At 41.0% G+C, this 115,343-nt stretch carries 121 protein-coding genes, 2 pseudogenes and 2 riboswitches (1 of these 125 running past the window's edge); of the genes and pseudogenes, 33 read left to right on the top strand and 90 right to left on the bottom strand.

Annotation, left to right across the window (positions count from 1 at the left end; translation table 11 throughout):
* The 4 genes from pyc to glsA all read right to left on the bottom strand — a co-directional run.
* A protein-coding gene (gene pyc, locus C6348_RS02755) for a pyruvate carboxylase (RefSeq protein WP_106037795.1) crosses the window boundary here: on the bottom strand, nucleotides 1-1,071 show its 5' portion. Its footprint begins 2,376 nt before the window's first position; only the first 1,071 of its 3,447 coding nucleotides appear in the window; the start codon lies at nucleotides 1,069-1,071; its stop codon lies beyond the left edge, outside the window.
* Nucleotides 1,072-1,151: 80 nt separating this feature from the next.
* Nucleotides 1,152-2,363, bottom strand: coding sequence for a putative lipid II flippase FtsW (gene ftsW, locus C6348_RS02750; RefSeq protein ID WP_034662626.1), 1,212 nt, complete (start codon nucleotides 2,361-2,363; stop codon nucleotides 1,152-1,154).
* 210 nt (nucleotides 2,364-2,573) lie between these two features.
* Nucleotides 2,574-2,855 carry an Fpa/YlaN family protein gene (locus tag C6348_RS02745; protein WP_003212509.1) on the bottom strand — a complete coding sequence of 94 codons (282 nt, stop codon included), beginning with the start codon at nucleotides 2,853-2,855 and terminating at the stop codon, nucleotides 2,574-2,576.
* Nucleotides 2,856-2,977: 122 nt separating this feature from the next.
* A complete protein-coding gene (glsA, locus tag C6348_RS02740) occupies nucleotides 2,978-3,907 on the bottom strand; it encodes a glutaminase A (RefSeq protein ID WP_034662630.1) in 930 nt (309 codons plus the stop codon).
* A 120-nt stretch (nucleotides 3,908-4,027) separates the two neighbouring features.
* Here glsA and C6348_RS02735 point away from each other — a divergent pair, with 120 nt between their 5' ends.
* Nucleotides 4,028-4,510, top strand: coding sequence for a hypothetical protein (locus C6348_RS02735; protein WP_106041785.1), 483 nt, complete (start codon nucleotides 4,028-4,030; stop codon nucleotides 4,508-4,510).
* Between the two features lie 15 nt (nucleotides 4,511-4,525).
* Here the strand turns inward: C6348_RS02735 and C6348_RS02730 are convergent, their stop codons facing one another.
* Entirely contained in the window at nucleotides 4,526-5,848 is a 1,323-nt protein-coding gene (locus tag C6348_RS02730; protein WP_106041783.1) for a PhoH family protein, read from the bottom strand.
* 140 nt (nucleotides 5,849-5,988) lie between these two features.
* On the opposite strand from C6348_RS02730, the gene C6348_RS02725 reads away from it, so the two are divergent.
* Nucleotides 5,989-6,606 (top strand): YhcN/YlaJ family sporulation lipoprotein, encoded by a 618-nt coding sequence (locus tag C6348_RS02725; RefSeq protein ID WP_034662638.1) that lies wholly within the window; start codon nucleotides 5,989-5,991, stop codon nucleotides 6,604-6,606.
* Between the two features lie 101 nt (nucleotides 6,607-6,707).
* A complete protein-coding gene (locus C6348_RS02720) occupies nucleotides 6,708-6,938 on the top strand; it encodes a YlaI family protein (RefSeq protein WP_012009835.1) in 231 nt (76 codons plus the stop codon).
* 31 nt (nucleotides 6,939-6,969) lie between these two features.
* On the opposite strand, the gene C6348_RS02715 is transcribed toward C6348_RS02720, so the two are convergent.
* Nucleotides 6,970-7,251 (bottom strand): YlaH-like family protein, encoded by a 282-nt coding sequence (locus tag C6348_RS02715; RefSeq protein WP_044334035.1) that lies wholly within the window; start codon nucleotides 7,249-7,251, stop codon nucleotides 6,970-6,972.
* 96 nt (nucleotides 7,252-7,347) lie between these two features.
* On the bottom strand, nucleotides 7,348-9,186 hold the full coding sequence (gene typA / locus C6348_RS02710) for a translational GTPase TypA (protein WP_034662645.1): 1,839 nt from the start codon (nucleotides 9,184-9,186) through the stop codon (nucleotides 7,348-7,350).
* A gap of 113 nt (nucleotides 9,187-9,299) precedes the next feature.
* Between typA and C6348_RS02705 the strand changes: the two genes are divergently transcribed.
* Nucleotides 9,300-9,479: a DUF5325 family protein gene (locus C6348_RS02705; protein ID WP_034662648.1), complete on the top strand. Its 180-nt coding sequence runs from the start codon at nucleotides 9,300-9,302 to the stop codon at nucleotides 9,477-9,479.
* Nucleotides 9,480-9,754: 275 nt separating this feature from the next.
* Entirely contained in the window at nucleotides 9,755-10,390 is a 636-nt protein-coding gene (locus C6348_RS02700; RefSeq protein ID WP_066030952.1) for a hypothetical protein, read from the top strand.
* A 156-nt stretch (nucleotides 10,391-10,546) separates the two neighbouring features.
* Here C6348_RS02700 and C6348_RS02695 read toward each other — a convergent pair whose 3' ends face one another.
* Both C6348_RS02695 and C6348_RS02690 read right to left on the bottom strand, forming a co-directional pair.
* Nucleotides 10,547-11,353: an inositol monophosphatase family protein gene (locus C6348_RS02695; protein WP_106041781.1), complete on the bottom strand. Its 807-nt coding sequence runs from the start codon at nucleotides 11,351-11,353 to the stop codon at nucleotides 10,547-10,549.
* Nucleotides 11,354-11,486: 133 nt separating this feature from the next.
* A complete protein-coding gene (locus tag C6348_RS02690) occupies nucleotides 11,487-11,675 on the bottom strand; it encodes a hypothetical protein (protein ID WP_003211901.1) in 189 nt (62 codons plus the stop codon).
* Between the two features lie 288 nt (nucleotides 11,676-11,963).
* Between C6348_RS02690 and C6348_RS02685 the strand changes: the two genes are divergently transcribed.
* A complete protein-coding gene (locus C6348_RS02685; RefSeq protein WP_106041779.1) occupies nucleotides 11,964-12,599 on the top strand; it encodes a DUF1054 domain-containing protein in 636 nt (211 codons plus the stop codon).
* A gap of 31 nt (nucleotides 12,600-12,630) precedes the next feature.
* Here the strand turns inward: C6348_RS02685 and C6348_RS02680 are convergent, their stop codons facing one another.
* Entirely contained in the window at nucleotides 12,631-12,900 is a 270-nt protein-coding gene (locus C6348_RS02680; protein WP_106041777.1) for a UPF0223 family protein, read from the bottom strand.
* A gap of 190 nt (nucleotides 12,901-13,090) precedes the next feature.
* Between C6348_RS02680 and C6348_RS02675 the strand changes: the two genes are divergently transcribed.
* The gene (locus C6348_RS02675) at nucleotides 13,091-14,563 is read left to right on the top strand and encodes an aminotransferase class I/II-fold pyridoxal phosphate-dependent enzyme (RefSeq protein ID WP_106042317.1); all 1,473 of its coding nucleotides are present in this window, start codon (nucleotides 13,091-13,093) and stop codon (nucleotides 14,561-14,563) included.
* 43 nt (nucleotides 14,564-14,606) lie between these two features.
* Here the strand turns inward: C6348_RS02675 and C6348_RS02670 are convergent, their stop codons facing one another.
* Nucleotides 14,607-14,726: a GapA-binding peptide SR1P gene (locus tag C6348_RS02670; protein ID WP_003212464.1), complete on the bottom strand. Its 120-nt coding sequence runs from the start codon at nucleotides 14,724-14,726 to the stop codon at nucleotides 14,607-14,609.
* 316 nt (nucleotides 14,727-15,042) lie between these two features.
* Here C6348_RS02670 and C6348_RS02660 point away from each other — a divergent pair, with 316 nt between their 5' ends.
* Nucleotides 15,043-15,423: a hypothetical protein gene (locus C6348_RS02660; RefSeq protein ID WP_223251442.1), complete on the top strand. Its 381-nt coding sequence runs from the start codon at nucleotides 15,043-15,045 to the stop codon at nucleotides 15,421-15,423.
* 119 nt (nucleotides 15,424-15,542) lie between these two features.
* Here the strand turns inward: C6348_RS02660 and lpdA are convergent, their stop codons facing one another.
* From lpdA to C6348_RS02635, 5 genes are all read right to left on the bottom strand, one after another.
* A complete protein-coding gene (gene lpdA / locus C6348_RS02655; RefSeq protein WP_034662665.1) occupies nucleotides 15,543-16,955 on the bottom strand; it encodes a dihydrolipoyl dehydrogenase in 1,413 nt (470 codons plus the stop codon).
* A gap of 4 nt (nucleotides 16,956-16,959) precedes the next feature.
* Nucleotides 16,960-18,300: a dihydrolipoamide acetyltransferase family protein gene (locus tag C6348_RS02650; protein ID WP_106041775.1), complete on the bottom strand. Its 1,341-nt coding sequence runs from the start codon at nucleotides 18,298-18,300 to the stop codon at nucleotides 16,960-16,962.
* A 107-nt stretch (nucleotides 18,301-18,407) separates the two neighbouring features.
* Nucleotides 18,408-19,385 carry a pyruvate dehydrogenase complex E1 component subunit beta gene (gene pdhB, locus C6348_RS02645; RefSeq protein WP_106041773.1) on the bottom strand — a complete coding sequence of 326 codons (978 nt, stop codon included), beginning with the start codon at nucleotides 19,383-19,385 and terminating at the stop codon, nucleotides 18,408-18,410.
* A gap of 3 nt (nucleotides 19,386-19,388) precedes the next feature.
* The gene (pdhA, locus tag C6348_RS02640; RefSeq protein WP_060596162.1) at nucleotides 19,389-20,504 is read right to left on the bottom strand and encodes a pyruvate dehydrogenase (acetyl-transferring) E1 component subunit alpha; all 1,116 of its coding nucleotides are present in this window, start codon (nucleotides 20,502-20,504) and stop codon (nucleotides 19,389-19,391) included.
* A gap of 410 nt (nucleotides 20,505-20,914) precedes the next feature.
* Nucleotides 20,915-21,583, bottom strand: a complete 669-nt coding sequence (locus tag C6348_RS02635; protein WP_106041771.1) for a YkyA family protein — start codon at nucleotides 21,581-21,583, stop codon at nucleotides 20,915-20,917.
* A gap of 234 nt (nucleotides 21,584-21,817) precedes the next feature.
* Between C6348_RS02635 and C6348_RS02630 the strand changes: the two genes are divergently transcribed.
* Nucleotides 21,818-22,009 carry a YjcZ family sporulation protein gene (locus C6348_RS02630; protein ID WP_106042316.1) on the top strand — a complete coding sequence of 64 codons (192 nt, stop codon included), beginning with the start codon at nucleotides 21,818-21,820 and terminating at the stop codon, nucleotides 22,007-22,009.
* Between the two features lie 112 nt (nucleotides 22,010-22,121).
* Nucleotides 22,122-22,679: a peptide deformylase gene (def, locus tag C6348_RS02625; protein WP_034662672.1), complete on the top strand. Its 558-nt coding sequence runs from the start codon at nucleotides 22,122-22,124 to the stop codon at nucleotides 22,677-22,679.
* A gap of 39 nt (nucleotides 22,680-22,718) precedes the next feature.
* Here the strand turns inward: def and C6348_RS02620 are convergent, their stop codons facing one another.
* Complete coding sequence (locus C6348_RS02620; protein ID WP_106041769.1) at nucleotides 22,719-23,498, bottom strand: Cof-type HAD-IIB family hydrolase; 780 nt, start codon at nucleotides 23,496-23,498, stop codon at nucleotides 22,719-22,721.
* Between the two features lie 395 nt (nucleotides 23,499-23,893).
* Here C6348_RS02620 and C6348_RS02615 point away from each other — a divergent pair, with 395 nt between their 5' ends.
* Together C6348_RS02615 and rnjA are read left to right on the top strand one after the other, a co-directional pair.
* A complete protein-coding gene (locus tag C6348_RS02615) occupies nucleotides 23,894-24,103 on the top strand; it encodes a DNA-dependent RNA polymerase subunit epsilon (RefSeq protein ID WP_003211882.1) in 210 nt (69 codons plus the stop codon).
* Nucleotides 24,104-24,108: 5 nt separating this feature from the next.
* A complete protein-coding gene (gene rnjA / locus C6348_RS02610) occupies nucleotides 24,109-25,776 on the top strand; it encodes a ribonuclease J1 (RefSeq protein ID WP_012009818.1) in 1,668 nt (555 codons plus the stop codon).
* A gap of 101 nt (nucleotides 25,777-25,877) precedes the next feature.
* On the opposite strand, the gene ade is transcribed toward rnjA, so the two are convergent.
* The 5 genes from ade to abhA all read right to left on the bottom strand — a co-directional run bounded on the left by ade (nucleotide 25,878) and on the right by abhA (nucleotide 31,151).
* Entirely contained in the window at nucleotides 25,878-27,608 is a 1,731-nt protein-coding gene (gene ade, locus C6348_RS02605) for an adenine deaminase (protein WP_106041767.1), read from the bottom strand.
* A gap of 262 nt (nucleotides 27,609-27,870) precedes the next feature.
* On the bottom strand, nucleotides 27,871-28,539 hold the full coding sequence (locus C6348_RS02600) for a potassium channel family protein (protein ID WP_034662681.1): 669 nt from the start codon (nucleotides 28,537-28,539) through the stop codon (nucleotides 27,871-27,873).
* A 37-nt stretch (nucleotides 28,540-28,576) separates the two neighbouring features.
* On the bottom strand, nucleotides 28,577-29,413 hold the full coding sequence (locus C6348_RS02595; RefSeq protein ID WP_106042315.1) for a gamma-glutamylcyclotransferase family protein: 837 nt from the start codon (nucleotides 29,411-29,413) through the stop codon (nucleotides 28,577-28,579).
* A 4-nt stretch (nucleotides 29,414-29,417) separates the two neighbouring features.
* Nucleotides 29,418-30,728 (bottom strand): ATP-binding protein, encoded by a 1,311-nt coding sequence (locus C6348_RS02590; RefSeq protein ID WP_106041765.1) that lies wholly within the window; start codon nucleotides 30,726-30,728, stop codon nucleotides 29,418-29,420.
* A gap of 144 nt (nucleotides 30,729-30,872) precedes the next feature.
* Nucleotides 30,873-31,151 (bottom strand): transcriptional regulator AbhA, encoded by a 279-nt coding sequence (gene abhA / locus C6348_RS02585; RefSeq protein WP_034662686.1) that lies wholly within the window; start codon nucleotides 31,149-31,151, stop codon nucleotides 30,873-30,875.
* 275 nt (nucleotides 31,152-31,426) lie between these two features.
* Between abhA and mreBH the strand changes: the two genes are divergently transcribed.
* From mreBH to C6348_RS02575, 3 genes are all read left to right on the top strand, one after another.
* Nucleotides 31,427-32,434 carry a rod-share determining protein MreBH gene (gene mreBH, locus C6348_RS02580; protein WP_060596160.1) on the top strand — a complete coding sequence of 336 codons (1,008 nt, stop codon included), beginning with the start codon at nucleotides 31,427-31,429 and terminating at the stop codon, nucleotides 32,432-32,434.
* A 74-nt stretch (nucleotides 32,435-32,508) separates the two neighbouring features.
* Entirely contained in the window at nucleotides 32,509-32,640 is a 132-nt protein-coding gene (locus C6348_RS18845) for a protein YkpC (RefSeq protein ID WP_003210922.1), read from the top strand.
* 106 nt (nucleotides 32,641-32,746) lie between these two features.
* A complete protein-coding gene (locus C6348_RS02575) occupies nucleotides 32,747-33,979 on the top strand; it encodes an aminopeptidase (RefSeq protein ID WP_106041763.1) in 1,233 nt (410 codons plus the stop codon).
* Between the two features lie 236 nt (nucleotides 33,980-34,215).
* Here the strand turns inward: C6348_RS02575 and C6348_RS02570 are convergent, their stop codons facing one another.
* Entirely contained in the window at nucleotides 34,216-35,835 is a 1,620-nt protein-coding gene (locus C6348_RS02570) for an ABC-F family ATP-binding cassette domain-containing protein (protein WP_106041761.1), read from the bottom strand.
* 143 nt (nucleotides 35,836-35,978) lie between these two features.
* On the opposite strand from C6348_RS02570, the gene C6348_RS02565 reads away from it, so the two are divergent.
* Entirely contained in the window at nucleotides 35,979-36,254 is a 276-nt protein-coding gene (locus tag C6348_RS02565) for a hypothetical protein (RefSeq protein WP_060596158.1), read from the top strand.
* Nucleotides 36,255-36,319: 65 nt separating this feature from the next.
* On the opposite strand, the gene lepB is transcribed toward C6348_RS02565, so the two are convergent.
* From lepB to yknW, 8 genes are all read right to left on the bottom strand, one after another.
* On the bottom strand, nucleotides 36,320-36,892 hold the full coding sequence (gene lepB, locus C6348_RS02560) for a signal peptidase I (RefSeq protein ID WP_034663870.1): 573 nt from the start codon (nucleotides 36,890-36,892) through the stop codon (nucleotides 36,320-36,322).
* Nucleotides 36,893-37,103: 211 nt separating this feature from the next.
* A complete protein-coding gene (locus C6348_RS02555; protein ID WP_095285096.1) occupies nucleotides 37,104-38,999 on the bottom strand; it encodes a PTS fructose transporter subunit IIABC in 1,896 nt (631 codons plus the stop codon).
* Between the two features lie 13 nt (nucleotides 39,000-39,012).
* The gene (pfkB, locus tag C6348_RS02550; RefSeq protein WP_060596156.1) at nucleotides 39,013-39,924 is read right to left on the bottom strand and encodes a 1-phosphofructokinase; all 912 of its coding nucleotides are present in this window, start codon (nucleotides 39,922-39,924) and stop codon (nucleotides 39,013-39,015) included.
* On the bottom strand, nucleotides 39,921-40,676 hold the full coding sequence (locus C6348_RS02545) for a DeoR/GlpR family DNA-binding transcription regulator (RefSeq protein ID WP_034662703.1): 756 nt from the start codon (nucleotides 40,674-40,676) through the stop codon (nucleotides 39,921-39,923). The genes pfkB and C6348_RS02545 overlap by 4 nt, the downstream gene beginning before the upstream one ends.
* A gap of 321 nt (nucleotides 40,677-40,997) precedes the next feature.
* A complete protein-coding gene (locus C6348_RS02540; RefSeq protein WP_034662707.1) occupies nucleotides 40,998-42,191 on the bottom strand; it encodes an ABC transporter permease in 1,194 nt (397 codons plus the stop codon).
* Nucleotides 42,178-42,879 (bottom strand): ABC transporter ATP-binding protein, encoded by a 702-nt coding sequence (locus C6348_RS02535; protein WP_106041759.1) that lies wholly within the window; start codon nucleotides 42,877-42,879, stop codon nucleotides 42,178-42,180. Before C6348_RS02535 ends, C6348_RS02540 begins: the two co-directional genes overlap by 14 nt.
* The gene (locus C6348_RS02530; RefSeq protein WP_106041757.1) at nucleotides 42,876-43,982 is read right to left on the bottom strand and encodes an efflux RND transporter periplasmic adaptor subunit; all 1,107 of its coding nucleotides are present in this window, start codon (nucleotides 43,980-43,982) and stop codon (nucleotides 42,876-42,878) included. The genes C6348_RS02535 and C6348_RS02530 overlap by 4 nt, the downstream gene beginning before the upstream one ends.
* A gap of 9 nt (nucleotides 43,983-43,991) precedes the next feature.
* Nucleotides 43,992-44,618, bottom strand: coding sequence for a YknW family membrane protein (gene yknW / locus C6348_RS02525; protein ID WP_034662714.1), 627 nt, complete (start codon nucleotides 44,616-44,618; stop codon nucleotides 43,992-43,994).
* A 516-nt stretch (nucleotides 44,619-45,134) separates the two neighbouring features.
* Between yknW and C6348_RS02520 the strand changes: the two genes are divergently transcribed.
* Complete coding sequence (locus C6348_RS02520) at nucleotides 45,135-45,512, top strand: Rok-like winged helix domain-containing protein (protein ID WP_034662717.1); 378 nt, start codon at nucleotides 45,135-45,137, stop codon at nucleotides 45,510-45,512.
* A 46-nt stretch (nucleotides 45,513-45,558) separates the two neighbouring features.
* Here C6348_RS02520 and moaD read toward each other — a convergent pair whose 3' ends face one another.
* The 6 genes from moaD to mobA are packed head-to-tail and all read right to left on the bottom strand — an operon-like array spanning nucleotide 45,559 to nucleotide 49,693.
* Nucleotides 45,559-45,792 (bottom strand): molybdopterin converting factor subunit 1, encoded by a 234-nt coding sequence (gene moaD, locus C6348_RS02515; RefSeq protein ID WP_060596152.1) that lies wholly within the window; start codon nucleotides 45,790-45,792, stop codon nucleotides 45,559-45,561.
* Nucleotides 45,785-46,276: a molybdenum cofactor biosynthesis protein MoaE gene (locus tag C6348_RS02510; RefSeq protein WP_106041755.1), complete on the bottom strand. Its 492-nt coding sequence runs from the start codon at nucleotides 46,274-46,276 to the stop codon at nucleotides 45,785-45,787. The genes moaD and C6348_RS02510 overlap by 8 nt, the downstream gene beginning before the upstream one ends.
* The gene (mobB, locus tag C6348_RS02505; protein WP_106042313.1) at nucleotides 46,273-46,797 is read right to left on the bottom strand and encodes a molybdopterin-guanine dinucleotide biosynthesis protein B; all 525 of its coding nucleotides are present in this window, start codon (nucleotides 46,795-46,797) and stop codon (nucleotides 46,273-46,275) included. The genes C6348_RS02510 and mobB overlap by 4 nt, the downstream gene beginning before the upstream one ends.
* Nucleotides 46,779-48,056 carry a molybdopterin molybdotransferase MoeA gene (locus C6348_RS02500; protein ID WP_223251510.1) on the bottom strand — a complete coding sequence of 426 codons (1,278 nt, stop codon included), beginning with the start codon at nucleotides 48,054-48,056 and terminating at the stop codon, nucleotides 46,779-46,781. The genes mobB and C6348_RS02500 overlap by 19 nt, the downstream gene beginning before the upstream one ends.
* 9 nt (nucleotides 48,057-48,065) lie before the next feature.
* Nucleotides 48,066-49,082 carry a thiazole biosynthesis adenylyltransferase ThiF gene (locus C6348_RS02495; protein ID WP_106041751.1) on the bottom strand — a complete coding sequence of 339 codons (1,017 nt, stop codon included), beginning with the start codon at nucleotides 49,080-49,082 and terminating at the stop codon, nucleotides 48,066-48,068.
* Between the two features lie 29 nt (nucleotides 49,083-49,111).
* Nucleotides 49,112-49,693, bottom strand: a complete 582-nt coding sequence (mobA, locus tag C6348_RS02490) for a molybdenum cofactor guanylyltransferase (protein ID WP_106041748.1) — start codon at nucleotides 49,691-49,693, stop codon at nucleotides 49,112-49,114.
* 84 nt (nucleotides 49,694-49,777) lie between these two features.
* Here mobA and C6348_RS02485 point away from each other — a divergent pair, with 84 nt between their 5' ends.
* Nucleotides 49,778-50,695, top strand: coding sequence for a coiled-coil domain-containing protein (locus tag C6348_RS02485; protein WP_066031766.1), 918 nt, complete (start codon nucleotides 49,778-49,780; stop codon nucleotides 50,693-50,695).
* A 49-nt stretch (nucleotides 50,696-50,744) separates the two neighbouring features.
* Here C6348_RS02485 and C6348_RS02480 read toward each other — a convergent pair whose 3' ends face one another.
* The 3 genes from C6348_RS02480 to ahpA all read right to left on the bottom strand — a co-directional run bounded on the left by C6348_RS02480 (nucleotide 50,745) and on the right by ahpA (nucleotide 52,885).
* Entirely contained in the window at nucleotides 50,745-51,320 is a 576-nt protein-coding gene (locus tag C6348_RS02480; protein WP_106041747.1) for a Rok-like winged helix domain-containing protein, read from the bottom strand.
* A gap of 481 nt (nucleotides 51,321-51,801) precedes the next feature.
* Entirely contained in the window at nucleotides 51,802-52,260 is a 459-nt protein-coding gene (locus C6348_RS02475; RefSeq protein ID WP_034662741.1) for a TlpA family protein disulfide reductase, read from the bottom strand.
* A gap of 82 nt (nucleotides 52,261-52,342) precedes the next feature.
* On the bottom strand, nucleotides 52,343-52,885 hold the full coding sequence (gene ahpA / locus C6348_RS02470) for a biofilm-specific peroxidase AhpA (RefSeq protein WP_034662744.1): 543 nt from the start codon (nucleotides 52,883-52,885) through the stop codon (nucleotides 52,343-52,345).
* A gap of 272 nt (nucleotides 52,886-53,157) precedes the next feature.
* Here ahpA and C6348_RS02465 point away from each other — a divergent pair, with 272 nt between their 5' ends.
* A complete protein-coding gene (locus C6348_RS02465) occupies nucleotides 53,158-53,967 on the top strand; it encodes a mechanosensitive ion channel family protein (protein ID WP_034662747.1) in 810 nt (269 codons plus the stop codon).
* Between the two features lie 26 nt (nucleotides 53,968-53,993).
* Here the strand turns inward: C6348_RS02465 and C6348_RS02460 are convergent, their stop codons facing one another.
* From C6348_RS02460 to fadH, 14 genes are all read right to left on the bottom strand, one after another.
* Nucleotides 53,994-54,236, bottom strand: coding sequence for a YkuS family protein (locus tag C6348_RS02460; protein WP_003211408.1), 243 nt, complete (start codon nucleotides 54,234-54,236; stop codon nucleotides 53,994-53,996).
* Between the two features lie 50 nt (nucleotides 54,237-54,286).
* The gene (locus C6348_RS02455) at nucleotides 54,287-55,417 is read right to left on the bottom strand and encodes an N-acetyldiaminopimelate deacetylase (protein ID WP_106041746.1); all 1,131 of its coding nucleotides are present in this window, start codon (nucleotides 55,415-55,417) and stop codon (nucleotides 54,287-54,289) included.
* An 84-nt stretch (nucleotides 55,418-55,501) separates the two neighbouring features.
* Nucleotides 55,502-56,212, bottom strand: coding sequence for a 2,3,4,5-tetrahydropyridine-2,6-dicarboxylate N-acetyltransferase (dapD, locus tag C6348_RS02450; RefSeq protein WP_034662753.1), 711 nt, complete (start codon nucleotides 56,210-56,212; stop codon nucleotides 55,502-55,504).
* A gap of 109 nt (nucleotides 56,213-56,321) precedes the next feature.
* Complete coding sequence (locus tag C6348_RS02445; protein ID WP_034662756.1) at nucleotides 56,322-56,780, bottom strand: flavodoxin; 459 nt, start codon at nucleotides 56,778-56,780, stop codon at nucleotides 56,322-56,324.
* Between the two features lie 16 nt (nucleotides 56,781-56,796).
* Entirely contained in the window at nucleotides 56,797-57,690 is an 894-nt protein-coding gene (locus C6348_RS02440; RefSeq protein ID WP_034662759.1) for a WD40/YVTN/BNR-like repeat-containing protein, read from the bottom strand.
* Nucleotides 57,680-58,156: a flavodoxin gene (locus C6348_RS02435; RefSeq protein ID WP_106030776.1), complete on the bottom strand. Its 477-nt coding sequence runs from the start codon at nucleotides 58,154-58,156 to the stop codon at nucleotides 57,680-57,682. Before C6348_RS02435 ends, C6348_RS02440 begins: the two co-directional genes overlap by 11 nt.
* Before the next feature lie 123 nt (nucleotides 58,157-58,279).
* The gene (gene ccpC / locus C6348_RS02430; RefSeq protein WP_003211236.1) at nucleotides 58,280-59,161 is read right to left on the bottom strand and encodes a transcriptional regulator CcpC; all 882 of its coding nucleotides are present in this window, start codon (nucleotides 59,159-59,161) and stop codon (nucleotides 58,280-58,282) included.
* Between the two features lie 95 nt (nucleotides 59,162-59,256).
* Nucleotides 59,257-59,700: a cyclic-di-AMP-binding protein CbpB gene (gene cbpB, locus C6348_RS02425; protein WP_034663872.1), complete on the bottom strand. Its 444-nt coding sequence runs from the start codon at nucleotides 59,698-59,700 to the stop codon at nucleotides 59,257-59,259.
* A 146-nt stretch (nucleotides 59,701-59,846) separates the two neighbouring features.
* Nucleotides 59,847-60,038 carry an antirepressor AbbA gene (gene abbA, locus C6348_RS02420; RefSeq protein ID WP_003210802.1) on the bottom strand — a complete coding sequence of 64 codons (192 nt, stop codon included), beginning with the start codon at nucleotides 60,036-60,038 and terminating at the stop codon, nucleotides 59,847-59,849.
* Nucleotides 60,039-60,187: 149 nt separating this feature from the next.
* A complete protein-coding gene (locus tag C6348_RS02415; RefSeq protein ID WP_034662766.1) occupies nucleotides 60,188-60,703 on the bottom strand; it encodes a ribonuclease H-like YkuK family protein in 516 nt (171 codons plus the stop codon).
* Between the two features lie 145 nt (nucleotides 60,704-60,848).
* Nucleotides 60,849-61,091 carry a YkuJ family protein gene (locus C6348_RS02410; protein ID WP_003212254.1) on the bottom strand — a complete coding sequence of 81 codons (243 nt, stop codon included), beginning with the start codon at nucleotides 61,089-61,091 and terminating at the stop codon, nucleotides 60,849-60,851.
* Nucleotides 61,092-61,275: 184 nt separating this feature from the next.
* On the bottom strand, nucleotides 61,276-62,172 hold the full coding sequence (locus C6348_RS02405; protein WP_106041744.1) for a manganese catalase family protein: 897 nt from the start codon (nucleotides 62,170-62,172) through the stop codon (nucleotides 61,276-61,278).
* A 260-nt stretch (nucleotides 62,173-62,432) separates the two neighbouring features.
* The gene (locus C6348_RS02400) at nucleotides 62,433-63,653 is read right to left on the bottom strand and encodes an EAL domain-containing protein (RefSeq protein WP_095285090.1); all 1,221 of its coding nucleotides are present in this window, start codon (nucleotides 63,651-63,653) and stop codon (nucleotides 62,433-62,435) included.
* 64 nt (nucleotides 63,654-63,717) lie between these two features.
* Nucleotides 63,718-64,482: a 2,4-dienoyl-CoA reductase gene (gene fadH / locus C6348_RS02395; protein WP_034662771.1), complete on the bottom strand. Its 765-nt coding sequence runs from the start codon at nucleotides 64,480-64,482 to the stop codon at nucleotides 63,718-63,720.
* A gap of 137 nt (nucleotides 64,483-64,619) precedes the next feature.
* Here fadH and C6348_RS02390 point away from each other — a divergent pair, with 137 nt between their 5' ends.
* The 5 genes from C6348_RS02390 (at nucleotide 64,620) to C6348_RS02365 (ending at nucleotide 69,198) form a co-directional block, all read left to right on the top strand.
* The gene (locus C6348_RS02390) at nucleotides 64,620-65,477 is read left to right on the top strand and encodes a metallophosphoesterase (protein ID WP_106041742.1); all 858 of its coding nucleotides are present in this window, start codon (nucleotides 64,620-64,622) and stop codon (nucleotides 65,475-65,477) included.
* A gap of 156 nt (nucleotides 65,478-65,633) precedes the next feature.
* Nucleotides 65,634-66,131, top strand: coding sequence for a L,D-transpeptidase family protein (locus tag C6348_RS02385; protein WP_106041740.1), 498 nt, complete (start codon nucleotides 65,634-65,636; stop codon nucleotides 66,129-66,131).
* A gap of 73 nt (nucleotides 66,132-66,204) precedes the next feature.
* On the top strand, nucleotides 66,205-67,482 hold the full coding sequence (locus tag C6348_RS02380) for an MFS transporter (protein ID WP_034662784.1): 1,278 nt from the start codon (nucleotides 66,205-66,207) through the stop codon (nucleotides 67,480-67,482).
* Between the two features lie 321 nt (nucleotides 67,483-67,803).
* Entirely contained in the window at nucleotides 67,804-68,019 is a 216-nt protein-coding gene (locus C6348_RS02375; protein ID WP_003211341.1) for a hypothetical protein, read from the top strand.
* Nucleotides 68,020-68,736: 717 nt separating this feature from the next.
* Nucleotides 68,737-69,198: a YkyB family protein gene (locus C6348_RS02365; RefSeq protein ID WP_012009774.1), complete on the top strand. Its 462-nt coding sequence runs from the start codon at nucleotides 68,737-68,739 to the stop codon at nucleotides 69,196-69,198.
* 34 nt (nucleotides 69,199-69,232) lie between these two features.
* On the opposite strand, the gene C6348_RS02360 is transcribed toward C6348_RS02365, so the two are convergent.
* The 3 genes from C6348_RS02360 to C6348_RS02350 all read right to left on the bottom strand — a co-directional run bounded on the left by C6348_RS02360 (nucleotide 69,233) and on the right by C6348_RS02350 (nucleotide 72,190).
* The gene (locus C6348_RS02360; protein WP_034662787.1) at nucleotides 69,233-70,141 is read right to left on the bottom strand and encodes a chemotaxis protein; all 909 of its coding nucleotides are present in this window, start codon (nucleotides 70,139-70,141) and stop codon (nucleotides 69,233-69,235) included.
* A 73-nt stretch (nucleotides 70,142-70,214) separates the two neighbouring features.
* Entirely contained in the window at nucleotides 70,215-71,525 is a 1,311-nt protein-coding gene (locus tag C6348_RS02355) for an MFS transporter (protein WP_189293899.1), read from the bottom strand.
* 125 nt (nucleotides 71,526-71,650) lie between these two features.
* Nucleotides 71,651-72,190, bottom strand: a complete 540-nt coding sequence (locus tag C6348_RS02350; RefSeq protein ID WP_034662790.1) for an RDD family protein — start codon at nucleotides 72,188-72,190, stop codon at nucleotides 71,651-71,653.
* A gap of 301 nt (nucleotides 72,191-72,491) precedes the next feature.
* Between C6348_RS02350 and C6348_RS18840 the strand changes: the two genes are divergently transcribed.
* Entirely contained in the window at nucleotides 72,492-72,644 is a 153-nt protein-coding gene (locus tag C6348_RS18840; RefSeq protein WP_162839369.1) for a hypothetical protein, read from the top strand.
* Between the two features lie 62 nt (nucleotides 72,645-72,706).
* On the opposite strand, the gene C6348_RS02345 is transcribed toward C6348_RS18840, so the two are convergent.
* Nucleotides 72,707-73,591, bottom strand: a complete 885-nt coding sequence (locus C6348_RS02345; RefSeq protein WP_106041736.1) for a cation diffusion facilitator family transporter — start codon at nucleotides 73,589-73,591, stop codon at nucleotides 72,707-72,709.
* A 292-nt stretch (nucleotides 73,592-73,883) separates the two neighbouring features.
* Here C6348_RS02345 and C6348_RS02340 point away from each other — a divergent pair, with 292 nt between their 5' ends.
* The gene (locus tag C6348_RS02340) at nucleotides 73,884-75,053 is read left to right on the top strand and encodes an aminotransferase A (RefSeq protein ID WP_106041734.1); all 1,170 of its coding nucleotides are present in this window, start codon (nucleotides 73,884-73,886) and stop codon (nucleotides 75,051-75,053) included.
* A gap of 25 nt (nucleotides 75,054-75,078) precedes the next feature.
* Here the strand turns inward: C6348_RS02340 and C6348_RS02335 are convergent, their stop codons facing one another.
* Nucleotides 75,079-76,908 (bottom strand): PAS domain-containing sensor histidine kinase, encoded by a 1,830-nt coding sequence (locus C6348_RS02335; protein ID WP_034662800.1) that lies wholly within the window; start codon nucleotides 76,906-76,908, stop codon nucleotides 75,079-75,081.
* Between the two features lie 155 nt (nucleotides 76,909-77,063).
* On the bottom strand, nucleotides 77,064-79,190 hold the full coding sequence (locus C6348_RS02330; protein ID WP_106041732.1) for a peptidoglycan D,D-transpeptidase FtsI family protein: 2,127 nt from the start codon (nucleotides 79,188-79,190) through the stop codon (nucleotides 77,064-77,066).
* 336 nt (nucleotides 79,191-79,526) lie between these two features.
* Here C6348_RS02330 and C6348_RS02325 point away from each other — a divergent pair, with 336 nt between their 5' ends.
* On the top strand, nucleotides 79,527-80,327 hold the full coding sequence (locus tag C6348_RS02325; protein ID WP_034662807.1) for a CAP domain-containing protein: 801 nt from the start codon (nucleotides 79,527-79,529) through the stop codon (nucleotides 80,325-80,327).
* Between the two features lie 239 nt (nucleotides 80,328-80,566).
* Here C6348_RS02325 and C6348_RS02320 read toward each other — a convergent pair whose 3' ends face one another.
* The 11 genes and pseudogenes from C6348_RS02320 to C6348_RS02275 all read right to left on the bottom strand — a co-directional run bounded on the left by C6348_RS02320 (nucleotide 80,567) and on the right by C6348_RS02275 (nucleotide 92,120).
* Complete coding sequence (locus tag C6348_RS02320) at nucleotides 80,567-81,439, bottom strand: NAD(P)-dependent oxidoreductase (RefSeq protein ID WP_106041730.1); 873 nt, start codon at nucleotides 81,437-81,439, stop codon at nucleotides 80,567-80,569.
* 13 nt (nucleotides 81,440-81,452) lie between these two features.
* A complete protein-coding gene (locus tag C6348_RS02315) occupies nucleotides 81,453-82,238 on the bottom strand; it encodes an SDR family oxidoreductase (RefSeq protein WP_106041728.1) in 786 nt (261 codons plus the stop codon).
* A 75-nt stretch (nucleotides 82,239-82,313) separates the two neighbouring features.
* Nucleotides 82,314-83,261 carry a methyl-accepting chemotaxis protein gene (locus C6348_RS19265; RefSeq protein ID WP_411266099.1) on the bottom strand — a complete coding sequence of 316 codons (948 nt, stop codon included), beginning with the start codon at nucleotides 83,259-83,261 and terminating at the stop codon, nucleotides 82,314-82,316.
* Nucleotides 83,253-84,188 (bottom strand): annotated as a pseudogene (locus C6348_RS19260) (cache domain-containing protein); the annotation flags it as partial. The pseudogene C6348_RS19260 and the gene C6348_RS19265, both read right to left, overlap by 9 nt.
* A 202-nt stretch (nucleotides 84,189-84,390) precedes the next feature.
* Entirely contained in the window at nucleotides 84,391-85,419 is a 1,029-nt protein-coding gene (gene splB, locus C6348_RS02305; RefSeq protein ID WP_034662821.1) for a spore photoproduct lyase, read from the bottom strand.
* An 82-nt stretch (nucleotides 85,420-85,501) separates the two neighbouring features.
* Entirely contained in the window at nucleotides 85,502-85,744 is a 243-nt protein-coding gene (locus tag C6348_RS02300; RefSeq protein WP_044331928.1) for a transcriptional regulator SplA domain-containing protein, read from the bottom strand.
* A 97-nt stretch (nucleotides 85,745-85,841) separates the two neighbouring features.
* The gene (ptsP, locus tag C6348_RS02295; protein WP_034662824.1) at nucleotides 85,842-87,560 is read right to left on the bottom strand and encodes a phosphoenolpyruvate--protein phosphotransferase; all 1,719 of its coding nucleotides are present in this window, start codon (nucleotides 87,558-87,560) and stop codon (nucleotides 85,842-85,844) included.
* Nucleotides 87,560-87,826 carry a phosphocarrier protein HPr gene (locus tag C6348_RS02290; protein WP_003211078.1) on the bottom strand — a complete coding sequence of 89 codons (267 nt, stop codon included), beginning with the start codon at nucleotides 87,824-87,826 and terminating at the stop codon, nucleotides 87,560-87,562. Before C6348_RS02290 ends, ptsP begins: the two co-directional genes overlap by 1 nt.
* Nucleotides 87,827-87,919: 93 nt before the next feature.
* Nucleotides 87,920-90,019, bottom strand: coding sequence for a glucose-specific PTS transporter subunit IIBC (gene ptsG / locus C6348_RS02285; protein ID WP_034662827.1), 2,100 nt, complete (start codon nucleotides 90,017-90,019; stop codon nucleotides 87,920-87,922).
* Nucleotides 90,020-90,221: 202 nt separating this feature from the next.
* Nucleotides 90,222-91,076 carry a glucose PTS transporter transcription antiterminator GlcT gene (gene glcT / locus C6348_RS02280; RefSeq protein WP_034662832.1) on the bottom strand — a complete coding sequence of 285 codons (855 nt, stop codon included), beginning with the start codon at nucleotides 91,074-91,076 and terminating at the stop codon, nucleotides 90,222-90,224.
* 55 nt (nucleotides 91,077-91,131) lie between these two features.
* Nucleotides 91,132-92,120 (bottom strand): annotated as a pseudogene (locus tag C6348_RS02275) (LacI family DNA-binding transcriptional regulator).
* A 93-nt stretch (nucleotides 92,121-92,213) separates the two neighbouring features.
* Here C6348_RS02275 and C6348_RS18835 point away from each other — a divergent pair.
* Nucleotides 92,214-92,357, top strand: a complete 144-nt coding sequence (locus C6348_RS18835; RefSeq protein ID WP_162839370.1) for a hypothetical protein — start codon at nucleotides 92,214-92,216, stop codon at nucleotides 92,355-92,357.
* Nucleotides 92,358-92,410: 53 nt separating this feature from the next.
* On the opposite strand, the gene C6348_RS02270 is transcribed toward C6348_RS18835, so the two are convergent.
* The 6 genes from C6348_RS02270 to C6348_RS02245 form a co-directional block, all read right to left on the bottom strand.
* Nucleotides 92,411-93,505: a M24 family metallopeptidase gene (locus C6348_RS02270; RefSeq protein WP_034662840.1), complete on the bottom strand. Its 1,095-nt coding sequence runs from the start codon at nucleotides 93,503-93,505 to the stop codon at nucleotides 92,411-92,413.
* A gap of 104 nt (nucleotides 93,506-93,609) precedes the next feature.
* The gene (locus C6348_RS02265; protein ID WP_106041724.1) at nucleotides 93,610-95,529 is read right to left on the bottom strand and encodes a heavy metal translocating P-type ATPase; all 1,920 of its coding nucleotides are present in this window, start codon (nucleotides 95,527-95,529) and stop codon (nucleotides 93,610-93,612) included.
* A gap of 294 nt (nucleotides 95,530-95,823) precedes the next feature.
* A complete protein-coding gene (stoA, locus tag C6348_RS02260) occupies nucleotides 95,824-96,312 on the bottom strand; it encodes an endospore biogenesis thiol-disulfide oxidoreductase StoA (RefSeq protein WP_106041722.1) in 489 nt (162 codons plus the stop codon).
* A gap of 54 nt (nucleotides 96,313-96,366) precedes the next feature.
* A complete protein-coding gene (locus tag C6348_RS02255) occupies nucleotides 96,367-97,683 on the bottom strand; it encodes a polysaccharide biosynthesis protein (protein WP_034662848.1) in 1,317 nt (438 codons plus the stop codon).
* A gap of 313 nt (nucleotides 97,684-97,996) precedes the next feature.
* Entirely contained in the window at nucleotides 97,997-98,650 is a 654-nt protein-coding gene (locus C6348_RS02250; RefSeq protein WP_095285075.1) for a cell wall hydrolase, read from the bottom strand.
* Nucleotides 98,651-98,957: 307 nt separating this feature from the next.
* The gene (locus C6348_RS02245; RefSeq protein ID WP_024424688.1) at nucleotides 98,958-99,152 is read right to left on the bottom strand and encodes a hypothetical protein; all 195 of its coding nucleotides are present in this window, start codon (nucleotides 99,150-99,152) and stop codon (nucleotides 98,958-98,960) included.
* A gap of 168 nt (nucleotides 99,153-99,320) precedes the next feature.
* Between C6348_RS02245 and C6348_RS02240 the strand changes: the two genes are divergently transcribed.
* Complete coding sequence (locus tag C6348_RS02240) at nucleotides 99,321-99,509, top strand: YkvS family protein (protein WP_003211747.1); 189 nt, start codon at nucleotides 99,321-99,323, stop codon at nucleotides 99,507-99,509.
* Nucleotides 99,510-99,631: 122 nt separating this feature from the next.
* On the opposite strand, the gene C6348_RS02235 is transcribed toward C6348_RS02240, so the two are convergent.
* The 6 genes from C6348_RS02235 to C6348_RS02205 form a co-directional block, all read right to left on the bottom strand.
* Nucleotides 99,632-99,850: a hypothetical protein gene (locus tag C6348_RS02235; protein ID WP_034662856.1), complete on the bottom strand. Its 219-nt coding sequence runs from the start codon at nucleotides 99,848-99,850 to the stop codon at nucleotides 99,632-99,634.
* Nucleotides 99,851-100,121: 271 nt separating this feature from the next.
* On the bottom strand, nucleotides 100,122-100,619 hold the full coding sequence (queF, locus tag C6348_RS02225; RefSeq protein ID WP_003211403.1) for a preQ(1) synthase: 498 nt from the start codon (nucleotides 100,617-100,619) through the stop codon (nucleotides 100,122-100,124).
* A 15-nt stretch (nucleotides 100,620-100,634) separates the two neighbouring features.
* Nucleotides 100,635-101,366 (bottom strand): 7-carboxy-7-deazaguanine synthase QueE, encoded by a 732-nt coding sequence (gene queE / locus C6348_RS02220; protein WP_034662862.1) that lies wholly within the window; start codon nucleotides 101,364-101,366, stop codon nucleotides 100,635-100,637.
* The gene (gene queD, locus C6348_RS02215) at nucleotides 101,359-101,799 is read right to left on the bottom strand and encodes a 6-carboxytetrahydropterin synthase QueD (protein WP_060596123.1); all 441 of its coding nucleotides are present in this window, start codon (nucleotides 101,797-101,799) and stop codon (nucleotides 101,359-101,361) included. The genes queE and queD overlap by 8 nt, the downstream gene beginning before the upstream one ends.
* Nucleotides 101,800-102,456, bottom strand: a complete 657-nt coding sequence (queC, locus tag C6348_RS02210; RefSeq protein ID WP_024424683.1) for a 7-cyano-7-deazaguanine synthase QueC — start codon at nucleotides 102,454-102,456, stop codon at nucleotides 101,800-101,802.
* Between the two features lie 159 nt (nucleotides 102,457-102,615).
* Nucleotides 102,616-102,660, bottom strand: a riboswitch (PreQ1 riboswitch).
* 71 nt (nucleotides 102,661-102,731) lie between these two features.
* The gene (locus tag C6348_RS02205; RefSeq protein ID WP_066030976.1) at nucleotides 102,732-103,775 is read right to left on the bottom strand and encodes a YkvI family membrane protein; all 1,044 of its coding nucleotides are present in this window, start codon (nucleotides 103,773-103,775) and stop codon (nucleotides 102,732-102,734) included.
* 243 nt (nucleotides 103,776-104,018) lie between these two features.
* Here C6348_RS02205 and C6348_RS02200 point away from each other — a divergent pair, with 243 nt between their 5' ends.
* The 3 genes from C6348_RS02200 to motB all read left to right on the top strand — a co-directional run bounded on the left by C6348_RS02200 (nucleotide 104,019) and on the right by motB (nucleotide 108,048).
* Entirely contained in the window at nucleotides 104,019-106,121 is a 2,103-nt protein-coding gene (locus C6348_RS02200; protein ID WP_106041720.1) for an ATP-dependent Clp protease ATP-binding subunit, read from the top strand.
* Nucleotides 106,122-106,496: 375 nt separating this feature from the next.
* Nucleotides 106,497-107,291, top strand: a complete 795-nt coding sequence (motA, locus tag C6348_RS02195; protein WP_003212085.1) for a flagellar motor stator protein MotA — start codon at nucleotides 106,497-106,499, stop codon at nucleotides 107,289-107,291.
* Nucleotides 107,284-108,048, top strand: a complete 765-nt coding sequence (gene motB, locus C6348_RS02190) for a flagellar motor protein MotB (protein ID WP_060596120.1) — start codon at nucleotides 107,284-107,286, stop codon at nucleotides 108,046-108,048. The genes motA and motB overlap by 8 nt, the downstream gene beginning before the upstream one ends.
* Nucleotides 108,049-108,077: 29 nt before the next feature.
* Here motB and mhqR read toward each other — a convergent pair whose 3' ends face one another.
* Nucleotides 108,078-108,533, bottom strand: coding sequence for a MarR family transcriptional regulator MhqR (mhqR, locus tag C6348_RS02185; protein ID WP_034662884.1), 456 nt, complete (start codon nucleotides 108,531-108,533; stop codon nucleotides 108,078-108,080).
* 205 nt (nucleotides 108,534-108,738) lie between these two features.
* Here mhqR and kinD point away from each other — a divergent pair, with 205 nt between their 5' ends.
* Nucleotides 108,739-110,244, top strand: a complete 1,506-nt coding sequence (kinD, locus tag C6348_RS02180) for a sporulation kinase KinD (RefSeq protein ID WP_106041718.1) — start codon at nucleotides 108,739-108,741, stop codon at nucleotides 110,242-110,244.
* A gap of 46 nt (nucleotides 110,245-110,290) precedes the next feature.
* Here the strand turns inward: kinD and C6348_RS02175 are convergent, their stop codons facing one another.
* From C6348_RS02175 to C6348_RS02150, 6 genes are all read right to left on the bottom strand, one after another.
* The gene (locus C6348_RS02175) at nucleotides 110,291-110,533 is read right to left on the bottom strand and encodes an aspartyl-phosphate phosphatase Spo0E family protein (protein ID WP_034662891.1); all 243 of its coding nucleotides are present in this window, start codon (nucleotides 110,531-110,533) and stop codon (nucleotides 110,291-110,293) included.
* A 300-nt stretch (nucleotides 110,534-110,833) separates the two neighbouring features.
* Entirely contained in the window at nucleotides 110,834-111,364 is a 531-nt protein-coding gene (locus C6348_RS02170) for a 1,2-dihydroxy-3-keto-5-methylthiopentene dioxygenase (RefSeq protein ID WP_034662895.1), read from the bottom strand.
* Nucleotides 111,365-111,379: 15 nt separating this feature from the next.
* Nucleotides 111,380-112,018, bottom strand: coding sequence for a methylthioribulose 1-phosphate dehydratase (locus C6348_RS02165; RefSeq protein ID WP_106041716.1), 639 nt, complete (start codon nucleotides 112,016-112,018; stop codon nucleotides 111,380-111,382).
* Nucleotides 111,982-112,677 carry a 2-hydroxy-3-keto-5-methylthiopentenyl-1-phosphate phosphatase gene (locus C6348_RS02160; RefSeq protein WP_106041714.1) on the bottom strand — a complete coding sequence of 232 codons (696 nt, stop codon included), beginning with the start codon at nucleotides 112,675-112,677 and terminating at the stop codon, nucleotides 111,982-111,984. Before C6348_RS02160 ends, C6348_RS02165 begins: the two co-directional genes overlap by 37 nt.
* Nucleotides 112,678-113,898, bottom strand: coding sequence for a 2,3-diketo-5-methylthiopentyl-1-phosphate enolase (gene mtnW, locus C6348_RS02155; protein ID WP_106041712.1), 1,221 nt, complete (start codon nucleotides 113,896-113,898; stop codon nucleotides 112,678-112,680).
* Between the two features lie 101 nt (nucleotides 113,899-113,999).
* Nucleotides 114,000-114,101, bottom strand: a riboswitch (SAM riboswitch).
* A gap of 12 nt (nucleotides 114,102-114,113) precedes the next feature.
* Nucleotides 114,114-115,337 (bottom strand): pyridoxal phosphate-dependent aminotransferase, encoded by a 1,224-nt coding sequence (locus tag C6348_RS02150; protein ID WP_106041710.1) that lies wholly within the window; start codon nucleotides 115,335-115,337, stop codon nucleotides 114,114-114,116.
* Nucleotides 115,338-115,343: the final 6 nt, after the last annotated feature.

Below are 115,343 nucleotides of genomic sequence, written 5' to 3'. Positions count from 1 at the left end.
ATCATTTAAAGGATCTTCTGTTGTGACCCTTGATTGAATGGCAAAGCCATGTGTAAAAATATCTTCTTGCTTTGGTATACCGACTTCCTTGCTGTGAAGGTCATGACCCTTTGCGACAAGAATTTGGGTTTGGACGATATCGACACCTGTGATCATTTCAGTGATCGTGTGTTCTACCTGTACCCTTGGATTGACTTCAATAAAGTAAAACTCTCCATTTGCGACAAGGAATTCTACAGTCCCTGCATTAATATACGATACATTCTGGGCCAGCTGAACAGCCGCTTCGCAAATATCTTCACGCAGTTGATCTGTAAGAGACACACTTGGCGCCACTTCAATGACCTTTTGATGCCGCCTTTGAACAGAGCAGTCACGCTCATATAAATGAATGATATTGCCGTGATTGTCACCAATCACCTGCACCTCAATATGTTTCGGATTTTCAATCAATTTTTCAACGTATACTTCGTCATTTCCAAAAGCAGCTTTTGCCTCTGACTTCGCACGGTCATAGGCTTCCTTCAGCTCCTCTTTCGTTCTGACAATCCGCATACCTCGGCCGCCGCCGCCTAGTGAAGCTTTAATAATAAACGGGTAACCGTATTCTTCACCGAATTTTTCGACTTCTTTGACCGAATCAACTGGTCCGTCACTTCCTGGAATGACTGGAATTCCAGCTTTTTTCGCTTCATCTCTTGCCTTTACTTTATCTCCAAACATATCTAAATGCTGAGAAGTTGGACCGATAAATTGAATGCCTTCCTCTTCGCATCGTCTTGCAAAATGAATATTTTCAGATAAAAATCCGTAACCTGGATGGATCGCATCCACGTCATTTCGTTTTGCAATTTCGATGATCCCCTCGATATCAAGGTAGGCATCAATCGGTTTTTTCCCTTCTCCAACTAGATATGCTTCATCTGCTTTATAGCGATGATAAGAGCCCGAGTCTTCTTTGGAATAAATGGCCACTGTACGTAAATTGAGCTCCGTACAGGCCCTGAAGACTCTGATAGCAATTTCCCCTCTGTTTGCAACTAGAACCTTTTGAATTGTTCTCTGTGACATTTCTCACTCCTCCATATCCCTTAAAATTTTATATGTACTCTATAATAAAGGAAGAAATGAAAACTGTACACTTTTGTTTTCTAAAGATTCAAAGTTTTCTGCAATCCATTTTTTTGAACTGATGGCTTGCTCATTGATTTTTTCTTTTTGTAACGCTCTTTATATTCAGTAAACATGCTGATATTCAGCAATATTCCCATACAGCCGCTAAGTAAAATGATGGACGATCCCCCGTAGCTGATAAATGGAAGTGTGACCCCTGTAATCGGAATCAGACCTGAAACACCGCCTAAATTAATGCATGTTTGGATCGCAATCATGGAGGAAATTCCTATTGCAAGCAAACTTCCAAATGGATCTTCACACTTTCTTGCAATATAAAAACCTTTCACAACGATGAAGCCAAGGAGAGCGAGAACAAAAAATACACCGAAAAAGCCAAGCTCTTCTGAAATGATCGCCATGATAAAATCTGTATGCGGCTCTGGAAGATATCCGTACTTTTGAACGCTTTCTCCGAGACCCAGTCCAAAAAAGCCGCCTGATCCAATGGCATAATAGGAATTAATCAATTGATGTCCAGTCGCCCCTGCATCTTTAAATGGATCTTGGAAACTCTCAAAACGCCCGAGACGATTTTGCGTGAAAATTTTATCCCAAAAAAGAATAATAAATGGGGTCACGACGACCATCACGGCACTAAATAGCGCCAGCAGCTTCGCAAGTGTTTTCCCGCTAAAGCCTGAGCATAAAATCATCGCAAGGGCAATCATGCCAATGATAAAGGCTGTCCCATAGTCTGGCTGCAAAATGATAAATCCGCATAAGATCGAGACAATCACGATGGGAGGTGTGACTCCTCGTAAAATATGATCAATATAATGCTGCTTTTTTGCATACACAGCAGCAAGATAGATAATGACGACAATCTTCACAAATTCCGCTGGCTGAAGACTAAATGGGCCTATTTTAATCCAGCTTCTTGCGTTCCCTGCAATATGACCGCCAAAGTACACATAGATGAGTGAAAACACTGATAGCAGCAGCATACCGATCTGAAATTTCTTATTTGAAAACAGCTGATATGGAACTAGTGCTGTAAAGAACAAGATGACCGCTCCAACGATCATAAATAAAAGCTGTTTCTTAAAAAAATTATCTGGCGCGGCATCGTATCTGATCACAGATGTAATCATACTTGAGCTATACACCATGACCAAACCGAATGCGCTAATTAAGATAATGGCGAACAATAATGAGTAGTCATACGATTTTAGCATTCTCTTTAACATATAATCCTCTTCCTAACGTCTGTTTCTACTGCTTGATATCCTCTTAGCTGTTTTTATTCTACTACATTTTCTCCGTTTGATCTCGTTTTACCTCTTTTATATTGTTCGTCATTCGTGAAAGAATCAAGTCCGTTTGACATCAATCAATGAAAAGAAAATAGAGGACAAAAAAACTCAAACTTATGTTGTAGAAGTTTGAGTTTTCAATCATTATTTTTTTGTGAACGCATCATGAAGTGCGGAAAGCTCTCTCTCAAGTTTATCGAGTAGTTTCTTACCTTCATGTTGATCAACTAATCCAAGCCGGACAGCAAAATCAATTTCTCTCGATAATCCGAACATTTGAGTATCTAAAACCTCTTCATAAAGAGGACATTGCGGCATCGTTAAGTTGTCCATTTGCACTTGGATCAATTTTAAAATTTTATCTGCATCCAATTTTAATAAAGCCAGTGCTTTTTGCCGATGATCGACTAAAATTTCTGACGCCAAAAGTATCCCTCCGTTCCCCAGGCGAGTACCTAATTCTTCTATTTATCATAAAGCGAAACGCCCAAAATTGCAAGCAGATTTGTACAGTTCGCTTTGTAAAAATAAAAAGAAGCCTTCCTGCATTAAAAGATACTCATCTCGTATTTTTCACTCATCAGCTCAAGCAGCTTAATCCCAGCAATACTATTCCCTTTTTCATCCAGAGCAGGACCGAAGATACCGATCCCAAAATCATATGGTGCCGCCCCCATAATACCGCCTGAGACACCACTTTTTGCAGGAATTCCGATGTTAATGGCAAATTCTCCGCTCGCATTGTACATGCCGCACGTCACCATAAAGGTTTTACAAATTCTAGCGACATCTTTCGAAAGAATCTGCTTACCCGTCTCTGGATGTCTGCCGTCTAATGAAAAAACACAAGCAATTTTCGCCAAATCCAAGCTGTTCATCATGATGGCACATTGTTTCGTATAGACGTCCATGACTTCTTCTACGTTCCCTCTAATAATATGATATTGCTTCATATAATAGCACATCGCCCGGTTAATCATGGATGTCTCAAATTCGGAGGCAGCTGTTTCTTTGCAGTATGTAATGCTTTTGTCATTTGCAAGCTCTCTAATGAAGCCAAGCAAACGGCTCAGCTGATCTTGCGGAGTCGCTCCTCTGATTAAACTCGTGACTGCGAGCGCCCCTGCATTAATCATTGGATTCAGCGGTTTATTCGGGCTCGCTGTTTCCAGTTTGATCATCGAATTAAACGGGTCACCTGTTGGTTCTTGTCCAACAAATTGAAAGACTTTTTTTGGTCCTTCTTCTGAGAGCACGAGCGCAAGTGCTAGTACTTTTGAAATGCTTTGAAGAGTAAACCGTTTATCTACATCTCCTGCCGAGTGGCACGTATTACTCACATGATACACAGCCACAGATAAATCCGTCTGATCCGCTTTGCCGAGAGCGGGAATATAGGATGCTACTTGACCATCTTTGGCCACTTTTTTTGCTTCTTCTACAAATCGCTGAAGCTCTTCATTGTCGCGACATGCCATGCCTAATATCCTCCCTATCTTTCATGTAAGATTAGTGTGTACAAGGAGACGCATGTTTATGAAAGTGACAAAGCGGGGGAAAACTTCTATAATTTATGTTGGAAAGGGGTTGTCTTGAACATGAGCATCATTCAAATCAAGGGGAACGTACAGTACAAGATCACCATTGATCCAAGTGTATGGATTTTTGATGACCGTAAATTTTTAATGGATTCATTCTTTGAAAAAAGTGCAGAAAGTGAAGTGAATCAGCTAGATCAGGAGCTTGACCAAGAGCGGGTCATAAGAGAAGGTCAAACACTTCCACCCACGTTAAAAACAGAGAAGAAGTACGAAAAAGAAAGACTCGTCACAGGCAGCTTCGGGATGAAGCTTGGCGATATGCTAAAAAATGCTGAGCCGCTTGAACATGCGGATACATGCGAATTTGTCACAGAAACAGGTACAATTGCTGTGCCGCTTTCTCAGGCAATGGAGAGCATTGCTCATTTCAGCCAAAATGGTAAGCCAATCACAGAAGAAGGACCAATCCACGTCTATTTCGCGGATCAGTCCAACCTCACTCAGCCGATAAAAGGTGTCAAAGAGCTGATGATTACATAAGTCAGAGGGTCTGGACTATAGCAAATCAGCGGCAAGCTGTGCAAGTCCAGACCTTTCTCCTTTGACAAGCTTGACATGTCCAGAGATTTGCTGTCCTTTGAACCGCTCGATCACATACGTAAGCCCATTATTTAAGCTGTCTAAATAAGGATGATCAATCTGCTCTGGATCTCCCATCAGTACAATTTTACTTCCTTCTCCGACTCGCGTTAATAATGTTTTCACCTCGTGCTTTGTTAAATTCTGCGCCTCATCAATGATAATAAATTGATCAGGTATACTTCTTCCCCGGATATATGTTAATGCTTCGACTTGAATAGATCCAATTCCCGCCAAAATCGCATCAAGCTCACCAGGCTTTTTTGTATTAAATAAAAACTCTAGGTTGTCATAGATCGGCTGCATCCATGGTCTGAGCTTTTCTTCCTTTTCTCCTGGCAAGTAGCCTAAGTCTTTCCCAACAGGTACGATTGAGCGCGCCACGATCAATTTTTTAAACATACCGAGGTCCTCTGTCTGCATTAATCCGGCAGCAAGTGCAAGCAATGTTTTACCAGTCCCCGCTTTTCCGATCAGCGTCACGAGCGGAATGTCACGGCGCAAAAGCAGCTCGAGTGCCATCGTCTGCTGGACATTTTTTGGACGGATTCCCCAAATATACTCTTGATCATAAACGAGACGTTTCACATGCTCTGCCTTTTGATCAAGCATTCCTAAAGCAGAACCGCCTTCATTTCCCTTCATGATGACAAATTGATGAGGGTTGAATGGTGCACTTGTGACCTCTTTTATTGGTAATTGATTTTGTTTATAAAATGTATTCATTTGCTCAGTCGGAATGTAGAGCTCATGATAGCCATTATCGATGTCTTCATTTTGCAGAACACGGTCACTTAAGAAGTCTTCTGCTTGAAGCCCTATAGCATCCGCCTTTACCCGCACTAAGACATCCTTGCTGACCAAAATGACAGGCCGGCCATGAGGTTTTGTTTCTTCCTCTAAGCTCAAATTTTTCGCGACTGCCAAAATCCGATTATCGTTCGTTTTTTCAATAAAAATTTCTTGAAGCTCATGGAAGGAGCGGTGATTCAGTTCAATGCGCAGCGTCCCTTTTGATTCTAGTGTAATTTTTTCATGCAGTTTCCCTTTCGATCTTAAACCGTCGATTAAGCGTGATACACGCCGGGCATTTTGCCCAACCTCGTCCATATATCTCTTTTTCGAGTCTACTTCTTCTAACACAACGGCTGGTATGACGACCTCGTTGTCTTCAAATGAAAAGATTGAATTCGGATCCTGTAATAACACATTTGTGTCTAATACATAAATTTTACTCAGGTCCTTCGCCTCCTGATCGGGGTTTCATTCATCCTTGTCTTTCCCAAAACGATTGTTAAAATATATGTTTTCATGAATAAAGTTAGAAGGTTAATTCAACAATAAAATAAATCATGCAGTTTGTGAAGGAGGGAATATAGATGCGACTATTTATGACATTATTCATGATTCAAGCCATCATTCTGTTGGGCGCTTGCCAGCAGCAGGAAAAGCCAGAAGCACTGGACAAGCAAGATGGACGCCAGCACGTAGTACGGGTGTCAGACTCAACAAAGAAAAAGACCAATCAAGCCCGGTCATCCACAGATGTTGCGCAGCATCTTGTCAAAGTGACAGAGAACGTAGCAGATGTCAATGATGCAACGGCGATCGTCATCGGCCGCTATGCTGTTGTTGGTATTGATGTAAAAGATGATTTAGATAGAAGCAAAGTAGAAACCATTAAATATTCAGTTGCAAAAGCGCTGAAAAATGACCCAGAAGGTGCGAATGCTGTTGTAGTCGCTGATCCGGATACAGTCAGCCGGTTAAAAGAAATGGGCAAAGAAATACAAGCAGGCCGTCCTGTAAGTGGTATTATGGATGAACTAGCTGCCATTGTCGGCCGCGTGATGCCAGAGATGCCGAGAAATGAAATCGATCGTCACGAAAAAGACCCGACGAATGAGCCAAATGATCAGCTCAAACAAAACGATCAAAAGCAGTTAGACAAACATCAAAATGATCAATCAAACCATCATATGAATCAGAAGAAATAAAGAGAACGGCTTATATCTCCTGTGATATAAGCCTTTTTCTACGCTGATTTCAAGTGCTTAGAAAACATGCTATAATAAATGCAATAAGTGAGGTGAAAATGATGAGAGTGAAGTGCTCATTATGTGAGAAGCTTGAAACCATTGATGATGATACACTCGTTGCTAAGCGGTTAAGAAATCGACCGATTCATACATATATGTGCGATGACTGTCAGGAACGCATTAAAGTAAAGACAGAAGCACGCATCAAAACTGGCAGATTCTCTCTTTATCAAGATCCTGCGACGAAAGAGAAAAAGAAGAAAAAAGGAAAAAAAGAACAAAAGACATAAAAAAGACCTGACACATGTTCAGGTCTTTTTTTTACGTATTCACTGTTCCTTCTTTTTTTGCACGATGCAGCCGTATTTTATAAATAATCAAAATGGCAGCTGCCACGACTAGGCCTTCCGCTACTGGCAGAAAGATTCCTAGAAATGTGAGAAACGTGCAGCCAAAAATCAAAAACAAGTAAATCACGAGTGCTTTTAAAATCGGTAAACGTCTAGCAAAGCCGAGCTTAAAAACAATAATCGCTAAAACAAGGATGGTACCATATAGGAGCCACATCCCTGTTTGCGGATTTTCATCGACACGAAACAGCATCGCGAAAAAGGATAGATTTTCACTTACTTCCTGATCATTCAAAAAGATTCCCTCCCCTTATCTTTCAGGGTTCTATCTTTTTAATTCTTCATGGAATTACGATAATCCTGCTAGCTTTTTCTTCTTCGCTGCTTTCTCACGTTCGTTTTTATCTAAAATTTTCTTTCTTAAACGAATCGATTCAGGTGTAACCTCACAGTATTCGTCTTCATTCAAGTACTCAAGAGATTCCTCAAGTGACATAATACGTGGTTTCTTCATGCTCACCGTTTGATCTTTCGTCGCTGAACGTACGTTTGTTTGTTGTTTCATACGGCTCACGTTGACAACAAGATCGTTCTCACGGTTATGCTCACCAACAATCATTCCTTGGTATACTTCAGTACCCGGCTCAACGAAGATCACACCGCGCTCTTCAACGCCTTGGATTCCGTAAGCAGTCGCTTTACCTGTTTCCATTGAAACAAGTACACCTTGACGGCGTCCGCCAACTTGGCCAGACTGCATTGGCTGGTAGCTGTCAAACGTATGGTTTAAAATACCAAAACCACGAGTTAATGAAAGAAATTCAGTTGTATATCCGATTAAACCACGTGATGGCACTGTAAAGATTAGGCGAACTTGACCGTTACCATTATTGATCATGTCAATCATTTCACCTTTTCTTGCGCCCATTGATTCCATGATAGAGCCAGTGTGCTCTTCTGGCACATCAATTTGAACGCGTTCAACAGGCTCACATCGAACACCATCAACTTCTTTTACAATAACTTCTGGCTTCGATACTTGTAATTCAAATCCTTCACGTCTCATATTCTCAATAAGAATGGATAAGTGAAGCTCTCCGCGTCCAGATACAACCCAAGCATCAGGTGAATCAGTTGGATCCACACGAAGACTGACGTCTGTTTGAAGCTGCTGCTCTAAGCGCTCTTCAATTTTACGTGATGTCACGTATTTTCCTTCACGGCCTGCAAATGGGCTGTTGTTTACAACAAACGTCATTTGAAGTGTCGGCTCATCAATACGAAGGATTGGCAGGGCCTCTTGGTGTTCTACCGGACAAACCGTTTCACCTACGTTGATGTCTTCCATTCCCGATACAGCAACAAGATCTCCTGCTTTCGCTTCGTTGATTTCCACTCGTTTTAACCCTTGGAAACCAAAAATCTTTGTCACACGGAATTGTTTCACACTGCCGTCAACTTTCATTAAGGCCACTTGCTGTCCTACTTGCATTGTTCCTCTGAATACACGGCCGATCCCGATTCTTCCAACATAATCATTGTAATCAAGTAGTGCCACTTGGAATTGAAGCGGCTCTTCATGGTTATCAACTGGGCAAGGGATATGGTTCACAATGGCTTCAAACAAAGATTCCATGTTTTCATCTTGCTTGCTCGCATCGTTACTTGCTGTACCATTGATTGCTGATGCATAGACAACTGGGAATTCAAGCTGTTCTTCTGTTGCATCCAATTCAATGAACAAGTCAATTACTTCATCGACTACTTCAGCCGGACGAGCAAAGTCGCGGTCAATTTTGTTGACAACAACGATTGGTGTTAAGTTTTGCTCAAGTGCTTTTTTCAGCACAAAGCGTGTTTGAGGCATACAGCCTTCATAAGCATCCACAACGAGAAGTACACCATCTACCATTTTCATGATACGCTCAACTTCACCACCGAAATCGGCGTGTCCTGGTGTATCTAAAATATTAATGCGTGTATCTTTATAATGGATCGCAGTATTTTTAGCTAAAATCGTAATACCGCGCTCTCGCTCTAAATCATTTGAATCCATGGCTCTCTCAGCGATATTTTCATTCGCACGGAAAGTACCAGCTTGATGGAGCAATTGGTCAACAAGCGTCGTTTTACCATGGTCAACGTGGGCAATAATTGCGATGTTGCGAAGATCTTTTCGAAGTTTCACATTTTCATCTCCTAAAATAATTAGATAACTTTCATATTATATCACAATCCCCTTTAAATGCCGATCGTTTTTCTGTAAACTTATATTAACTCTAAAAAAAGGGATGGAGACAAATGAAACAAATCAAATGGCTTCTATTATTATGTGCATTACTTGCAGTTGTCAGTATGGCGTTTATTGGGGTATCTCTTGCAGAAAAAAACGTGCTGGGTATTTGTCTAAGTATTATGTTCGCCATGATTTTCATGGGTACAGGATTTACATTAAAAAGAAAATTAAACGTGCAATCATAAAATTCCTCAAAAGCCTTTTACATTCTACATGTAGAAGGCTTTTTATTTTGAGTAAAAATAAGACCAACCACCTATGAAAGCTCGAGTGTAGAGACAAAACATATCATATAGAATTGGCAAAAGTAAGCAATCTGAACCTCTTCATTTTTCGACAATAACGTTTATAGTTCTCCAAAACCAAACATAAAGTTACAATTTTCCTATTCTTCCACAAAGTTTCTCATGGTATGCTGTTCTTGCAACAAAATTTAACAGAAAAGGGAGAGAAAAGAAGCATGAAGAAGTTTTTGAGTAAATCGCTCAGCTCTGTTGTATTTTTCGCTTTAGCTATCATCCTTACTTTCACAACAGTAGCTCCTGGGCAAGCAAGTGCTGCAACTTTCAAAGGGATTCCTTTTGAACAGCAGCAAATCATTAAAGAATTATTGGAGAAAAACGAGCGCGTCATCAACATTCTCATCAATTCATTTGTTGAAGAAGACAACAGCTACACATTTGATGTGAAAAAAGCTGTTGAGCTCGGACTAACTGAAGAAGAAGCGGCGACTGCTGAGAAATTCTTAGATCGCGCAGCTGTTCTTACAATCGTTTTCAGTGAAAGCATCACTAAAAACGAAAAAGGGAAATTGATCTTTGATTCAGCAAAAGCTGTTGAACTTGGTCTTACGAAAGAAGAAGCAGCTAAATTCGAAAAACTTTTCAAATCAGTGATCAGACTTGCTGATCTTGCTGGTGATGCACTTGTTCTAGACAAAAAAGGAAACGTTGTAATTGATTCAAAAATTGCAAAAGGTCTTGGATTCAGCTCTACTGAATTACTTGTTTTCAACCAAATGCTTAAGAAAATTCCTCAAGAGCAATTAAAAACGTTCTATGATGCAGTTCAAATGGCAAAAGAAAAATTAAGCTAAGCAAAAAACCCCCATCTGGTTCGCCCAGATGGGGGTTTTTTATTTCAGCCAATAAAGAATGATCACTTGACTTTTTCATATCGACAACTAGTCATTTGTTACCAAAAAGTTTCATCAAACACAAAAAATCACTTCATTCTCATGAAGTGATTTGGTTTATTTTTTATTTCCACTGCCTTTTATGTAATCGTGTAAAATCTTTTCACAAACGGATCGATTTCCGGCGACGATACTGTTTTTCTCTAGAAAAGTTAGGCGTTCTCCATGTATATTTGAGTAGACAGCCCCTACTTCATCTAGAATCACACACCCTGCTGCATAATCCCACGGCGCAAGCCTTAACGTAACGTATGCGTCACTTCTGCCGCTTGCGATATAAGCGAGCTCAAGGGCAGCTGATCCAATCGTTCTCGTCCCTCTCACATCACGCACGAGACGGGCAAACGGTTTAGCATCAAAATAAGGGCTTTCGATCGCCCAGGTCGGGTTAATGCCGACAATGGCTTTTTCAATCGCTACATCTTTTAATGGCGGAAGCAGGGTATCATTCATATAGGCCCCTTCCCCTTTGACCGCATGGTAAAGCTCGTCATGAATGACGTCATAAATGAGACCGATTTTCCCTATGCCATTTTCAAATATCCCGATGGAAATGGCAAAGTTGCGTTTTTGATGGACAAAGTTCATTGTGCCATCGATTGGATCAATGATCCACACAATCCCATCCAGCGAGGTCACCTCTTCCCCTTGTCCCTCTTCTCCTAAAATGTGATGATCTGAAAATGTCGATTGTATCTTTTCAATGAAAAAACGTTCTGTTTCTTTATCGATATTAGTGACAAGATCATTTGGATTTGATTTTGTTTCAATTGATAGACCTTCCTGCATGGACGCTTTAATACGGCTTCCTGCTTCTTTTACCCAAAGCTTTGCAAGACGGTCAATTTCCACCCAGTTTGTCATCAGACTGTAAACCTCTTTTCTATGTAATACCTATTTGTTTTAGCATACTGATATTATGTACGTAAAAGCAAGAAAAAAGCAGCTTCATACAAAAACGAACCGATGAATTGGTTCGTTTTTACCTCACCTTGTTTTACCCTTTAAGCTGCTCCCATTCTTTTCTTAGGCGCTCAAGCTTTCGTTTGCTGCGTTCGATTTGGATGTCATCTTTTTGCTCGATGGCTTCATGAAGCGTAGAAAGCTCATAATCCACCTCTAATCTCCACACAGCGATGCGATTCTTCTTCTCCTGTCTATACCCCTGCTTCACGATTTGCTTCATTTGGTCAACGCCCCTTCCAGAGAATGATTCATTCCTTGTCAGTTTTCATTGATAAAAAATTCAATCGATAAGAGAATTGGTTCTTGCTTATATCGTATGAAGCGATCGCATAACCGCAACGACATTCTAAAAATTGTGTCTTTACCTATTTGTTATGTACCACAAAATCGTTGTTTTTAAACGCTGCCCTATTTCCTCTACAATCTTTGATCTGTTGGTGCATCTTTTTTTGAGCTTAACCCAAGCTATGATAAAATATGATCAGCTAAAGAATACAGGAGGCATAATATGAGTGAAATGCGTTTTAGAGATGAAGATTTTGAGACATTTACAGTTGACGGTTTAGATGAACGAATGACCGTATTAAAAGAAAGAGTCCGTCCAAAGCTTGAGGCACTTGGTGAACACTTTGCACCACTTCTTTCTTCTATTACAGGAGACGAAATGTTTGTACATGTCGCAAAGCACGCTAGAAGATCAGTCAATCCGCCAAATGATACGTGGGTTGCTTTTGCAAACAGCAAGCGTGGGTATAAAAAACTCCCTCATTTTCAAATTGGGCTTTGGAAAACACATGTCTTTGTATGGTTTGCGCTCATTTATGAATCTCCTGTGAAAAGCGAGTATGGTCAGCTGTTCGAAAAAGAACTAGATACCATTCAGAAGAAAATACCACAAGATTTTGTTTGGTCTAAAGATCATATGAAACCAGATGTCATGCGTCACAGCGAGCTTGATGCAGAACAGCTGAAAACGCTGTTTGAACGTGTCCAAACGGTGAAAAAAGCTGAGCTCCTTTGCGGCATTCAGCTGCCTAGAGAAGAAGTCGTTCAAATGAATAATGAAGAATTCTTATCAAAAATCGAAGATGCCTTCCGCACGTTGACTTATCTATACCGCTTTACACAAAAAGAATCTGTATAAAAAAAACGAGCCCATGCAGGCTCGTTTTTTCTTACATACGTATAACGGCTTTCTCTTCTGCCTCTCTTGCAGATTTCACTGTACGATAAGGAGAATACCCGCTTTCCTTTTCAAACGCTGCACAATGCGTCTTTTCCTCTGCTTTTGATGGCACAACCTCTTTAAATCGCTTATAAGTATCTAATAACTCCTGCTTCGCAATTCCTTTTTCATAGGCTTTTTCAACAGCTTGAAAAAACGAAATAACGGCAATCTTTTCCTCTGTCGTCCAGTCGACATCCATTGGATATTGATATTCCATTTACTTGTCCCTCACTTTAACACTCATTTCTTATTTGAACTTTTATTATAGCATCTGTTCGATCAGAAACCGATTGATTTTATGCTTTACATTCCGATCAGTTCATAATATAATTCTTTTGTTTTATGCAATGAAATCTGCCGTTATTGGCACAATAATAGCAGGTATTTCGATGAAGGTGGGAAAGCAATTGTCACAACATGATACACCCTTATACACTGGACTAAAAAAGCATGCAGCAACCAATCCAGTCCAATTTCACATTCCAGGCCATAAAAAAGGAGCCGGAATGGACCCTGAATTTAGAGCATTCATTGGCGACAATGCATTAAGCATTGATCTCATTAATATAGAACCTCTCGATGATTTACATTCACCTCGAGGGATGATAAAAGAAGCACAGGAGCTCGCTGCTGAAGCATTCGGTGCTGACCATACATTTTTCTCCATTCAAGGAACAAGCGGCGCCATCATGACAATGGTGATGACCGTATGCGGACCTGGAGATAAAATCATCATTCCGCGCAATGTCCATAAATCGATTATGTCCGCCATTGTATTTTCTGGCGCAGTTCCTGTTTTTATTCACCCAGAAATAGACAAAGAGCTTGGCATCTCTCACGGCATTACACCAGAATCAGCGAAAAAAGCGCTCACGGAGCACCCAGATGCAAAAGGTCTGCTTGTGATTAATCCGACGTATTTTGGGGTTTCAGCAGACTTAAAATCGATTGTAGACATTGCCCATTCATTTCATGTGCCTGTCCTTGTCGATGAAGCACACGGCGTGCATATTCATTTTCACGATGAGCTTCCACTATCTGCGATGCAGGCAGGTGCCGACATGGCAGCAACAAGTGTCCATAAACTCGGCGGTTCCCTTACCCAGAGCTCTATTTTAAATATGAAGGAAGGGCTTGTCTCAAAAGATCGCGTACAATCGATTTTGAGCATGCTGACGACAACGTCTACTTCTTATTTGCTCTTAGCGTCTCTTGACGTCGCTCGAAAGCGATTAGCCACTGAAGGAAAGGCACTTGCAGATGAAGCCATCCGTTTGGCTGAATCAGCGAGAAACCGTTTGAACCAAATTGATGGCATTACGTGTATTGGCAAGGAAATACTCGGTTCAGCTTCTACGTACGATTATGACCCAACGAAATTAATTATCTCAATTAAAGACCTTGGGCTAAATGGCCATGATGTCGAAAAATGGCTGAGAGAAAGCTACCGGATTGAAGTGGAGCTCTCTGACCTTTACAACATTTTATGTATTGTGACCCCTGGTGATTCTGATGAAACAATCGATACGCTTATAACGGCTATGAAGGAAATTGCCGCAACCTCTACAAGTGAGAGTGGCACACAAGCGGTCACAGAAGTCCTGCTGCCTGAGATTCCATCGCTTGCCATGACGCCGCGTGACGCCTTTTACGCCACAACAGAAGTGGTTCCGTTTAAAGAAGCAGCGGGCCGCATCATCGCAGAGTTTGTTATGGTGTACCCGCCAGGCATTCCTATTTTTATACCAGGTGAAATTATCACAGAAGAAAATATCTCATATATCTTTAAAAACATTGAAATTGGTCTCCCTGTCCAAGGACCAGAAGATTCAACGCTTAAAATGATCCGCGTGATTAAAGAACAAAAACCAATTTTATAAAAAAGAAACATGCAGCCCCAAATGGAGCTGCATGCTTTTTTATTTATTCAGAGGCTTCATCACAGCAATGACAGTGACCACACGTCCCGTATAGCGTTGTCACTTTTTCATTTTCAAATTGATCAATGGTTTCATTGCAATCTTGACAAATAATTGTACCCACGTACATTCCCCTTTTCTTCATTCATAATTTGAAAGCGTTTAATCTATTTCATATCTCTATAATATGATGTCACATTTAAGTTGTCAACGGTTAATTGTATGACACATTTAAATATTTTTTATGATTATGTGCTTTTTTCTCATCATATTGAGGGAACGTTTCAATTGTATTTTGCTTCATATCAATTCTGTAACAATTGAGTAACAATCGAAAATTGTCAAAAAGGACATGATACACTAGAGTGACTAACAGGTAACCAGCTCCTAAAAATGTTGGGACAACCCCAAAGGATTTTGAGGTGAATAGATTGAATTTTATGAGGTCACTTCTCATTATATTCCCCATGCTCTTTGTACTTAGTTCATGCTCATTTGCGTATATCATACCGAATCAGACCGACCAAGTCAGTCATATTCAGAAACCAAGAATTCTCTTTTTTACAGATGCAGAAAATCTTGATAAAGAAAGTCCTTATTATGATGCAGTCCTCGATTTAAAGAATGAATATCCGAAGGAAATGTCAAAGATGATTGTGAAAGAAGATCGTAAAGGCTGGAAAAATGAAGTAGACGAATTGCCGGCTATTTTACTTGTAAATAATGAAAAAGTCATTGTGAAGGTTGAAGGAAATGTCAGCAGCAAAGAGGATATTTTATCGCCCTTATGCCACGCTTTAGACCGCGTGAATACAAATTAATGGCCTAACCTTGCACTTATATATCCATATGAAAAAGCCCCTCATCTCATGAGGGGTTTTTTCATATGGGAGCGCTCAAAAAAACCCTCTCCATCAAGGAGAGGGTTTTAATAGGTTCATTATTTTACGATATGAATTGGGCTTCCAATTGCTACTTCAGCCGTTTCCATTGTAATTTCACCTAAAGTTGGATGAGCGTGAATTGTCATTGCGATATCTTCAGCAGTCACTCCAGCTTCGATTGCAAGGCTAAGCTCTGAAATCATATCAGAAGCGCCAACACCTGCGATTTGTGCACCGATAACAAGACCATCCTCTTTACGAGTGATCATTTTCATGAAGCCATCAGTTGCATCAAGAGAAAGTGCACGTCCGTTCGCTGCGAATGGGAATTTCGCTGCAACGATTTCGATTCCTTCTTCTTTTGCTTCTGCTTCTGTGTACCCAACAGTTGCAAGTTCTGGCTCAGAGAATACAACAGCAGGAATACCAAGGTAATCAATTTCAGCTGGCTCTCCAGCGATTGCTTCAGCTGCAATTTTACCTTCGTAAGAAGCTTTGTGTGCAAGTGGTGGTCCATCAACGATGTCACCAATTGCATAGATGTTAGATACGCTTGTACGGCATTGTTTGTCTGTTTTGACAACTCCGCGATCAGTCAATTCAACACCAACTTGCTCAAGACCAAGCTCATCCGTGTTTGGACGACGACCAACAGTCACAAGTACGTAATCAGCATCAACTGTTTTTTCTTCACCTTTTACTTCGAAAGTAACAGTGACACCATCAGATTTTTCTTCAACGCCTTTTGCAAGAGCGTTTGTATGAATTTCAACGTTTCCTTTTTTCTTCAGGTTACGTTTAACCAATGAGCTCATTTGCTTTTCGAAACCTGGAAGGATTTCGTCTCCACCTTCAAGGATGACAACTTCTGTTCCAAAGTTTGCATAAGCAGTTCCAAGCTCAGTACCGATATATCCACCACCGATCACAACTAACTTTTTAGGTACTTCTTTAAGCGCCAAAGCACCAGTTGAGTTGATCACGCGGTCTGTGTATTTAAAAGTAGGCAATTCAATTGGACGAGATCCAGTTGCAAGAATTGCATTTTTGAAAGTGTAAGTCTGTGCTGAATTTTCATCCATTACACGTACAGAGTTGCTGTCTACGAAATAAGCTTCACCTTTAACGATGTCTACTTTATTTCCTTTAAGAAGACCTTGAACTCCACCTGTTAATTTGTTAACAACAGAAGCTTTCCACTCTTGAACTTTTGTGAAATCAACTGTTACGTTTTCAGCTTTGATACCCATGTCTTCAGAATGCTTAGCATTTTCGAAACGATGGCCAGCATTGATTAATGCTTTTGAAGGAATACAGCCAACGTTTAGACATACACCGCCAAGTGTTCCTTTTTCAACGATTGTTACTTTTTGTCCAAGCTGTGCAGCACGAATAGCAGCTACATATCCACCAGGACCTGCACCGATGACAAGAGTATCTGTTTCGATTGGGAAATCTCCTACTACCATGACATTACGCCTCCATTAAAATTAATTGTGGATCATTCAATAAACGCTTGATGTGGTTAAGGGCATTTTGCGCAGTAGCTCCGTCGATCATACGGTGGTCAAAGCTTAGGGAAAGAGCTAAGACTGGAGCTGCAACGATTTCGCCATCACGAACAACCGCTTTTTCAGCGATACGGCCAATACCAAGGATCGCTACTTCTGGGTGGTTGATGACTGGAGTAAACCATTGTCCACCAGCAGAACCGATGTTTGTGATTGTGCAAGATGCACCTTTCATTTCAGCTGGAGCCAGTTTACCATCACGTGCTTTTGTTGCAAGCTCATTGATTTCGTTAGACACTTCGAAAATTGCTTTGCGATCTGCATTTTTCACAACTGGAACGAGCAGGCCTTTTTCAGTGTCAGCTGCAATTCCGATGTTGTAGTAATGCTTTTGAACAACTTCATCTGTTTTATCATCGATAGAAGTGTTAAGTACTGGGTACTTTTTCAAAGCAGAAGTTAGAGCTTTTACAACGTAAGGCAAGTAAGTTAACTTGATTCCTTGATCAGCTGCAACTTGTTTGAATTGTTTACGATGTGCAACAAGGTTCGTTACATCAACTTCATCCATTAATGTTACGTGAGGAGCTGTATGCTTAGAGTTCACCATTGCTTTCGCGATCGCTTTGCGGATGCCGCTCATTTTCTCGCGAGTTTCTGGGAATTCTCCTTCAAGAACTGGAGCTGCTGCCGCTTTTGGAGCTGCTTCTTCTTTCGCACTTTCAGCTGCTTGAGGTGCTGCTTCTTGAGCTGCAGAACCACCATTAACGAAGCTGTCGATATCTTCTTTTAACACACGGCCGTTTTTACCAGAACCTGCAACTTTGTAAATTTCAACGCCTTTTTCGCGAGCATATTTACGTACAGATGGCATAGCGATGACGCGTTTGTTTGGATCAGCATCTACTTGCTCTTGTGCGCCTGCACCAGTTGCTGCTGCCGCTTCTTCTTGTGCCACTTCTTTCTTCTCTGGCTCGTTACCAGCTTCAGCAGTACCTTGTACTTGAGCTTCAGTTTTTGCTTCGCCTTCTTCTTCGCTGCCTTTAAATTGAAGATTTTCGTAACCAGGTGCATCAAACGTAATGATTGTTTGTCCTACAGTTGCAACTATTCCCTCTTCAACTTTTAATTCTAATACTTTTCCTTTAACAGGTGAAGGAATTTCTACAACTGCTTTATCGTTTTGTACCTCTGCTAAAACGTCATCTTCATTGATTTCGTCGTTTGGTTTTACAAACCACTTAACGATCTCACCTTCGTGGATACCTTCTCCGATGTCCGGAAGTTTAAATTCAAATGCCACTGTTTTTCGCCTCCTAGATTTTGTTGAATCCTTGTTGTGTATATTTACACGGTCATGTAATTGATAAAGGGGAAGAGAAATAAATTCTTTTCCCCTCTGTCATTTAATTAAAATTCAAGAACTTTCTTAGCTGTTTCAAGCACGTCTTTATGGTTTGGAAGCCATACGCTCTCAGCTTGAGAGAAAGCAAATACAGTATCAGGTGCAGCTACACGAAGTACTGGTGCTTCTAGGCTAAGGATTGCTCTGTCATTGATTTCAGCTACTACGTTTGCAGCAATACCAGCTTGTTTTTGTGCTTCTTGAACAACGATCGCACGACCTGTTTTTTCAACAGAAGCGATGATTGTTTCAATATCAAGCGGGCATACTGTACGAAGGTCGATCACTTCAGCAGAAACGCCTTCTTTTTCAAGTTCTTCAGCAGCTTTAAGTGATTCGTGAACCATTGCACCATAAGTGATGATTGAAAGGTCAGAACCTTCACGTTTCACGTCAGCTTTACCGATTTCAATTGTGTACTCTTCTTCAGGAACTTCCTGACGGAAAGAGCGATAAAGTTTCATATGCTCAAGGAACACAACCGGATCGTTGTCGCGGATTGCAGAAATTAATAGTCCTTTTGCATCGTAAGGTGTTGAAGGAATGACAACCTTGATACCAGGCTGTTGTGCGATAAGACCTTCTAAGCTGTCAGCATGAAGCTCAGGAGTATGAACCCCTCCACCGAATGGAGAACGGATTGTCACTGGAGAATGCCAGCGTCCGCCAGAACGGTAACGCATACGAGCCATTTGTCCAGAAACAGAATCTAATACTTCGTAAACGAATCCGAAGAATTGAATTTCCATTACTGGGCGGAATTCTTGTAGTCCAAGGCCAATTGCAAGACCGCCAATACCAGATTCAGCAAGTGGAGTATCGAATACACGATCCTCACCAAACTCTTTTTGCAATCCTTCAGTCGCACGGAATACGCCGCCGTTTTTACCAACGTCTTCTCCGAAAACGAGAACGTTTTCGTCATTTTTCAGTTCTGTGCGTAACGCATCAGTGATCGCTTGAATCATTGTCATTTGCGCCATGGCTTACTTCGACTCCTTCTGTTTGTAAATTTCAAGCTGTTCAACTAAGTTGAATGGTTTCACATCGTACATGTTTTCAATCAAGTCAGTGACTTTTTGCTTAGGCTGTTCGTCAGCTTCTTTGATCGCTTGTTTGATTTGTTCTTTTGCATCTTCGATGACTTTATTCTCTTCTTCTTCAGACCATAGGCCTTTGTTTTCCAAGAATCTGCGGTAGCGTACCAATGGATCTTTTTGCTCCCACTCATTTTCATCTTCTTTTGTACGATATCTTGTTGGATCGTCACCAGCCATTGTATGTGGGCCGTAACGGAATGTAAGAGTTTCGATTAATGTTGGACCTTCGCCATTTACAGCACGCTCACGAGCTTCAGCAGTTGCTGCATATACAGCTAATGCATCCATACCGTCAACTTGTACGCCTACGATACCAGCTGCAGCTGCTTTTTGTGCAATTGTTTGTGCAGCAGATTGCTTCTCAACAGGTGTAGAGATCGCATATCTGTTGTTTTGGACAACAAAAATCGCTGGCGCTTTGTAAGCCCCTGCAAAGTTGATACCTTCGTAGAAATCACCTTGTGAAGCTCCGCCATCACCAGTGTAAGTGATTGCAACAGCATTTTTACCGCGCTTTTTCAAACCAAGAGCTACACCAGCAGCTTGAATGATTTGTGCACCGATAATGATTTGTGGAGAAAGTGCATTCACATCTTCAGGCATTTGGTTACCAACAAAGTGTCCACGAGAGAACAAGAACGCTTTTGTTAATGGAAGGCCATGCCAGATTAATTGTGGTACATCACGATATCCTGGAAGAATGAAATCTTCTTTCTCAAGTGCAAAGTGAGTTGCAAGCTGAGAAGCCTCTTGTCCAGCTGTTGGCGCATAGAAGCCAAGACGTCCTTGACGGTTCAATGAAATTGAACGTTGATCTAATACACGTGTAAACACCATACGGCGCATTAATTCTTTTAATTGGTCATCTGAGAGATCCGGCATTGCCGCTTCGTTTACGACTTCGCCTTTTTCGTTTAAAATTTGAAACGTTTCAAACTGCTTTTTGATGGCATCAAATTGCTTTTTGCTATCAACAATTGCTTTTTTTGTTTTTGCAGCCATTCTAAAGTCACCTCTTCCTTTCTTTTAACAGTCAATTTGTCGTGAATCCATTTATACATACAGATATAGGATAACCCAAAATACACATATGACTCCTGTATTTAATAGCCACTAGGATCGTTGTCGAAACATTAGATGATCGCTCGTTTTTGAGTTCTTCTAACTGTATTAACGATAGTTCACAAAAAACTAATACAACTTCTGTTAACAAGGACTAGTTTACAACAAGAAAAATAGTCCGTCAATTGATTTAACGGCTTTATTTAAATAAATGTATTCGCTTTACTTTTTATAGTGAGCTGTATCAATCTGTTTAACAAACACCTCGAACTGTACTAGTATAGATTGTACTACTGTACTACAATAGAAAATGTTTGTTTTTGTCGAAAAATAAAAAAAGAGCTGTTTTTTCAGCTCTTTTGGGATTCTTGATCTGCCGCTTTATACAAAGCCTGTTTATCCTCATTCAATTGCTTTGTATATTGATTGAACTTCTTACCTTCTTTTCTGACTTTGCTATAAGAACGGTTCACCGTCTTCAGCTTGGATTTCAACTCTTCATATCCTAAGTCCTTCTTCTTTAAAGATTGATACAAATGCTGATCTTGTTTCAGCGCCTTTTGATATTCCTTGTAAAGCTGGTCATACGACGCATATCTTTTCTCAAGCGATTTGACCGTTTCATCTGCTTTTTCTTTTAAATCCGTATCTTTTATACGTCCGGCAGATTCCTTTACCGTTTTCAATTCTTTTTTCGATTCATCCATGCTGGCTTTTTCTGTTTTTAAATGTTCTTTTCGTTTCGCTGCAGATGCTAACGCCTGATCAGAAAGGCTTGACACTGTTTTTGTATGATCTTTTGTGGTTTGGATCATTTTTGTATAGAGCTGCTGCTCTTTTTTCTCATAGCTTTGCAGTGTACCTTGCTCTTTTTCAAAGGATGCCTCTTTTTCGCTCATTTTCGTCATCGCATCTTGCATGTCATGAAATGGACTTTGACCTCCGCATCCCGCCAGCAAAAGGGTACATATCCCCGCTAAAGCAGCACATGCTTTCATGCTTCTTCTCATCTGTCTCATCACAAGGTTCCCCCTTTACATCTCCACATACCACTATAATTTTTATAGGCGCTTGTGACAAGGAAAGAGGTCATCCTGATGAGCCGGAGAAGATTTTTTTCAAGTGATAGGCGCATGACTATACAAATAGTGCATTCATACATAGTTTATATTACACGCTTCGCCTTCACTTATGAGAGGCCGAGTGTATTTCCAAAGGAGGTCAAAAGTATGTCTAATTATAGTCATGGAAGTATGTATGGTGGATACGGCGGTTACGGGTATGGACACGGTGGTGGATATGGCGGTGGCTGTTGTTACCCAAGTTATGGCGGTGGCTACGGATACGGCGGAGGACGGACATTCGCTTTAATCGTTGTCCTTTTCATCCTATTAATCATCGTTGGCGCAGCATTCTTAGGCGGCGGCGGTGGCGGCTGCTGCTAATGGCTGTTTAAGCCTCTGACCGGTCTCATAGGACCGGTCTTCTTTATTTCATTGCATATGTTGTGTATCATTTTATATACTTTACATACAAAGGAAATAGGAGTGAAGATTTGTGATTACCATGGAAGATATCGTACGGGACGGACATCCCGTCTTAAGACAAACAGCTGAAGCGGTCGAGCTCCCGCCGACAGAAGAGGAAAAACAGCAATTAGCTGACATGATTGAATTCGTCAAAAATAGTCAGGATGCTGACATGGCTGAAAAGTATGGACTCAGACCCGGCGTTGGACTAGCAGCTCCGCAAATTAATATCAGTAAACGGATGATCGCTGTTCACTGTGAGGACGAAGATGGAGAGGAATACAGCTATGCCCTTTTCAACCCGCGCATTGTCAGTCACTCGGTCAAAAGAGCTTATTTAGCTACTGGTGAAGGCTGCTTATCTGTTGATGAAGCCATTCCTGGATTTGTCCCTCGATATCAAAAAATCAGGGTGAAGGCCACAACGCTTGAAGGAGAAGACATTGATATTCGCCTAAAAGGGTTCCCGGCCATTGTTTTTCAGCATGAAATCGACCATTTAAACGGCATTATGTTTTATGATCATATTCAAAAGGATCAGCCCTTCGCTGAGCCAGACAACTCTGTTGCGATCGGCAGATCATAAAATAAAAAGAAGACCCATTAGCCTAAGGGTCTTCTTTTTTTACTCTTCAATGAGGCCAAGATGAGTCACTGCATGGAATATGCCGTCTTCATCTACTGGCTTTGTCACAAAATCAGCCAAATCTTTTAATTCATTCACAGCATTTCCCATGGCAACGCCAGTTCCAGCAAATGAAATCATCTCTCGATCGTTCAGACCGTCTCCAAAGGCAATGGTATCCTTTTGATCGTAAGGCAGCCTTTCGATGACTCGTTTAATGCCTTCAGCCTTCGACCCGCCTTTTGGCAGGACATCTGTTGACAGCTCGTGCCATCTGACAAGATCAATTTCTTCGCGGAACGCCTCGTATTGGACTTCCTCTTCAGCCTTACAGAATAACAGCATTTGAAAAATCTCGTTTTCTTTAAAGTAAGACAAATCATGCTCAGGATGCTCTGTTTTTAAAGTCCCAATCCCCTCATGGATAAACGGATGATTTGGCACAGAAGCCTTCATCGTTTTTTCCCCCATAAAAACAAGCGGATGATCATGACGATCCGCCGTTTCATAAATTTGCTCCATCAGCTCCAGTTTCAGCGGATTGCCGTAAATGACCTCTCCCTCATACATGACATACTGACCGTTATAAGCAATAAAGGAGTCAAGCCCTAATTCCTCTAAAATAGGCTGAATCAAAAAAGGCGAACGCCCAGATGCAATAAAGAGATGATGGCCTTTTTCTTTTAATAAGCGAACCGCTCGCTTCGTTGATTCAGGTATTTTTTTATCATGATCATATAAAGTACCGTCGATATCAAAGAAGATGACTTTTTTATTCATATCCCGTCTCCTGTCTCTTGTTATGTATACCCACTCCCTTTCATCATACAGAAAGATTTCCTCTTTCGAAACCACTTCCTATGAAAACGCCTATTTCCCACATATAACCATGTAACATTCAATGGAATCGTCATATAATACAAGTATAAAGAGAGAACGGAATACATGGTCTAATCTGACTTCAAACCGAAAGGAGGCGACCTGTGATGCTTCGTCGTCTGCGCAAGAAAATTAGAAGACAATGGAAGGACATGCTTCGTAAAAAATCGATCGCTTAAAAGGATCTTCCGCACATTTGCCGAAGGTCCTTTTTTCTCAGAGACTTTTCTTATGCGCGTTTTTTTAATATAATAGAATTAGCGAGTGTAACATACGGTATTTAAGGAGAGATTTGGATGATATATAAGGTATTTTTTCAGGCAAGTACTACTGAGGTACCTGTAAGAGAACACACAGATTCACTATACGTTGAAGCGGTTTCTGAAAGAGACGTACGCGATAAGTTGAAAAAACATAGCTACAACATTGAATTCATTCAGCCTGTAGACGGTGCTTTTTTAGACTATGAACGAGAAAGTGAAAATTTTAAAGTATTGGAGCTATGAGAGGAATGAAATTTGTTAAAAACGATCAGGCGGCAGTTTTTGCGCTCGGCGGTTTAGGCGAGATCGGTAAAAACACGTATGGCGTTCAATTTCAAGATGAAATCATTTTAATTGATGCTGGTATTAAGTTCCCTGAAGATGAGCTTCTTGGAATTGACTACGTCATCCCTGACTATACGTACTTAGTTAAAAACGAAGATAAAATCAAAGGTCTTTTCATCACTCACGGACATGAAGACCACATCGGCGGTATCCCTTACCTTCTCAAGCAAGTGAATATTCCAGTTTACGGCGGCAAACTCGCAATCGGCCTACTTCGTAATAAATTGGAAGAGCACGGCCTCTTGAGACAAACAAAACTTCACATTTTTGAAGAAGAAGATACCATTAAATTTAGAAAAACAGCTGTGTCTTTCTTTAGAACAACACACAGTATTCCAGATTCTTATGGAATTGTCGTGAAGACACCTCCTGGTAACATCGTACATACAGGTGATTTCAAGTTTGACTTTACGCCTGTTGGCGAGCCTGCCAACTTAACAAAAATGGCTGAAATCGGGAAAGAAGGCGTTCTATGTCTTTTATCCGATAGTACAAACAGTGAAATTCCAGAATTTACGATGTCTGAAAGACGCGTAGGCGAAAGCATTGATGACATCTTTAGAAAAGTCGACGGACGTATCATCTTTGCTACGTTTGCTTCAAACATTCACAGACTTCAGCAAGTCATTGAGTCCGCTGTTGCCAACGGCCGAAAAGTTGCTGTGTTTGGACGCAGTATGGAGTCTGCCATTGATATTGGACAAGATCTTGGCTACATTAAATGTCCGAAAAACACGTTTATTGAACATAATGAAATCAACCGTCTACCAGCAAACAAAGTGACCATTCTTTGTACTGGGAGCCAAGGTGAACCGATGGCTGCTCTTTCACGTATTGCAAACGGCACTCACCGCCAGATTTCGATTAATCCTGGAGACACTGTTGTCTTCTCATCTTCACCGATTCCGGGTAACAATATTAGCGTAAGCCGCACCATTAACCAGCTTTATCGTGCTGGCGCTGAGGTCATTCATGGCTCACTCAATAATATTCATACATCTGGTCACGGCGGACAAGAGGAACAAAAGCTGATGCTCCGTTTAATTAAACCAAAATTCTTTATGCCGATTCACGGTGAATACCGCATGCAAAAAACGCATATTAAGCTTGCGAATGATTGCGGAATTCCTGAGGAAAACTGCTTTATCATGGATAACGGTGAAGTTCTTGCACTAAAAGGTGACGAAGCAAGTGTCGCTGGCAAAATCCCATCAGGTAACGTGTATATAGACGGAAGCGGAATTGGCGATATCGGGAATATCGTCTTAAGAGACCGCCGCATTCTTTCAGAAGAAGGTCTTGTCATTGTGGTCGTCAGCATGGACATGAAAGAATTCAAAATCTCTGCTGGTCCTGATCTCATCTCAAGAGGCTTTGTCTACATGAGAGAATCTGGAGACCTCATTAACGACGCACAAGATTTGATTTCAAAGCATCTTGAAAAAGTAATGGAACGTAAGACAACTCAGTGGTCGGAAATTAAGAACGAAATTACGGACACACTTGCACCTTTCCTTTATGAAAAAACAAGACGCCGCCCAATGATCTTACCGATTATTATGGAAGTGTAATAACAAAAAGAGACACGAGCCGACTGGCTGTGTCTCTTTTTTCATCAAGCATTGAAAAAAACCGCACATATTACAAGGTATACATGCAGTTTCTCATTCTTTTATGATTGAATTGGGAGGTGCTGAAAGCTTCTGACATCAAACAATCCCTTTGTCGTCATTTTCACATCAGGAATGACTGGAAGTGCCAAGAAGGACAGCGTCAAAAACGGATTAAAGTCTAAGGAAAAACCAGTTTCTTTTAGTGCTTCATGGAGTTCATGGAGGCTTTCATTGACGAGATGTGCCGGCTGATCTGACAATAAACCAGAGATCGGTAATGGCAGCGTATGAAGAGACTGGCCTTCTTTGACAACGGTCAAACCGCCGCCTGCTTCTTTTAACGCCTCAATCGCTTTAATAATATCGGCATCATTTGTGCCAACTGCAATTAAGTTATGTGAATCATGTGCAACCGTTGTTGCAACCGCACCCTGTTTGATGCCGAAGCCGCTGACAATCCCTACCCCCATTTCAGATAAACCTTGATGACGTTCGACAAGCACCATTTTTAATACATCTCTGTCTGTATCACTAGTAAATTGTCCGTTCGTTTCTGAAGGAGTGACTTGTTCTAACTTTGTTTCAAGCTGATTCGGAATAATACGGATGACATTCATTTTTTGATCGTCTGTGATAGGCAGTGCAATATCTTGCTCTTGAACGTCTATTGCATGAACAGATTGTAATAATGCTGGGCTCGGTGCGATCTTTTCGACACTCGGTTTGTACTCTCCATGCTGCGCAACCAATTCTCCCGCAATAAATACGCTTGAGATGTCTACATGATGAAGGTCTGAGACGAGCATAAAATCAGCATCATAGCCTGGTGCAATGGCTCCCTTTGTTTTAAGACCAAAACACTCTGCGGCATTTAAGCTTCCCATTTGATAGGCTAAAAATGGATCTAAGCCTGCTTTTATGGACATCCGTACTTGCTCATCAATACTTCCCTGCGCCATTAAATCATCTAAATGTTTATCATCTGTACAAAAGAAAAAACGTCTCGCATTCTTCTCATTCACAGCAGGTAAAACGTTTTTCACGTTTTTGGCAACAGATCCCTCTCTCAGCATGACATACATACCTCGTTTTACACGTTCAAGGGCTTCCTGTGCTGTTGTCACCTCATGGTCTGTTTGGACATTGGCCGTGCGGTAAACGTTTATTAATCGGTCTGTTAAGCCTGCTAGATGGCCATCAATCAGTTTATTCTCGTTTTGAGCATCAAGCAGCTTTTGAAGCATATCTTCTTCTGCCTGCTCCACACCGACATAGTCCATCACCTCAGCAAGACCAAGCACTTCCTTCTCTTGATAAAGGGGCTTTAAATCTTTCGCTTTTAATGTAGCACCTGATCGTTCAAAACTGACTGCCGGTACACAGGATGGCAGCATGAAATAAATATGTAAGGCAGCTTTTCTCGCTTCTTCAAGCATAAAACGGATGCCTGTTATACCTGACACATTGGCGATTTCATGCGGGTCTGTTACGACAGTTGTCACACCGCGCGGAACGACAGCTTTGGAGAATTCAGCAGGGGTAACCATAGAAGACTCGATATGAACGTGGCCATCAATAAAACCAGGTACAAGCATTTGACCTGCTGCATCCAGCTCCTGTTCTCCCTCGTACTCCCCTATCCCGACTATTTGTCCATTTTCAACAGCGACATCAGCGTCTATCCATTCCTGGTTAAACACATCCATGACTTTCGCATGTTTAATCACGAGGGCTGCTTTTTTTCTCTTTGCTGCTACCTCAATTTGATGTCTGAAAAGCTCCTTATCCAACGACACTGCCTCCTCCAAGTAAACAATATAATTTTTCTTATCGTAAACGAATCTGTTTGCCCAGTCAATGACATTTAGAGAAAATCAACCATATCAAAACACTGTTTTTTATTTCTGAATAGTGATAATTGCACGAAAAATATGATGACTCATTTTTGAGGTTATACATGAACAAAGCAACCCTTTTCAGTGTCTATTTCCTTCTCAATGTCCACCTGTCATGTACACATTCATATAAAAAAACACCCCGTCATCGGAGTGTTTAATAATCGTTCTGCATTTCTCGTTTTTCAAAGCGTCCTATATCGGCTACTGCCCCTATGACAATGAGGATATCTTCTTTTTGAATCATTTCATCTGCCAGAGGGGAAACGATGACTTCTTTTCCGCGCTTAATCGCCACAATGTTGATGCCGTATCTTGCCCGAATATCAAGATCTAAAAGAGAATGCCCCGCAAGCCTGTTGTTTGCAACAATCTCAATCAGGCTGTACTCATCTGACAGCTCGAGGTAATCGAGCACGTTATTTGAAATAATTTTATGTGCAATCCGTCTGCCCATATCTCGCTCTGGATGAACGATGCGATCCGCTCCAATTTTGTTGAGCACCTTTTCATGGTAGTCATTTTGCGCTTTCACGGTGACCATTTTGACGCCAAGCTCTTTCAGCATAATCGTTGTTAAAATACTTGCCTGAATGTTTTCGCCAATTGCAACGATGACATGATCAAAATTACGAATACCAAGATTTTTTAAAACGGATTCGTCGGTCGAATCGCCAATGACCGCGTGTGAGGCAATTTTCGCGTATTCGTTCACTCGATCTTCATTCATATCCATGGCCATGACTTCAAGTCCTTCTTCGCTCAGCGCCTTGCAAATACTTCCGCCAAAGCGTCCAAGACCAATGACTGCATATTCCTTTTTCATGTTCAGACTCCTTTTATTTCACTTATCATGTATTTTACTACGGTTTGATTAATGAATCCATATGCGAACGAATTTTTTTGCGGAACGCTTCACTTAAGTAGAGGTCTGCTCCTTTTTCGATTTCACTGCGATAATGAGCTGGCGGAGCGATTTCTTCGCTCTTTTGAAGCACAAGAAAGGTTAAACAGTCCTCATAAATTTGATCACCTATTTTGACATCGACATAAGCCGGACGATATGTGCCCTCATATACTCCTTCTCGTTTATACAAATAACGAATGGCATCAAAAGGAACCTCATATAAAACACCCTCTGTTTCGCCGCCGTCTTCTACCATATCAGCCCTTGATCCATCAGGCCTCACCAATGTAAATCTCGTGGTAAAACCGTTTAGTACACCGCCGCCAATGATTTGTTTGAAGTGATGATCGACTTCTGCCAGCTTAAATCTAGCATCGTCCATACAGGAGCCATAGGCAAAATAATAGAAGGATGACGGCTTCTGCTGCCACAGTCTATAAGCTTTCCAGCACCCTCTCTTTATTTCTTTCAGAGCTGATGTCTTCTGCTCTGGCAAAGTGTATGTCATGGCCTCTACCTGACCTTGATCCGTCATGACATTGATTTCCTGCTTGTCATACCCTTCCTCTAGTACGTCTATCTTATTCAACGCATCAGCGGTCACCTCGTACAATTCTCCGTATACAGTGCCTTTTTCTGCAGGAACGCACGCTGGGTATCCTTGACCTGTATCATAGATCCTTCCACTCATCCAAGCTGATTTAGCTAAAAGCCTGCTCTCCTTCATATACGCTTCGTGGTGCTCTTCATGCAGCAATAGCGTCCCATATACAAATAAAGCTTTCATCGTCATGACATCACGTCCTCTCAACTTGCTGCTGCCTGCTTTTTTGACACACAGGCAAATAGATTTGAAAAGCTGCGCCTTTTCCAAGCTCACTGGATACGTCCATTCTTCCGTGATGATCTTTTAAAATCGTCGCACAGATGGTCAAACCAAGCCCTGTCCCTTCTTTTTTCGTGGAAAAGAAAGGATCATATATTTTTTGAATATCCTCTTCAGACATCCCTTTTCCTTCATCTTGAATGGTAATCTTCCATTCATTCAATACTTTTTCTGTAGATATGTATATGCTGCCACCTTCAGGCATTGCCTCAATGGCATTTTTAATTAAATTAATGAACAGCTGCTTCATTTGATTAGCGTCTGCTAGGATAGCACCGGCATCCTGCTTTTTAAATGGCTGTTTGAGATCAATATTTGAAAGAACTGCATTTGTTTTTAATAAGGTAATCACCTGTTCTAGGAGCTCATGAAGCTGGACTTCTTGAAAATGGACCGCTTGAGGCTTAGCCAATACAAGCAGCTCACTTAAAACAAAATCAATCCGTTTAATTTCGGAAAAGATAATGTCAAAATAATCGGTTCTTTCAGGATATTGTGTCTTCATCAGCTGCAAAAAGCCATTTACTGATGTCAGTGGATTTCTGACTTCATGGGCGATCCCAGCAGCTATTTGTCCAGCAACAGCCAGCTTTTGCGCCTGCATTTGCAATTGCTGATTGGATCTTTCAAGCTCAAGCTTTGCCTGCTTTTGTTTCGTAATATCAGCAACCGTCCCAATCCCTCCGGTAAACTGGTGATGCTCATCAAAATAGAGCTTGTAATGAACGTCTCCCCATACCTTCTTTCCCTCTTTATGGAGAAGCTGCAGTTCTACCCGCCCCGCATCCTTATGTTCCTTGATCACAGATAACAAATGCTGGACCACGCGCTCCTCTTGATCAAAGTACTGATTGTACATGGTGCCTAGACATTCATCTATCTCATAGCCTGTCATTTGTGTCCATGCTTGATTTAAGAAAATAATTTCACCTTTCTCGTTTGTTTCAAAGACGATTTCTTGCAAGTTATCTGTGATTCGATTCAGCCGCTCTGTCAGTTCGTGTGCTTCTTTTTCTCTCTTATTTAAGTCTGACACAAGTAGATTTAAGCGGTCTACATAGCCTGAGACAACCCAGATCCCTGTTAAAACCAAGACTGTAAAGGCTAGATCGAGCGGCCAATTAATTTGATAGCCGCCTAGATAATAAAAGAAATCCCAGCTTAAGATTAAAATAAATGCAAGAACAGATAACACGATCCGCACTTGATATGTTTTGTTCAAATGATTCCACCTGCCGCCCTGAGATTCTTTGTCAATTGTACCATTTTCCACTTATTTTTTGAGGGTGATGGGGCATTTTTAAGGAACTTTTTCAGAAAAAAACAGCCTGTTCTCAGCACAAAGGAAGAGAGCAGGCTATTTTAATTACTGCTGAAGAGCTTCTTGCAGCTCTTTTAACAGTAGTTCTGCGCCTTCAGCGCTTAATGTAATTTGACCATTTCCATAATCATGGTTCTCCGATGTAATCTCACCAGTCATGAGGCAAACGCCCTCTGGCTGGTATTTTTTCAAGACGATTTTCTCCCCATCTATAAAAAATTCCATACTGTCTTTAATAGCAATATCAAGTGCTCTTCTTAATTCGATTGGCATCACAATACGCCCTAGTTCGTCTACTTTTCTTACGACTCCGATAGATTTCAATTTCGTTCCCTCTTTCTTTCATTAGCTCAAGATCAATCTGTTTTGCACCAATTGATATATCGTAGACGTAAGAGATTCTCAAAAGGTTTCTCCTCTATAAAATTTTTTTCATAAAAGAAAAAACAAAGGGAAAATTTATTGTGATTGTCAAAATGATACTTGAATTTTACAAGTTCATTTCAAGGTCATCACAAACCCCCACAAATGACATCAACCCTCTGAACTTTTAAATGTAAAATTGTTTAAAACAGCAAAAATAGAGATTGGGTGAAAACATGTTTCAAAATGCCGAAATTGGAATTGATTTAGGAACAGCTAACATATTGGTTTATAGTAAAAATAAGGGGATTATTTTAAATGAACCGTCCGTCGTGGCAGTCGATACAGAAACAAAAACTGTACTTGCAGTCGGAGCAGAAGCAAAAGAAATGATTGGGAAAACACCTGGTAAAATTGTGGCGATCCGTCCGATGAAAGACGGTGTCATCGCTGATTATGATATGACAACAGATTTACTCAAACAAATCATGAAAAAAGCAGGGAAAAATATCGGGTTTACCTTCAGAAAACCAACGGTCGTAGTATGTACACCTTCTGGTTCAACAGCTGTTGAACGCCGTGCCATCAGTGATGCTGTGAAAAATTGCGGTGCAAAGCACGTGCATTTAATTGAAGAACCTGTTGCAGCCGCAATCGGCGCTGATCTCCCGGTAGATGAGCCTGTTGCAAACGTCGTGGTCGATATTGGCGGAGGAACAACGGAAGTTGCCATCATTTCGTTTGGCGGCGTTGTCTCTTGTCATTCCATTCGAATTGGCGGAGATCAGCTGGATGAAGATATCATTACGTTTGTCCGAAAGAAATATAATCTATTAATCGGCGAGCGGACAGCCGAGCAGGTTAAAATGGAAATTGGTTATGGTCTCATTGAGCATGAGCCGGAATCATTAGAAGTACGTGGACGTGATCTGGTGACAGGTCTTCCAAAAACGATCACACTTGAATCTCATGAAATTCAAGGTGCCATGCGAGAATCACTTCTTCATATTTTAGAGGCGATTCGTGCCACATTAGAGGACAGCCCTCCAGAGCTTAGTGGTGACATTGTAGACCGCGGCGTGATCTTAACTGGCGGCGGCGCTTTGTTAAATGGGATTCAAGAATGGCTCTCACAGGAGATTGTCGTTCCAGTTCATATTGCAGCAAATCCACTTGAATCTGTCGCAATCGGAACAGGTCGTTCACTAGAAGTCATTCATAAATTGCAAAAAACATTAAAATAATCTTTTTGTTCTACTTCTTTTTTTATCATTTCGATCATATCTTGAGAAATGGATAAACGTGAAGGAGGAAGAACATGTTGCTTGATTTAGGTAAACGGGTCGTTGTCACAGTCATTTTAACGGGTATTATTTTAGGAGGAATGAGCCTGTCGTTTTCACATATGCCCCCTTCTAATGCACAGCCTGTGAAACAACTGAACCGCTAAAAAAGCCGCACGAAAGCGGCTTTTTTATTTTGGCTTTAAGCATGCTCCCCATTTTCCTTTTCGGTCTTAAATCTGATATGATGAACATGACTAAAGGAGGGTTTTTATGAGTTCATTTGAAAAACAACTAGATCAATATGCTAAGACCATTGTTGAAGTCGGTGTGAATGTTCAAAAAGGACAAGAAGTCGTCGTATCTGCATCTACTGAATCTGCAGACCTTGTTCGTCTTGTCGCGAAACATGCGTATGAGCGCGGGGCGAAAAACGTACATATCCGCTGGAGTGATGGTGTTCTTGCCCGTTTAAAATATGAACATGCACCGCAGGATGTGTTTGACCAATTCCCAGAATGGGAAGCACAGATGATGGAAACCATCGCAAAACGCGGCGGCGCTTTTATCACGATCTTGTCAGAAAGCCCTGACCTTCTGCGAGGCATTGATTCGAAAAAAATCGCTGCACAGCAAAAGGCCGCTGGATCAGCCCTTCATACATATCGCCAATACGTTCAATCAGACAAAGTTGCTTGGACGGTCGTAGGCGCTGCATCAAAAGAATGGGCGAAAAAGATTTTCCCTGACCATACAGATGAAGAAGCTGTCGCGTTATTATGGGATCAAATCTTTAAAGTCGCTCGCGCTGATCAAGCAGATCCTGTTGAGGCTTGGAAAAAGCACGATGAGTCACTAAATGAAAAGGTCAAAATACTAAATGAGCGCCACTACCACAAGCTGCATTATGATGCTCCTGGCACAGATTTAACGATTGAGCTCCCAGAGCAGCACATTTGGGTAGGTGCCGGCAGCGTGAGTGAGCGCGGCGTCTCTTTCATGGCCAACATGCCGACAGAAGAAGTCTTTACCGTACCTAAAAAAGACGGTGTAAATGGGACTGTCTCAAGCACAAAACCGCTCAGTTATGCAGGAAATATCATTGATGAATTTACATTAACATTTGAAAATGGACGAATTGTCAATGTGAAAGCGAAGGAAGGCGAAGACATTTTAACTTCGCTCGTTGAAACAGATGAAGGCTCCCATTATCTAGGTGAGGTTGCTCTCGTACCAGACGATTCACCAATCTCAAACTCGAATATTCTCTATTACAATACCCTTTATGATGAAAATGCATCGAATCACCTTGCCATCGGCAGCGGGTATGCGTTCAATATCGAAGGCGGAAAAGAGATGAATCGTGAAGAATTGGATGCAGCTGGTGTGAACAACAGTATTACACACGTCGATTTCATGATTGGTTCAAAGGAAATGAATATTGACGGAATTACAAAAGACGGGAAACGCGAACCGATCTTCCGTAATGGAAACTGGGCGATTTAATCGAAAAAAAGACATCCACTTATGGATGTCTCAGATTGTTGACAAAGGGCTAAAATGATCTTCATTTTAGCCTTTTGTCTTCTTTTCAGCGTGATAGAAAACCTTTGCAGTCTAGGAAGGACGAGTACCGGAGCGGAGCGAATTTGACATTCGTGAGCACCGGCACGCAGGACTGACACCGAATGCGAGGGTTTGTCTACACGCTGAGACATCCACTTTTGGATGTCTTTTCTTATTTACGCATAAAGCTCATCGAGTCTCTTTTGAATGTCTTGATCTGATAAGAACTCATCATATGTTGTTTGTTTATCGACGATGCCATTTGGCGTCACTTCGATGATACGGTTTGCCACTGTTTCAACAAACTGATGGTCATGAGATGAGAAGAGCATAGCTCCTTTAAAGCTCATTAAACCGTTATTCAGCGCTGTAATGGATTCTAGATCCAAGTGGTTCGTCGGCTCATCCAGCAAAAGAACATTCGCTCCTGACAGCATCATTTTCGATAACATACAACGAACCTTCTCTCCTCCTGATAAGACGCTTGCTTTTTTCTTTACTTCTTCCCCAGAGAAAAGCATACGTCCTAAGAACCCGCGTAAGAAGCTTTCGCTTTGATCATTAGGAGAATATTGACGAAGCCAATCCACTAGATCGACATCGTTTCCTTCAAAGTATTCACTATTGTCTTTCGGGAAAAAGGCTTGTGATGTTGTAACGCCCCATTTATATGTCCCGCTGTCTGGCTCCATCTCACCAGCAAGAATTTTAAATAAAGTGGATACAGCAAGCTCATTACGGCTTAAGAACGCAATTTTATCCTCGCGATTCATGATAAAGCTGACGTTATCAAGTACTTTCACACCGTCAATTGTTTTCGATAGACCTTCTACTTGAAGGACATCATTTCCGATTTCGCGCTCTGGCGCAAAATGAACGTACGGATATTTACGTGAAGATGGCTTAATGTCGTCTAAAGAGATTTTATCAAGCAATTTCTTTCTTGAGGTCGCTTGCTTCGATTTAGAAGCGTTCGCACTGAACCGGGCAACGAACTCTTGAAGCTGCTTAATTTGTTCTTCTTTTTTCTTATTCGCATCTTGGCTGAGCTTCAGCGCTAGCTGGCTGGACTCATACCAGAAATCATAGTTACCGACATATACTTGAATTTTTCCGAAGTCTAGGTCCGCAATATGTGTACATACTTTGTTTAAGAAATGACGGTCATGCGAAACGACAATCACGGTATTTTCAAAATTAATGAGGAACTCTTCCAGCCACTGGATTGCTTGTAAGTCCAAGTGGTTCGTTGGCTCATCAAGAAGAAGAACGTCAGGCTTACCAAATAAAGCTTGGGCTAGTAGTACTTTTACCTTTTCAGAACCACCAAGCTCAGACATTTTCTTCGATTGAAGGCTCTCTGGAATGCCAAGACCTTTTAATAAGATCGCTGCTTCACTCTCTGCTTCCCAGCCGTTTAACTCAGCGAACTCACCTTCAAGCTCTGCTGCACGAATCCCGTCTTCATCTGAGAAATCAGGTTTCATATAGATCGCATCTTTCTCCTGCATCACATCATATAGACGTTTGTGACCCATCATGACGACTTTTAATACTTCAAATTCTTCGTATTCAAAATGGTTCTGTTTTAAAATCGCTAAACGCTCACCAGGGCTCATATGAACATCGCCCGTCTGAGCTTCAATTTCACCTGAAAGAATCTTTAGAAACGTTGATTTACCAGCTCCATTGGCACCAATTAGACCGTAGCAGTTGCCAGGAGTGAATTTAATATTTACTTCTTCAAATAGTTTACGATCAGCAAAACGCAAACTAACATTATTTACTGCAATCATTTATTAATCCTCCATCACTCATTCATCATTATGAAGTATAACATGAATAACGTTTGATAGAAACGTCTCTCGCTAAGAACGAAGGCAATTTGTCCATTATGGTATAATAAATGGGAATGATTTATTGAAGGAGTTCGTGCGATTTGAGATTACTTACACTTATGGAATACTGTTTATTGATTTTCTTTATGGGTATTTATTTATCTGCAACAGGCTTTAATGCGAGGGATTTTGGCCTTTATATTGGGCTTGTGCTTATTTACACACTGGTACACATCTTTTCGAAACGCTTTTTACAAAAGCGAGGGAAAGAAAATCAAAAGGTCGGATTGTTTCGGTCCGTTTTAGCCATTACTGGGTCTGTCTTCGCTTCTGTGTTGGCGATTGTGATCATTGTTACGGTGCTCACGCCAAATTAAAACGACCCTTCTTTTAAAGGGTCGTCCATTCAAGCACTTTTCTCACACACCTGAGAAGGGTGCTTTTATTTTGTTTGCCGAATGTCGCCAAATGGGAAGAAAACAAATTCTGATGTCCCGACAACCCGATCCTTTTCAATGAGTCCAAGTCCATTTCTGCTGTCCATGGAATTGAGTCTGTTGTCCCCCATCACAAAGTAATCGTTTTTCGGTACTTTCACTGGACCAAAATCCCCTGTTAAATGCACTTCATACTCTTTCGCATGTGCCTTGTTCTCTTTTAAATAAGGCTCATCAACTTTTTTACCATTAATGTAAAGCGTATCATCCTTCATTTCAATCGTGTCTCCCGGAAGGCCGATCAATCGTTTTACATAATGAATCTTCTGGCCATCTTTTCCATTAATAATCACGATGTCACCTCGTTTGACACCACCTAGATAGTTAATGGTTTTGTTGACAAACAGCTTTTCCCCATCATGAAGAGTCGGTTCCATTGACTCTCCTTCCACCACATACGGCTCAAATATAAACGTACGGATGAGCAGGACGAGCGCAAGTGCAATTAAAATGGCTTTGATCCATTCAAACAGTGAACTTTTCTTCTCTGTTTTGTCTTGCTTTGCATCAGATTGAATATCATTTTCGTTTTGTTTGTTTTCTTCGTTCAAAATACTGCTTCCTCCTAAGACTTTCTGCTAAAAGACTTGAAACGTGAATTGAATAACTTTACTTTATCACATGTCATTTAAAAATTCACAAGACAACCATTCAATTAGATATTTTTTCCTAATTTGTTCATGATTAAACAAAAAGAAGCACCGCTCTTCACGATGCTTCTCTTCTGAATTACGCTTCTAGTTTGACTGGTTTTTTCAAAATACCCAGTAAAATCGCTGTTACAACGGCACCGATTAAGATGCTGATGATATAAAGAACCGGATGATTTGTTACCCAGAAAACGAATAGTCCGCCGTGCGGCGCAGGAAGCGTGACTCTAAAGAATTCCGTTAATCCGCCAGCCACGGCTGCTCCAATGACAGCTGAAGGAATTACGCGCAGAGGGTCAGCCGCTGCAAACGGGATCGCCCCTTCAGTGATGAAGGCAGCTCCCATGAAGTAGCATGTAATCCCTGCTTCTCGGTCACGTTTTGAGAATTTATTTCTAAAGATTGTTGTAGCAAGTGCAATACCTAATGGTGGTACCATTCCGCCTGCCATAATGGCAGCATGCGGTGCATAGTTTCCAGCAGCAATCATCGCAAGACCGAATGTGTAAGCCGCTTTGTTAATTGGGCCCCCCATATCAATCGCCATCATACCTGCCAAAATAATGCCCATTAAGACAAGGTTTCCAGTACCTAAAGTTTCAAGCCAGTGAGTTAATCCATCCATCACCATTTTTACCGGTGTGTTAACAATGTAATGCATGATGATGCCTGTGAAGAAAATACCGAACAATGGATACAGCAGAACCGGTTTAATCCCGTCGAGTGACTGCGGTACGAATGTGAATACTTTTTTAAGTAGCACAACGACATAACCTGCAAGGAAACCGGCAATTAGTCCGCCTAAGAATCCTGCACCTGCTGCCGACGCCATAAATCCACCGACCATACCTGGCGCAAAACCTGGACGATCTGCAATACTCATTGCAATAAATCCGGCTAAAACAGCAACGATTAAGGCAAGCGCATTATCTCCGCCAATTCCTTTTAATACAGCTGCAAATGAATTAAATGAAGGGTCCTTAGGATCTGCTGAGTTAATTCCCCAGAAAAATGAAATTGCAACAAGGATACCGCCCCCGACAACAAATGGAAGCATGTTGCTTACACCACTCATTAAGTGCTTGTAGAAACCACTTCTACCTTTGCCAGATGACTCATTTTCGTCTTTTGAAGAACTGCCGCCTGAGCCTTTATAAATCGGCGCATCTTGATTGACTGCTTTTTCAATTAATTCCTGAGGACGGCGGATTCCAGCTGTCACAGGTACTTCAATGACATGTTTGCCTTTAAAGCGTTCCATTTCAACTTGCTTGTCCGCTGCCACAATGATGGCTGGTGCTTCTTCGATTTCTTTTGCCGTAAGGGCGTGTTTAATACCGCCAGAGCCGTTTGTTTCGACTTTAATGTCAATGCCCATTTCTTTTGCTTTTTCTTTCAAAGCATCTGCTGCCATAAATGTATGCGCAATACCTGTTGGGCAAGCTGTTACTGCTAAAATCTTAGCTGGTTTACCTGATACAGCCGGCTCTTCTTGAACTTCCTCTTCTTCTTCATCATCGTCCTTGTCATGCGTATTGATGATATCGATGATTTCATCTTCAGTAGCCGCTTCAAGAAGCTGCTTTCGGATTTCTTCACGCATGAGAAGTGTTGATAAACGAGAAAGTGCTTCTAAGTGCGTGTTGTTTGCGCCTTCAGTTGCTGCAATCATAAAGACAAGATGACTCGGCTGCGCGTCCAGTGATTCATAATCTACACCAGCTGTCGAACGGCCAAATGCAATGGCAGGCTCTTTTACACTTGCTGTTTTAGCGTGAGGGATAGCAATTCCTTCGCCAATACCAGTAGAGCTCTGTTTTTCACGGTTGATCACTGCTTCTTTGTAGCCCTCTTTATCATTTAGCTTGCCTGCTGTATCTAAAACAGTGACTAGTTCTTCAATGACTGCTTCTTTCTGCTGGCTGTCTAATTGAAGCTTAATTGTCTGCTTTGTGAGTAGTTCTGTAATTTTCATGATGACTCCTCCTTTAAATGCGTGTGACTTTTACTTGTGGTAATAGTGTGTCGACAAGCTCTTTTGTTCCAAGCTCCTCAGAAAATGCTGTAGCGCTGCCTGATGTGACGCCAAGCTTAAATGATTCTTCAATCGAAAGGCCTTTCGAAACGCCGGCTAAAAATCCTGCAACGACTGAATCCCCTGCACCAACTGAATTAACAAGCGTACCCTTTGGAACATTGGACTGATAAACCCCTTCCTTACTGAATAAGAGAGCTCCATCTCCAGCCATTGATACGATGACATGTTCAGCACCTTGTTCTAACAGCTTCTTCCCATAAGGAATGGCTTCTTCCGCAGATGAGATGCTCGTCTCAAACATTTCACCTAGCTCATGATGGTTTGGCTTCATTAAGAACGGTTTCAAGCCTGCTGCTTTTTTTAGTGCTTCCCCGGAAATATCAAGGACAACTCTGACACCTTGCTTTTCGCACACCTCAGCAATACGTTCATACGTGTTATGAGGCAATGAAGAAGGAATGCTGCCAGCTAAGACAACGACATCTCCTTCAGTCAATGAAGAAAATTGAGACAGAAACGACTCAAATTGCGCTTCAGTAATAGATGGGCCGAGTCCGTTGATTTCGGTTTCTTCACCTGTTTTTAGTTTCACATTAATTCGTGTATCTTCTGACACCTCGTGAAAGGCTGTTTGTAATTGTTCGTTTTGTAAAAAGTCTTGAATATATTTTCCTGTAAATCCGCCTATGAATCCAAGCGCTTTTGATTCAACACCGTGACGTTTTAAAAGCCTTGAGACATTGATCCCTTTTCCACCTGGATATTTTTTGTCATAGGTTGAACGATTCAAACCGCCGACTGCGAAATCCTCCACGTGTACGATGTAATCAACTGATGGGTTTAAAGTAACTGTATAAATCATGTTTTCACTACCTTTATAACCGTTTTTTCATGGTAATTATCGAATGAATCCTCTTTTGCGTCGTTTGTGATAATGGTGGCTTCCTGTAAACTAGCAAAGGCTGAAAACGATATTTCGCCAAACTTAGAGGCATCTGATAAGATATAGGTTTTTTTCGCCTGCTTCATGGCTCTTTTTTTCATGAGCGCTTCCTCTGGATCAGGTGTTGTAAACCCCGCCTCGGGATGAATGCCGTTCGTCCCGACAAAGCTTTTGTCAAAACGGTAATTTTCCATCGCTGTCAAAGCTGCGGCTCCCACCATGGCTCCTGTTCGATGTTTCACTGATCCGCCTATCAGGTAAAAAGAAATGCCTTTTCTCATGAGTGCTTCAATGTGCATAACACCGTTTGTCACCACAACAATATCTTGATCGGGATCGATATATTCAATCATTTGCTGTGTGGTCGTTCCAGCATCTAAATAAATACAATCGCCTTGTTTTAAAAGTGAAGCAGCTGCCTCTGCAACCAATGACTTTTCTTGAAGGTTTTTGGCAGATTTCTCAAATACATCTGGTTCAAGACGGATACTTGATATCTTGGCTGCTCCCCCATGGACTCTTTTAAGAAATCCTTTTTCTTCAAGGGCTGATAAATCTCTTCTAATTGTAGATTCAGAAGCATCCGTCATAATCGTTAAGTCCTGTATTTTGATGACATCATTTTCTTCTAAACAGTCGATAATGAGTTGATGTCTTTCCGGTGTCAACATGAAAACACCCCCTTTTGAAAACGTATTCATTTTGCGCGCACCTTTATTGTAATCGCTTTTTTCAACATTATCAATACAAAACAATCAAATACATTCAATAACTATCAAAATCTTTCACCATGGTCATCTTACCTTTATATGTACCATTTGTAAACTGAAAAATATGTGACATTAAGATGAAAGTCATGATCTTAGCATTTCTATCATTTTTCATTTCATTCAATGGAACTAAAAAAAGCTTTTATGCGATGTGCATAAAAGCTTTTGATGGTGGATTACAGGCGAATTCACACTGTTTGTATGCTTTTGTTCTTCTCCGAATTATTCATATCTAAGAGAATCAATAGGATCTAGTCTTGCTGCTTTATTCGCAGGAATTAACCCAAAAACAATCCCAATAAGCATACTAAACAGCACACCGCCACAAATGACTTGCCAAGATACTAAGGACGGCCAGCCGGCAACTAGTGATACTAGCGCGGCGCCACCTAAGCCAAGTGCGATCCCCATCAACCCGCCGATCAATGTTAAGACGACAGATTCAATTAAAAATTGAACGAGTATTTGAGCCCTTGTTGCTCCAATCGCCTTTCGGATACCGATTTCCCTTGTCCTCTCTGTCACAGAAACAAGCATGATATTCATCACACCGATACCGCCGACAAGCAAAGAAATCCCAGCTATTGAGCCAATGATTGTTGTCATAACAGATGTGATTTGACCAATGCCTTCTGCGATTTCTTCCATATTGATCATTTCATAAGCATCTTCTGTATGATGATTTTCATTTAATAATGCAGCCGCATTCTTTCCTACTTCCTTCATTTGATCAGCATGTGCGACTTGAATTGACAACTTATCATATTCATTGATCCCAAATGTGGAGGTGAGCATAGCAAACGGGACAAATATTTCGTTCATATCAAATGAAAACATCCCTTTCTGTTTTGCTAAAACACCGATGACTTCAACAGGCTGTCCGTTCATCCAAATCATTTCGCCCAATGCCTTCTGTCCATTAAATAATTCTTTTTGTAAGCCTTCAGAGATGAGAGCGGCTCTTCTGCCGCTTCTAAAGTCAACATCTCTTAAATTCTGTCCTTCTGCTATTTGTAATGAATGGACATTCGTATACCCTTCATTTATACCGTTAACTGTCGCATCCACTGTCGTATCTTGAAATCTCAGCTGCATTCCTTGTGCGGTCGAAGAGGCAACCTGATTCACCCCGTTGATTGTCTTAATGCTTTTTATGTCTTCCTCAGTAAATGTGGCGTCGAATAAAGCGTTTGGATTTGCATTTAACTCTTCGTCAGAAGGCGTATATGTCATATCAATGGTATTGTTTGGACCTGAAATCGACCCTTTTAACATTTGCTCGCCGCCTTGACCGATAGCCACGACCGCAATGACCGATCCAACACCAATAATAATCCCAAGCATCGTTAAAATAGAACGTAATTTATGAGCTAAAACAGAATTCATCGCTATTTTGATATTTTCAAAGAGTTTCATTCATAGCGTCCCCTTGTGTCAATCTATCTTCAACGAGCCGTCCATCTCTTACAACGACCGTCCGATTTGTATACGCAGCCATTTCTTCTTCATGGGTGACAAGCACAATCGTTGTCCCCTCCTCATTCAGCTTAGTAAACTGTTCCATGATTGTGAAGCTTGTTTTTGAGTCAAGAGCACCTGTTGGTTCATCTGCTAAGATAAGCTGCGGCTTATTGACAATTGCACGAGCAATTGCCACCCTTTGCTTTTGCCCTCCCGACAACTCACTTGGCATATGTTTCATTCGGTCTGCCAAACCAACCTTTTCAAGTGCCATTTCTGCGCGTTCTTTTCTTTCCTTTTGACTGATACCAGCGTAAATCATCGGAAGCTCAACATTACGCCTCGCATTTAACCTCGGCAGCAGGTGAAATTGCTGAAAGACAAATCCAATGAATTGATTTCGAATCACTGCAAGCTCTTGATCCTTTGCAGCTGACAGCTCTCTTCCTTGAAAATGATATTGTCCTGTGGTGGGTCGGTCTAAACAGCCAATGATATTCATTAACGTCGATTTTCCAGAGCCGGACGGGCCCATAATGGACATATACTCGCCTTTTTCAATGACAAGATCGATCTCACTTAATACATCAAATGTTTCTTGGGCGACCTCATAGCTTTTTGTCACGTTTGAAAGCTGAATCATTCAGCATTCACTTCCATTCCGTCATACATGTCATCTGATGGATGAGCAATGATTTGATCCTCTGCCTTGACACCTTTTGTCACTTCAAGGTCATTACCTGACGTTTCCCCTAGCACCACTTTTACTTTTTTAAGTACATTCTTTTTGACAATATAAACGTATTGTCCATCATCCTCTTTTTTTACAGCTGATTCAGGAATCGTTTGGGCTTGACGCTTATCTGTTTCAATTTCCATGATCATTTTAAAACCAGGTTTCGCTTCAGGTTTTTTTCCCTTTATTTCGATTTCAACAGGATATTGTACCGTTTGATCACCCGCAGTTGTTTCGGATGCTGCCTGAGCAGGTACAGCCCCCACTTTTTTCACGACCCCTTGCCAGCTCTTTCCGCGAATGACATCAGATGTAACCTTTACTTTTTGTTTCTTTTTCACTTTTATGGCGTCATACTCAGAAATCAATCCTCGCACAATCATTTTTTTCTCATTGCCAATATGAATGATCGGCTGTCTTTCTTCCGGCTTTCCTGCCCCTTCTTCTTGCTCAATGGAAATCACTGTACCGTCAATTTTACTATGTACGGTTAAATCTTCTATTTGTGCTTTTACTTTTTCTTGGCTGATCTCTGCTTGTTTTTGTTCTAATTCAGCCGCTTTCAGCTCTAATTCGAGCTGGTCTCGCTCGTTTTTAGGATGGGCGACTGAGTCGCCTGCTTGTTTTTCATCTAATTCGCTCAGTCTATTTTGTAATTGTTCGCGTTTTAGCGTACTTGATTCAGCCGCAAGAGCTTGCTGCTGCTCTTCAAGCTCCAGCTCCCTATTTTCATATGTAAGAAGCGGCGTTCCAGCCTTTACCTTTTCTCCTTCTTTCACAGAAATCCCCTTCAAGTGTCCTTTTTCCTCTTCTGCATAAATGAACTGCTCTTCAGAGAATGAAAGTGTCCCTGGCGTCATTACCGTAGTGGTGATTTCTTTTTGTGTGGGTTTTACTGTTTTAATAGCTGCTGTCGAAGCAGGCTTTGATTGATTTTTCGCAATGTTAAAGCCAATAAATAGACCGATGACAATAATAAAAATGGATCCGATGATGATTTTCTTTCTCATAAAGACATTCTACCCCCAGCTTACTGATATGTTGATTGCGGTTCCTACATATTGAAGAATGAAAGAAATGACATAAAAGACTCCTATCATGATCCAAGATATTCTTGGAGATATATGACCGACTTTGATCAATAAAAAGCCTGTTAAAACAAGATTCCAGATCACAAAGAGATCAATATTAGCAAACACACCGTGCCATGGACCAGAAGTTTGAATGAGTGCATTTAATGAGGTGATTGTGATGTTTTTTGGCACATGGAACAGGATGACGGACAGATGAGAAATAATCGTACCAATGATCGTAACTGGTGTAATAAACAGGACCGCTGAAAACAGCTGCTGAAACGATGCATCACCCTTTGCTAAAAATACGATGAACTTATATATAGCAGCATTAATCACAAGCCCGAGAATTAGACCAATTAGCGTCACCACATAAACGACCGATACCGGCAAGCTTAAATCTGCCCACATTCCTTCATTCACTAGCTCTGACAAATAAGTCACAATCACTGTTAAAAGAAGCACACAGGATAAAGGCCACCAAACCACCGGGTTTTCCCATACTCTTTTCAGGTGCTCTGAAGGTCTTGTGCTCACTCCAATGATCGTGGGCTTTTGCATATTTTCTTTCATCAAATGTCTCCTCTCTATGTCATGCAAGTATGCAAACGCACATGTTCTCTCTTGTTCTTTCTATTTTATCAAAAGATTGCCAATAAGTGATGGATGATTTGATTTTCTTATTTTCATTGAGGAAAAAATTTATCTATTATTCTATTATCACGAATGACATCCTCCAAATGACACCATGACCAGACCATATTCATATCAAAAAATAGAGGTTTTACTGACCTAAAAACATTTTATCAAAAAACCACATGTCTTTCGGAATAAATATCCTTTTCCTTTGAATTCGGATGGTCTTAGTTAGACACAACAATTTTTTGTTAAAATAATCCTAGTAATTTCGACAAATCCCGGCTTTATAGGACTATGATTGGTTTCTTTTATAGAACAAATGAGCCTTTAGTATCAATACTTTCATATTAAAAAATGAAAAATATAAGGTTTTTACTTGATCAAAAGTTATTTTTTCATATAATGTAAAATAGAGGTAGGTTAAATGATAGTGGAAATGGAGTCAAGTGAATGTTAAGAGAAAAATTGAAAACACAATTGATTTTACTTTATGAAAAGGAACAAGAAGCATGGCAATACTTTCGAAAGGAAAGAGAACTGATTTATCATGAGCTCAAATTACTTGATATGAAAGAAAGCAGACCCTCTAATGACAAAATATACTACGCTGCTAGATGTGTAGATATTATTAAAGAGAAAAAGGGAAGCATTGTGAGTACAAAAGAATTAAAAGAACAGCTTCACGCCCAGACAGATTTCAATGTGAGACGAATTAGCGAATTGTATGATCTGATCCAGCAGCTCGACCCTCACATTTCTAAAGCACGAAGGGGATGTTTTATTTACGAAGATCACACCCAAATACCTCTACAATCTTTTCACACATAAAAAAATGGTTACAGCCGCTGGCCATAACCAAATCCTCTAATATCTATTATCCACCGCTTACAGGAGGAATGAATGCAACAGTGTCCCCGCTACGCACTTCAGCGTTTTCCCTCGTATATAGTTCGTTGACTGCAACCATCACGTTTTGTGCAGCATCAACACCATATACCTCCTGTAATTCTAATTTAATCTCATCAACCGTTGTTTGATCTTTTTGAATGATGATTTGTTGTTTACCGGCCTTCTCAGCAAGGCCGGCGAACAATAATACACTAATCAAGCTGATCACCTTCTTTCTTTGCAAGTTGAAGATCGCTAGGTTTCCCCTCTGGATATGAAACCGTTTCAAGCTGATCACCTATCCAGGCTTCCCCGTCTTCCCAATATTCTTTTTTCCAAATTGGAACGATTTCCTTAATTCGCTCAATGGCATATTCGTTCGCTTCGTATGCAGCCTTCCTATGAGGAGATGAAACGGCTATCACAACAGCAATATCCGTTATATCAAGTGTCCCGATCCGGTGCACAATGGCTGCTTCAGTTTCAGGCCACCGTTTCTTGATTTCTTGTCCAATTTGACTTAGCATGCTTTCAGCCATTGGTATGTATGCTTCATAAGTTAAACGCAATGTTTTTTTGCCGTTTGTCCACTCTCTGACCGTCCCGATAAACGTCGTAATGGCCCCTGCCTTTCGCCTTGTCACATGCTGAATCAATTCGTTTACATCAATCGGCGTTTTTGTTATTTTAAAAAATTCACTCAAGCAGTGCCGCCTCCCTTCAATAAGTTAAAACCAAATGTGACTGCGCCCTTTTCAAAGGCTGAAAACACAGGAAACGAGTAATTTTCGATTAATTGAAACTCTTGAGAAAAATAAATAGCTGCTTGTATATTGGAAAGAGTTGAAAGATCAATGAGCTCCTCTTCATTCTTTACACAAACGATTTTGCGGTATGGTGCCTGTTTATACCCTTCTATCAAGACAGCGTCTAATGGAAGATGCTGACACATGTTGAGCAACTGCTCTAACGTGATGTGCTGCATTGAAAAGTGAAATTCACCCTCTCCTTCCACGCCAGCGGCAAATGCACCTGCTTGAACATATCGATCGGTGTCTTTTTCTTTCAAAAGACGATCTGGTTTCCCGCCATGTCCATGGTGTTTGAAGCAGCCTAGCTTCAGCCCGTCAAGTACAGCCAGCTGACAGAGCTTTTCAATCAACGTAGTCTTGCCGCTATTTTGATAACCGACCACCTGTAATATGCTTAATGTGTCATCCAGCATGGGGAACCCTCTCCTTCGTGCTGAAACAGCAGAACATGGACCTGATCACCGGCCTTAAAACCTCTTGTTCCTCCGGGCAGCACGATGAAACAGTTAGCATCTGCAATAGAGGTCACAGCACTTGATTTATCAAGACCTGTTGGGGTCACACTGAGCTGACTGCCCGTGAATTGTAGTGCCGCTCTGACAAATCGAGTGAACGGATTGGCTTTTGGAAAATCGTGTGTCAGCTTCGCCTCAGCAAAAGCAGGAAACGGCTGTTTCTTCAAAGACCATTTATAGATGATCGGTTTCACAAATAATTCAAAGCCAACAAAACAGGCAGCGGGATTTCCTGACAGCCCAAACAGCAGTTGACCATTTGGCATTGCAGCAACCGTCGTCACACTTCCGGGTCTCATGGCCACTTTATTAAACAGCACCTCAGCTCCCAGCTTTTCATAAATCGCAGGGAGAAAGTCAAAATCACCTACTGACACACCGCCTGTTGTGATTAAAAAATCTACCTTGCTTAAGGCTGCTTTGACTGCATGATAGCTTTTGTCAAAATCATCGGACACACCGCCTAAATCTAGCGGCTCTCCCCCGGCCTCAAGTACCTGGGCATAAACCATACTAAGATTACTGTTTCTAATCTTACCGTCCACCATCGCATCACTCACTTGAAGAAGCTCTGTACCTGTTGAGATGATGCCGATCACTGGCTTTTTGACAACTGGCACTACACCATATCCAAATGTCGCCAATAGGGCCGTAACGCCCGGAGTTACTTTGGTTCCTTTTTTGACCATCACATTTCCTTCAAGTACTTCTTCTCCTTGACGAGAAATATTGTCCCCTTTTTTCAGCGTTCTTTTAAGTGACATGTATGATTTGCCGTCTTTTTCGAAGGTCTTAGTCAGCTCAAGCATGATGACGACATTTGCTCCATCCGGGATTTTTGCTCCTGTCATGATACGGATGGCTTGAAAGGGACCGATGGTTTTTGCTGAGACCATTCCTGCACCAATATGGTCAATGACCTCAAATTCAACCGGATGCTCGCTTGACGCTTCTTTTGTATCTTCTGCCCGAAGTGCAAAACCATCATACGGGGAACGATCAAATGCAGGAACATCATGATCTGCTAAAATATCTTCTGCAATGAACCTTTCAAGACTATTTTTTAATGGCACCCATTCTGCTTCTCCATGCTTTTCATATTGATGGACTTTCTGAATGGCTTCTTCTACTGGAATTGGCTGACGTCTTTCCATCACACTTCACTCCTATATCCCTAGCAGTCTTGCTAGTAATGAATTGGCTGCTTTTTCATCATTCGTCCCATGGATTAATGCACGTCCACCTTTGAAAAAGACAATACGATAAGATTCATAGCGGACATGGATTAAGAAGTCATTCACTTCCACCTCACAAATAGATGACAGCCTCTCTTTCACATGCTGAAATGATAGATTTGCTAAATCTTTAGATACAACTTGAACTGTATCCCGTCCGCAAAGAATCGTCGTTTTTTTACGCTGCTCATGTAAATAAGGATAGGTTCTTTCTTCACCGCAGGATGGGCAATTCTTCTGCTTAGTACGAGACAAATCCATTTTAAACGATGTCGCCTGCCAAAGATCAAATGTGACAAATTTCCGTTCGATTTGATCTTCATGTCCTGTTAAATATTTTAGCACCTCTGTTTGCTGATAAGCAGAAACCATTTGAACTGCTGGAGAAATAATCCCCGCTGTATCACACGTCAAGCCGCCAACAGGCAGTTCTGTAAAGACACACGATAAACACGGCGTTTTATCCGGCAAAATGGTCATATACATCCCCTGGCTGCTCACACAAGCGCCATATATCCACGGCGTCTTCGTTTCCTGCGATAAATCATTCATCACCATTCTCGTCTCAAAATTATCCGTCGCATCAATGACAATATCTGCGCTCTGAAATAACGGTCTTAACAGCCTCGCGCCTGCATCTTCAATCAGGGCGTGTATGATCACTTCATGATTGATCTCTTGGAGACGTTTTTTTGCCGCAGCTGCTTTTGGCACATGTGCCTTTGCATCATGTTCTGTGTACAGCTGCTGCCGCTGTAAATTTGAAAACTCTACATAATCACGATCAACAATCGTCAACGTGCCGATCCCAGACCGGACAAGCCCTTCAGCGGAGGCAGTTCCAAGTGCACCGGCTCCAACGATCAGAACATGACTGTCAGCAAGCGCACGCTGACCCTTATCCCCAACCGGAGGGAACAAGATTTGTCTTGAATATCGGTCATTCAATGCTGTTCTCTCCTCACCATTTTTATGTATCATATCATACCGTTTTCAGGTAAATCGCTTCTTTTATTGATATTTCGAAATTCATTTGGTGTTACGTTCAGTTCCTCCTCTGGGACGATGCGCACCTTAAGCCTTTGAAGTAACTCTTTGATGGCTAATTGATTCTCTTTTAAACACGCATCAATGGACGGCAGACAGCGGCGGTGATAAAGCGCAAATAAAGGCTGTAATCTGCCCTGAACAAGCGGGATGATAGCATCTACGTGCTCGCTGCAATAGGACGATAATGCTTCGGCGGTCTCCCTCCGTATGAAGGGCATGTCACATGCCGTCACCAAATACCATGCTGCTTCTTGCTTTTGCATCGCCGTATACATGCCGGCAAGCGGCCCGCATCCGCGCACCTGTTCATCATCTAACCACACACTTCGTTCACCTCTTTCTTTAAAAAAGGGCAGAAGTGATGGATGGCTGATGATGACCGTCTGTCCTTTCAAAAGCTGCTTTTTCACATACTCATATAGTGGTTTTCCTTGATACATATGGCTTGCCTTTGGCACTCCAAAACGTCTGGAAGCTCCTCCAGCTAAAATGACATTCACTACATCCATTCTCTCACCCTCCTTGGATATGGTTGTTCTAATCGCACTCATTTCGCATACTTTATTGGTAACATGAATAAGGAGGGTCTATCCATGAACAGGCGCCATGCTTCTCCCCTATTCCATGACCTATCTCAAGAGAATTTATACTTAAAAGCTGAAACAGCCAAATATCAACAAATGATCTCTGATTTACAGTCCTCATATACGTATTCTAAAAATAAAAAGTTAACTCAAGAATATCATGAGATGAAAAAGGATTACACGCTATTAAAACAACAATTGGATGAAATGACCATTGATCAAGACGATGCAGCCTCAAAAATACAGGATCTCTCCTACAGCAAATCTGAATTATTACATAAAATAGTCCTTCTTCATGAAATGCTGCAAAAGGAAACCTTTCATAGAAGAAAAGAAACGGAAGAAAAACACCGGCTGCATTTAAAAGTGATCAAATATAAAGAAATCTCTCAACAATTAAATGAACGGATGCAAGATCAAGATCAACGGCTTGCAAAAGAGGAGAAAAAAGGAAATACTTTATCCGCTGTGATTGAGAAACTGCAGCAAACATTGGGTGATAAAAACGCAGAGCTCCATTTATTACAGGAAGGCGTCAGACACCTTCAGGAGCGTTTTTATGAAACACAAGAGAAATTACTGCAAATTGAAAAAGCAAAGGAAACGATTTTTTATGAAACGCTCACAAGCTATCAAAAGCAGTTAGCAGAAAGTGAGGAATGGATCGCATCTCATTTTGCTGATATTGACCAGTCAGCTCAAACAAATTCACAGCCATTCTCTCGAGACAGCTTCCTGCAAACAACGGAAGAAATCGAACCCATCTTGAAAAAGCTGAACGAACAAGTTCAAATACTCCAGGCACAAGTCGATGCGGTGCAGCGAAATGGAGAGGTCATGACAGTGAAGATCGATGGCTTCAAAAAACAGCGTGATCACCTGTCAAAGGAACGAAAAATTGTCTATACAGTTGACCAAAAAAAGTAATTCTCGCAATAAAAAACTGCTGGCTTTTACGTCAGCAGTTTCTTTTTATTTATTCGTCTTCTGTTTGAATGTCGCCTTCTAAAATATACTGTCCGCGATATGGCTTTTTCACTTCAGGATACATTTTAATTAAGCTTTGCATAAACGTTGTCATATTTGGAATTTCAAGACCGCTCTCTTTTTCAATCTCTTTTTGAAGTTCAGAGCTTTTAATCGCCGCATTATGACGCTTTAACGTTTTAATCGCAGCTTCACGAAGCTTAGCTGCCTTTGAACCAGGGCGGGCTGTGCCTCTTCTGCGTCTTGTAGATCCTTCAGGAATACCTACAGGTACACCGTTTAGCTGTCCTGTTCCTAAAGATGATGCAGGATTTGATTGTGCCGGCGGCTGGTAGCTTCTCATTTCTTGTGCAGCCAGTTCAGCTAATACAGGCAGCGAATCCGTCTTTCTTTCTGTACGCACTTCTTTTTTTGTATCTGACACTAGACCTGTTCCTTGACGGTCTAATTCTCTTAATTTTGCATAAATCGCATCTCGCTCAATTTGATATTCACGGATGACCTTTACTTCTGCTTCGTTTAGTTGTTCCAATCGTAATCGTAACGCTTCCCTCTCATTAAACAATGGATTTCCCCCTCATCATATAAAAAATATTCTATAGTAAATATTAGATTAGAAAACTAATTTTATCAACTATTTTTTTATCATTTTACAGTTTGCTATCAGATAGGTATTTTCAACTAAAATTTTGCCAAAGAGGAACAATCGGCATCCATTTCATTGCCACTAAAGGCTTTTGACAAACTTTAAAATATTGTAAAAAATTTGAATAAACACTTATACTACTTGATTTACATCGTTATTTACCAAACTGAAATTTCTTTTGTGCAAAAACGTTCTGAATAGTAAAAAGTTAAAATCTTTACATTTTCATTTCAAAACAAAAATGTAAATAGGTCTTAATACCTTTTTATTTCAGGAATATTTTTTAATAAACTCCCTCAATTTCTCTTTTCTTAGGAAGGACACGTACATAAAAAGTCCATTCCGTGCAATAGGTCGCCTATTTTTGTCCATGAAAAAACCCCCATTTATGGGGGAAAGCCTATTCTGCAGCCTTTTCAGACTCAGAAAGCACTCGATTGACACGTTTCTCAAGCATTTTCATTCCGCTTCCGCCAGCTTGGAAGTGGCGCAGAGCACCTGTTTTATCAAATACATAATATGCTGGTACATATTCATTTTCAAAGGCTTCTGTTAAGTGATGATCACTGTCCACAAAAATTGGCTGCGTGATTTCATGCTCTTTCGCAACCTCTTTGATTTTATCTAGATCTAGGTCATCCTCTGAACGCGGCATATGAACGGCTACAACGTTTAGTTGATCCTTGTATTCATCACGGAATTGATTGACTTGAGGCATGGCCTCTTTACAAAGATGACAGCTGACTGACCAGAAATGAATCAATGTTGGTTTGTCACCAATTAGATCTTCTTTTGTTACTTCTCCATTTAACCATTCTTTTGCACCAGTTAGTTCTGGCATTGGTTGACGTAATTTCATTTTGAAGCGCCTCCATCCATTGTATGTGTCGAAACAAAAAGGTCTAACATCAGTTAGACCCTCCTGTTTCTTCAGCTATCAATTAAAGTGTTTTTTGACCAGGCTTCCAGTTAGCTGGGCAAAGTCCACCAGTTTGTAATGCTTGAAGAACACGTAATGTCTCATCTACATCACGACCGATATTGTTGTGGAATACTGTTTGATATTGAAGTTCGCCTTCTGGGTTGATAATGAATAGACCGCGAAGTGCAATACCTTCTTCTTCAATTAAAACGCCGTATTCTCTAGATACTGTGTGATTTGTGTCAGCAGCTAGCGGATATTTCAATTCACCTAGACCATTTTCTTTACGGTCTGTGTTGATCCAAGCTAGATGCGTATGGATTGTATCAGTAGATACACCAATGATTTCTGCATCTAAATCTTCGAACTCATCATAACGATCGCTCATTGCTGTAATTTCAGTTGGGCAAACAAATGTGAAATCCATTGGATAGAAGAAAAGAACTGTCCATTTGTCATTCTTCATGTTTTCCTCTAAACTCACTTTACCAAATTCCTTGTTAGCAAGTACTGCTTCCATTTCAAAACGTGGAGCTTGTTTTCCTACAAAACGCTCTGCCATATGTAAATCCCTCCAAAAAATAATATCTTTATACAGACTTCTAAGCTGTATATAAAATGAGAATCAAAAGTTGAAATTCTCATTTAGTTAATAACTTCACAATTACAATTATAATACTTAAGCGGTTTTTAGTCAATATTAATTAATAATAAATTTAATTAACGATTTGTCACAATCTCTTGCTCCACTTAACAAAAGTTTAACATGTCTTGCATAAGGGAACAAATGATTAGCTTCTCTATTAGAGCATACATAGAAAGGTTTTGAAGAACATGAAAGCATTTGAACAAGTAGATTGGGTTTCCATTATCCTCAATAGCAGTATGATTTTGCTAAAACTAATCGTTATTTTTGCGATTTATTTTATCATCAGAGCCATCGGAAACAAGATGATTAGGCGTGCCTATTCCACATTCTCTGAAAAGCATGACGTCTCTTTATCAAGAGCTCAGACGCTGCAAAGTCTCACGTTAAATATTTTCGCCTACATATTGATTTTTATTCTAGTGGTCATGATCCTCGACTTATTTCATTATAACCCGACCGCTTTGCTAGCTGGCGCAGGCGTTGTGGGGCTTGCGATCGGTTTTGGCGCTCAAGGACTAGTGAGTGATATTGTGACAGGATTCTTTATATTATTAGAGAAACAATTCGATGTGGGAGAATATATAACAGTTGCTGGCTTTGATGGGATCGTAGAACAAATTGGACTTAGAACCACTCAGCTTCGAAGCTTTGACGGCACCCTTCATTTTATCCCAAATCGAAGTATATTGAACGTGAGCAACCATTCAAGAGGGACGATGCAGGCACTCGTTGATATCGAGTTATCTCCAGAAGAGAATGTGGATCAAATGATCACAGCCCTTCAAGCTGCGTGTGATGAGGTACGGGAAGAAATCCCTCAAATTATCGAAGGACCTCAAGTTGTCGGCGTGGAGGCGTTCGGCTCCTCTTCACTCGTACTGCGCATCATAGCTAAAACCGAAACAATGGAGCAATGGCGGGTAGAACGAATCTTGCGCAAAAAAATGAAAGAAGTACTTGATATAGAAAAAGAGCAAAAAGAACCGGGATTATAATCTACCGGTTCTTTTTCTTGTTTGTTTTATTGAACACGCTGTTCTACTTCTTGACAAATTTCATCAGCCGTCATACCTGACGCAGTAATCACAGATGCTTTTGTCGTTGTGTCTGAAATGCCAAGAACATTTGAATCTAGCCCTGTGACCACATAGCAGTCACACTGATCCATTTGCTGTTCATTTTGAATGCGTACAACGTCATACCCTTTTTGCTTCAGTAGTTCTTCTACATCGGATAAAGATGGTTCTACACCAATTCTTGTCATAATCAAGAACACCTCCTGTTCATAAGGTGTACAGGAGGCAGCTTGATTATTCATTCACCTGCTTGCTTTTTGAAATAAGCTGTCATTACGTTTACAGCTGTTTCTATCGCTTTTTCATCAGGCATGAGTTTTGCATGATGCAGGCCATATTCTGAATCGACCCCTAACCAAAACATGAATCCAGGGTATTTTTTCAACATGTAGCCAAAGTCTTCTCCTGTCATGGCTTCTCTGCATTCAACCACATTCGCAAGCCCTTCTCCGGCAACATATGACATAAATTCCTCTGTCAGATCCTTTGAATTGTCCACTTCGTAATAAGATGAAGGGTATCGCACGGTTGCCTTGCATTCGTAGCCAATTTCAATCCCTTTTGCTAGTGCTTCAATTCGCTTTCTCACCTTATCCATAGACTCTGGTGAAAGTGTACGAATAGTGCCGTCAAGCTTTGCATGCTGGGCAATGATATTTTGAGCCGTTCCGCCGGTAATTGTGCCAATCGTAATGACCGCACTATCAAGAGGATCCACATTACGAGAAATAACCGATTGCAGTTGATTTACAAGTGCACTCGCAGCCACAACCATATCATTCGCTAAATGAGGGTAAGCAGCGTGTCCGCCTTTTCCTTCAAGATCTATCACAAGCTCACTCGTATTGGCAAAAAGCAGCCCTGGCTTTGTGGCTATCGTTCCGACAGGATATTCAGGTGCAATATGCAGTGCTGTAATAAAGTCTGGCGTCCACTTTTTCAGCACATCGCTTGTAAGCATCGGTTCAGCTCCGCCTGGACCTTCTTCTGCCGGCTGGAACATAAATAATAGATCTTCTTTGATTGGCTCATGAACGAAATGATCAATGATTCCAAGTGCGATGGTCATATGAAGGTCATGTCCACATGCGTGCATGTTCCCTTCATGTACTGATTGAAATGGATACCCTGTCTCCTCAGGAATAGAGAGGCCGTCCATATCTGCACGATAAGCAAAAACGCGCTCAGGATTTGTTCCCTTTACTTTAACAAAAAGCCCAGTGCGCCACGTTTCCATCTCAACTCGATCTTTTGAATAAGCACCAAGATGCTTGATGAGATACGCTTGTGTTTTGAATTCCTTAAAACCAAGCTCAGGGATTTGGTGTAAATCTCTTCGAATGGATATTAATTGCTCACGATTTAACAAGTGAACTCGCTTCCTTTCCTCTATACGAATAAGACGTGGATATATATCATCCACGTCTATGTCTTCAACTGCGAATTATGTGAATTAAAGCTGACGCAGTTCTTGTTTGATTTCCGTTTTACCTTTTGTTTTTTCATCAATGTCTTTGATTTTCTTTGCAGGTGTACCTGCTACAACTGTGTAAGGCTCCACATCGTTCACAACGATCGCACCAGCTGCTACGACTGCACCTTTACCAATTGTCACACCTTCTAGAACAACAGCGTTCGCACCGATGACAACATCATCTTCTACAACAACTGGTTTAGCAGACGGCGGCTCAATGACACCTGCAAGAACAGACCCAGCACCGATATGACAGTTCTTACCTACTGTTGCACGGCCACCAAGCACCACGTTCATGTCAATCATCGTACCTTCACCGATCACAGAACCGATATTAATAGAAGCTCCCATCATGATGACTGCATTATCACCGATTTCTACTTGGTCACGAATGATAGCACCTGGCTCAATACGTGCTTTAATGTTCTTTAAATCTAACATCGGGATTGCAGAGTTGCGGCGGTCATTTTCCACGACAACATCTTCAATTTTGTCTTTGTTCGTTTCCAGCGCTTCTTGGATTTCGCTCCACTCACCGAAAACAACTCCAGTGTTTCCTGTGATGAACGTTTTTGCATGTTCACCAAATTTAATACCTTCTAAATCACCTTTGATGTAGACTTTCACAGGTGTTGATTTTGTACTATTTTGAATAAATGAAATAATTTCATTAGCGTCCATTTGTTTCATGTATGTATGTCCTCCTCTTAATTTATACTTCATTACTGTACCAAAGGAGAGTTTTAATGACAAGTGAAAGAGTTGACTCTTCAATGGAAAATAAAACAAGCGGGACCGATTACCCCGCTTCCTGCTGGTGAAGATGAACAAATTGTTTGCCAAAAGAAATCAATTTCTCTTCTTCTTCTCCTTCTGGATTCAGCTCAATCTTGACTGATGGCAAGACAATGTCACCGCCAAGTTCCTTTACTTTTTCTTCGATTAGGTCAACAGCTCCGCAAAAATGCTCATAAGATGTATCCCCAGAACCGAATACAGCAAATGCTTTTCCCGTTAAATCAAGCTCTTCCATTTCTTCATATAAATCAATAAAATCATCAGGAAGGTCACCATCTCCCCATGTGTACGCACCTAACATAATGTGCGTGTAATCATTGAGAAGCTCTGCATCAATATCCATCGCTTCATGCCGGTCCACGCTAGCTCCCGCTTCTGTTATTCCTTTTTCAATTAAATCTGCCATCGCTTCTGTATTCCCAGACATCGTGGCATACACCAATAAAACCTTTTCTGTCACTTTTTCTTCCTCCTTATCAATGAATCAATGCCGGCTCCTCATATGGCCTCACAAACTTGCTTTCATATAAACCAGCACAGAAAAAGTTTTCATTTTGATTGGCTACACGAAAACCGTGTCCTTTGATCGTATCAAACCATTTGAGCTCTTTTTGCTCAATATCAAGCTGATACACTTTAGAAAATCCGTGTTCATCTTGTGAGGTGGTCACATATACAATGCCATTATCCTCTGACACATCCAAAAATGATTCCTCTCTAGCAAAGGCCTGTGATTGAATATCATGCAGCATATTTGTATGTAAATCTAAAATTTGAACAGACCCCTTTTTTCCTTTTTTTGATCCTAATGCGCAAACAAGAAGATGTTCCTGACAGAGCAGCATAGAAGCTGTCATCCGGTGCTCCTCTCTGTTTAGGAGGAAAACCTGCTCACTCTCCAAGTCATACATCCATATTCCTCCGTGAACCTCATGAATCTGTGTTCCAATATAAAGGTGATCACCTGCAGCACATAAAGAACGAATAACAGGCGGGTGGTTCACATGAGCAAATGGCTTCATAATTTCCCAGGAAATCCCGAAATCATTTGACACATAAATACTATGTTTTCCATGTGCACACACAAACCCGTCTTTGCGTCCTGTAATAGACCAAACGACTGCATTTGTTGGAAATGATGATAGCGCCCATGTATTGCCTTCATCTCCTGATCTAATCACTGTGCCATTTTCACCAACACCGAATAAATAAGGTCCGATATAGCTGATGGCATGAATTTTATGCTTGAGCTTAAAGAGCTGCTGCCACCCGCTCTCCACACTGTAGTGAAAAATACCTTCACGTTTTACAGCGACAAAGTATCCACCATTTTTAGAAGCAGCAACAGCTGTCGCTCCTTTATGAAACATGATTTTCAACTCGTTTCTCAGACAAAGTGGCCCAAGTTAAGAAGCTCGTGGCAAATTCCTGACAGCACGCCACATCCTCATCTGTATCTGGCGCAAGCTCCATTTTCAATGTCTCAGGAAATACGGATGCCCCGGTTGATTTGAGCATGTTATGAAATGTATGGACAGCCTCACAAAACTTCGGGTAGCTGTAATCTCCAGATCCGAACACAGCTGCTTTGATGTCACTTAGTTCAAGCGTAGAGACCTCTTCATAAAAGTCCTCAGCTTCATAAGGTAAATCACCATCACCCCATGTATAAGAACCGATGAACAAATAATCGTATGAAGAAAGGTCCTCTGCGCTTGTATCATCAAATTCCATCATCTCTGTGTCTATCCCTTTTCCTTCAAGTGTTTGCTTTATGATTGCTGCCATATCTTCTGTATTACCAGACATACTCGCAAATGCAATTAGTGCTTTCATCTATCGGTCACCTCATCTAAATGATAATCATTTTCAATTATTATATGTACACTTTAAATGATAATGATTTTCATTGTCAAATGATTTCATAAAAAAAAGCACCTTCCTCTTCCAAGAAGGTACTTACACCGCATCACTTTCAAGCATTTCTTTGACCACACCGACAAATGCTTGCACCTGTTTTAATTGAAAAGAAGCTTCATAGCCTAGCAGCCATGTGTCACGTCCGATTTGCTCTCCATTCACGTCAACAAGCGGTGTTTTATGAACACTTTTTTCGTGGTCATATAAGGTGACTGAAGGCAAAATGGCGTAGCCGATGCCGTGGTAGGCCATTTGTTTACATGTCTCAATCTGGTCCACTAGAATCGTCTGCTTTGGAGACACTTTAAATTTTTGGTGCCACCAGTGCTGGATTTCCTGATAATACGTGCTGTCACTTTTAAATTGAATAAACGGGCGTTCTGTCTCGATTAACTCGTCCACGTCTTTGATGACAGAATCGACTAAATATAAATGATCTGTCATCAAATATTCCTTTGTTCCCTTCCAATCAGGGTTTCCGCGAATAATTCCAATGTGCACGTGGTCCTCGTATAAGCTTTTGAGCATTTCACTACTCCAGCCGGTCACAAGTGATACCTTCGCATTTGGATATTTTTCGACATACCGCTTTAACACTTTCGGCAGCCAGTGCTGTCCAATAATGGATGCAACCGCAAGCTTTAGTGTACCGTGAATTTCCCCTTCAAGTTCATCGATTCGTTCTCTCACTCGATCTTGCTCAACCGTCACCTCTTTTGCAAATTGAATGATCTGTTCACCTGCCGAAGTCACGGTGAGCCCTTTCTGTGAACGAAAAAAGATTTTGGTTCCCCACTCCTTTTCGATCGTCTGCAATCTTTGGGATAAAGCAGGCTGAGAGACAAAGAGCCGCTCCGAAGCCTTTCTCATATTCAATTCTTCACTAAGCACAACAAGCATATGTAACTCCTGAAGCTGCATGGGCGTCCCCTTTCTCTCTATAAGATTTTCTTATTCCATATGGTCATTATATAAATTATAGCTTATGAAGGCAAAAAAATAAGCTGGGCTTCAGCTCATTTTTTCGCGGCATGAATCACTTCATTTAAGCGCTTTAATACAACACGTCGTGTAAATATTCCTTCAAAGACTTGCTCCTCATTTTCTACACAAACAAATCCATTATTCGTCACAGCGTGAACGCCTTTTAGCACAGGGTCCGTTGTTTTAAGTCTTGGAATATCAGTCAGCATGACCTCTTCTACCTTCAGTTGGTCCAGCTTTTCGAATTCAATTCGTTCTAAACCAAAGATCTTATCCATGATCATATTCGTTCCAATTAACCCATGCAGATGATAAGAAGGATCTAAAACCGGGATGGCTGTATATCCTGTTTTTGTTAGGACCAATAAGGCATGCTCAAGGTTATTTCCAATTTGAACATGTGCCACTTTATCTGCATCAATCATATGCTCGGCTATTGTTGACTCAAGCAATTGAGTTGGTTCTATCTCTATCATGTTTCTTCGACCCCTTTTCTCTCGATCATCAATCATACATTCCCCTTTACCATTAAGCATAAACTAAAACGAAATTTGTCGAAAGATTTTTTCTGCATAAAAAAGATACTCAGCTCCCGAGTATCTAATAGAATGTTAAATCAATATTAATTCTCAAACCTTACTCTGTCATACAATGTGATCAATTGCTTATACGTATTGTCATCGACATTTTTTGTTCCACATTCTATATCATTGATCTCACTGCTTAATAATTCGACAGCATATTCCTGATTCAGCAATACGTTTAATAATAGCTTTTTCTCTTCTTCATTAAAACGATTTTCGATGACGCTCATCCAACATCAGGCCCCCTGTTTCATATATGCTTTTATATTGATTAGCAGGCTTTTGAATGTCTGCTTCCTCTCTATACAGCTAGAATAAGGAACTAGAATCGAATCGTCAACCGCACGTTTCGACAAGGTTTGGAGAAAAATGACGGAATTTATTTTGTGTATCGATTGGCATAGCAAAATGCTGCGTATGAGTCGGGTTTTATTTTAGCTTCAATTCCCATAGCTGTGATCATTCCGGTCATTTCCTGGATCAGCTCTTTCGTACTTCCTTTTTTGCCAATATCTAGATGGGCTTCAAAACGGAGGTCTGCCCCTTCCTCAGCAAACGGAAGAAGCAAATCCATCAGTTCTGTTAAAGGTCCCTCAAGGATGTCTGCACATACCTTTTGGCTAAACGCTGTCTCTAATGAAATTTTTTCTCTAAGACTTTGCACAGGCCTGCTGATCACTTGTTGTGTGAGGCAGCCCCAAGCCCCTTTGCCAATCCGGTGGAGATGAATTGCAGTCATAAATCTTGTGACATTTTGATTGACCTGAGAGTCCGTACCAATTGATAACACATAGGCGGATCTAGGGTCTTTTCGAATAAAGTCTTTCATTCTCATGACGACATCAGAAAACGCTAAATAATCTTCAGAAAGATTGTAGTAAAAAGAATCACTCACAGAAAGGAACTCCTTTTTAATGGTCTCTTATCCGAAATATGCGCTGATTGATCATCTTCCATTTGTACACCGCCAATAATGACACATGTATATTGCCGCAAATAAACGAAGGAATCCTTAGAAAAAACATTTCATACGATTCAGCTTAGGATTGTAGAAGCTCAAAAATCTCAATCGAAATCATATCAATGTTGTCAAATGGGAAAGTATTTGGCTTATCCCCTTGTTGAAAAACAGTCAATTCAAACGTTTGATTCTTTTCGAAATACTTAACACTACAGATTTTCTCACCGTTCACTTCGAAATAACGCTGTGCCGGTTCGTTTGCAGCTTCTGCTGTCTCTTGAAGACTTTGCAGCCTTGTAATGATACCCATTAATTGTGACATTCTAAAAAAAGACTCCTTTCAAAAAAACAACTCAAGATGAACCCGTATTGATTATACACAAGTCCTACAAAGCATCATACCATAAAGTGTTCTCAGATGATATTTTTCCTCTTGAATTCAAAAAAAGAAAAAGAATCTGTTTTTTTAGTTTGAGTCTTTTTTCTGATCTCATGCACCATGTTTTTTATAAACCCGCAGATCTCATCAGCCGTTTGGCAATTTCGTCAAAATCCTCTTTGGAAATGCCTGGGGCAAACTCTTCCGGTAATTCTCTATAATCTGGCACAGGTGCTCCTTGAGGCGTACCCTCAATCACTGTGAGCGGCTTTCCATCAATCGGATGGCTGCCTTTCCAAATCTTATTAATGTCCTTGTAATCCGTATCACTAAATGTGTACAGTTTTGTATGAACATTTTGGTCTTCAAATTTCCTCGCTGAATCAAAGTATTTGTTGTCGAGGTTTGGGATCGGCAACATCTTTCCTAGATCTACACCCGTGGCTACCTCAAGCGCCTTTGCATATGCCACAACATGCACTCCGCCCCTGACGAGTAAATAACCGATCATCTCTCTTGCTGTAGGATGATCTGTCATTTCATATACGCGCATTTTGTGTGTACGAGCTCCGCATTCAAGGAAGAAGTTATGAAGGAGGTCAAGAATCAGGTTGCCGCTTGAGAACACATTCTCCCCGGTCCAAGGTTTTGCCATGGAATCAAACGGATAGCCTGTTTGAGCCGTTTGAATAAAATGCTGTGTATTTCGTTTATCGACAGCCGCTTTCATCGGTGTCGTATCTGGATCTCCGCCATGGGTGGTCCCTGTAATCATAAGATTCACAGCTGTGGTCACAAGTTCTACATGACCGAATTCTTCAGCCGTAATACTGGATACGAGGTCATAAAACGGTTTGAGTTTTCGTTTTCCTCTAAAGTTTAAGGATTGAAACATGTAATTATTTAATGTGGACATTTCACCGAATTTTCCGCCGAGTAATTCTTGCACAGCAGCAGCACCATTTGCATCTGGGTGATCTGGTCTTGGCAAATCAATCAGCAGCCGCTTGTCGCGTTTGATCATGACGTTCCCTCCTACCGTCTAACTATCATCACTTAAGATGTATGGAGGGATTGGGATGTCCTATGCATGAGGGGAAGATGAAAAGCACAAAAAAAACTTGGCGGGGGTAGCGCCAAGTTTTTTGGATCTTGATCTGATAGAGGGGTTGGGGAACAGAGAGTAGCTTCTCTCTATAACTAAATGATAATGATTATCAGTTTCATTGTCAACCATTTTTTATTTCTTTTTTCTATTTAAAAAAACAGCCTAAACGGCTGCTTTTAAATTAATCCATCTTGCTCATATAAATAGGCATACGGAAGGTCTATAAACAAATACATGTCTCCCTCTAACGGATAAGAAAACGTACGTATCCTCTCACCGGTTTCTAAATCGCTGTAAATATCACTGAAAAATCCTTTCCCGCTCATTCTCATTTGGAGAATATTCGCTAGGAAATAAGGGCGCCAGCTCCAGTTTTTCTCGATATATTCAGGCTGAAACAGCCATTCTTTTTCTTTTTTAAAAACATTTCCAGTGATTTGAAAGCCTTCTTCATTACACATATAAATCCGAAAGCTGCAATCCGTTAATTCTAATGCCAGCTTTTGTATAAGTTCATCATTTGTGCTGCATGATTTTTTTAAGGTCGTGACCGCTTGATGAATTCGCTTATAAAATGTTTCAGAATGTTCATAGACAGTTTGAAGTTTCTTTTTCTCATGGGCAATAAATTGCTGAAATTCTTCTCGAAGCTGATCTTTTCGTTTATTGCGGTCGATTAATTCCGCCGCAGGCTCGTGAAGATAGAACCCTTGAAAATATCTGCCGCCATTTCTCCAAGCATACTGCAGCTGGAAATTTGCTTCAATGTCTTCATAAATTAAAGCCGCCCCTATTTTTCTCGCAAGCAATGAAATGCTGTACAAGACATATTCATAGGAAGGAGAAGGAGCCGATGCCCTTAATGCGTGTAAATCTATTTTTAATAGATCGGGTGAGAGCAAGGCAATCCGGTCAAGATTGCTGCTTTCTTTTCCGATATTCGATATGGCGATTTTAATACCATATGTACGAAAATACGTTAACGTATGGTAAAGCTGTTCAATATCGCCGCTAAACGTATGCTCTGTAAATTCGATAACAAACCGATTAAGCTGAATGCCCCTTGCTTCATATTCCTTCAAAAGTTCTAAAAAGCTTTCACCATGATCAAGCATCAGGATATTGGCATCATGATTAATAAAAATGAGCAAATCATCATCTGCTGTTGTGAAAAGATCGAGTGCTTGCGTCAGTACTTTATGATCTACTTCCACTTTATATTCGTCAGGAATAGATGAATCCGTAAAGAAGGAGCCTAGGCTAACTGTTTCAGACTCAAGCTTCATTCTTCCTAAAATTTCATAGCCTATCACTTTTTGCTCTTCCGCACTGAATATGGCTTGATAGTGCGGGAAAACATCTTCAATATTCGTTAAAATATCCAATGGATCGACCATTTTCATCACCTGCTTCTCTCTTTGTGTGATTATAACACATCAAAAGCAGGTCTTACATCGTCATTCAAAATGGGGATTGGTTAAGCCATTGACCCCCATCCATCGTGATACAATCTCCATTTATATATGAGGCTTGCTCAGATAATAAAAAGCTCGCAAGCTCTGCAATTTCCTCTGGTGTGCCCAGTCTGCCAAGAGGAACACTATCTAATGTTCTTTGCGCTGCCTCTTCCGATTCCCACAGTTTATCCGCACCGCCTGTTCTCTCGATTGGTCCTGGTGCGATGGCATTGACGCGAATTCGATATTGCTTTCCCCATTCCACTGCAAGCGTTCGAGTGAGAGATAAAACACCTGCCTTTGCTGCCGCTGAATGCGCCACACCTACACCCGCACCCCATGCATAGGTAGCCACCATATTGATCATACTTCCCCTTTTCTTTTGACGAATCCAGTAATTGCCCACTGCATGACTGCAAAAAAATGTTCCATTTAATACAATATCAATGACAGCCTTCCAGCCGTTAGGAGACAGTTTTTCTGCTGGAACCAAAAAGTTTCCTGCAGCATTGTTAATCAGAGCGTCCACATCACCAAATGTATCTACCGCAAACTTGACCATTTGATCTGCATCCTCTGGGTTTCGCACATCCATTTGGAAGTAAGCGATCGAGCCGCCATTCTGCTTTATTTCATTTGCCGCCTTTTCTAACGTTTCTTCCGTTCTTCCAGTAATCACGACATTCCAGCCTCCGTGTGCCAAATGGGCAGCCATCGCCTTCCCCATTCCGCTTGATCCCCCTGTGACAATCACTGTTTGTTTCGTCATTTGTTCTCCCCCTCTGTGGTTTTGAATGACTATTCATTCATTATTTTCTATCATATCATGATTGACCCTAGATGCACCATATGGGAGATTCATCAAATATGATGCTATACTTAATTTTATTTATAAAGGAGTCTTATATGAAGCAACTTTCTCGGAGACAGTTTTTAAAAGGAGCAGCTGGCGCGAGCATTCTCGGTTTTTTAGCTACAACATGTGGATACGGATATGCCAGATACATCGAACCACGCATGATCGATACCGTGTCACTGACCATTCAGGATGCTCAGCTTCCAGCTTCATTTGACCAGTTTAAAATCGCTCAATTTAGTGATGTTCATTTAAGTGATACATTTCCTGCGAAAGAATTAGAATCCGTCGTCCAGCAAATCAACGCTGAGTCTCCAGACCTCATTGTGTTCACAGGTGACCTCGTTGATTTTCAAGCATCGATTGAAGAGCATGAAAAAGCGAAAGCATATTTGACCAAGCTCCATGCTTCGTTTGGTAAGCTCGCGATATGCGGAAATCATGACTACGGACCATTTGGCATTGATCTTTATGAGAAAACGATGAAAGCTTGCGGTTTTACAATATGTAAAAATGATGTGTTTCAATTAGAAAAAGAAGGGGCGCATATTCAGATTGCTACATTGGATGACCTGATGATGAGTGTGCCGGATTATGACCTGATTAAGCGGGAAGTATCCTCTGATTTATTTACGTTACTGCTCGTACATGAGCCTGATGCAGCATTGGAGTTAAATACAACTCCCATTAACTTGCAGCTTTCTGGACATACCCATGGCGGACAGGTGCAGCTTCCTTTCTATGGCCCCATTCTCACAGCACCTTACGGCCATACATATGTGGAAGGTTTATACGGAAGTTATCAGCACCGAATCTATGTCAACCGCGGACTTGGGACAACAAGACTGCCGCTTCGATTTTTAGCCAAACCTGAATTAACCTTTTTCACCCTCTCCTCTCGCATTTAGACAGAAGCCAAACCGCTCCTTTTTGCATATGTATAATCAAAGATCTTTCTCATGACAAATGTTAGGAGAAACCTTCCTTCGCCTGATTCCGTCCATATATATATCTAGTGACGGACATCATGGCTTCTTTTATTTGAGTGAAAGGAGTGTCCTTTGGTGCTGCGATATACGGTGAAAAATGGAGAAACCCTTGATTCTATAGCGCTTGATTTCCGAACAACAACAGATGCCTTAAAGGCTGCAAATCCGTCACTTCAAGGTCAAGAGCCTGTACAAAATGAGGTCATCATCATTCCTGGTCTGCCCGATCCTAATACGATCCCTTACCGCATCTCTGTTTCGATTTCAAGCAAACGTCTCGTATTGTTTTCTGGATCACAGCTTATTCGGTCGTATCCGATTGCAACAGGAAGAATTTTAAATATGACACCGACAGGTTCTTATTATATTGTCAACAGACAGCCAAACCCAGGAGGTCCCTTTGGCGCCTATTGGCTGAGCCTCTCGAAAATTCATTACGGCATCCACGGTACGAATAACCCGTCTTCAATTGGTAAAGCTGTGTCTAGAGGGTGCATTCGTATGTATAATCAGAATGTCATCGAACTTGCTTCAATCGTTCCAAACGGAACACCTGTGACCATTAGCCAGTAGGAGAAATCAATTGTATGAATGCTTAAAATTTTATATGATATAAAGTGGGATCTTCAGGTTAAGGAGCGTATTTATGGATATTTTTAAAAACAGAAATTTTGTTCGTCTCTTTTTTGCAGCACTTGCTTCGCAAATGGGGACAACAGTAGGCAATATGGCGTTTGCCTTTTATTTGCTCGATCATTTTAGTCATCAGCCCGCCTATGCCACATTAGCAGAGCTCATGTATTCACTTCCAACGATCTTTGTCTTTTTTATGGTTGGTGTAGTAGCAGATCGTTTTGATCGTAAAAAAGTCGCAGAGAATTGCGATTGGATACGAGCTGGGCTGACGATTGTTTTATTCATTGTGATTTATTTCAATTCACTTCCACTTATTTTCTTGATCTTGTTTATACGAAGTGCCATTACGAAGTTCTTCTATCCAGCTGAAGCCTCTCTCGTTCAGGCGATTTTAAATAAAGATCAATATGCCAAAGCCGCTGGCTTAAATCAAATGCTGTTTAGTTTATTCATGGTATTTGGTGTTGGAATCGGTGCTATTATGTATAAGACAATTGGACTTCACGGTGCCATTACCATTGATTTGATCAGTTTTATTGTTTCAGGCATCCTGATTCGTTCATGTAACATTCCAATTGAAGCACGTCAGCCAAATGGACAAGCAGGCTGGAGAGGCATGACCATTAAAACGTCTCTAAAAGATTTTAAAGAAGGCATTCTTTACATTATAAAAAATAAATTATTGGCTTCTTTAATTTTTGGCTTTTTTGTTTTTGGTCTAGTCAATGGCGCATTTGCTGTACTTCCGATGTTTACAATGAAATATGGCCTTTCACCGGACCATTTTGAACTGCATACATCCTTCTTTACAATAGCGATCGGTGCCGGTCTACTTGTTGGCAGCTTAATGGGCTCTGTTCTCGCTAAAAAAGTAAAGATGCAATATCTCATGTCGCTTCCAATATTGGTTGCAGGCATTCTGATTTTTGTACTTGGTTCCACCCATACACTATGGTTGTTTTATGTCACATCATTTGTCATTGGTACATGTATTGGACCGGTCAACATTGTCATTGGCGGCTGGCTGCCGAGAATCGTCCATCCTCGTCTGATGGGACGTGTGTCAGGATGGGTTGATCCACTTACCATGTTTGCTCAATCCATGACATTAGGTTTGATTGCGGTACTATTTCCAAAACTCATTACAAACGTTTCTTATATTTATTACGGAATGGGCGTTATTATTTTACTCGTTTTCCTTTTTTACTTCATTACACTGCCGAAGTTCAGCAGAGAAGCTGCCGACTTAGACGTGCAGCGAGAACTAAAAGGCCAGGGAGCGCAATAATTGAACAGGAAAAAGGGCTTTCTTTAAAAGGAAGTCCTTTTTTTCATAGCTGAAACGCCCTACGACGTTATTTACTCTGTTGATTGAAGCTATTTGAAGCAACAACAACCAATAGAGGAGTCAACATGCCCTTCAATCGATCCATTCTTCTCTTTTAACTTTTACCTCTTACATCCATTCTATCAATCCCTTTCATTATATAGCCTTTATTTCTTTTTTTTCAAAAAACAGGAACGTGTATAAAATTGCAAAAAATTTTATAAAATTTCTTTACATCTTTGGAAGTTTTATAGTAGGATAGTCAGGTTGGAGGTGAGGGGTATGCTAAAAAGTTATTATTTTATTCATACAAAAGATGATCAAGGACAGTATGTTGTACATACAGAAGATTGTGCATTTTTAGGTGATGCTGCAAGCCGTAAATTGATTGGTCTGCACATGAGTGGCGAGAGCGCCATTGATGAAGCTAAACAAATGACGAATGAAACTGATTTTAATGGTTGCTTCTATTGCGCTTATTCAAGTCATAAGAAATAGACCATGTTGTTAAACCATATGTTCGACATGTTGTCAGGCATATGGTAAAGTTTCAGACGCAATATGTAAAAATGAATCCAAATTGAGAAACTACCCATTTATTTAAAATAGGTAGTTATCATGAACTAATAGTTCACTTCATATATATTTCATTCAGTCAATTCTTCTGCCCTTCTTGCAATGAACGTCTCTTCTCCTTTGCCCACCAATGACACCGTCAGCAATGGATTCGCCAACATTATCGAAAAGATGCTACTTCAAGATATCCCTCATGCTGGTCAGCTAAGCCGCTCTGAATGCTGCAGATCCTTCAATTAAGAAGTTTATAGAAGTTACCTCCTCATTATGTGAAAGTTCAACAATGCCTCATCCTGCTTCAAAAAACGGACTTCAATACAGAAATTGCTTACCAAAGCAGCTTCAACTATGCTTAAAAGAATGAATATACAACACCTTTAGCATATAGAAAATGAAATGCGCCGCATTCTTTCCACCTGAAACAGATAGAAGAAAAATCACAGTGAATAGATGCTGTGTCTTTGCTGATCATTCTGCCATTTTTATATTCAACCACGTTTTAGAACCCTCCTGAATGGCTATTGGAGATAAGAGGGCTGGGAATCCTATCGCTTTTACAATAACTCTATTTGCAATTTACTAATAAAAACGTATAATTTATACTAAGCACAGGAAGACGAAAGACAAAGGAGAGAAAAAATGGACGATTATGCTCATACTAAAGACATAGAACCTACAGCAGAAAACATCGCAAAAGCCATTTATACCGTTAACCGCCATGCTAAAACCGCACCAAATCCCAAGTTTCTTTATCTTTTGAAAAAACGTGCGCTGCAAAAACTATTGCAAGAAGGTAAAGGAAGAAAAGTGGGCCTACATTTCTCTAACAATCCCAAATATAGTCAACAACAGTCCGACGTGCTGATTGAAATTGGAGATTATTATTTTCACCTGCCACCAACCAAAGAAGACTTCGAATTTTTGCCACACTTAGGAAATTTAAATCAATCATATCGCAATCCGAAAGCGAATATGTCATTAAACCGAGCAAAGCAGCTACTTCAAACGTATGTCGGTTTAAAAGAAAAACCTACCGCCACAAAACAAAAATCACATTACACAAAGCCCGTCTTCAAACGACTCGGGGAAAGTTATTTTTAAACAAAAAAACCACTCATGCCGAGTGGTTTTTTGTTTAGATAATAAAGTGATCGACTTTTTCAATCAGCTGATGAATTTCTGGTTTACTAATTTGATCATCTGCACCGATTGTTTCCCCTTTATGGCGCAAATCTTCAGTGATTAACGAAGAGAAGATGAGAATCGGTATGGAACTCGTTAAAGGATTTTCCTTCAACAGTTTCGTTAATCGGTGACCATCCATTTTTGGCATTTCAATATCCGTAATAATCATATCAATTTCTTCTGTCACACTGATTCCTTTGCTGACAAGGTCCATGACGTGGTCATATGCCTGTTTGCCATCTTCAAAGGTCACAATGTTTTTATAGCCTGCTTCGGTTAATTCATTTGTTAATAAACGCATGAGAAGCGGAGAGTCTTCAACGACATAAAGCTTCTTCCCTGTTCTTCTCTCGTCTTTCTCACCGTCAAACATATGATACGTTTCTACTCCAGAAGCGGATTCAATATCATAAATGATTTTCTCATAATCTGGAAGGAAAATCATTTTTTCATCAAGCTTAATGATGCCCGTTAAATGACGGTCCATCCCTTGATTGAGTGCAGTTGGCTTTTCAATTTCTTCCCAGCTGACGCGGTGAATTTGTGATACCGTTCCTGTATGGAACACAAATTTCCGTTGGTTGAATTCAGTCACAATATATTTCTCTTGTTCTGACTGATCTGACTCGACATTAAAAAAGGAAAATAGATTGATGACTGGTAAAATCTCGCCTCGTAAACTAATCATCCCTTCTACATCTTGATGAGAGTGCGGTACAACCGTCACCTCAACCGGCTGAATGATTTCTCTTACTTTCATGACGTTAATGCCGAATTGATTTGAACCAATTTCAAACTTCACAATTTCCAATTCATTGGTACCAGAGTCAAGTAAAATTTCTTGTTTGTTTAAAGCCACGGAAATCCCTCTATTCTTCAATATAAGATTGTACTTTTTATATCGGCAGCATAGGTAAAAAGTTGACGTTTCTTTACGCTTTCTCTCGTACGAATTGATGAATCACAAGTCCTATCGCCGCAAGAATGAGTAAAGACCCTAGTGCAAGGCGGCTTGCGAGATTTCCGTGCTCTGCAAACAGCAGAGTGACTGAGCCATAAATGATGGGTCCAATAATGGAAGACACCTTCCCTGAGAATGCAAAGAGACCAAAGAACTGTCCTCTCTTTTCCTTAGGTGTCAGCTCAATTATCAATATTCGTGATGCCCCCCAGCTTGCGCCGAGTGAAATTCCGAATAAACTGCCGGCCACCCAGAAAACCCATTCCGTTGTGGCTGTCACAGCCAAAATCAGGGCCACGATCAAAATCACATACACGACTGTAATCGAGCGCTTTGCCCCAATCGCCTTTGTGATATATCCAAATAGAAAGGAGCCAATGATACTTGAAATGGTCGACACCAGATAAAGCAGAATAAATTGCCCAGCGGTAAAACCAATGATGATTTTGGCATAAACAGCCATCATCGCAATCGCTGTCTGTAAGGCATCATTCATAAAAAAGAAAGCAATCATAAAGATAAAAGCCGGCTTGAATTGCTTCATCTCTTTAAACGTGCGAATAATTTCTTTATACCCGCTGAAAAATGACGCCTTTTTCTCTTGCTGCGGCAGCGGATGAGGGTCTTTTACAAAAAAGAGAAAGGGCAGGAAAAAGAGAAAGAATAAAAGCGCTGTCGGAATAAATGCTTCATGAAATTGGTCATTGCCGACAAGTAAATAAACTGAGAGACCGACAAGCGTCCCTAAATAACCAACGGCAATGCCAAACCCAGAAATAAGCGGTATTTCATCCTTTGTCCCAAGATCGGGCAGAATGGTGTCATAAAACACTAGGCTCGAGTGATAGAAAAATTTTGCGATCACAAACAAGGTGACCACTACTAATAAGGAGACAGGCAGCCCAAACCATTCGCTTGAGAAATCAATTCCAGCAAAGATCCCCATCAAAAACGTACAAGTTATACATATTAAAGTAAACACTGTGATGTAGCGCTTCTTTTTTCCTGTACGATCGATCAGAACCCCGTATAATGGTGTAAACATGACGAGAAAAATGCTGGCTAGTGCGTTTGCATAAGAAATAAACGTACTGGCGATCTGATCCATTCTCGCACTTTCTCCAATCGTTTCCTGCAAGTAGAACGGGAAGAAAATGGTGATCATATTGGATGAAAATATCGTATTTGCAAAGTCATACAATGCCCAGGCCAAAACGGGTGCTGTCAAAAACAACCCGAAGCCTGCCCCTTTTTTCTGCATGGTCTTTTTTCCTGTTCTCAATCGTTTGTCTCCCTTCCCTGCCTGATTTTTCACTATCATTCTATTTTATGTCATGCTTCCCTCTCCCATACAAGCAATCTATACAAAAAGCACCCCTTACTATTGAGCAGAGGTGCTTTTTTTCTTTATTTCTTCACAACAATCGTACTTGCAATTAAATCGTGAAGCGCTTGTTTTTTCTCTGTGAAAAAGGCAATGATGTACCCAATACATAAGATTGGAGACAAAAAGACTTTTGCAAAAAAGCGGCCAGTTGCTCGTCCGAATGTTATTTTTTCGCCCGTTACTTTTGTCACTTTGATCCCAAGAGCCATCTTACCAAGAGTTCCTTGCAGTTTTGATGCTTCCATAATAGCGTAATAAAGCCATGTCAACACGATACCGATTAAGATCGATGCTACGTAGAAAAAGATAAGTCCCATAATGACAGCCCATTCTTCATCCGTCATGACGGTTGTGGAATAGTAATAGCTGTCATCCTCTAGCATAAATGCTGCCTCTGGGCTTGAGACAAAAAAGAGTGTGAACAAAATAAACATGATGAAGGCATAAGGAACACTGATAATGACGCCGTCCAAAAGGTGGGCAAGAAAGCGGTAGCCCACGCCTGCTAGCTCAGGATGCTTCTTTTCTTGAATGTGTGGTTCTGTTATGTTTGTTTCCATCCTATTTCTCCTTTATTATGTATGTTTTCTATAAATTTCTTATAATCATTCGTTATTATATCTTATGAATATAGTAAGATCAATGGAGCTGTACACTTTTACATATATTTTAGATCAGTTTGTTCTTAATGTTTTATGTGAATAAATACTGAAAATTTGTGAAAATCATGGCACTTCTAGTTCTTTTACCTCCTGATTTTTTAACATTTTGTGATATTTTCGTCTTGTTTCCATTCTGCTGTTGACAACCGCTCTTCACATGGTACAATAGTCAAGGATTTTTTAAAGAAAGGTGTTCATGATGGGAACTGTCGTACTATTAAAGAACAACGAAATGACTGTGATTGAAGATATTTGCGAAGCTGATTTTTTGGACATGAAGCATGATTTGTCAAATGATGACGCAGCTTATATCTCTTGGTATGAAGATTACGATACTGCTTATGGATATTGATTTCATTTCATAGATGAAGCGTAAAAAAAGGCGATACAACCTAAGTTGGTTGATCGCCTTTTTTACGTTTGTGAAGTTCTTTCACTTTCAGGTTCTACATGAATAAAGATTTGTGCATGCGGAAATTCTTGCTGAATCTTCTCTTCAATTCGATCACATAATTGGTGAACATCTTCAATCGTTGTCTTACCATCTACAATCAAATGGAAATCAATATATTCCTCTGCACCGGATCGTCTTGTTCGAAAATCATGATATTCGATGAACTCTTGGCTGAATCCTTGAATGATTGCTTCTATCGATTGTTCTTCCTCGGGTGTGAGCCTGGCGTCTACAAGCGGCGGGAAGGCTTCTTTCATGAGTTTAAATGCTTCACGCATAATAAAGAGAGCAAGTATCATTCCAATGATCGGATCTAGGAAATACCAATCGGTTAATGCTACAAGCAATAAACTGAATGCGACCCCTAGTGACGTATACACATCTGTTAACAGGTGCAATGCATTCGATTTCATGGCAACAGAATGCACTCGCTCCGCCTCTTTGTTCACAACCTTCGATACAATAAAATTGATGAGCGCGCCTATCAGCATCACCACAATGCCAAGCACAGGCAGCTTGACTGGCTCTGGGTGCATTAATTTGTGAACACATTCGTATATGATCCAAATGCCAGCAACGAAAATCAGCAAGGTCTCAATCGTTCCTGAAATATTTTCGACTTTTCCATGTCCATAAGGATGTTTAGAATCTGCTGGCTTTCTTGAAATACGAACAGAGATAAATGCAATAAAAGATGCCATTAAATCGAGAAAAGAATGAATGGCTTCTGATAAAACGGCAACAGATCCAGTGAGCAGACCTACAATGATTTTTAAGATGACAACCAATGTGTTACTTATCACGGATAGAAACGCTATTTTCGATGTCTTCGCTGATTGTTCCATCTATCGTCCTCCTTTAGGAGATCGTATGTCTATGAAAGCAATTCCCATGACCTGATTCTCACGTTCTTTCAGTTTACACAGTTGTGACGTTTTCTAATCCTGTTCACCGCAGCCTGTATTTTCTCGTGAGGTTACGCTATAATAAATGTTGCTCTTTCTTCAATATATCACTCATGCTGTGATGAATAGGAGAATAGACTACAGATAATGATATCCAGTGCCTTTCGCGGGTGACATTTATGCAGTGAATGGTAAAATAGGATAAAAACATAAATTTTTAAGGTGATGAGAAATGGAGCATTTGCTGAATCCAAGAGTAAAGGATATTGAAATTTCAGGCATTCGAACATTTTCAAATCTCGTATCGTCATATGAGGATGTCGTTTCTTTGACGATAGGCCAGCCCGATTTTTATACGCCGCATCATGTCAAAACAGCTGCCAAAGCAGCCATTGACGAGAATTTCACCTCGTACACTCATAATGCTGGTTTCCTAGAGCTAAGACAAGCGATCCAGCACTACATCAAGAAGAAAGTCAATCTTGATTATGATGCAGAGGCAGAAATCATTGTGACGACAGGTGCAAGTCAAGCGATTGATGCTGCGTTTCGAACCATTTTGTCAGAGGGTGACGAGGTCATTTTACCTGGACCTGTCTACCCTGGCTATGAACCGATCATTCGAATGTGCGGCGGGAAGCCCGTACATATCGACACAACGAATGCTGGCTTTAAATTAAATGCCAAACTGATTGAGGATGCATTAACGGAAAAGACAAAGTGTGTTGTACTTCCTTATCCTTCGAATCCAACTGGTGTCACGCTTTCGGAAGAAGAATTGAAAGAGATTGCCCAGCTCCTTGAAGGAAAAGACATCTTTATTTTATCAGACGAAATCTATAGCGAGCTGACATTTGACCGGCCGCATCATTCAATTGCCTCTTTCTTAAAGGAACAGACCATTGTGATTAATGGACTGTCTAAATCTCATAGCATGACCGGTTGGAGGATTGGCTTTTTATTTGCTTCAGCTCCAATTGCTAAACATGTATTAAAAGTACATCAATATAACGTGTCTTGTGCCTCGGCTGTCTCACAAAAGGCGGCACTTGAAGCTGTGACAAATGGTGTGGATGATGCACTCATCATGAGAGAGCAATATAAGAAAAGACTCGATTATGTATATGATCGGCTCATTTCTATGGGGCTTCCGGTCATTAAGCCTTCTGGCGCTTTTTATATTTTTCCATCCATTGAATTGTTTGGGATGAGTTCCTTTGATTTTTGTATGGAGCTGTTAGAAAGTACAAGACTTGCTGTTGTACCAGGCTCTGCTTTCTCTCCACTCGGCGAAGGGTATGTGCGTCTGTCCTATGCTTATTCACTTGAAACACTGAAAGAAGGACTTGACCGCCTAGAACAATTCGTCCTTGAAAAACGTTCAATTCATTTCACAGACTGAAACAACGGCTCTCATGCCGTTGTTTTTATTTTGCAGGAAACATGATGTGAAATACGGTGCCCTTTTCGGGATGACTATCCACACGGATCGTCCCGTTGTGATTTTCTAAAATATTAAATGTCACCATGAGGCCAAGTCCAGTGCCTTTTTCCTTTGTCGTTAAAAAGGGCTCTCCTATTCGCTTCATGACCGATTCAGGAATGCCGACCCCTTCATCACGAATGGTGACGAGAATCCCATCTCTTTCTGCTTTGGCCGTAATGTCAACCTTACCTCCGTCCGGCATGGATTCGACGGCATTTTTGATTAAATTGATAAACACCTGCTTGAGCTGATTTTGATCCCCGTTCATCAGGAGATCCTCTTCTATCTCACTTGTGTTCATTAAAATACCATTTAAGTTCGCTTGTGTTTCTAATAGAGCCGTGACTTCGCTGATGATTTTTTTCAAATCAAGTGTCTGCATCGATGCCGTTTGCTGCGGTTTTGCCAGCATGAGCAACTCGCTTAATATAATCTCTATCCGGCTCAGCTCAGAGAAAACAATCTCGAAATATTGATCGCGATCTTTTGTTTTCGGTTTAATGAGCTGCAAAAAGCCTTTGATAGCGGTCAATGGGTTCCTGATTTCATGTGCAATGCCAGCTGCCAATTGACCTGCGATCGATAATTTTTCAGATCGGAGCATGAGCTCTTCTGTCTGCTTACGTTCCGATATATCTCTTAAAATAATTTGAACGGCTGTTTCCCCAAAGAATGTGGTTGGGATACACACCATTTCAGTATAAATCAGCTTGTGTTTAAATGTATGACAGCTCATCGTGACAATCTCGGAATCTGATGCTCTTTCAATAATACGCGACAAGCTCTTTTTCACTTTTTGCTGGTCACAGGAATGGATCTGGTGGAAAATATCCTTTCCTATTAATTTATCGTAATGCTCGGCTTCAAATAATTTAATGCCTGATTCATTCATAAACACCCATTTATGATCATGAATGACCGCAATCGTATCAATGGAGTTTTGGATGAGCAGCTGATACCGCTCCCGGCTTTTTTGAAGAACGGTTTGGAATTTCTTACGGGATGAGATGTCTACTAACAGCAAAAGCTCTGCCTGCTGATTTTGATAGATCGTAGGTGATGACTTCACTTCGATATGAATGCTGCTTCCATCTTTCCGCTTCCAAATCTGTTCAATCATTCCGACTGGAAGACCTTGCTGCAGCCTCGTAATTCGGCTTCTCACAATGTCATGGTACTCCTCAGCAATAAAGTCAAATGCAGATTTGCCGATCATGTCATCTCTTGTACATACCCCCATTAATTGAAGCATCGCATCATTCGCATAAACAATTTCCCCTAATATCGTAATACACAACGGATTTGGCAGCATGGCAATCAATTGTTCAGCTTCACTGACATGTTGGAAAGCCGGCAGACTGCCTAACGACTGTTCTGACACTTCTGATGTTGTTTGAAATGCTGCTTTTTGCGGTTCAGCGTCCAGCACCCTCATTTTTAGGATCATTTCTCTACTTAATTCGCTGTCTAACTCATCACAAGCAACAAAATCAATACTTGCTTCAATCCATACAGCTGTTAGATCACTTCTAAGCAGCCTAAAGTGGCAAATCTCTAGCATGTGCTGATTATAGAAATAACTCTCGACGAGAAATTGATCTTCGGTATGAACATAGTCTTTCAAAAAACACCCTAGTAAATCCTTTTGTTCATAGAGCAAAAGCTGCTTACAGTTAGAAGAAATGTAGAGAAAGCGGCCATTAGAAGAAAGAACGGCATGTAAATCGATATTCGAATAAAGCTGATTCGAATCTTTCATTTTTTGTTCCATCGTCGTCCGACCCTCCTTTTCATTTTTTAGGGTTGTCCTTAGATTGATGTATAAAAAAGATTCGCTAGAAAACCCGTATTTTCCTTCCGTCATCGAGGGAAACGTCCATATTTTCAACAAAAAAGAGCACATTCTCTTGCTGTGCTCTCTGCTGTTTACTGCTTTTCATATTTCTTTTGTAATTCAACGTACTTATCAATAATTTTACTTGGGATGGTTTTAATGACGGAATCTTTATCTGAGACATAAGGTGTCACGACACTAAAAGCCACCTTCGGATTGGACGACGGATAATATCCCCCAAAGGTTAAATTGTATGTGGGATTTCCCCACCAGCTGCGGTTGGCACCATAGTAAAAGGTTTGGGCCGTCCCTGTTTTTCCAGCGACATCATGCTGACCAAAGCGGCCAGCGGCAGTACCGCCTGTCGATGTGACCATTTTCAGCCCCATTTTGACGCGGTCAATATCTGCTTTCGAGTTGTTAATCGTGTTCAGCACCTTCGGCTCATATTTTTTCACGACTGGGCCTACTTCATCCTTCTTCGTTGGAAGGTGAACGCTTTTCACCACTCTTGGCTGAACGCGATTTCCTCCATTGGCGATCGTCGACATGTACTGGGCAACTTGAAGCGGTGTATACGTGTCATACTGGCCAATTGCTTCATCGAGCAAAAGTCCGCCGACCGTCTTAGGATGTGTCTGCATCCCGCTTGATTCCTGCGGCAGGTCGATCCCTGTTTTTACGCCAAGACCGAATTGCGCATAATAGTTTCTCATTTTTTGCAGGTGCTCAGGTCTTGCCGGTAACGGACCATCCTTTTGATAGGTGATGCCCGCCATTCTCATCGCTACTTGGAACATGTAGACGTTGGAACTTTTTTGGAGAGCCTGAAGATCATTGACCCATCCAAGAACTTTGTATGACCGTTTCGGCTTTCCACCACTTCCTGCAAAATAGAGCGGTGTATCCATATAGGATTGGTTGTGCGACATTCCGTCCTGATAACCGCCAAGTACTGTGGCTCCTTTGACAACAGAGCCCATTTCGTACTGGGTCGTAAATGTTCCGATGGCATAATCTGTGACGTCTCTGCCATCCATTTTCTTGCCAGACATTGCGAGAACATCCCCAGTGTTAGGGTCCATCATCACGACAAATGCGCGGTCCATCATATAGTTTCTCGCACTAGCGGATCTAAGCTCTGATTCGACGATCTTGTCGACTTCCTTTTGCAGCTCCATATCAAATGTCAGTGCAAGATCAAGTCCTCTTCGTCCCTCTGTCCGCTTGATTTCATCGAGCAGCTTCCCGCCAACCTGTGTATATTGAACAGTCGCTTTCTCTGGATTCAGAAAATCCTCGTATTGATACTCTAAATAGCTCTTCCCTACCCGGTCATTTCGCGAGTAGCCTCTTGCCATATAGTAATCTTCACGCTCTTTTATAATGCCTTGCTCTGGTGTGGTCACACCGCCAAGTACATTATAAAGGGTCTTTTCATACGGGTATTTTCTTGTCCAATCATTGATGACATTTACACCATGCAGTTCATCCAGATGCTCTGACACAAGTGAAATCTCTTCATATGTCAAACTCACGGATGATGTCTGCTTTGACTCTTTTGTTTCATCGAGTAAAGCCACTTTTTCGTCCCCTTTTTTCTCTTCATTTGGGTCCATTGCTTTCACGATTTGAGGCTCAAAGGCATATCCGCCTGTAAATCTACGATAGATCGCTGCAACTGCTTTTTCCTCTGCATCCTTTTCGATCGCCTTGACCTCTTCCTTAGGCACACGCTCTACTTGAAGCGGATAGACATCCTTTGCTTTAAGATCCTTTTTCTCTGCTTTTGAAATGAGCTTATCCGCTTCTTTCGGATGGCTCGCCAGCCAAAAATCTCGAATGTCACGCTCTCTCAAAAAATCAGTATCCATTTTTATATAAGTCGCAAGTTTTCTTGCTACCTTAATCTTATCCTTCGCTTTCACACCGCTTTCTGATGTATAAACGATGGCAGGTACACTTTCGTTATCAACGACGACTCTTCCTCTCGCGTCATACATTTTTCCTCTTGGGGACGGGTATGATGCTGTTTTGACCTCTGTTCGGTTTGCTTGCTTTTTATAATCCTCACCATTGACGATCTGCAGCACACCAAGCTTGATCACAAGTCCAGCAAATAAACTAAAGACAGCGAAGAAAAAGAGATTAATCCTCCAGGCGTTCCGGCGCTTGATTTTTTTCTGCTCGGCACCACCTTGATGCTGTTTCTCTCCCACTTATGTAGCTCCTCTCATCCTTTCAATCTTTTACAATTACCACTCATTATTGTAACACTTTTGTAATAGTTGTTACAGCGAAACAAGTGAAAAAAAGCTGTCAATCCCTATTATGCAAAAAAATATACTAACACTTTAAAATATTGGTATGTTTATGTCGTTTTCTTTAAATGGAAGAATTCCCTATCCTTTGATATGAGGCGGCTTTTTTTATGACTTTAACAAAAATGACAAACAGGCATTGTCAATGGAGGATGCTGGTACGTTTATAACAAAAAGTCCATGTTATGATTTTCTGTGAGAAAACAAAACAAAGATTTTAGGAGGAGTTACAATATGAAGAAGAAATCATTCTTTTTTTCAGCGCTAACGGCTGCTGCACTCATCACGTTCACTGGAGGACATTCAGCTGATGCGAAGGAGCTTAACCTGAAACAAGTGATACATGTACAGCATCAAACCATTGATCTTCATACATTAGCTGCAAAATTACATATCTCTTCAGATGTAAACAAGCTAAGCAAGTCGAATCAAAAAGAGATCGAAGCTCTTTTAAACAAGCTGATCAAAAGCGGTCAACCTGTTACTGGCACAAAAGTGGTGAAAGAAGTAAACAAAGCAAAAAATGAACAAAAACAAGAATCAGTGAAAAAACCAACTGCTTCTAAACCAAGTACGCCAGCTAAACAAAACACAAACAACAATAACAACACAAAAGCTGACCAAAAAGACACAACGGCAGCAAAAGCAGACAGCAGCTTGAATGCATTTGAAAAAGAAGTCGTTGAGCTTACAAATAAAGAGCGTGCAAAACAAGGGTTAAAAGCACTTTCTGTTGATTCAAAACTAAGCAAATCTGCTCGCGCAAAATCTCAAGATATGAAAGATAAAAACTATTTCTCTCATACAAGCCCAACTTACGGATCTCCATTTGATCAAATGAAGCAATTCGGTATCACTTACAAAACAGCAGGTGAAAACATTGCCCAAGGTCAAAGATCTCCTCAAGAAGTTGTAACTGCATGGATGAACAGTGAAGGCCACAGAGCAAATATCTTAAACAAAAACTATACACATATCGGTGTTGGTTATGTGAAATCTGGCAACTACTGGACGCAGCAATTCATCGGAAAATAAGATATCTAAAAAACCTGTCCCTAAGTGGGACAGACCAGATTGTTGACAAAGGGCTAAAATGATCTTCATTTTAGCCTTTTGTCTTCTTTTCAGCGTGATAGAAAACCTTTGCAGCCCTAGGAAGGACGAGTACCGGAAGCGGAGCGAATTTGACATTCGTGAGCACCGGCACGCAGGACTGACACCGAATGCGAGGGTTTGTCTACACGCTGACCTGTCTCTAAGTGGGACAGGTCTTTTTATTTTACCCATAATTTATATATACTCTGTGTGCCGCTGTTTTCTTCGCCCTGTTCGCTCAGCTTTTCATAAAGTGACTTTGCAAGCGCGAGTCCTGGCATTTCTTCTCCCATCAGTTCTGCTTCCTCAAGTGCAATGCCCATATCCTTGATAAAATGCTTCACGTAGAACCCTGGCTCGAAATCACCTTTCAGCATTCTTGGTGCAAGGTTTGACAAGGACCAGCTTCCTGCCGCGCCCGTTGTAATGCTTTTGAGCACATGCTCTGGATCAAGTCCTGATTTTTCGGCATAGGCCATGGCCTCTGCAACGCCTACCATACCTGCTGCGATCGCAATTTGGTTACACATTTTGGTATGCTGACCGCTTCCTGCAGGTCCTTGATATTGAATGTTTTCGCCCATTTGCTCAAATAAGGGCAGGCACGCTTCATAGGCTGATTTTTCTCCGCCAATCATAATCGCAAGCGTTCCATTTTTTGCCCCTACGTCTCCGCCAGAAACTGGTGCATCTAATGCAAACAACCCTTTTTCTTTTGCTTTCATTTCAATTTCTTTTGCCAGCTGAGGCTTCGATGTAGTCATATCAATCAGATAGGTACCAGGCGCAGCATGTGCCACAAGCCCTTCTTCACCTAAATAGATTTCTTCTACATCTGATGGATATCCTACCATTGTGATGACAGCATCTGCATGTTCTGCAATCTCCTTCACTGCCGGCTTCCATGATGCGCCTTTTTGAATGAGTGCATCTGCTTTCGCTTTTGTTCTTGTATAAACGAGAACTTCATATCCGGCTTCCATTAAATGTCCTGCCATACTGCGTCCCATAACACCGATTCCAATAAAACCAACTGTTTTGATTTGTGTCATCACTTGTTCCTCCTTAAAGAGACTTTGTCAGTCCACCATCAATCATGAGTGTTTGACCTGTCATATATGTATTGGCTTCAGATAAAAGAAAAGCTGCATATGCTGCAAATTCCTCTGGCTGTCCGTAACGGCCAAGCGGAATCGCACGTTCAGCCTGTGCTTTGATTTCTTCAACTGTTTGGTGCTCTGCCTGTGCGCGGTGCTTGTCCAGCTGTTTGACGCGGTCTGTTTCAATTTTCCCTGGGGCTAACGTATTGATTAAAATGCCATCCTTTGCAAGCTCCTGAGCGGCTGTTTTTGTCCAGCCGGCAATAGCCGGTCTAAAAGTATTTGACAGCATCAAGCCTGGGATCGGTTCTTTCACTGACATAGACGCAATGTTTAAGACGCGTGCGCCGTGTTTTTTCAAATAAGGCAATACCTCTTTTAATAATCGAATATAACTGAGTAAATGAAGCTGAAATGATTCCATCCAGTCTTCATCTGTTAAGGTTTCAAGCGTCCCTGTTTTAGGCCCGCCTGTATTGTTCACAAGAATGTCTAGACACTTCTCATCACCAGCTGCCGCTTGAACTAGCGCCTTGATTTGCTGCGCGTCAGACACATCACATACTTGATAAGTCAGCTTTCCTTTTACAAGCGGAGATAATTCTTTGACTGTTTCTTTCAGCGTGTGCTCATGCCTTCCTGAAAGCATCACATCCGCTCCCTCTTTTGCTAGAGCAAAGGCAATGGCTTTTCCAATACCTTGACTGCTTGCAGCGACCAAGGCTTTTTTTCCAGATAGATTGACATCCATGTCAACACCTCCTCTACTCTTATTTTATCATACAAAAAGAACCTTGCTCACGTCGCAAGGTTCCTTTCCGCTTGATTACAGCTTAAACCGATCAACCGCCTGACGTAATGCCTGGCTTGATTCGTTCAGCATTTCAGTCGAAGTTTTCGTTCTTTCTAAAGCTTGGACTTGTTCATCTGTAGACGCATGCACTTCCTCAGCTGAAGCCGCAGATTCTTCTGAGATCGCAGCAATGCTTTGAATGGAGTCATTCATTTTCTGCTGTTCGTCTGTCATTTCATTGATCTGTGTATGAATGCTGTCAATTGAGCCGACAAGTGCCTGCATTTCCATTGTGATGCTGCTCAGTGCCTCGCCTGTTGCATTAATGGCTTCACCTTGTTCCTCATTCATCTTACTTGCTGCCGTCATCGCTTCAGCCGCCTTTTTCGATTCATCTTGAATGAGTTTGACGGTTTCACTAATGTGTTTGGTTGATTGTGCAGATTGTTCAGCAAGCTTTCTGACTTCTTCTGCAACAACAGCAAATCCTCGTCCGCTTTCTCCGGCTCTCGCTGCTTCAATGCTTGCATTCAGTGCAAGTAAATTCGTTTGATCAGAGATTTCAGAGATGGCGGTCACAACGTTTTCAATATTTTTCGTTTTATGTTCAAGGTCAAGCAGCATTTGCTCCACTTTCTTCGATTCCTCGTTCGCTTGTGTTGATTTTTGAACGAGCATACCTAGTGCATCGAGCCCTCTATAGCCTGCATCTTCAGATGATTTTGAGTTGGCTTGCATTTGCATGGCAAGCTCACCCATATGACGTACTTTTTCATATAAATGCTCTGATTTCTCATTAATCGTTTCTGCTTCTGAAGCCTGCTTAGACGCACCTGTTGCCACCTCTTGAATGGCCGTTGCAATCTGTTCGCTCGACAGTAAGGTTTCATTTGAAATTTGCGTGACTTCATCCGTTGATGTCACTACTTGGTCTGAAGCCCCTTTTACTTTTTCAATTAACTCTCTGATCCTCTCGGTCATTTGATTAAAGCTCTTCGTGAGGAAACCAATCTCATCTTGAGATTTCGTTTCAAGTGAGCTGGTTAAATCACCTTCAGACACCTTACGCACATGCTCGATCAGACGCTTGATTGGCGTTGTGATGCTTCTTGCTAATAAGAAACTGAGAATGATCGCAAGAACAATGGCAATGACTGAAATCATGATGCTTGTCTGATTCATTTGTTCTGTGATCCAAAGCAGTTTCTTTTTCTCAAAGCTGACACCTATTGTCCAATCGGCCTCTTTGATTTTAGATATGACCGTCAGTTCTTTGTTATCATCAAGACCGGAATTGTCGATCGCTTTTTTTACAGAAGCGACTTTTGATATGTTTTTTCCTTGCTCAGTTGGATGTGCCAAAATCGTTCCTTTGCCATCAACTAAAAAAGCGTTTCCCATATAAGGAATCTTTTGTTCCTTTATATACGATTGAATGGAAGACAGCTTCAAATCAAGTCCTGCGACTCCAACAACCTTTCCATTTCGCACAATTGCCTTGGTGGCTGAGACAACCATTTCATTCGTTGCTTTATCAATATACGGATCTGTCCAGATGACTTCATCAGGCTTTTCAGTCGAATTGATAAACCAATCTCGCTTAGTTGGATCATATCCTTCACCAAAATCAGACTCTGGGAAGGCAAACATTTTACCGTCACTTGTTCCTATATAGGCAAGTGAGATGAGTTCATCCTGCTCCTGCAAGACTTTTAGTTCATCGTTTTCAAAGGCTAATGTTTGTTTTGTTTGCTTTTGTGCAAAATCTTCAGTCAGTGTACTTGTTGCCAGTTTGTTAATTGTACCCCCGTAATTATCAAGCTTTTGTGCAATAATATCTCTCATGCTTTCTGCTGTTGCCGCTGTGGTGGTTTTTGCATCCCGTTCAATGAGTGGTGTTAATACCATGTTGGAACCCACTTGAACGGCAACGACGGTTAAAATTAAAATAACTGAGATGAAAACAGCTATTCTCACTTGAAGTTTCTTAAACATCTCATCACCCCTACATCCTACTTTCGCATCTTATTTTGTATATCGGCAAAATTGGTACCGCATTCAATAGTTGTAAGAAAATTTAAATAGAAAAAACAAGCCATAAAGGCTTGCTTTAAGTAAAATATTCAATTTTTGCAGACGGAAAGTACTGATCGATATATGATTCTAACGTCTGTCTTAGTTCTTGTTCCTCATCTTTTTGGTAGATATATTTCCCAATTCCATATCTACCCCACTTGTAACGTCTTTTTTCTTCATCCAATTCTAATTTTGATTTCGGATAGTTTTTTTGGATCACACGCTTCGCTGGTTTTGTAAAACGATGCTGAATCATTTCAAAGGTGATATCGTGCCTGACATCTTCAGTTAGGGCTGCATCGAGCTTTTCAAAAAGAACTTTATATCCTTCCTGCCAGCCTTCGTGAATGTAAATTGGGGCAATAATAAAGCCAAGAGGATAGCCTGCTTTTGCGACCTTGACAGCTGCTTCAATCCGCTGATCTAACGGTGATGTTCCGGGTTCGAAATATTTAATGACATAATCCGCATTGATACTAAAGCGGAATCTTGTTCGGCCATTATGCTTTGCATCAAGTAAATGATCGACATGATGAAATTTGGTGACAAAGCGAAGCTTACCAAGATCAGTCTGGCCGAAGTATTCAATCGCTGCCTTTAGTGTATGTGTCAAATGGTCAATTCCTACAATATCTGAAGTACAAGAAGCTTCAAATCTCGTGATTTCAGGCGCACGCTCGTTCATGTACTGCTCCGCCTGATCTAATATTTCTTCAACATTCACATATGTTCGAATGTACGGCTTACTTCCCATTGTCGTTTGCAGATAGCAATAATGGCAATGCCCCATACATCCAGTCGCAAATGGGATCGCATACTCTGCAGATGGTTTAGACGTATCAAACTTCAACGTTTTCCTCACACCAACGACAAGCGTTGATTTCGCATTACGATACTTTTGCAAGTCATTTTTACCCGGAATATTTCTTACTTGGTTATGTGAAGTCGTTTCTCTTATTTCAATACCCATACCCTCGAACTTTTCCTTCAGCTCTCGTCCTAACGGGTACTCTAACGCCCTTGGTTCAATGTAAACAAGCTGGGGCACAAAAGGTTTGATCATATTTAGCACATCCTTACCTTATAGGTTTTCATACGGTTACTTTAACCGCGCAGGATGGCTTTTATCCTTTCTAAAATCTCCCTTATTCAAACAAATCTTGATAAAGAGCTTCTGCTTCTTCATATGTCGGAAAGACCGCATCATCTGGAGCTAAAGGATGATACGTTTCAAGTAAAAATAGGGCAAGCTCCTCTTCGTTATATGGATGTGAAACAATTTCTGCTTCTTTGATTTGTGCTACGTTTGCAGCATGTGGATTTCGATAAATCACATATACTTGATCACCCGGTTTATAGTCTGAGAAAGGCAATCTGGTCACCTCCATTTTTCTTATAGGATGCCCTTCTCTCTGCCGGATATGACCCAATATGATAAAATTCGACAAAAAAACCAGACAGGGTTACTGTCTGGTTTGAATTCACTTAGTGATGTTGAAACGTTTTCTTCACGAAATCAACGACTTCTTCTGTTGTGCTAAGTGATAAAATATGCTCTTTAAATGATGCAGCTTCTTCCTTAGAAAGCTTGCTTAGCTGTGTTCTTGCTGGAAGAATAGATGTTGCACTCATTGAGAATTCATCTAATCCTAATCCAAGTAGAAGTGGGATTGCGATTTCATCTCCTGCCATCTCACCGCACATGCCAACCCATTTACCTTCTTTATGCGCTGCTTCAATAACAAGCGTAATCAAACGTAAAATCGCTGGATTGTAAGGCTGGTAAAGATAAGACACTCGTTCGTTCATTCGATCAGCAGCCATTGTGTATTGAATCAAATCATTTGTTCCAATACTGAAGAAATCAACTTCTTTTGCGAATTGGTCTGCGATGACAGCGGTTGATGGAATTTCTACCATTATACCGATTTCAATGGAATCGGATACGTCTGTACCAGCGGCAACCAATGCTTCTTTTTCTTCAAGTAAAATGGCTTTTGCTTCTCTAAATTCTGATAATGTCGCGATCATAGGGAACATGATTTTCAAGTTTCCATATGTACTTGCACGAAGTAAGGCGCGTAGTTGTGTTCTGAAAATCTCCTGTTCTTCGAGGCAAAGGCGGATCGCTCTAAAGCCAAGGAACGGGTTCATTTCTTTTGGAAGCTGCAAGTAAGGGAGTTCTTTATCGCCACCAATATCAAGTGTGCGGACAACAACCGCTTTACCTTCCATCTTCTCTAACACTGTTTTATAAGCATTGAACTGTTCTTCTTCTGTTGGAAGCTGATCTCTGCCCATGTATAAAAATTCTGTACGGTACAATCCGACTGCTTCGCCGCCATTTTCAAGTACACCTTTTACATCTTCAGGTGTTCCGATATTTGCAGCTAGCTCTACGTGAACGCCGTCTTTTGTGACCGTTGGCTGGTCCACCAGTTTCGCCCATTCCGCTTTTTTAGCTAAGTAGTCTTCATGCTTTTTTTGATACGCTTTCACTTCATCTTCAGAAGGCTGAATGATGACGTCTCCGCTAATACCATCGACAATAATCAGATCATTGTTTTTCACCGTTTTTGTTGCTTCTTTTGTTCCAACAACTGCTGGAATCTCCATAGATCTTGCCATGATCGCTGAGTGAGAAGTACGGCCGCCGATATCTGTCGCAAAACCTTTGACGAATTGTCTGTTCAGCTGAGCAGTATCAGAAGGTGTTAAATCTTCAGCGATGATGATGACTTCTTCAGAAATCATGCTTGGATTTGGAATGTCAACGCCTAGCAAATGTCCAGTTACACGTTTTGTTACGTCGCGAATATCCGCTGCACGTTCCTTCATGTATTCATTGTCCATTGCTTCGAACATGGTGACAAACATTGTCGCTGTTTCTTTTAAAGCAAATTCAGCATTTACTTTATCAGAGTTGATTTTATCCTTTACTGGGTTTAGCAGCTCTGGATCACTTAACACAAGAAGGTGTGCAGAAAAGATATCTGCTTTGTCTTGGCCAAGCTCTTTTAGCGCATGTTCTTTAATTGCTTCAAGTTCTTGTTTAGAAACATGAATTGCTTCTTCAAAACGCTTCACTTCTGTCTCTGGATCGTTGATGTCTTTTTGGTGAACTGTTAAATCTGGTTCTTCCAGACGGTATGCTTTTGCAATCGCAACGCCTGCTGAAGCACCGATTCCTTTCAGTTGTTGCATTACTCGCCTAGGCCTTCACTTTTCATTGTGTCTTTAAGCGCAGCAAGTGCATCATTTTCATCAGAACCAGAAGCAGAGATTGTGATTGTAGCACCTTTCGCAATTCCTAGAGACATTACACCCATAATAGATTTCAGGTTCACTGTTTTACCATTATATTCTAAGTTGATATCAGCATCATATTTACTAGCAGTTTGTACAAGAACTGTTGCAGGACGTGCGTGAATTCCAGAATCTGCAGTTACTTTGAATGTTTGTTGAGCCATTTTTATCAATCTCCTTTTTATACAATTAATACATCCACAATATTATATCATACTGCCGAGCTTGTCATCTAACAAGAACGGCAGTTATGAAAATTATTTTGAAATTTTCATGATGTTTTCTTGACCAGCTTTGATTTCACCGGATTCTTGAAGGTCAATAAATTGTCCTTCACCTAAGTTGGTAAATACAATTGGTGTCATCAAAGATGGTACTTCAGACTTAATTTTATCAATATCAACCTCTAAGAGTTTTTGACCGATTTCTACTTGATCTCCCTCTTGTACAAATGCTTCAAATCCTTCTCCTTTAAGGCTGACCGTATCAATACCGAAGTGGATTAAAATTTCAAGTCCACCGTCAGATTGCAGGCCAATTGCGTGTTTCGTTGGGAATACATTTAAGATCTTCCCTTTCACCGGTGAAACCACCGTTCCATCTGTTGGCAAGATGGCGAAACCGTCACCCATCATTTTCCCTGAGAATACTTGATCTGGTACATCTGTAATCGGATGAAGCTCCCCTGTAATTGGTGAAGCAAAGATTTCTTCACCTTGCTCGTTTTGAAGCGGTTTTGCAATGACTTCTTCGACCTGCTGGCTGACTTCTTCTTTTGCAGAAGGGTCTTTCGCTGGACGAGGCGTGCGGCCTGCAATGATGTCCTGCATTTGTGTTTTTAAATTATCAGAGCGTGGTCCAAAGATGGCCTGGATGTTGTTTCCTACTTCGAGAACTCCTGAAGCACCAAGCTTTTTCAAGCGGTCCTTGTCCACTTTCTTCTGATCATTGACAGTGACACGTAAACGCGTAATACAAGCATCAAGGTGTTTAATGTTTTCTTGGTCACCCATTGCTTCAAGAATTTCATAAGGTAAGTCATTACCCTTTTCAGACTTAGCACTATCTGCACCGTCAGCTGCTTCATCCTCGCGGCCTGGCGTTTTCAGATTAAATTTGCGAATGGCGAATCTAAATCCGAAGTAATAAATAGCAGCAAGTACGAGACCAACTGGAATCACAAGCCACCAAGCGGTTCTGTTTGGCAAGATACCGAATAAGAAGAAGTCGATTAATCCCCCTGAGAAGGTCATACCGATTTTCACGTTTAGAATATCCATAATCATAAAGGATAATCCAGCAAATACACAGTGGATTGCAAATAACACTGGTGCAACAAACAAGAATGAGAATTCAAGCGGTTCAGTAATCCCTGTTAGGAAAGAAGTCAGGGCTGCTGATCCCATAATTCCAGCGACAAGCTTTTTATTCTTTGGTTTTGCTTCATGGTAAATCGCAAGTGCTGCTGCTGGCAGACCAAACATCATGAACGGATATTTCCCTGTCATGAATGTACCAGCTGTCAGCTGAACACCATCTTTGATCTGTGCCATGAAGATACGCTGATCACCACGGACAAGCTCACCTGATAAGCTCTTATAACTAAAGAACTCATACCAGAATGGCGAGTAGAAAATGTGGTGCAGACCAAACGGAATTAATGAGCGTTCAATCACACCGAATACAAAGGCAGCAAGCGGCTCATTCGCTGCGAGCAGTCCTGTTGAAAACGAGTTCAGTGCACCTTGAATTGGCGGCCAAATGACTAGCATCAAAAGCCCTAAAATAAGTGCTGAAATAGATGTAACGATTGGAACAAAACGTTTACCAGCAAAGAAGCCGAGATATTGCGGGAGCTCAATTTTGTAAAATTTATTATACATATAAGCTGCTAATACCCCGACAATAATCCCGCCGAAGACGCCGGTAGACAAGGTCGGAATGCCGAGCATATTAATATACGCTGGATGGCTTTCCTTAAAGAACTTAGCCAATTTGATGGAATCGGATGGAATCGATCCATTGGCCATTAATACGGCACTCATTGTCACGTTCATGACAAGATAACCGATAATTGCGGCAATCCCTGCCACACCGTCTCCATTAGCAAGACCGATGGCAACCCCTACAGCAAATAAGAGCGGAAGATTCGAGAAGACAATGTTCCCCGCATTTTCCATGACACTTGCAACAAGCTGAATTGTATCATTGCTTAAAAATTGAGCTACATCAATCAGCTGCGGATTTTGCATCGCATTCCCAAGTGCTAGTAAAATACCAGCAGCAGGAAGGATCGCAACTGGAAGCATAAGTGCTCGTCCAATTTTTTGCAACACACCAAAAAGTGATTTAAACACTGGTTGAACCTCCTTTTGTTTTCGCTTACAACATACATGTGGGACGCTCCCTGACGTACATTTCATAATTAACCGTTTACATTTCACCTTCAAACACAAAAAAAGGCATGGTGATATAAGGTTGCGCAAATAACAGGATCTTATCCTGTATTTACCTTAAGTCACTCATGCCTGATCGAATCAGTTACACGCTTCAAGGAAACTATGAAATTTTATTTGTCAATCTGTACAGATGAAGTGTCAGGTAGACAGCCTCCGCATCCTGTACAGGCTTTTTCAATGCATGTTGTAATATTTTGATCATTTTCCAAGCAGTATTGTAGCATAAAGGATATTCATTTTTCAATAGATGAAGCAATTTTTCTGGCTCCTCTAATGATTCTTCCCGTTTAATGCGCTCAATCGAAAATGTAATATGGCGCAATAAGCGTAAATAATGAATACTTTCACGGTCTACTTTCATATGAAATGAATCTTCTATGACTTGGACCATCTGCGTAATAAGCTGCGAATGACGGTTCACCTCAGATAAGGGCCGATTCGTCAAAGCCGAGTGAATATGGAGCGCAATAAAACCAATCTCTCCTTCTGGCAGCTTTGTTTCGACATCTGAACGCTCGTTAATCAGCTCAACGACTTCCTTTGCGACCTCGTATTCTTTCGGATACAGCGATTTAGTCTCAAGCATAAAGGGATTGGTGATATCATATCCTTGCTGCACCCGCTTAAAACTAAAGGCAATATGGTCAGTCAGGGCAATATGAATATGCTCATTCAAACGGTGCCCCATTTTTTCTCGTATATGATAAATGACGTCATTGGCAAGCTCGATCATGTTCTCATCAATGTGGTGAAGCAGCTGTTTATATTCTGTTTGTTCTTTTGTATTTTTAAGTACAAACATTTTTTCAAATGTGTCTTGATCGAGAACATCACCCGATTTTTTCCCGAAGCCGATTCCTTTCCCAATTAGAACCACTTCGCCCCAAGAAGGGTGTCTTGCGATGATGACATTATTATTTAACGCTTTATCAACGGTGAAGGATTCCATGAACATCCCCACCTCCTTCTTATTCAATCCCTCTTATCGTACAAAACAGATGAAACGTGCGTCAACGATTGTTTTTGAAAACGGTAGTTGAACGCTCGATCAGGCGAAATGGCAGCATTCTTTTTTCTGGTGCCTCTCCCTTTACGGCCCGGTCGAACAAGTCAAACGCTTCCTGACCCATTCGTTTAAGCGGAATATCAATGCTGGAAATCCCCAAAGCCTCACTCAATTGATCATTTTGAAAGCCGAGTATGGCTGGAGATTCTCCTACTTTTATATCATGACGCTGCGCCTCTAATAAAAAGCCTGCTGATACGTCGTCATTTGTGATGAATAATGCTGTGGGGCGATTCTTCATCTCCTGCCACTCTGTGAATAATTGTTTTCCATCAAAAAGTGTGAGCTTCCCTTCGATGATCCATTCTTCATCAATCTCCTGCCCGAGCGATTTCATCATATCTTGATAAGCTTGAAGTCGTGACTGGCTGTTTGCGCCTTCTATTCTGGCTAGAACAATCGCGATCCGCTGATGTCCGCATGCTGCTAAATGATGCAGCCCTTCTTTAAATGCTTGATCATGTGCGATCGACACCGTTGAGCAGTCTTCAAAAGGCGCCGGATGGCAAAAAATAATAGGCCGGATTCCTGCCACCTTAAAATGTCTCGATCACTTAACGCATTTGAGCAAAAGATTAACCCATCCACGCGGCGCTCTTTTAAACTCATCAATGCTTCTTTTTCTTTTAAAGGATCATACCCTGTTTGAAATAAAGCAAAATGCATACCGCGCGCCTGTGCTTTCTCGGCAATCCCTGTGACAAGTCTGCTGAAATAAGAATGATCAATCGTTGGAAGAACGATGCCAAGCATATTTGAATAGCCCTTTGCTAAATGTACAGCCTGAATGTTTCTCGTATATTTGAGCTCTTTCATCGCATGTAGCACTCGTTCTCGTTTTTCTTCTTTGACATAAGGATGATCATTCAACACACGTGATACAGTTGTCACAGATACGCCCGCTCTTTTCGCAATCTCCCTTATGTTTGGCATTTTTTCTCCTACTTTCTCTTGATATGGTAAGCGTTTCATACTTTAAGATGTATGTGAGCTGAACAAATCACTGGATGGAAAGGGGAATTCAAGATGGGTATCATCATATGGATTATATTATGTATGACTGTTTTGTTTTCTGCTCGTTTTGCACTACATCCTTTAGGAAAAGAACATAAAATCAAACCGTTTGAATCAATTGATGATTTTTTTGTTGATAAGGATCGAAAAGAGTGACAAAAAATCACGATGACACTTCCAAGACATGGACGTTCATCGTGATTTTTTTATTACTTGATGATCGTCAGCTCTTTCGGATAATTGGTTAAAGTGACTGGACCATCTGCTGTGATCAGTACATCATCTTCAATTCTGACGCCGCCGACTCCTGGGACGTAGATCCCCGGTTCGATCGTATACACCATGCCTTCTTGGAGAAGATCATCATTTGCCTGGCTCATAGAAGGAAACTCATGAACAGACACCCCTAGACCATGCCCAAGGCGGTGAGGGAAATAGTCCCCATATCCAGCTTCTGTGATCAGCCCGCGTGCTTTTAAGTCCAAGTCTCCAATTCTCACGCCCGGCTTACTCATTTCAAGTGCCGCCATTTCTGCGTTCAGGACGGTTTGATAGATGTCCTTTTGCTTGTCAGAAGCTTCCTGATAGATGAATGTTCTTGTAATGTCTGAGCAATAGCCATCAACAATGACACCAAGGTCAAATAACACAAAATCGCCTTTTTTTAAGGCTGTCTGCCCTGGATTTCCGTGAGGCTCTCCTGATTTTTCGCCAAAGAGAACCATCGTCGAAAAGGACATGCCTTGAATGCCTTTTTTCTTTAGCTCATATTCAATGACAGCGAGCACTTCTGTTTCGGTGATTCCTTCTTTTAAGGCGTCCACCCCAATTTTTACACCTTCATCTGCCAATTGAGCGGCTTTTTTCAGTGTAGCAATTTCAGATTCATCTTTAATCAGTCTTAGCTGATTGAGCTCTTCTTCTGCCCGGACAAAAGTTTCTGCCCCAGTGGCAGCTTGAAGCTGCTCTGCTCTTTGAAGCGGAATCGACTCTTTTTCAATTGCAAGTTGAGTTGCTCTTACACCGCGTTTTTCTACTGCTGACTGAATGAAATCAAATGGATTCTCATGGTCTTCATAACCAATGATATCGCCTGACCATCCAGCATTTTTCGCCTGCTCGACTTCCATTTTAGGCAAAACAAAAAATGGATCTGCCTCTTGAAACACAAACAGCCCCATTACTCTTTCATGCGGCTCTGTGAAGTATCCAGATAGATAAAACACATTTTCCTTTGTATGTATAAATGCACCTTGAATGTCTTTTTCCTTTAGCCAAGAAGACAAGCTCTTCATTCGGTTCATCGTGATCCTCCTCACACGTTTTTCTACTGATCTATTGTATCAGTTTTTGCTATATTTCGCACAAAAGCGCACTGGCAGAAGCCAAGTGCGCTATGATGATTCGCTTAAGATGCCCGAAGAAGACGCAGTCCATTTAAAATGACCAAAATCGTACTTCCTTCATGCCCGATGACGCCAAAAGGCAAATCAAGCACTTGTAAGAAATTCGCACAAATTAACAAACAAATCACCGTTAATGAGAAAATAATATTTTGCTTAATGATTCGATTCATCTTTCTTGAAAGACGGATCATCTTTGTTAAGTTATTTAAATTGTTCTTCATTAAGATCAGATCTGCTGTTTCTAAGGCCACGTCTGTGCCTCCGCCCATCGCAACCCCCACATCTGCTGTGGCGAGTGCCGGTGCATCATTTATTCCGTCTCCTACCATGATGATGGAATTACCTTGTTTTTTAAGTTGATTGACCTCATGTACCTTTTCATCTGGAAGGCACTCAGCGACAACCGTTTGGATGCCGGCTTCCTGCGCAATGGCTTCAGCCGTTTTTTGCTGATCTCCTGTCAGCATAACGGTTTGGATGCCTAAATCATTCAGCTCTTGAATCATTTTTTTAGCTTCAGGTCTAATTTGATCCTTAAGACCAAGGCAGCCAACGACTTCTTGATCCTTTTGAACATACACCACTGTGTATCCTTTTTCAGAAAGATAATCTTCCTTCTCTTCGATCTCGCGGTCCATTGAAGCCTTGCCGGCAAAGTCTTTCTTCCCAATCCGCCACGTTTCTCCATTCAATTGTGCCTTTACACCAAAACCAGAGGTTTCTTCAATGGTGACATGAGCTGATCTTTCTATGTGGTGCTCTTTTGCCATATCAGAGATCGCTTTCGCTAACGGGTGGTTTGATTGACTTTCAATTTGATAAAGCGCCTGATAAAAAGCAGCTTCCTCTTGTCCTTTAGCTACCACAACTTGATCTACAGCCGGCTTTCCGCTTGTAATCGTCCCCGTTTTATCAAAAGCAATCATGCTGCTTGTGCCTAGCTTTTCTAAAAAGACGCTTCCTTTGACAAGCATTCCGTTTCTTGCGCCGTTTGAGATCAGTGACAAAGCAGCTGGCATAATGGATGCAACTAGCGCACAAGGTGATGCAACAACCATAAATACCATGGCCCGGTAGAAGGTTTCACTCATGCTCCAGCCTAGTACAAAATGAGGCAGAACCATTAAAATCGCGACGGTGATCAGTACACCTTTTACATACGCACCTTCGAATTTTTCAATAAATGCCTGACTTGGTGACACACTTTCCTGAGCCGATTCGACAAGTTTAATAATTTTATGGAAAAGCGTTTCTTCATTATGTTTGGTGACTTCTACTGTTAAGGAACCATTTAAGTTCACTGTTCCTGCAAACACGTCTTCGCCCTGCCCTTTTTCTTGTGGTACAGACTCGCCCGTGAGCGCAGATTCATCTACACTTGTTCTCCCGCTTAAAATCACACCATCTGCTGCAATACGTTCCCCAGCTTTGATCATGATACGGTCACCTGGTGTTAAAGATGAAGCAGCGATTTGAATGGTCGTGCCATCTTCTTCAATTAAAGTCGCTTCATCTGGTGCGATGCTCATTAAAGCTGTTAAATCCTTCTTGCTTTTATTTGACGTATACGTTTCAAGCGCACCACTTAGTGAGAAAATAAAAATTAAGATAGCGCCCTCTGCCCAATATCCAATGATAGCTGAGCCTATGGCTGCGAAAATCATTAAAAGTTCAACATTCAAGCTTTTAGACGAAATGGTTTCTTCAATTCCTTCCTTCGCCTTTGCAAAACCTCCAATCATAAACGCAAGGATAAATAAAGGAATACTCCACATGCTCTCATCCTTTAGAATCCATCCAATCAAAATGAGAATCCCCGAGATACCTGCTGCTATTAATTCTCCGTGCTGTGCCCATTGATGAAGGGACCATTTCGATTCCTTTTGATTTGTTGTTTGATAAAGTGCTGTATTCTCATTCATGATTGTTTTCTCCTCTCTAATTGATAATGGTTTTCACATCATCAATCGTTGCCCGTTTCCTTTTTTCATCTATATTTTCTGCTATTTCAAGCTTTTTATAGGTCTGTCATTCATTATAACAGGTTCTGTTCAATTTTCAATTAATAATTATTATAATTTCTTTTTGATAATAATTATCATTATTGATGTGGACCATTCCATCTCTTCTGAGCACAGTTTATTCAGATGAAAAGCAATTGAACACAAAAAAGAACCAAAGGAATGAGCCTTGGTTCTTAACAATAAGGTTTCGTTCTAAAAATCCGTCCACTCTTTGATTTGTTTTTTCGTCAGTGGACCTACATGATTTTTCACTATTTCCCCTTTTTCATTTATCAAAAAGGTGGTTGGAATGGTGATGATTTGGTATTTCTTCATCATTTCTCCGTGCTCATCTAGAATGACCGGGAATGTAAACTTTCTGTCTTTCACAAATTCGGCAACCGCATGTTTGCTTTGTTCAGCCCCTAGTAAATTCACGGTTAAGATATCAACATCACTCTGATTTTCTTTCACGATTTGGTCAAATACGGGCAGCTCCATTTTACAGGACGGGCACCATGTTGTCCAAAAATGCAGGATGGTCTTTTTTCCTTTCGGCGGAATCATCTGCGTATCACCAGTTAATGTAGAAGCCTCTATCCTTGGCGCCATAACGGATTCTTTTGCTTCAGCATCGTTGCCTATGAGTAATAGAAGCAGGGTCATCATGAGAAGCCTGGCGGGTAGACATTTACGATTCATCAGGATCTTCCTTCCCAGTTTTCTTATAGCTTGCCCTCTCGATCACAATGACATTCAAGCTTTTTTCATTCTAAGAAACATGGAAACGCCGAGCTCCTTACATATTGTCGCATAATGCAGTGCAGTCAGCAGCAGCATCCCCGTATTCATCCCTAATATAACCCCCATCATATTTAAGCTTTCAATTGAACCAAGAAAATAGACCATAGAAAACGAGACGACATGCACCCATATATTATGTAGGAACACATCTTTAATGAGCCCCATACCGATTAAACACGCTTGAAATGGCATCACAAACAGGTGGCATAAAAAGTACGGCCAAAGCAGCTGTAAATAGACAGCAGCTTGCGGTGAATCAAAAAAGAGATGTGTGAGCGGATAAGCAAAATAATACATCACCATCACTGCCGGCACCCCGTACCCAAACGTAATGAGTATTGCCTGCCTGACACGTTTTTTCACAAGATCATACTGACCTAATGCATAGGCTTCAGATACATTGGGAATCATCACAATCATGATGGAATGGGCGATAAACGCTGGGAAAAAACCAATCGACATCGCGACACCAGCCAGCATGCCGTAATGATCAACAGCAAGTGTGCCAGAGATGCCTGCTGCAATAAGCGCTCCTTTGATTAAAAACGGTTCAACCGCATTGGCGATCGCATGAAAAATCCGCATGCCCGTTGTCGGAATGGAAACGGCTAAGAGGCGCTTTCTCACGTCAATCCCTCTTAATTCAACAGACCTGACATTGACAGCATTTTTCGCCATGACGTATTGGGAGTATAAATAAATAAAGACGACGAGATCACTCGCGACAATGACACCGATGGCAATGAGTACCGCTGTTTCAATATCAAACGAATACCAATGAAAAAACAAAAACAAGCAGATAAGCTGGATCGTTTTCTTCAGCATATTGGCGAGAGCGATCCTGCCCATTTGCTGCTTTCCCATAAAATAGCCGCGTGCGATAGAGGTAAACGCAATAATCGGAATAAGAGACAGCACCAGCCCTTTCATGAGCGGATGATATGACTGAAATACAGGAATGAACGGCAGTACAATCGCTGCGATCCCCGTTGTTGTACATGTCACCACAAGCGTCATTTTAAACGCATGGCGGAGCATACTTTTGTGGAGCCGCTCATGCGATTCTGCAATGAATTTAGAAATGGAGACTGGCAGCTCTAAGCTGGCGATCACAAGGACAAGCATGATGATTGGAAGGATACTCATATATAGACCCATTCCATGTTCTCCAAGCTCTCTCGCTAAAATCATATTGACTAAAAACTCTATACACTCCGCAATGAAAGCTGCGACAGATAGCAGAATAACCCCTTTTACAAATCGATTCATGTAGCCTCCCCTTTGTCTAAAAGCAAATTCTTTTCACATTCTATGAGACAAGTCCTGAAAATATTTTGATAATTGAAGACAAAAAAAAGAGCGATCTGATTGATCGCTTTAGAATATTGACAAAGGGCTAAAAATGATCTTTATTTTAGCCCTTTGTCTTCCTTTCAGCGTGATAGAAAACCTTTGAAGTCTAGAAAGGACGGGCACTGGCGCGGAGCGAATTTGACATTCGTGAGCACCGGAGCGCAGACCTGACAACGAATGCGAGGGTTTGTCTACACGCTGGAGCGATCTGATTGATCGCTTCTTTTCTTTATACGGCAAATACGTGACGACCGATACGTTCTACAATTTTGCGGGAACGAATCCAGTTATCTGTTGCCGTTTTGGGATTATAAAAATAGATGGCCTTTGTTGTTCTGTCATGTTCTTTCACTACCTGTTTCACAGCTTTAACAGAATCTTGATCTGCTTTATCATGAATACTTCCATTCGATACTGGCTGGAAAGCATTTCGCTGATAAATAACACCTTTGACACTGTCAGGAAACGAGCGATGCTCCACCCTGTTTAAGACGACGCTTGCCACAGCTTTTTTACCTGCGTAAGATTCACCTTTCGCTTCAGCGTGTACCAATCGTGAGAGTAGCTCCATTTCTTCATTAGAATAGCGTTTGGCGCTTTCCTCATTCGTCGTTTCTGATTTTACTCTTTTCTTTTGCTTCGTTTTTGAAGACTTTTCTTCTGTAGACGTACTTAGCATTTTGACTTTCGGCTGTCGCTTCTCCTCTGAAAATGCTGGGATGACTTGATCGTGATCATCTTGATCTATATATGAAAGCTCATGCTTAACAGGTGCTTGTGAAAGTTCGTGACTTAATGTGCCTTGCTGCTCTTGTAGGTTGTCCATCTTCATGGCTGCGACCAGCATAAGGATGACAAAAAGAGCTGTATGAATTTTCATCATTCGCCTCATTCCTCCTTTAATCAAAATAGGCGGTAAGATACTTGTCCACTCTAACAAGAGCTCCTTCTATTTTCACGCACAAAGATTTGCATGCCTGTCCAAATTCCGTCATTAAATGGCATTTCTTAGTTGAATTGTGGATCAACTGGCATTGTTAGCGCTTAAAAAGGTCCTTCTCCCGCCTATAATCATCCTTATGCTCCTGATTATGGGTTATTACATTTTCTTTTCAGATGTATCAAGCTGGTATGAAGTGTGACAAAAGAACTAAAATAAAAAAGCTTTCTCTCATTCATGAGAAAAAGCTTTAGCTTCTTGCTTCTGTAAGATATTCAAAAATAACATCTCCACCATGTTTCGCAATCCCGCGAAAATGCTTAAAATCATCTTGATTCACCAAGACCGAACGAAACGTTAAAAAATCATCTTTTTGGATGGTCACTTGCTTTTCTGTCCCATTTCGTAACGATTCAAGGATTGTGAGGATTTGTTCTTCAGTCAAAAAAAACCGCTCCTTTACAGCCATCATCAAATATTAAATATATCATCCGTTAGGAAAGCATACAACGAAAACGAAACAAAAACGTCTTTATCCTTTACATTGGTATGAAAATATTGCAAAATACTTTTTAATAGGGAATGAAATCTGTTTTTAAAGGAGAGGGATCGGTTGAAGATTGCAAAAATTGGAAATGTGATCGAATTTAGAAATGGTTTAACAGGTGTAGTTGAAAAAGTGAATGAAAACTCTGTCATTGTGGATGTCACCATTATGGACAACTATAGAGATTTAGAACTGGATTCACTAACAGTCGTTAATCATAAAAACTATAAAATCATCAAAGACTCCGTACATTAATTTGCAATCCTCAATTCAGACTATCGTTACATACGTAAATACGAAGCAAAGCTGCTCTCGTTTGACAGTTAGCTCTCTTTGACAATCACATATGAAAAAGACTGACACTATATGAAGCGGTGTCAGTCTTTTTGCGTATGAAAGGTTTGCATTTCCGCTTTCGTCTTGTACATGTCAACTTCCTCGGGGGTGATAACGCCTTTATCAATCAAAAGTGCAATCACTCCAAGCAATGTGGAGGCACTCCATTTATATCGTTCTTTGTTTTGATGTTCGAGCATTTGAAGCTCTTCTCTTAGCTCCATCAGCAGCTTCTCTGTCTTTTCTTCTTTGTTTGCCAACTCAAACGCCTCCGTTTTCCGTTCATTGCCCCCTATTTTATCTCAAAGCAAATAGGATAAGCAAAAAAACACGATTTACCTTTACAAACATATGTTCTGTCATATATAATATGTTTACGAGCTGGTAGCCCCCAGCCGTCCTAGCAAGTTCTATTCCCATTTGTATGAGAAGAGCGACATGACTCTTCTCTTTTTTTATAAGTTCAGCCTGATTGATTCATTTTAACCCCGTAAAAAAAGACATGTCATCAGGCATGTCTTTTCCTATTGATTAGCGATTATCAATCGTTTCTGGATACATATCATGGTTCATCATACGATATGATGCCATTTCTTCATATTTGGTACCAGGTTTTCCGTAGTTCGTATACGGGTCAATTGAAATACCGCCTCTTGGTGTAAATTTGCCCCACACTTCAATGTATCTTGGGTCCATCAATTCAATGAGATCGTTCATAATAATGTTCATACAATCCTCATGAAAGTCACCATGGTTACGGAAGCTGAACAAATATAATTTTAGTGATTTACTTTCGACCATGATTTCATTTGGGATATAGCTGATATAAACTGTCGCAAAATCCGGCTGACCTGTTTGCGGACAAAGTGACGTAAATTCTGGGCAGTTGAATTTCACAAAATAATCTCTATTTGTATGTTTATTCGGAAACGTTTCAAGCACTTGTGGTGCATAATCAAACAAATAATTGGTCCCTTGATTTCCTAGTAAAGTGACACCTTCTAATTCTTCTGGTTTTCTTGTCGTCATGTCGTCTCTTCCTTTCTATACGCCTCGTTTATTTCCCCACAATAATGTGTGCAGCTGCGGCAGCACTCTTACGCGATTTAAGTCTGGATCTTGCGCTACTTGATCGACAAGCGCTTCATATCTCTTTAATAAATGCGTCAATAAGTACGCATCATCACCTGTCGTCGTGTCATCATTTCCTACCTGCAAATAAAAAGGAAGCTCTGGATATTTCGCATGAACATCCTTTGCATAGGCTAGATCATGATCGTCAAAGATCACGACCTTCAGGCTTGCATGCTGCAATCTATTTCCGCTTTTCAGCTCATCTATGATTCGTGTTAGTTTCGTAAAATCTGTTTTCATATTTGAGCTTGGCGGCTTCGGAGAAATGGTTAAATCATCGATTTTCAAAAACCAGTCCTGATACATCGTCCCTTGTGTTTCAAGCGCTGTATCAATTCCTTCTTCGTGCAGCAAATCAATGAGTGATTCCATTTGTTTTAAAAGCGCAGGGTTCCCCCCTGAAATGGTGACATGAGAAAAAGCCTGTCCGCCTATTCTTTTTAATTCTTTGACAATGTCTTCTGCGTGAAGCCACTGAATGTCATGCTTCGCTGAGCCATCCCATGTAAAGGCGGAATCACACCAGCTGCAAGAGTAGTCACAGCCAGCTGTTCTGACAAACATGGTTTTTTGTCCAATGACCATCCCTTCTCCTTGAATGGTCGGACCAAAGATTTCTAATACAGGAATCGCTTTAGCCATTGTTTTCAACTCGTTTCGGCCGGTAAATGCAGTAGCTTGTTGGAGTCTCCCTCACAAAGACCTGAACACATACCGGTTTGTTCGCTAAAGTCGATAAATACGCTGCCACTTTGTCATGGACTGTCTTTGCCACAACCTCTGTAGTAGGCATCGCGTATGGATCGGTTGATGAGAATTCCTCATGATCATTGAGCAGCGTGTGATCGTACTGACCATGAATGAGCTTCTTCAATGTACTGAAATTGACAAGGAAACCCGATTCATCTAGCTCGTCTCCCGCAATGGTTATATTGATGGTGTACGTATGACCATGTACGCGGCTGCAAGCACCTGCATCTTCTCTTGGGATGAAATGGGCAGCCGATACATGCATATCTTTGTTCAATTCAAATGAGTATGGATGATTCGTTTGTGGATAGATTTGAGAAAGCATTTATTTTGCCTCCTTCATTTCCATATAAGTGTCATAGCCATTTTTCCGAAGCTTACACGCAGGACATTCCCCGCAGCCATCAGAAATGATGCCATTATAGCAAGTGAGCGTTTCATTTTTTACAAAATCCAGCGCATTCAGCTCATCCGCAAGCTTCCATGTTTCTGCTTTATTGAGCCACATGAGTGGTGTATGGATCACAAATGGTTTTTCCATCGCCAAATTCACTGTGACATTACAAGACTTTACAAACTCGTCACGGCAATCTGGATAGCCGCTAAAGTCTGTTTCACATACACCTGTGATAATATGTCTTGCTCCGATTTGATACGCAAGAATAGAAGCGAAGGATAAGAACACTAAGTTTCGTCCTGGTACAAATGTGGAAGGCAGCTCTCCTTCTTTTTCCTCAATGTCAATGTCATCTCTTGTTAAAGCATTTGGTGCAAGCTGATTCAAAAGAGACATATCTAATAGATGATTCTTCACACCTAACTTGTCAGCAATTCTTTTCGCGACATCAATTTCTTCTTGATGACGCTGATTATAATGAAAGGTCACGGTTTCTACCTCTTCGAATTGTTGAAGTGCCCATAATAAACATGTCGTACTGTCTTGTCCCCCGCTAAAGACAACGACTGCTTTTTCATTTTTCATTTTCTGTTCTCCTCCTTTTGCAGATCTATACAATCGTACAAAGCTGCATCTGAAAGGCTCTTGAAAACCCCTATTTTTCTCAAAAGAAAAGACACCTTTACATGTGTATGAGGTGTCCCAGCCATAAAAAATAAAAAATGCCACATCCAAGGATACGGCAAGTCCTTAGTTTTTTATAGAGGGTTTTGCTAGAACCTCTCCCGTTTACACGGATTTTTGTTCAATTTTCACAGAGGATAGTGTACCACATATTTTTCATGCAGGCTATCCCTTCTTTACTTATCAAGAGATGCAGGCACTTTTTTTAGACAAAGAAAGAGGATAAAAAAGATGCTCACATAGCCAAAAATAGGATAAACCGTTGATATCAATGTACCGTAACCGATTTTACTAATCACATAGCAGCATAAGAGAATAAGGGATATTGTCATGACACTGTTCATTCGTATATACGCCCTCACTTGTCTCTCGAGTCCATATAAATTGCCTATGACGGATGTAAAGACTTCTCCGAAGATCACAAATAAATAAATGAGGTGAATGGAGTTTGCTACTTGATACACTACCTGAGCCATTGGAATATCAAACGCCTCCAGCATATTTAATGAAGAAAGAGATAAAAAGCATGCCAGTAAAATAAGGGTCAGCATGACGCCCCCAAGAACAGCTCCCTTTTTAATCACCGCTTCAGAGGTCATTTCATTTGCGACGGGCACTAACACTGCTTGAGAAAGTGCTAAATTAAAAGCTCCATATGAGATAGCTGACAAAATCCACTCTCCCTCACCCATTTGAAGCGCAAGAACATAACTTTCACTACTGCTAAAAACGAATGAATCAAGAAATACGATCAATGAAAAGAAAATAAGCATTGGGACGACAAGAACATTGACACCAAATAATCCTTTTGAACCTTTCAAAAGCACAATGACGCTCAGAATGATCGTCAAAAAGATTCCATATTCCTTTGATATGCCAAGCTGCTCTTCAAAAATAGCCCCTGCGCCAGAAATCATCACTGAAGTGACGCCTAGTAAAATAAAAAACATGACGACATTAATATACCTGCTTGCAGCTGTGCCAAATAGAAACCGGTTCATATCTTGATAAGACTCTGCTTCAATTCGTTTAGAAATGAGCATCATTTTTGCACCAAGTCCAGTAAAAATAGCGCCGCTAATCAAGATTCCGAATAGTCCAATCCAGCCAAAACGAACAAAAAATTCTACGATTTCTTTTCCTGTCGCAAACCCAGCTCCAACCACTGTTCCTACATATAAAAAGGCAAGCTGAAAAGCGGATTCATTTGAACGTTTCATGTGACCCCTCCGCACCCATCACTTTCGATTGTCTTTTTTTATCCTATGAGACGAGTTCCTTGAAAAGAAGGACAAACCATGATTAAATGCAAAAAAGGATTTTTACCCGCCTTTGAGCAAAACAGTTGAAAGTCAAAATAGGTCAGAGTATACTATAGTCAAAGATGGTCAAACAACAGACCATTTTCTTTAACATTCATTGGTCAAATAAAGTCAAACTTTATTTTAAGGAGGTTATGGCAAATGCGTTGTCAACATTGTCAAGTAAATGAAGCAACTATTCGCCTGAATATGCAAGTGAATTCGTCTCGGAGCCAAATGGTTTTATGTGAAGACTGCTACACCTCTTTGATGGAGCAATCAAAAATGAAAATGGGGCCTCAATTGTTCGGGGGAAGCTCATTCTTCTCTGAGCAAGCAGAACATGCACAAAGCGGAGAGCAGCCAAAGCAAAAAGGCTTACTCGATGAACTTGGCCGGAATTTAACAGATGGCGCAAATGCTGGTTTAATTGATCCAGTCATCGGCCGTGATGAAGAAGTCGCAAGAGTCATTGAGATTTTAAATAGAAGAAATAAAAATAATCCCGTCCTCATTGGCGAACCAGGTGTTGGGAAAACAGCGATCGCTGAAGGACTCGCACTGAAAATTGCAAGTGGCGATGTACCAAATAAATTAAAGAACAAACAAATCTATTTATTAGATGTCTCCTCACTTGTAGCGAATACAGGGATACGTGGTCAATTTGAGGAAAGAATGAAGCAGTTAATTAAAGAGCTGCAAAGCCGTAAAAATATTATCTTATTTGTAGATGAAATCCATCTTCTTGTAGGCGCAGGATCTGCCGAAGGGTCAATGGATGCTGGAAACATCTTAAAACCAGCCCTTGCACGAGGCGAGCTTCAGCTAGTAGGTGCGACGACATTAAAAGAATATCGTCAAATTGAAAAAGATGCCGCCCTTGAACGACGCTTCCAGCCCGTCATTGTAGATGAACCAACACAAGATGAAGCGGTCGAGATTTTAAAAGGCATTCAAGATAAGTACGAAAGTTATCATGGCGTCACTTATTCAGACGAAGCTATTCAAGCGTGTGTTCAATTATCTTCCCGGTATATTCAAGACCGTCATTTGCCGGATAAAGCCATTGATTTAATGGATGAAGCAGGTTCAAAAGCGAACCTCTCCATTGATGCAGCAAGTGAAGATGAACTAACGAATCGTCTGAGAGAAATTGCTGCTGAAAAACAAGCTGCTTTAAAAGAAGAACAATACGAAAAAGCAGCGAAGCTTCGAGATGAAGAAGAAGCCATTGAAGCAAGACTTCAAAACAAAACAAATGACAAAGAACATGTCGTCACAGCAGAAGCCATTCAAGCCATTGTGGAACAAAAAACAGGCATCCCTGTCGGCAAACTGCAAGCAGACGAACAAACCAAAATGAAAGAAATTGACGTCCGCTTAAAAGCACGGGTGATTGGTCAGGAACATGCGGTTGAAAAAGTGGCGAAAGCTGTGAAAAGAAGCAGAGCCGGCTTAAAATCGAAACATAGACCAACAGGCTCCTTCCTATTCGTTGGACCAACAGGTGTCGGGAAAACCGAATTGTCAAAAACGCTAGCTGAAGAATTATTCGGTTCAAGAGATGCGATCATCCGTTTAGATATGAGTGAGTACATGGAGAAACACTCAGTATCCAAGCTCATTGGTTCTCCTCCTGGTTATGTTGGACATGATGAAGCGGGTCAGCTGACGGAAAAAGTGCGCAGAAAACCATACAGCATCATTTTGCTGGATGAAATCGAAAAAGCACATCCTGATGTGCAGCATATGTTCCTTCAAATCATGGAAGATGGCCGGTTAACAGACAGCCAAGGCAGAACCGTCAGCTTTAAAGATACGGTCATCATCATGACAAGTAACGCAGGCAGCACAGATAAAACGGTCAAAGTCGGCTTCCAGTCTGATCAGGAAGAAGCGATTGAGGAACAATCACTCATTGATTCACTCAGCGCCTATTTCAAGCCAGAATTCTTGAACCGTTTTGACAGCATCATTCAGTTTGACTCATTAAATAGAGATGATTTAGTGAAGATTGTGGATCTTCTGCTCAATGAGCTGTCAGAGCAATTAAAAGAGCAACATTTAACAGTCCATGTGACAAAAGAAGCGAAAGAAAAAATTGCAGAACTTGGATATCATCCTGCATTTGGTGCTCGTCCACTGCGAAGAACCATTCAAGAGCATGTTGAAGATCAAATGACGGAAATATTGCTTGAAGAAGAAAAGCTTTCAGGATTTACTGTAGATGTTGAAGATGACGAAATTGTAGTAAAAAAAGGATAAGTACATCCTAAGAAGGATCTACAGCTCCATCATGTTGCGGTGTCTAAGTTCCATCCGCACGCCGACGCCCCATCCGCCTCTTTTCCTTTACGATAAAAGAAAAAGAGGTGGATCACATGATGAATTGGAGCTATGATCTTGTCAAAATTATGTATGAAGAAAAATTAAAAGAGCTGCTTTTAAATGAAACTGCTCAAAGAAATTAAAAAGAAACTCCCTTTATATCAGAGGGAGTTTCTTTTTTAAGGTAATAGAAAGCGCTTTCGTCAAAATTTCTTCACAGAAACTGCCTTAATTTTATATTCAGACTAAAACCCTTCTAGAAGACACCGATATTAACTATAGAAAAAGATAGTTAAAGGATTTGGTGAGATAATGGACAAAACATCGTTAATAGGTATTATTTTAGCATTTATTGCACTGAGTGTCGGTATGGTTTTGAAAGGTGTAAGTCTAACCGCTCTTATCAACCCAGCGGCTATATTGATCATTGTGGTTGGGACGATTGCAGCTGTTGTCATCGCATTCCCATCTAGTGAAATTAAGAAAACACCAAAATTGTTCGGCAAAATTTTCAAAGACAACAAACTTCCAACGATTCAAGAAATGATCCCTCTTTTTTCAAACTGGGCACAAATTGCGCGTCGTGAAGGTCTTTTGGCATTAGAAGCTAGCATTGAGGAAGTAGATGACGATTTCCTTAAGAACGGCTTAAGCATGGCGGTTGACGGTCAAAGTGCAGAATTTATTCGCGACGTCTTAACAGAAGAAGTTGACGCCATGTCTGAAAGACATCAGTCAGGCGCATTAATCTTTACACAAGCCGGTACATACGCTCCGACGCTTGGTGTACTTGGCGCCGTTGTCGGACTTATTGCCGCACTTGCAAACATGGGAGATATTGAAGCACTTGGACATGCAATCAGTGCAGCCTTCGTTGCCACACTGCTTGGGATTTTTACCGGGTATGTGTTATGGCATCCATTTGCCAACAAGCTGAAGCGTAAATCAAAGGAAGAAGTAAAACTTCGTCTGATTATGATCGAAGGGATCCTTTCTGTTCTTGAAGGTCAATCTCCAAAAGTGATTGAACAAAAACTTCTCATGTACTTACCAGCGAAAGAACGTGCAAATCTTGTCATTGAAGAAGGAGAAAAACAAAATGGCTAGGAAACGTAAAAAACATGATCACGATGACCATGTAGATGAATCTTGGCTGATCCCTTATGCCGATCTTCTGACGCTTCTACTCGCTCTCTTCATTGTGCTATTTGCATCTAGTTCGATTGATGCGGCAAAATACGAACAGATGGCAAAGTCTTTTAATGTCGTCTTTACGGGCGGTACTGGTGTCATGGATCAAACCAGCATGCAGAGCACTGAAGAAACTGAAAATAGCAACCAGACCAAGAAAGCAGCCGAAGAAGATGAAGAAGCCAAAGCGAAAGCTCGAGACCATGCCGTTCTCACAAAGGTCAAAAAGCAAGTGGATTCCTTCATTGCCAATAAGAAACTTGGAGCTAAGCTCGAAACAAAGCTCACGGACGAAGGTTTGCTCATTACGATAGAAGACAGTATCTTCTTTGATTCTGGCCGGGCGGTTATTCGCCCTCAAGATGTCCCGTTAGCAAAGGAAATCTCAAAACTACTTGTCATAAACCCCGCTCGTGACATCGTCATTAGCGGACATACTGATAATGTACCGATCAGAAATTCAGAATTTGAATCAAACTGGTATTTAAGTGCCATTCGTGCTGTAAACTTTTTGAGTATTCTACTTGAGAACAGCAATTTAGACCAAGAGAACTTTAGTACAAAAGGTTTCGGTGAATTCAAGCCGGTTGCTTCAAACGATACAGCAGAAGGCAGAAGTAAAAACCGACGCGTAGAAGTACTCATTTTACCGATTGAGAAAAAAGCGAAATAAAAAAGGGAGCCCTCGGCTTCCTTTTCTATTTATTCTGTATGATCATATAAATGCTTTGCACGCAGTCCCACATGTTTGAGCATATCAATGCAGGCATCCTTCTCTTCTTCGCTCAGGACACTGATCATCTCATGAATTTCTTTCGCATGATCCGGGAAAATATCATCAAGCAAAGCTCGTCCCTGCTTGGTAATATGCGCAAATGTCACCCTGCGGTCTTCTGCACAGGCCCTACGACTGAGGAGTTCTTTCTTCTCCAATTTATCGACCACATACGTGATGCTACCGCTTGCAAGTAAAATCTTATCACCAATTTGCTGAAGCGGCTGATCCCCTTTATGATACAGCAATTCTAATACTGCAAATTCAGTCGGATTCAGCCCGTGCTTCACAATATGTTTGTTCATGTGATGATTAATCGAGCGATAGGCACGTGATAATACAATAAATAATTTCAAAGATTTCTCAACATTATGATTTTCCATTTTTTTATCATCCTTTATGAAATGCAACCCACTAATGTGACATTAATAAACAATAAGTAAAATGTCAACATCTTGATCCATCTTTAGCATGAAAATGAGACCAGAACGAATCACCTAATTTTTTAAAAATCACACAAGTCATCGTAATAAAGATAGGTTCAATGCTATAATAAGTCTATTAGGTAATACGTTGGAGCGATGAATGATGAGTATACTGAAAGGGTTTTGGAAGAAGATCAGGCTGTACCTTATTTTGGTCATGATTCCAACCCTAATCATTAGTTATTTTATCTACGAAAAAGAAACGGAAAAAATCGACTTAAAAAACAAACAAACTGCTACACTTATGTTAAATATTCACAAAAACCAAATGAATTATTTAATTAGTGAAACAGAAGCGAGATTAACTTCACTTGCCATGGGATTTGACCAGCCTCTCGAGACGAAAAAAGTAGAAAACATCCTAGAGAAAATCTATAAACAAGAACCTCGTTTTTCAGGTCTGTATCTCCTAGACAAAAAAGGAAATGTAACAGTAAGCACCACAGCGTTAAAGGAAAAAATCAATCTGTCATTCAGAGATTACTTTAAGCGCATTCAAGTGACCAAACAGACGGTGATCACAGATAACTATGTGAGCCGAATTACAAAACAGCGGATTCTTTCCATTTGTGTACCTGTACTGGATGAAAACGAAGAAGTCACCAATGTGCTAATTGCCGCCATTCAAATTGATTATTTAAGAAATATTATGAATGTATTGAACCCTGATCTTCATTTTAAGATGCTGAATCAAAATGGACATGTGGTGTTTACAAGTGGTCCGCAGCCAGCATCAGAAAATGGCAGCACCGTGTCTACATATTTAGATGAAAACAGCTGGAAGCTGGAGGTCTTTCCGCAGCGCGCGTCTACAGGTGAAGTGCTGTCTGTTATGTTGATCCCTTTATCCAGTGCTTTTATTTTATTAAATATTTTATTCACACTTGTTCAATATATCATTTTAAGGCGTCAAACCCAGCAGGAGCGTCACCAAAATGAAGCGCAAAAGCTTGAATTAATCGGAACCCTCGCAGCAAGTACGGCACACGAAATTCGCAACCCATTAACAGGGATCAGCGGATTTATACAGCTTTTGCAAAAGAAGTATCATTCAGAAGAAGATCAGCTCTATTTTTCTGTCATTGAAGAAGAAATTAAACGAATCAACCAAATCGTCAGTGAGTTTCTTGTATTAGGGAAACCAACGGCAGAAAAATGGCAGAATAACTCTGTAAAAGAAATTGTAAGTGAGATCATGCCGATCGTTTTCTCTGAGGCGAACCTTTATAATGTTGAGGTTGATTTGCAAATTAATACGATTCAGGATGTTGGGGTATATTGCACAAAGGATCACATTAAACAAGTCGTATTAAATGTAGCGAAGAACTCGTTAGAAGCGATGCCAAATGGCGGTCATTTGAAGATTTTGATTGAGGCTGAAAAAGAACATGTCATCATTAAAGTGAAAGATACGGGTGAAGGCATACCAGAAGAAATGTTAAAGCATATCTTCCTTCCTTTTATTACGTCGAAGGAAAAAGGGACAGGTCTTGGGCTTGTCGTGTGTAAACGAATCATTTCGATGTATGGCGGGACAATTGATATCGAGAGCGAAGTGAATAAAGGAACAACCGTCATGATCATGCTTCCTTCTGCTCACTCAGCATAGCTGAAACATTCAGCCGGTTTTGCTTAGGCAAGACCGGTTTTTCATGTCAATAAGAAGGACGGTTCACAGATAGAAGACTCATTTGAGATACAAGATCATGAAAGGAGGGGGCAGATTGTTTCTCATGAAAAAGGAGATACTGATACTCATTCATCAGGTTGTCTAGTTCTTGACTATATTTAATTGTCGTCTCACCAGTGTAGCCTTCCGCTTGAGCAGCTTCTACCATCTGTTTTCTCTTCTCATCAATGGACATCAGCAATTGTTCTTTCCTTACATAAATATTCATGATCTCAGCTCCCGCAATGAATTCGACTGTCTATGCTCAAAATGATCCGACACCAAAATTATACTTTATTTGTAAATTAAATTAAATATGCTTATTTTATTTAATTTTTTACAGCCTAAAGACCTCTTACCCAATCTAATTTGGAGCAAACTTCAAATTTGGACAGGACTGACACATGGATTAAACAGAATTTTATCCTATGCAGAAGATCAAAATCAACTATTTTCTTTCTCATTTTATACCTATTTTCCTAAAAAAAAGCTGATCATCCGCCTCATGCGGAATGATCAGCTCCTGTCATTAAACCGTTTCTTCCTCGTAAATTGGCACCCAGCCCTCAGTTGTGACAAATATGCGAACTGCGACCACTTTGCGATCCTCTTGAAGTGTAAAGTAGTGACGAATATGTGGCGGGACAGAAATTAAATCGCCTGGATTCAGTCTCACATCAAAAAAGACGCCATCCTTACTCTGAATGGCAAAGATTCCATGCCCGCTTACAATAAAACGTACTTCGTCATCTGTATGATGATGCTCACGCTTAAAATTTTGGAGCAACTCATCTAGATTTGGTGTGGCGTCAGATAATGAAATCACATCCTGCGCTTTGTACCCTCGTTTTTCAGATATACGCTGGATTTCCTTTTGAAAAACAGTCAAAATCTCTTCCTTTTCCTCATCTGTTAAATCATACTTTTCTGATAACCGGTTTGGCAGCTTTGCAATATCCCAATGTTCATAAATGACCCCTTGCTTTTCTAAATATGCTGCTACCTCTTGCTCGCTTTCAAGTAATGTGTTCTCTTCGTTATGAATCAAAATCGTCGCCATGTGCTTTTCCTCCTTTTATCTGACAAGCTGCTTTTGATAAAGCGTTAATTTTAAGTGGTAGCTAAATAAAAATTCATACGCCTCTAATACTCGTTTTGCTTCAAAGGCTGTTTTTCCCCAGACAGTGATGCCGTGATTTCGAATGAGCACTGCACCTGATTCTGACTCTTCAGTGAGATGCTTTGCAAATTGTGCTGCAAGATGCGGAATATGGGCTGGATTTTCAATAATCGGTATCGACACTTCTGCATCCTCTTCCCAGTAACCAAGCGCCTTGATGATTTCGTTTCCTTTCAAACGAACCTCGCCCTTATCCCCATACAGCTCAGACATCACATTATTATCGATTGTATGGACATGGAGGCAGCAGCCTGCTTCCGTCCGCTCATACACGTATGTGTGAAGCAGTGTTTCGGCTGATGGTCTAAGCTGTTCGTTCGGATCATCAGGCTTGCCTGCTGCGTTCACTAAAACAAAATCTTCATCCGTTTCTTTTCGTTTATCTTTGCCGCTTGCCGTCACCAAAAACGTGATTGGATCATCCGACACCTTGATTGATAAATTGCCGCTTGTTCCGTAAAACCAGTCTCTTTGTGCCAGTTCACGTTTGACGTCTGCTAGCTCCTGCCAGCGCTTGCTCTTTGCGTCTGCCATTCCTTCACTTCCTTTATTTGATCAAATTGCGCTTTAAGATCAATAAATGTTTCATACTCTTGATATACAAGCCCAAGCTCTTTACATTCATTCAGCAAGTAGTCGCGCGCAAATGTGAGATCCGCATGCTTTGCCGCCTCCACATCGGTGACTGAATCTCCGATCATGATGATGAAGTCATTCTCATGGGTCAGCTCTCGAATGATTGACGGCTTGCAGCATCCGCAGCCATTTTGACATTGCGAATCGCAGGCATGCGGCCATTCAATCTGAATATGATCTTCCCTAAATGAGGCATGATTGCAATAAATATTGTCTCTGCCCACAATGCCCTCGAGTATGGGATAGACAAAAAAGTCCATCCCGCCGCTTAGCACATAGAAAGGAATATCAGCCTTTTTCACATAATCAACAAATTGCTTGAATCCTTCTCGAATCTCTGTATCTTCTAAAATAAACGACTGAATGGCTTCTTTTTGATCACTCGTCAGTAATTGAAACATCTGCCCGACGCCTTCTTGAATGGTGATCTCCTTTGAGAGAACATCATCCTTCAGCTTCGTCCATTCACTTGGTGCAAAGTGTTTCATGATGCGAATGATATTATCATTTTTTGTAATTGTTCCATCAAAATCACAACATACAATTGGTTTTTTCATTTATTCTGCTACCCTTCCCCATAGTTCAAGTGCTGCTTTTAAGTCTTGGCAAGAAGCTGCCTTCTCTTGGATCGACTCTCCATGTATCACCGCATCAATGATCGATCGAAATGCTTTCCCTCCACCGATGGCTCCACGCGGATGTCCGTGAATTCCTCCACCAGCATTAATCACATGATCGAGTCCAAAATCTTTAATCAATACTGGAACCATTCCAGGATGAATGCCTGCTGACGGGACTGGGAACGTTTTTTGAACCAAATCCTCTTTTACACAAGCTTCATAGATTCCAAAGGCATCTTTTTTCGGAAGTGCAACCGACCCATAAGGTGAGGGAAAAAGACTCAAATCAGCGCCAGCATATCGATTTAATTTACCTAAAAGAAGAGAATGCGAGAATCCATATTCAGGCGATGATGTCAAAGCGCCGCTTACTGCGGGATGGGCCATAATAGGCAATGGAATATCTGGATCCTCAGCTAAGCTTTGCATGACATCTAGTCCGTAGGCAAAGACATTGAATAAGAGTGCATCCGCTCCGAGTTCAGCTGCCTTTCTTGCTCGATCCTTCAGTTCAAAGGTTCTGCCTGTTAAATTAACGGCATATAACGTTCGGTGCCCTGTCTCTTCATATGTTTCTTTTAATATCTTTTTTCCTTCTTTGATTCGTTCTTCAAAAGGGGCTAGCGGGCTCTCAAATAAAATTTCATCGTCTTTGATAAAGTCAACGCCGCCTAATGCTTGTAAACGGAGCTGCTCTTTTAAATCCGCCATATCACGGCCAATGACACCTTTAAAAATACTCATCAACAACGGACGATCAAACACGCCTGCTTTTTTGCGTATGCCATCAATTCCAAATACCGGTCCTGGCAGGCTTCTTTTAAAACTATCCGAGAATTGTATGTCGACTAGCTTCACTTTTCCATCAAGTGAAAGCTTTCCAAAGATCGTCGTCAAAACGGCCGGTATATCAGCTGAAAAGTTAGCCTCAGGATAAGCAATGGTCACCTCAGATTGATATAGGCCATTTTCGGCTGAAGCAACCTTTTCTGATACTTTTTCTACCCGCCCTTTATGTTTTTGAAGCTGCTCCTTTTTGAGCTGCGGCAAATCTGTCCATGATCCCACTGTTAAACCAAGTGCGATCTGCTCCGCTTTTCGGTTCACTTGTTCATCCTCTCGATGTGTTAATACGTATGTAGCCAGTAATTCACTCACTAGGAATCCCCTTTCGATTGCGTCATGCATATGGTCAATAAAAAACCTCTTCAAGTGCTTTGTCAGCGCCTTAAAGAGGTTGTTTCGTGTCATTCATCCGAATCTTATCTCTCAGCGCTTGCTGCAAGAATTAGCACCGTGCTTCATGGAAGTCGGTTGCCGGGCTTCATTGGGCTAGTCCCTCTGCCTACTCTTGATAAGAATATTCAATTTTCTTAAATATTGTCTGAATTATCGCACCATTTTTTTATGTTGTCAATGGGTTTATTTTCAAACAGATTCAAGGCAGCGATACGCCGAGCGGCTTCTTGTAACCGCTCCTCACTTGTTAAAAGCCCAACTCTCACGTACCCTTCACCGTGAGTACCAAACCCATTCCCCGGAGCCACAACAACATGTGCTTTCTCTAATAATACGTCAGAAAAAGATTCAGATGTATATCCTTCTGGCACCTTTAGCCAAGCAAAAAATGACCCCTTTGGTGCTGTGACCTCCCAGCCAATCTCCTTGCAGGCAGCGATCCACACATTTCGCCTATTTTCATATCGATCATTTTGCACCTGTACGCACGTTTGGTCGCTTAATAGGGCTTCCGCTGCTGCATCTTGAGTTGCTTTAAACAGTGAAACAAACAGGTGATCCTGATAAAGCTCAATCGCTTCAATAACAGACGAATTTCCTGCTGCAAAACCTACTCTCCAGCCGGCCATATTATACGTTTTAGACAATGTATAAATTTCAATACCCGTCTCTTTCGCTCCATCTGTTTGCAAAAAGCTGATCGGCTTTTTCCCATCAAACCCAATGCCGCCATAGGCAAAATCATGGACAACACAGAGTTTGTGATCTCTCGCAAATGTAACGGTTTCTTCAAAAAATGCACGACTTGCCGTGGCACCTGTCGGATTGTTAGGATAATTTAAATACATCAACTTTGCTTTTTTCTTATCATTCTCAGGCAATCGATCATAGTCAGGTAAAAAATCATTTTGTTCAAGAAGCGGCATCGTCACCATCTGAGCTCCAGCAAGTACGGCACCTGACCAATAATCAGGGTAACCAGGGTCTGGGACAAGGAGTGTATCTCCAGGATTCAGCAGGCATTGCGGCAGCTCAACAAGTCCCGCTTTCCCGCCAAATAAAATCGCAATCTCCTTCATCGGATCAAGCGTGACACCATATTCTCTTTCATAAAAGGCGGCGGCAGCCTTTTTTAATTTCGCTGTTCCACGGAATGACGAGTATTGATGATTTTCAGGTTTTAATACCGCTTCCTGCATGGCTTTTACAATATGCGAAGGGGTTGGCTGATCAGGATTTCCCTGCCCTAAATTAATGATATCTGCCCCTTCCTGCACCTTTTTCTGCACCTTTAGGACAAGAGACGCAAAAAATTGTTTCGGTAATTGTTTCAATACATCTGATTGCTGGAATTCCATTTCTTC

Source organism: Bacillus sp. YBWC18 (genome assembly GCF_002998775.1).
In the GTDB taxonomy this organism is placed as follows: domain Bacteria; phylum Bacillota; class Bacilli; order Bacillales; family Bacillaceae; genus Bacillus.
This window is presented reverse-complemented; position numbering and strand designations above follow the sequence as displayed.

Bases quoted from the DNA above. Each gene is read 5' to 3' on its own strand.
- ftsW (WP_034662626.1), bottom strand. From the start codon at position 2,363: ATGTTAAAGAGAATGCTAAAATCGTATGACTACTCATTATTGTTCGCC.
- glsA (WP_034662630.1), bottom strand. From the start codon at position 3,907: ATGGCATGTCGCGACAATGAAGAGCTTCAGCGATTTGTAGAAGAAGCA.
- C6348_RS02735 (WP_106041785.1), top strand. From the start codon at position 4,028: ATGAGCATCATTCAAATCAAGGGGAACGTACAGTACAAGATCACCATT.
- C6348_RS02725 (WP_034662638.1), top strand. From the start codon at position 5,989: ATGCGACTATTTATGACATTATTCATGATTCAAGCCATCATTCTGTTG.
- C6348_RS02720 (WP_012009835.1), top strand. From the start codon at position 6,708: ATGAGAGTGAAGTGCTCATTATGTGAGAAGCTTGAAACCATTGATGAT.
- C6348_RS02715 (WP_044334035.1), bottom strand. From the start codon at position 7,251: ATGCTGTTTCGTGTCGATGAAAATCCGCAAACAGGGATGTGGCTCCTA.
- C6348_RS02705 (WP_034662648.1), top strand. From the start codon at position 9,300: ATGAAACAAATCAAATGGCTTCTATTATTATGTGCATTACTTGCAGTT.
- C6348_RS02700 (WP_066030952.1), top strand. From the start codon at position 9,755: ATGAAGAAGTTTTTGAGTAAATCGCTCAGCTCTGTTGTATTTTTCGCT.
- C6348_RS02695 (WP_106041781.1), bottom strand. From the start codon at position 11,353: ATGACAAACTGGGTGGAAATTGACCGTCTTGCAAAGCTTTGGGTAAAA.
- C6348_RS02690 (WP_003211901.1), bottom strand. From the start codon at position 11,675: ATGAAGCAAATCGTGAAGCAGGGGTATAGACAGGAGAAGAAGAATCGC.
- C6348_RS02685 (WP_106041779.1), top strand. From the start codon at position 11,964: ATGAGTGAAATGCGTTTTAGAGATGAAGATTTTGAGACATTTACAGTT.
- C6348_RS02680 (WP_106041777.1), bottom strand. From the start codon at position 12,900: ATGGAATATCAATATCCAATGGATGTCGACTGGACGACAGAGGAAAAG.
- C6348_RS02660 (WP_223251442.1), top strand. From the start codon at position 15,043: ATGAGGTCACTTCTCATTATATTCCCCATGCTCTTTGTACTTAGTTCA.
- lpdA (WP_034662665.1), bottom strand. From the start codon at position 16,955: ATGGTAGTAGGAGATTTCCCAATCGAAACAGATACTCTTGTCATCGGT.
- pdhB (WP_106041773.1), bottom strand. From the start codon at position 19,385: ATGGCGCAAATGACAATGATTCAAGCGATCACTGATGCGTTACGCACA.
- pdhA (WP_060596162.1), bottom strand. From the start codon at position 20,504: ATGGCTGCAAAAACAAAAAAAGCAATTGTTGATAGCAAAAAGCAATTT.
- C6348_RS02635 (WP_106041771.1), bottom strand. From the start codon at position 21,583: ATGAGACAGATGAGAAGAAGCATGAAAGCATGTGCTGCTTTAGCGGGG.
- C6348_RS02630 (WP_106042316.1), top strand. From the start codon at position 21,818: ATGTATGGTGGATACGGCGGTTACGGGTATGGACACGGTGGTGGATAT.
- C6348_RS02620 (WP_106041769.1), bottom strand. From the start codon at position 23,498: ATGAATAAAAAAGTCATCTTCTTTGATATCGACGGTACTTTATATGAT.
- C6348_RS02615 (WP_003211882.1), top strand. From the start codon at position 23,894: ATGATATATAAGGTATTTTTTCAGGCAAGTACTACTGAGGTACCTGTA.
- rnjA (WP_012009818.1), top strand. From the start codon at position 24,109: ATGAAATTTGTTAAAAACGATCAGGCGGCAGTTTTTGCGCTCGGCGGT.
- C6348_RS02600 (WP_034662681.1), bottom strand. From the start codon at position 28,539: ATGAAAAAGGAATATGCAGTCATTGGTCTTGGACGCTTTGGCGGAAGT.
- C6348_RS02595 (WP_106042315.1), bottom strand. From the start codon at position 29,413: ATGACGATGAAAGCTTTATTTGTATATGGGACGCTATTGCTGCATGAA.
- mreBH (WP_060596160.1), top strand. From the start codon at position 31,427: ATGTTTCAAAATGCCGAAATTGGAATTGATTTAGGAACAGCTAACATA.
- C6348_RS18845 (WP_003210922.1), top strand. From the start codon at position 32,509: ATGTTGCTTGATTTAGGTAAACGGGTCGTTGTCACAGTCATTTTAACG.
- C6348_RS02575 (WP_106041763.1), top strand. From the start codon at position 32,747: ATGAGTTCATTTGAAAAACAACTAGATCAATATGCTAAGACCATTGTT.
- C6348_RS02570 (WP_106041761.1), bottom strand. From the start codon at position 35,835: ATGATTGCAGTAAATAATGTTAGTTTGCGTTTTGCTGATCGTAAACTA.
- C6348_RS02555 (WP_095285096.1), bottom strand. From the start codon at position 38,999: ATGAAAATTACAGAACTACTCACAAAGCAGACAATTAAGCTTCAATTA.
- pfkB (WP_060596156.1), bottom strand. From the start codon at position 39,924: ATGATTTATACAGTTACTTTAAACCCATCAGTTGATTACATCGTACAC.
- C6348_RS02545 (WP_034662703.1), bottom strand. From the start codon at position 40,676: ATGTTGACACCGGAAAGACATCAACTCATTATCGACTGTTTAGAAGAA.
- C6348_RS02540 (WP_034662707.1), bottom strand. From the start codon at position 42,191: ATGAAACTCTTTGAAAATATCAAAATAGCGATGAATTCTGTTTTAGCT.
- C6348_RS02535 (WP_106041759.1), bottom strand. From the start codon at position 42,879: ATGATTCAGCTTTCAAACGTGACAAAAAGCTATGAGGTCGCCCAAGAA.
- C6348_RS02530 (WP_106041757.1), bottom strand. From the start codon at position 43,982: ATGAGAAAGAAAATCATCATCGGATCCATTTTTATTATTGTCATCGGT.
- yknW (WP_034662714.1), bottom strand. From the start codon at position 44,618: ATGAAAGAAAATATGCAAAAGCCCACGATCATTGGAGTGAGCACAAGA.
- C6348_RS02520 (WP_034662717.1), top strand. From the start codon at position 45,135: ATGTTAAGAGAAAAATTGAAAACACAATTGATTTTACTTTATGAAAAG.
- mobB (WP_106042313.1), bottom strand. From the start codon at position 46,797: ATGCTGGATGACACATTAAGCATATTACAGGTGGTCGGTTATCAAAAT.
- mobA (WP_106041748.1), bottom strand. From the start codon at position 49,693: ATGGATGTAGTGAATGTCATTTTAGCTGGAGGAGCTTCCAGACGTTTT.
- C6348_RS02485 (WP_066031766.1), top strand. From the start codon at position 49,778: ATGAACAGGCGCCATGCTTCTCCCCTATTCCATGACCTATCTCAAGAG.
- C6348_RS02475 (WP_034662741.1), bottom strand. From the start codon at position 52,260: ATGAAATTACGTCAACCAATGCCAGAACTAACTGGTGCAAAAGAATGG.
- ahpA (WP_034662744.1), bottom strand. From the start codon at position 52,885: ATGGCAGAGCGTTTTGTAGGAAAACAAGCTCCACGTTTTGAAATGGAA.
- C6348_RS02465 (WP_034662747.1), top strand. From the start codon at position 53,158: ATGAAAGCATTTGAACAAGTAGATTGGGTTTCCATTATCCTCAATAGC.
- C6348_RS02460 (WP_003211408.1), bottom strand. From the start codon at position 54,236: ATGACAAGAATTGGTGTAGAACCATCTTTATCCGATGTAGAAGAACTA.
- dapD (WP_034662753.1), bottom strand. From the start codon at position 56,212: ATGAAACAAATGGACGCTAATGAAATTATTTCATTTATTCAAAATAGT.
- C6348_RS02440 (WP_034662759.1), bottom strand. From the start codon at position 57,690: ATGTTTCATAAAGGAGCGACAGCTGTTGCTGCTTCTAAAAATGGTGGA.
- C6348_RS02435 (WP_106030776.1), bottom strand. From the start codon at position 58,156: ATGAAAGCACTAATTGCATTTGCGAGTATGTCTGGTAATACAGAAGAT.
- ccpC (WP_003211236.1), bottom strand. From the start codon at position 59,161: ATGCAGCTTCAGGAGTTACATATGCTTGTTGTGCTTAGTGAAGAATTG.
- cbpB (WP_034663872.1), bottom strand. From the start codon at position 59,700: ATGATAGAGATAGAACCAACTCAATTGCTTGAGTCAACAATAGCCGAG.
- abbA (WP_003210802.1), bottom strand. From the start codon at position 60,038: ATGAGCGTCATCGAAAATCGTTTTAATGAAGAAGAGAAAAAGCTATTA.
- C6348_RS02410 (WP_003212254.1), bottom strand. From the start codon at position 61,091: ATGTCACAATTAATGGGTATCATTACAAGGCTGCAAAGTCTTCAAGAG.
- C6348_RS02405 (WP_106041744.1), bottom strand. From the start codon at position 62,172: ATGATCAAACGCGACAAGCGGCTGCTGATTGATTTGCCAAGACCAGAT.
- C6348_RS02400 (WP_095285090.1), bottom strand. From the start codon at position 63,653: ATGGTCGATCCATTGGATATTTTAACGAATATTGAAGATGTTTTCCCG.
- fadH (WP_034662771.1), bottom strand. From the start codon at position 64,482: ATGACGAAACAAACAGTGATTGTCACAGGGGGATCAAGCGGAATGGGG.
- C6348_RS02390 (WP_106041742.1), top strand. From the start codon at position 64,620: ATGAAGCAACTTTCTCGGAGACAGTTTTTAAAAGGAGCAGCTGGCGCG.
- C6348_RS02380 (WP_034662784.1), top strand. From the start codon at position 66,205: ATGGATATTTTTAAAAACAGAAATTTTGTTCGTCTCTTTTTTGCAGCA.
- C6348_RS02375 (WP_003211341.1), top strand. From the start codon at position 67,804: ATGCTAAAAAGTTATTATTTTATTCATACAAAAGATGATCAAGGACAG.
- C6348_RS02365 (WP_012009774.1), top strand. From the start codon at position 68,737: ATGGACGATTATGCTCATACTAAAGACATAGAACCTACAGCAGAAAAC.
- C6348_RS02350 (WP_034662790.1), bottom strand. From the start codon at position 72,190: ATGGAAACAAACATAACAGAACCACACATTCAAGAAAAGAAGCATCCT.
- C6348_RS18840 (WP_162839369.1), top strand. From the start codon at position 72,492: ATGGGAACTGTCGTACTATTAAAGAACAACGAAATGACTGTGATTGAA.
- C6348_RS02345 (WP_106041736.1), bottom strand. From the start codon at position 73,591: ATGGAACAATCAGCGAAGACATCGAAAATAGCGTTTCTATCCGTGATA.
- C6348_RS02340 (WP_106041734.1), top strand. From the start codon at position 73,884: ATGGAGCATTTGCTGAATCCAAGAGTAAAGGATATTGAAATTTCAGGC.
- C6348_RS02335 (WP_034662800.1), bottom strand. From the start codon at position 76,908: ATGGAACAAAAAATGAAAGATTCGAATCAGCTTTATTCGAATATCGAT.
- C6348_RS02325 (WP_034662807.1), top strand. From the start codon at position 79,527: ATGAAGAAGAAATCATTCTTTTTTTCAGCGCTAACGGCTGCTGCACTC.
- C6348_RS02320 (WP_106041730.1), bottom strand. From the start codon at position 81,439: ATGACACAAATCAAAACAGTTGGTTTTATTGGAATCGGTGTTATGGGA.
- C6348_RS02315 (WP_106041728.1), bottom strand. From the start codon at position 82,238: ATGGATGTCAATCTATCTGGAAAAAAAGCCTTGGTCGCTGCAAGCAGT.
- C6348_RS19265 (WP_411266099.1), bottom strand. From the start codon at position 83,261: ATGACCGAGAGGATCAGAGAGTTAATTGAAAAAGTAAAAGGGGCTTCA.
- splB (WP_034662821.1), bottom strand. From the start codon at position 85,419: ATGATCAAACCTTTTGTGCCCCAGCTTGTTTACATTGAACCAAGGGCG.
- C6348_RS02300 (WP_044331928.1), bottom strand. From the start codon at position 85,744: ATGGAGGTGACCAGATTGCCTTTCTCAGACTATAAACCGGGTGATCAA.
- ptsP (WP_034662824.1), bottom strand. From the start codon at position 87,560: ATGCAACAACTGAAAGGAATCGGTGCTTCAGCAGGCGTTGCGATTGCA.
- C6348_RS02290 (WP_003211078.1), bottom strand. From the start codon at position 87,826: ATGGCTCAACAAACATTCAAAGTAACTGCAGATTCTGGAATTCACGCA.
- glcT (WP_034662832.1), bottom strand. From the start codon at position 91,076: ATGTTCATGGAATCCTTCACCGTTGATAAAGCGTTAAATAATAATGTC.
- C6348_RS18835 (WP_162839370.1), top strand. From the start codon at position 92,214: ATGGGTATCATCATATGGATTATATTATGTATGACTGTTTTGTTTTCT.
- C6348_RS02270 (WP_034662840.1), bottom strand. From the start codon at position 93,505: ATGAACCGAATGAAGAGCTTGTCTTCTTGGCTAAAGGAAAAAGACATT.
- C6348_RS02265 (WP_106041724.1), bottom strand. From the start codon at position 95,529: ATGAATGAGAATACAGCACTTTATCAAACAACAAATCAAAAGGAATCG.
- stoA (WP_106041722.1), bottom strand. From the start codon at position 96,312: ATGAATCGTAAATGTCTACCCGCCAGGCTTCTCATGATGACCCTGCTT.
- C6348_RS02255 (WP_034662848.1), bottom strand. From the start codon at position 97,683: ATGAATCGATTTGTAAAAGGGGTTATTCTGCTATCTGTCGCAGCTTTC.
- C6348_RS02250 (WP_095285075.1), bottom strand. From the start codon at position 98,650: ATGATGAAAATTCATACAGCTCTTTTTGTCATCCTTATGCTGGTCGCA.
- queF (WP_003211403.1), bottom strand. From the start codon at position 100,619: ATGACGACAAGAAAACCAGAAGAATTAGAAGGTGTCACTTTACTAGGA.
- queE (WP_034662862.1), bottom strand. From the start codon at position 101,366: ATGGCTAAAGCGATTCCTGTATTAGAAATCTTTGGTCCGACCATTCAA.
- queD (WP_060596123.1), bottom strand. From the start codon at position 101,799: ATGCTTTCTCAAATCTATCCACAAACGAATCATCCATACTCATTTGAA.
- queC (WP_024424683.1), bottom strand. From the start codon at position 102,456: ATGAAAAATGAAAAAGCAGTCGTTGTCTTTAGCGGGGGACAAGACAGT.
- C6348_RS02205 (WP_066030976.1), bottom strand. From the start codon at position 103,775: ATGAAACGTTCAAATGAATCCGCTTTTCAGCTTGCCTTTTTATATGTA.
- C6348_RS02200 (WP_106041720.1), top strand. From the start codon at position 104,019: ATGCGTTGTCAACATTGTCAAGTAAATGAAGCAACTATTCGCCTGAAT.
- motA (WP_003212085.1), top strand. From the start codon at position 106,497: ATGGACAAAACATCGTTAATAGGTATTATTTTAGCATTTATTGCACTG.
- motB (WP_060596120.1), top strand. From the start codon at position 107,284: ATGGCTAGGAAACGTAAAAAACATGATCACGATGACCATGTAGATGAA.
- mhqR (WP_034662884.1), bottom strand. From the start codon at position 108,533: ATGGAAAATCATAATGTTGAGAAATCTTTGAAATTATTTATTGTATTA.
- kinD (WP_106041718.1), top strand. From the start codon at position 108,739: ATGAGTATACTGAAAGGGTTTTGGAAGAAGATCAGGCTGTACCTTATT.
- C6348_RS02175 (WP_034662891.1), bottom strand. From the start codon at position 110,533: ATGAATATTTATGTAAGGAAAGAACAATTGCTGATGTCCATTGATGAG.
- C6348_RS02170 (WP_034662895.1), bottom strand. From the start codon at position 111,364: ATGGCGACGATTTTGATTCATAACGAAGAGAACACATTACTTGAAAGC.
- C6348_RS02165 (WP_106041716.1), bottom strand. From the start codon at position 112,018: ATGGCAGACGCAAAGAGCAAGCGCTGGCAGGAGCTAGCAGACGTCAAA.
- C6348_RS02160 (WP_106041714.1), bottom strand. From the start codon at position 112,677: ATGAAAAAACCAATTGTATGTTGTGATTTTGATGGAACAATTACAAAA.
- C6348_RS02150 (WP_106041710.1), bottom strand. From the start codon at position 115,337: ATGGAATTCCAGCAATCAGATGTATTGAAACAATTACCGAAACAATTT.